This is a genomic window from Nocardia sp. NPDC003979, assembly GCF_053605015.1.
This window is the reverse complement of sequence record NZ_JBSGIJ010000002.1, coordinates 230,687-343,998: the sequence shown is the minus strand read 5'-3', so window position 1 is coordinate 343,998 and position 113,312 is coordinate 230,687. Positions and strand designations below refer to the sequence as shown.

The 113,312-nt window shown below is 68.7% G+C and carries 111 protein-coding genes and 1 tRNA gene (2 of these 112 running past the window's edge); 45 read left to right on the top strand and 67 right to left on the bottom strand.

The annotated features are described in order from the left end of the window. The 3 genes from acnA to ACWEVR_RS05205 form a co-directional block, all read left to right on the top strand. Positions 1-1,419 carry the 3' portion of an aconitate hydratase AcnA gene (acnA, locus tag ACWEVR_RS05215; RefSeq protein ID WP_452465909.1) on the top strand. The gene continues 1,377 nt to the left of window position 1, outside the view, so 1,419 of the gene's 2,796 nt are visible here — the last part of the coding sequence; its start codon lies off the left edge, out of view; its stop codon occupies positions 1,417-1,419. Between the two features lie 132 nt (positions 1,420-1,551). After that, positions 1,552-2,121, top strand: coding sequence for a helix-turn-helix domain-containing protein (locus ACWEVR_RS05210; RefSeq protein ID WP_452465908.1), 570 nt, complete (start codon positions 1,552-1,554; stop codon positions 2,119-2,121). Between the two features lie 17 nt (positions 2,122-2,138). Continuing rightward, positions 2,139-2,215 (top strand) — tRNA-OTHER (locus ACWEVR_RS05205). A 9-nt stretch (positions 2,216-2,224) separates the two neighbouring features. Here the strand turns inward: ACWEVR_RS05205 and ACWEVR_RS05200 are convergent. Further along, positions 2,225-2,770, bottom strand: a complete 546-nt coding sequence (locus ACWEVR_RS05200) for a MarR family winged helix-turn-helix transcriptional regulator (RefSeq protein ID WP_452465907.1) — start codon at positions 2,768-2,770, stop codon at positions 2,225-2,227. Between the two features lie 65 nt (positions 2,771-2,835). On the opposite strand from ACWEVR_RS05200, the gene ACWEVR_RS05195 reads away from it, so the two are divergent. From ACWEVR_RS05195 to ACWEVR_RS05180, 4 genes are all read left to right on the top strand, one after another. Next, positions 2,836-3,327 (top strand): cupin domain-containing protein, encoded by a 492-nt coding sequence (locus tag ACWEVR_RS05195; protein WP_452465906.1) that lies wholly within the window; start codon positions 2,836-2,838, stop codon positions 3,325-3,327. A gap of 82 nt (positions 3,328-3,409) precedes the next feature. Continuing rightward, the gene (locus ACWEVR_RS05190) at positions 3,410-3,829 is read left to right on the top strand and encodes an acyl-CoA thioesterase (RefSeq protein WP_067635978.1); all 420 of its coding nucleotides are present in this window, start codon (positions 3,410-3,412) and stop codon (positions 3,827-3,829) included. A 410-nt stretch (positions 3,830-4,239) separates the two neighbouring features. Further along, positions 4,240-4,656, top strand: a complete 417-nt coding sequence (locus ACWEVR_RS05185) for a hypothetical protein (protein ID WP_452465905.1) — start codon at positions 4,240-4,242, stop codon at positions 4,654-4,656. A gap of 16 nt (positions 4,657-4,672) precedes the next feature. Next, complete coding sequence (locus ACWEVR_RS05180) at positions 4,673-5,632, top strand: hypothetical protein (RefSeq protein ID WP_452465904.1); 960 nt, start codon at positions 4,673-4,675, stop codon at positions 5,630-5,632. 115 nt (positions 5,633-5,747) lie between these two features. On the opposite strand, the gene ACWEVR_RS05175 is transcribed toward ACWEVR_RS05180, so the two are convergent. After that, entirely contained in the window at positions 5,748-6,017 is a 270-nt protein-coding gene (locus tag ACWEVR_RS05175; protein WP_452465903.1) for a helix-turn-helix domain-containing protein, read from the bottom strand. A 141-nt stretch (positions 6,018-6,158) separates the two neighbouring features. After that, a complete protein-coding gene (locus tag ACWEVR_RS05170) occupies positions 6,159-7,790 on the bottom strand; it encodes an ABC-F family ATP-binding cassette domain-containing protein (protein ID WP_067493732.1) in 1,632 nt (543 codons plus the stop codon). A gap of 149 nt (positions 7,791-7,939) precedes the next feature. Here ACWEVR_RS05170 and ACWEVR_RS05165 point away from each other — a divergent pair, with 149 nt between their 5' ends. Next, positions 7,940-8,704 (top strand): SDR family oxidoreductase, encoded by a 765-nt coding sequence (locus ACWEVR_RS05165; protein ID WP_067493730.1) that lies wholly within the window; start codon positions 7,940-7,942, stop codon positions 8,702-8,704. 37 nt (positions 8,705-8,741) lie between these two features. Here the strand turns inward: ACWEVR_RS05165 and ACWEVR_RS05160 are convergent, their stop codons facing one another. Continuing rightward, positions 8,742-11,093: an MMPL family transporter gene (locus ACWEVR_RS05160; protein WP_452465902.1), complete on the bottom strand. Its 2,352-nt coding sequence runs from the start codon at positions 11,091-11,093 to the stop codon at positions 8,742-8,744. 203 nt (positions 11,094-11,296) lie between these two features. Beyond that, entirely contained in the window at positions 11,297-12,367 is a 1,071-nt protein-coding gene (locus ACWEVR_RS05155) for a lycopene cyclase family protein (RefSeq protein ID WP_452465901.1), read from the bottom strand. A 155-nt stretch (positions 12,368-12,522) separates the two neighbouring features. Here ACWEVR_RS05155 and ku point away from each other — a divergent pair, with 155 nt between their 5' ends. Next, on the top strand, positions 12,523-13,431 hold the full coding sequence (ku, locus tag ACWEVR_RS05150) for a non-homologous end joining protein Ku (RefSeq protein ID WP_452465900.1): 909 nt from the start codon (positions 12,523-12,525) through the stop codon (positions 13,429-13,431). Positions 13,432-13,445: 14 nt separating this feature from the next. Next, positions 13,446-13,979: a GNAT family N-acetyltransferase gene (locus tag ACWEVR_RS05145; RefSeq protein ID WP_452465899.1), complete on the top strand. Its 534-nt coding sequence runs from the start codon at positions 13,446-13,448 to the stop codon at positions 13,977-13,979. Between the two features lie 46 nt (positions 13,980-14,025). Here the strand turns inward: ACWEVR_RS05145 and ACWEVR_RS05140 are convergent, their stop codons facing one another. Together ACWEVR_RS05140 and ACWEVR_RS05135 are read right to left on the bottom strand one after the other, a co-directional pair. Then, entirely contained in the window at positions 14,026-14,526 is a 501-nt protein-coding gene (locus ACWEVR_RS05140; protein WP_452465898.1) for a DUF4189 domain-containing protein, read from the bottom strand. A 96-nt stretch (positions 14,527-14,622) separates the two neighbouring features. After that, positions 14,623-14,841, bottom strand: a complete 219-nt coding sequence (locus ACWEVR_RS05135; RefSeq protein ID WP_452465897.1) for an NADAR domain-containing protein — start codon at positions 14,839-14,841, stop codon at positions 14,623-14,625. 355 nt (positions 14,842-15,196) lie between these two features. On the opposite strand from ACWEVR_RS05135, the gene ACWEVR_RS05130 reads away from it, so the two are divergent. Genes ACWEVR_RS05130 through ACWEVR_RS05120 form a run of 3 tightly spaced genes read left to right on the top strand, consistent with a single transcriptional unit; the run spans position 15,197 to position 17,701 of the window. Then, positions 15,197-16,033, top strand: a complete 837-nt coding sequence (locus ACWEVR_RS05130; RefSeq protein ID WP_452466154.1) for a MetQ/NlpA family ABC transporter substrate-binding protein — start codon at positions 15,197-15,199, stop codon at positions 16,031-16,033. Then, positions 16,030-17,037: a methionine ABC transporter ATP-binding protein gene (locus ACWEVR_RS05125; protein ID WP_452465896.1), complete on the top strand. Its 1,008-nt coding sequence runs from the start codon at positions 16,030-16,032 to the stop codon at positions 17,035-17,037. The genes ACWEVR_RS05130 and ACWEVR_RS05125 overlap by 4 nt, the downstream gene beginning before the upstream one ends. Before the next feature lies 1 nt (position 17,038). Then, positions 17,039-17,701, top strand: a complete 663-nt coding sequence (locus ACWEVR_RS05120) for a methionine ABC transporter permease (protein ID WP_452465895.1) — start codon at positions 17,039-17,041, stop codon at positions 17,699-17,701. 18 nt (positions 17,702-17,719) lie between these two features. Here ACWEVR_RS05120 and ACWEVR_RS05115 read toward each other — a convergent pair whose 3' ends face one another. Then, entirely contained in the window at positions 17,720-18,994 is a 1,275-nt protein-coding gene (locus ACWEVR_RS05115) for a PucR family transcriptional regulator (RefSeq protein ID WP_452465894.1), read from the bottom strand. A gap of 147 nt (positions 18,995-19,141) precedes the next feature. Here ACWEVR_RS05115 and ACWEVR_RS05110 point away from each other — a divergent pair, with 147 nt between their 5' ends. Continuing rightward, a complete protein-coding gene (locus ACWEVR_RS05110; protein WP_452465893.1) occupies positions 19,142-19,774 on the top strand; it encodes a TetR/AcrR family transcriptional regulator in 633 nt (210 codons plus the stop codon). 52 nt (positions 19,775-19,826) lie between these two features. Here the strand turns inward: ACWEVR_RS05110 and ACWEVR_RS05105 are convergent, their stop codons facing one another. The 11 genes from ACWEVR_RS05105 to ACWEVR_RS05055 form a co-directional block, all read right to left on the bottom strand. After that, complete coding sequence (locus tag ACWEVR_RS05105; RefSeq protein ID WP_067635991.1) at positions 19,827-20,255, bottom strand: DUF4189 domain-containing protein; 429 nt, start codon at positions 20,253-20,255, stop codon at positions 19,827-19,829. A gap of 149 nt (positions 20,256-20,404) precedes the next feature. After that, on the bottom strand, positions 20,405-20,833 hold the full coding sequence (locus ACWEVR_RS05100; RefSeq protein ID WP_452465892.1) for a DUF4189 domain-containing protein: 429 nt from the start codon (positions 20,831-20,833) through the stop codon (positions 20,405-20,407). A 180-nt stretch (positions 20,834-21,013) separates the two neighbouring features. After that, positions 21,014-21,448, bottom strand: coding sequence for a DUF4189 domain-containing protein (locus ACWEVR_RS05095; protein WP_181698061.1), 435 nt, complete (start codon positions 21,446-21,448; stop codon positions 21,014-21,016). 170 nt (positions 21,449-21,618) lie between these two features. After that, positions 21,619-22,011 (bottom strand): metal-sulfur cluster assembly factor, encoded by a 393-nt coding sequence (locus ACWEVR_RS05090; protein WP_067493905.1) that lies wholly within the window; start codon positions 22,009-22,011, stop codon positions 21,619-21,621. Then, positions 22,011-22,487: a Fe-S cluster assembly sulfur transfer protein SufU gene (gene sufU, locus ACWEVR_RS05085; RefSeq protein ID WP_067636000.1), complete on the bottom strand. Its 477-nt coding sequence runs from the start codon at positions 22,485-22,487 to the stop codon at positions 22,011-22,013. Before sufU ends, ACWEVR_RS05090 begins: the two co-directional genes overlap by 1 nt. A 3-nt stretch (positions 22,488-22,490) precedes the next feature. Next, the gene (locus ACWEVR_RS05080) at positions 22,491-23,753 is read right to left on the bottom strand and encodes a cysteine desulfurase (RefSeq protein WP_452465891.1); all 1,263 of its coding nucleotides are present in this window, start codon (positions 23,751-23,753) and stop codon (positions 22,491-22,493) included. A gap of 5 nt (positions 23,754-23,758) precedes the next feature. Beyond that, on the bottom strand, positions 23,759-24,526 hold the full coding sequence (gene sufC / locus ACWEVR_RS05075) for a Fe-S cluster assembly ATPase SufC (RefSeq protein ID WP_067636002.1): 768 nt from the start codon (positions 24,524-24,526) through the stop codon (positions 23,759-23,761). A 33-nt stretch (positions 24,527-24,559) separates the two neighbouring features. Next, complete coding sequence (gene sufD, locus ACWEVR_RS05070; protein WP_452465890.1) at positions 24,560-25,738, bottom strand: Fe-S cluster assembly protein SufD; 1,179 nt, start codon at positions 25,736-25,738, stop codon at positions 24,560-24,562. Continuing rightward, on the bottom strand, positions 25,738-27,174 hold the full coding sequence (sufB, locus tag ACWEVR_RS05065) for a Fe-S cluster assembly protein SufB (protein WP_452465889.1): 1,437 nt from the start codon (positions 27,172-27,174) through the stop codon (positions 25,738-25,740). Before sufB ends, sufD begins: the two co-directional genes overlap by 1 nt. Continuing rightward, positions 27,171-27,947: a helix-turn-helix transcriptional regulator gene (locus tag ACWEVR_RS05060; protein ID WP_452466153.1), complete on the bottom strand. Its 777-nt coding sequence runs from the start codon at positions 27,945-27,947 to the stop codon at positions 27,171-27,173. The genes sufB and ACWEVR_RS05060 overlap by 4 nt, the downstream gene beginning before the upstream one ends. 311 nt (positions 27,948-28,258) lie before the next feature. Further along, a complete protein-coding gene (locus ACWEVR_RS05055; protein ID WP_452465888.1) occupies positions 28,259-29,734 on the bottom strand; it encodes an FAD-dependent oxidoreductase in 1,476 nt (491 codons plus the stop codon). A gap of 189 nt (positions 29,735-29,923) precedes the next feature. Here ACWEVR_RS05055 and ACWEVR_RS05050 point away from each other — a divergent pair, with 189 nt between their 5' ends. The 5 genes from ACWEVR_RS05050 (at position 29,924) to ACWEVR_RS05030 (ending at position 35,356) form a co-directional block, all read left to right on the top strand. Continuing rightward, on the top strand, positions 29,924-30,820 hold the full coding sequence (locus tag ACWEVR_RS05050; protein WP_452465887.1) for a rhomboid family intramembrane serine protease: 897 nt from the start codon (positions 29,924-29,926) through the stop codon (positions 30,818-30,820). 73 nt (positions 30,821-30,893) lie between these two features. Further along, positions 30,894-32,609, top strand: coding sequence for a polyprenol phosphomannose-dependent alpha 1,6 mannosyltransferase MptB (gene mptB, locus ACWEVR_RS05045; protein ID WP_452465886.1), 1,716 nt, complete (start codon positions 30,894-30,896; stop codon positions 32,607-32,609). After that, positions 32,603-33,538, top strand: a complete 936-nt coding sequence (locus ACWEVR_RS05040; RefSeq protein ID WP_452466152.1) for an ABC transporter ATP-binding protein — start codon at positions 32,603-32,605, stop codon at positions 33,536-33,538. The genes mptB and ACWEVR_RS05040 overlap by 7 nt, the downstream gene beginning before the upstream one ends. Further along, positions 33,535-34,314, top strand: coding sequence for an ABC transporter permease (locus tag ACWEVR_RS05035; protein WP_452465885.1), 780 nt, complete (start codon positions 33,535-33,537; stop codon positions 34,312-34,314). Before ACWEVR_RS05040 ends, ACWEVR_RS05035 begins: the two co-directional genes overlap by 4 nt. Before the next feature lie 67 nt (positions 34,315-34,381). Beyond that, on the top strand, positions 34,382-35,356 hold the full coding sequence (locus ACWEVR_RS05030; protein ID WP_452465884.1) for a COX15/CtaA family protein: 975 nt from the start codon (positions 34,382-34,384) through the stop codon (positions 35,354-35,356). A 196-nt stretch (positions 35,357-35,552) separates the two neighbouring features. Here the strand turns inward: ACWEVR_RS05030 and ACWEVR_RS05025 are convergent, their stop codons facing one another. Beyond that, a complete protein-coding gene (locus ACWEVR_RS05025) occupies positions 35,553-35,918 on the bottom strand; it encodes a hypothetical protein (RefSeq protein ID WP_452465883.1) in 366 nt (121 codons plus the stop codon). Positions 35,919-35,994: 76 nt separating this feature from the next. Between ACWEVR_RS05025 and ACWEVR_RS05020 the strand changes: the two genes are divergently transcribed. Next, positions 35,995-36,960: a quinone oxidoreductase family protein gene (locus ACWEVR_RS05020; protein WP_452465882.1), complete on the top strand. Its 966-nt coding sequence runs from the start codon at positions 35,995-35,997 to the stop codon at positions 36,958-36,960. 59 nt (positions 36,961-37,019) lie between these two features. Here ACWEVR_RS05020 and ACWEVR_RS05015 read toward each other — a convergent pair whose 3' ends face one another. Then, a complete protein-coding gene (locus ACWEVR_RS05015; protein ID WP_452465881.1) occupies positions 37,020-38,009 on the bottom strand; it encodes a heme o synthase in 990 nt (329 codons plus the stop codon). Between the two features lie 497 nt (positions 38,010-38,506). Between ACWEVR_RS05015 and tkt the strand changes: the two genes are divergently transcribed. From tkt to pgl, 5 genes are read left to right on the top strand one after another with little or no spacing between them, the layout of a single operon-like run. Next, positions 38,507-40,648 carry a transketolase gene (tkt, locus tag ACWEVR_RS05010; RefSeq protein ID WP_356984263.1) on the top strand — a complete coding sequence of 714 codons (2,142 nt, stop codon included), beginning with the start codon at positions 38,507-38,509 and terminating at the stop codon, positions 40,646-40,648. 4 nt (positions 40,649-40,652) lie between these two features. Beyond that, the gene (gene tal, locus ACWEVR_RS05005) at positions 40,653-41,789 is read left to right on the top strand and encodes a transaldolase (RefSeq protein ID WP_452465880.1); all 1,137 of its coding nucleotides are present in this window, start codon (positions 40,653-40,655) and stop codon (positions 41,787-41,789) included. 4 nt (positions 41,790-41,793) lie between these two features. Beyond that, positions 41,794-43,362, top strand: coding sequence for a glucose-6-phosphate dehydrogenase (gene zwf / locus ACWEVR_RS05000; protein WP_452465879.1), 1,569 nt, complete (start codon positions 41,794-41,796; stop codon positions 43,360-43,362). Next, positions 43,359-44,267 (top strand): glucose-6-phosphate dehydrogenase assembly protein OpcA, encoded by a 909-nt coding sequence (gene opcA, locus ACWEVR_RS04995; RefSeq protein WP_067636576.1) that lies wholly within the window; start codon positions 43,359-43,361, stop codon positions 44,265-44,267. The genes zwf and opcA overlap by 4 nt, the downstream gene beginning before the upstream one ends. Continuing rightward, complete coding sequence (pgl, locus tag ACWEVR_RS04990) at positions 44,260-45,057, top strand: 6-phosphogluconolactonase (protein WP_452465878.1); 798 nt, start codon at positions 44,260-44,262, stop codon at positions 45,055-45,057. The genes opcA and pgl overlap by 8 nt, the downstream gene beginning before the upstream one ends. A gap of 42 nt (positions 45,058-45,099) precedes the next feature. Here the strand turns inward: pgl and ACWEVR_RS04985 are convergent, their stop codons facing one another. Then, complete coding sequence (locus tag ACWEVR_RS04985) at positions 45,100-45,555, bottom strand: MarR family winged helix-turn-helix transcriptional regulator (protein ID WP_452465877.1); 456 nt, start codon at positions 45,553-45,555, stop codon at positions 45,100-45,102. Then, entirely contained in the window at positions 45,552-45,932 is a 381-nt protein-coding gene (locus ACWEVR_RS04980) for a hypothetical protein (RefSeq protein ID WP_452465876.1), read from the bottom strand. Before ACWEVR_RS04980 ends, ACWEVR_RS04985 begins: the two co-directional genes overlap by 4 nt. 170 nt (positions 45,933-46,102) lie before the next feature. On the opposite strand from ACWEVR_RS04980, the gene ACWEVR_RS04975 reads away from it, so the two are divergent. From ACWEVR_RS04975 to ACWEVR_RS04965, 3 genes are all read left to right on the top strand, one after another. Then, entirely contained in the window at positions 46,103-48,280 is a 2,178-nt protein-coding gene (locus tag ACWEVR_RS04975; RefSeq protein ID WP_452466151.1) for a thiamine pyrophosphate-dependent enzyme, read from the top strand. A gap of 119 nt (positions 48,281-48,399) precedes the next feature. After that, the gene (locus tag ACWEVR_RS04970; RefSeq protein WP_452465875.1) at positions 48,400-48,876 is read left to right on the top strand and encodes a hypothetical protein; all 477 of its coding nucleotides are present in this window, start codon (positions 48,400-48,402) and stop codon (positions 48,874-48,876) included. A gap of 144 nt (positions 48,877-49,020) precedes the next feature. After that, positions 49,021-53,082: an amino acid adenylation domain-containing protein gene (locus tag ACWEVR_RS04965; RefSeq protein ID WP_452465874.1), complete on the top strand. Its 4,062-nt coding sequence runs from the start codon at positions 49,021-49,023 to the stop codon at positions 53,080-53,082. Here the strand turns inward: ACWEVR_RS04965 and ACWEVR_RS04960 are convergent, their stop codons facing one another. The 3 genes from ACWEVR_RS04960 to ACWEVR_RS04950 are packed head-to-tail and all read right to left on the bottom strand — an operon-like array spanning position 53,083 to position 55,556. Next, positions 53,083-53,643 carry a hypothetical protein gene (locus ACWEVR_RS04960; RefSeq protein WP_452465873.1) on the bottom strand — a complete coding sequence of 187 codons (561 nt, stop codon included), beginning with the start codon at positions 53,641-53,643 and terminating at the stop codon, positions 53,083-53,085. It lies immediately after the preceding gene. A gap of 37 nt (positions 53,644-53,680) precedes the next feature. Next, positions 53,681-53,914: a preprotein translocase subunit SecG gene (secG, locus tag ACWEVR_RS04955; protein ID WP_067493884.1), complete on the bottom strand. Its 234-nt coding sequence runs from the start codon at positions 53,912-53,914 to the stop codon at positions 53,681-53,683. 34 nt (positions 53,915-53,948) lie between these two features. Continuing rightward, complete coding sequence (locus tag ACWEVR_RS04950; RefSeq protein WP_452465872.1) at positions 53,949-55,556, bottom strand: MFS transporter; 1,608 nt, start codon at positions 55,554-55,556, stop codon at positions 53,949-53,951. Between the two features lie 124 nt (positions 55,557-55,680). Here ACWEVR_RS04950 and ACWEVR_RS04945 point away from each other — a divergent pair, with 124 nt between their 5' ends. Continuing rightward, positions 55,681-56,466, top strand: coding sequence for an META domain-containing protein (locus tag ACWEVR_RS04945; RefSeq protein WP_452465871.1), 786 nt, complete (start codon positions 55,681-55,683; stop codon positions 56,464-56,466). Positions 56,467-56,523: 57 nt separating this feature from the next. Here the strand turns inward: ACWEVR_RS04945 and tpiA are convergent, their stop codons facing one another. From tpiA to uvrC, 7 genes are all read right to left on the bottom strand, one after another. Beyond that, positions 56,524-57,312, bottom strand: coding sequence for a triose-phosphate isomerase (gene tpiA, locus ACWEVR_RS04940; protein WP_067493662.1), 789 nt, complete (start codon positions 57,310-57,312; stop codon positions 56,524-56,526). Positions 57,313-57,315: 3 nt separating this feature from the next. Continuing rightward, entirely contained in the window at positions 57,316-58,530 is a 1,215-nt protein-coding gene (locus ACWEVR_RS04935) for a phosphoglycerate kinase (protein ID WP_357146067.1), read from the bottom strand. Between the two features lie 5 nt (positions 58,531-58,535). Next, positions 58,536-59,552, bottom strand: a complete 1,017-nt coding sequence (gap, locus tag ACWEVR_RS04930) for a type I glyceraldehyde-3-phosphate dehydrogenase (protein ID WP_452465870.1) — start codon at positions 59,550-59,552, stop codon at positions 58,536-58,538. Between the two features lie 200 nt (positions 59,553-59,752). After that, complete coding sequence (gene whiA, locus ACWEVR_RS04925; protein WP_067493655.1) at positions 59,753-60,736, bottom strand: DNA-binding protein WhiA; 984 nt, start codon at positions 60,734-60,736, stop codon at positions 59,753-59,755. Beyond that, entirely contained in the window at positions 60,727-61,791 is a 1,065-nt protein-coding gene (locus ACWEVR_RS04920; RefSeq protein ID WP_067493653.1) for a gluconeogenesis factor YvcK family protein, read from the bottom strand. Before ACWEVR_RS04920 ends, whiA begins: the two co-directional genes overlap by 10 nt. After that, positions 61,788-62,744, bottom strand: coding sequence for an RNase adapter RapZ (rapZ, locus tag ACWEVR_RS04915; RefSeq protein WP_084456406.1), 957 nt, complete (start codon positions 62,742-62,744; stop codon positions 61,788-61,790). Before rapZ ends, ACWEVR_RS04920 begins: the two co-directional genes overlap by 4 nt. Positions 62,745-62,850: 106 nt before the next feature. After that, positions 62,851-64,854 (bottom strand): excinuclease ABC subunit UvrC, encoded by a 2,004-nt coding sequence (gene uvrC, locus ACWEVR_RS04910; RefSeq protein WP_067636040.1) that lies wholly within the window; start codon positions 64,852-64,854, stop codon positions 62,851-62,853. Between the two features lie 134 nt (positions 64,855-64,988). On the opposite strand from uvrC, the gene ACWEVR_RS04905 reads away from it, so the two are divergent. Next, positions 64,989-65,399, top strand: a complete 411-nt coding sequence (locus ACWEVR_RS04905) for a hypothetical protein (protein ID WP_452465869.1) — start codon at positions 64,989-64,991, stop codon at positions 65,397-65,399. A 39-nt stretch (positions 65,400-65,438) separates the two neighbouring features. Here ACWEVR_RS04905 and ACWEVR_RS04900 read toward each other — a convergent pair whose 3' ends face one another. After that, on the bottom strand, positions 65,439-66,128 hold the full coding sequence (locus ACWEVR_RS04900) for an HAD family hydrolase (RefSeq protein WP_452465868.1): 690 nt from the start codon (positions 66,126-66,128) through the stop codon (positions 65,439-65,441). 75 nt (positions 66,129-66,203) lie between these two features. Between ACWEVR_RS04900 and ACWEVR_RS04895 the strand changes: the two genes are divergently transcribed. After that, positions 66,204-68,153 carry a gamma-glutamyltransferase family protein gene (locus ACWEVR_RS04895; protein WP_452465867.1) on the top strand — a complete coding sequence of 650 codons (1,950 nt, stop codon included), beginning with the start codon at positions 66,204-66,206 and terminating at the stop codon, positions 68,151-68,153. 106 nt (positions 68,154-68,259) lie between these two features. Here the strand turns inward: ACWEVR_RS04895 and ACWEVR_RS04890 are convergent, their stop codons facing one another. From ACWEVR_RS04890 to ACWEVR_RS04875, 4 genes are all read right to left on the bottom strand, one after another. After that, positions 68,260-68,718, bottom strand: coding sequence for a PH domain-containing protein (locus tag ACWEVR_RS04890; RefSeq protein WP_452465866.1), 459 nt, complete (start codon positions 68,716-68,718; stop codon positions 68,260-68,262). Further along, positions 68,715-69,191, bottom strand: coding sequence for a 6,7-dimethyl-8-ribityllumazine synthase (gene ribH, locus ACWEVR_RS04885; protein ID WP_067493643.1), 477 nt, complete (start codon positions 69,189-69,191; stop codon positions 68,715-68,717). Before ribH ends, ACWEVR_RS04890 begins: the two co-directional genes overlap by 4 nt. A gap of 25 nt (positions 69,192-69,216) precedes the next feature. Further along, complete coding sequence (locus ACWEVR_RS04880; RefSeq protein WP_452465865.1) at positions 69,217-70,461, bottom strand: bifunctional 3,4-dihydroxy-2-butanone-4-phosphate synthase/GTP cyclohydrolase II; 1,245 nt, start codon at positions 70,459-70,461, stop codon at positions 69,217-69,219. A 97-nt stretch (positions 70,462-70,558) separates the two neighbouring features. Then, positions 70,559-71,182, bottom strand: a complete 624-nt coding sequence (locus tag ACWEVR_RS04875) for a riboflavin synthase (protein WP_452465864.1) — start codon at positions 71,180-71,182, stop codon at positions 70,559-70,561. 403 nt (positions 71,183-71,585) lie between these two features. Between ACWEVR_RS04875 and ACWEVR_RS04870 the strand changes: the two genes are divergently transcribed. Next, entirely contained in the window at positions 71,586-72,059 is a 474-nt protein-coding gene (locus ACWEVR_RS04870) for a hypothetical protein (RefSeq protein WP_225280667.1), read from the top strand. A gap of 10 nt (positions 72,060-72,069) precedes the next feature. Here ACWEVR_RS04870 and rpe read toward each other — a convergent pair whose 3' ends face one another. Next, positions 72,070-72,726: a ribulose-phosphate 3-epimerase gene (gene rpe / locus ACWEVR_RS04865; RefSeq protein WP_225280833.1), complete on the bottom strand. Its 657-nt coding sequence runs from the start codon at positions 72,724-72,726 to the stop codon at positions 72,070-72,072. 96 nt (positions 72,727-72,822) lie between these two features. Between rpe and ACWEVR_RS04860 the strand changes: the two genes are divergently transcribed. Both ACWEVR_RS04860 and ACWEVR_RS04855 read left to right on the top strand, forming a co-directional pair. Then, a complete protein-coding gene (locus ACWEVR_RS04860) occupies positions 72,823-73,245 on the top strand; it encodes an anti-sigma factor (RefSeq protein ID WP_452465863.1) in 423 nt (140 codons plus the stop codon). Between the two features lie 83 nt (positions 73,246-73,328). Continuing rightward, positions 73,329-74,135: an RNA polymerase sigma factor SigF gene (locus tag ACWEVR_RS04855; RefSeq protein WP_371851998.1), complete on the top strand. Its 807-nt coding sequence runs from the start codon at positions 73,329-73,331 to the stop codon at positions 74,133-74,135. A 27-nt stretch (positions 74,136-74,162) separates the two neighbouring features. Here the strand turns inward: ACWEVR_RS04855 and ACWEVR_RS04850 are convergent, their stop codons facing one another. The 8 genes from ACWEVR_RS04850 to ACWEVR_RS04815 form a co-directional block, all read right to left on the bottom strand. After that, complete coding sequence (locus tag ACWEVR_RS04850; protein WP_067636589.1) at positions 74,163-74,501, bottom strand: MmcQ/YjbR family DNA-binding protein; 339 nt, start codon at positions 74,499-74,501, stop codon at positions 74,163-74,165. 233 nt (positions 74,502-74,734) lie between these two features. Further along, positions 74,735-76,093 (bottom strand): RsmB/NOP family class I SAM-dependent RNA methyltransferase, encoded by a 1,359-nt coding sequence (locus ACWEVR_RS04845; protein WP_452466150.1) that lies wholly within the window; start codon positions 76,091-76,093, stop codon positions 74,735-74,737. Between the two features lie 778 nt (positions 76,094-76,871). Further along, the gene (fmt, locus tag ACWEVR_RS04840; RefSeq protein WP_452465862.1) at positions 76,872-77,795 is read right to left on the bottom strand and encodes a methionyl-tRNA formyltransferase; all 924 of its coding nucleotides are present in this window, start codon (positions 77,793-77,795) and stop codon (positions 76,872-76,874) included. Beyond that, a complete protein-coding gene (gene def / locus ACWEVR_RS04835) occupies positions 77,795-78,334 on the bottom strand; it encodes a peptide deformylase (protein ID WP_452465861.1) in 540 nt (179 codons plus the stop codon). Before def ends, fmt begins: the two co-directional genes overlap by 1 nt. 75 nt (positions 78,335-78,409) lie before the next feature. Continuing rightward, positions 78,410-79,426 carry an esterase/lipase family protein gene (locus ACWEVR_RS04830; protein ID WP_452465860.1) on the bottom strand — a complete coding sequence of 339 codons (1,017 nt, stop codon included), beginning with the start codon at positions 79,424-79,426 and terminating at the stop codon, positions 78,410-78,412. 62 nt (positions 79,427-79,488) lie between these two features. Next, on the bottom strand, positions 79,489-80,166 hold the full coding sequence (locus ACWEVR_RS04825; RefSeq protein WP_067493635.1) for a PadR family transcriptional regulator: 678 nt from the start codon (positions 80,164-80,166) through the stop codon (positions 79,489-79,491). 157 nt (positions 80,167-80,323) lie between these two features. Continuing rightward, positions 80,324-81,121: a thioesterase family protein gene (locus ACWEVR_RS04820; protein ID WP_357146038.1), complete on the bottom strand. Its 798-nt coding sequence runs from the start codon at positions 81,119-81,121 to the stop codon at positions 80,324-80,326. Positions 81,122-81,255: 134 nt separating this feature from the next. Next, a complete protein-coding gene (locus ACWEVR_RS04815) occupies positions 81,256-81,846 on the bottom strand; it encodes a TetR/AcrR family transcriptional regulator (protein ID WP_452465859.1) in 591 nt (196 codons plus the stop codon). Between the two features lie 74 nt (positions 81,847-81,920). On the opposite strand from ACWEVR_RS04815, the gene ACWEVR_RS04810 reads away from it, so the two are divergent. Then, complete coding sequence (locus ACWEVR_RS04810) at positions 81,921-82,766, top strand: SDR family oxidoreductase (protein WP_452465858.1); 846 nt, start codon at positions 81,921-81,923, stop codon at positions 82,764-82,766. 233 nt (positions 82,767-82,999) lie between these two features. Here the strand turns inward: ACWEVR_RS04810 and ACWEVR_RS04805 are convergent, their stop codons facing one another. The 7 genes from ACWEVR_RS04805 to ACWEVR_RS04775 all read right to left on the bottom strand — a co-directional run bounded on the left by ACWEVR_RS04805 (position 83,000) and on the right by ACWEVR_RS04775 (position 90,435). Further along, on the bottom strand, positions 83,000-85,636 hold the full coding sequence (locus ACWEVR_RS04805; RefSeq protein ID WP_452465857.1) for a primosomal protein N': 2,637 nt from the start codon (positions 85,634-85,636) through the stop codon (positions 83,000-83,002). 15 nt (positions 85,637-85,651) lie between these two features. After that, a complete protein-coding gene (gene metK, locus ACWEVR_RS04800; protein ID WP_452465856.1) occupies positions 85,652-86,863 on the bottom strand; it encodes a methionine adenosyltransferase in 1,212 nt (403 codons plus the stop codon). A 167-nt stretch (positions 86,864-87,030) separates the two neighbouring features. Beyond that, positions 87,031-88,248, bottom strand: a complete 1,218-nt coding sequence (gene coaBC / locus ACWEVR_RS04795; protein ID WP_452465855.1) for a bifunctional phosphopantothenoylcysteine decarboxylase/phosphopantothenate--cysteine ligase CoaBC — start codon at positions 88,246-88,248, stop codon at positions 87,031-87,033. Positions 88,249-88,276: 28 nt separating this feature from the next. Next, positions 88,277-88,555: a DNA-directed RNA polymerase subunit omega gene (gene rpoZ / locus ACWEVR_RS04790; protein ID WP_067493623.1), complete on the bottom strand. Its 279-nt coding sequence runs from the start codon at positions 88,553-88,555 to the stop codon at positions 88,277-88,279. 27 nt (positions 88,556-88,582) lie between these two features. Continuing rightward, positions 88,583-89,170, bottom strand: coding sequence for a guanylate kinase (gene gmk, locus ACWEVR_RS04785; protein ID WP_452465854.1), 588 nt, complete (start codon positions 89,168-89,170; stop codon positions 88,583-88,585). 5 nt (positions 89,171-89,175) lie between these two features. Further along, positions 89,176-89,496: an integration host factor, actinobacterial type gene (gene mihF, locus ACWEVR_RS04780; RefSeq protein ID WP_030203531.1), complete on the bottom strand. Its 321-nt coding sequence runs from the start codon at positions 89,494-89,496 to the stop codon at positions 89,176-89,178. A 348-nt stretch (positions 89,497-89,844) separates the two neighbouring features. Continuing rightward, positions 89,845-90,435 (bottom strand): TetR/AcrR family transcriptional regulator, encoded by a 591-nt coding sequence (locus ACWEVR_RS04775; protein WP_452465853.1) that lies wholly within the window; start codon positions 90,433-90,435, stop codon positions 89,845-89,847. 30 nt (positions 90,436-90,465) lie between these two features. On the opposite strand from ACWEVR_RS04775, the gene ACWEVR_RS04770 reads away from it, so the two are divergent. After that, positions 90,466-90,810 carry a DUF6463 family protein gene (locus ACWEVR_RS04770; RefSeq protein ID WP_452465852.1) on the top strand — a complete coding sequence of 115 codons (345 nt, stop codon included), beginning with the start codon at positions 90,466-90,468 and terminating at the stop codon, positions 90,808-90,810. A 131-nt stretch (positions 90,811-90,941) separates the two neighbouring features. Here ACWEVR_RS04770 and pyrF read toward each other — a convergent pair whose 3' ends face one another. The 8 genes from pyrF to ACWEVR_RS04730 form a co-directional block, all read right to left on the bottom strand. Next, positions 90,942-91,763 (bottom strand): orotidine-5'-phosphate decarboxylase, encoded by an 822-nt coding sequence (gene pyrF, locus ACWEVR_RS04765; RefSeq protein WP_067636061.1) that lies wholly within the window; start codon positions 91,761-91,763, stop codon positions 90,942-90,944. A gap of 1 nt (position 91,764) precedes the next feature. Further along, entirely contained in the window at positions 91,765-95,127 is a 3,363-nt protein-coding gene (gene carB, locus ACWEVR_RS04760) for a carbamoyl-phosphate synthase large subunit (RefSeq protein WP_452465851.1), read from the bottom strand. Beyond that, positions 95,127-96,242 (bottom strand): glutamine-hydrolyzing carbamoyl-phosphate synthase small subunit, encoded by a 1,116-nt coding sequence (gene carA, locus ACWEVR_RS04755; protein ID WP_067493613.1) that lies wholly within the window; start codon positions 96,240-96,242, stop codon positions 95,127-95,129. Before carA ends, carB begins: the two co-directional genes overlap by 1 nt. After that, a complete protein-coding gene (locus tag ACWEVR_RS04750; RefSeq protein ID WP_067636064.1) occupies positions 96,229-96,747 on the bottom strand; it encodes a PH-like domain-containing protein in 519 nt (172 codons plus the stop codon). The genes carA and ACWEVR_RS04750 overlap by 14 nt, the downstream gene beginning before the upstream one ends. Before the next feature lie 12 nt (positions 96,748-96,759). Next, complete coding sequence (locus ACWEVR_RS04745; RefSeq protein ID WP_452465850.1) at positions 96,760-98,058, bottom strand: dihydroorotase; 1,299 nt, start codon at positions 98,056-98,058, stop codon at positions 96,760-96,762. 71 nt (positions 98,059-98,129) lie between these two features. Next, positions 98,130-99,083, bottom strand: a complete 954-nt coding sequence (locus ACWEVR_RS04740; protein ID WP_452465849.1) for an aspartate carbamoyltransferase catalytic subunit — start codon at positions 99,081-99,083, stop codon at positions 98,130-98,132. After that, a complete protein-coding gene (pyrR, locus tag ACWEVR_RS04735) occupies positions 99,080-99,709 on the bottom strand; it encodes a bifunctional pyr operon transcriptional regulator/uracil phosphoribosyltransferase PyrR (RefSeq protein WP_452465848.1) in 630 nt (209 codons plus the stop codon). Before pyrR ends, ACWEVR_RS04740 begins: the two co-directional genes overlap by 4 nt. Positions 99,710-99,954: 245 nt before the next feature. After that, complete coding sequence (locus ACWEVR_RS04730; protein ID WP_452465847.1) at positions 99,955-100,806, bottom strand: SAM-dependent methyltransferase; 852 nt, start codon at positions 100,804-100,806, stop codon at positions 99,955-99,957. Between the two features lie 97 nt (positions 100,807-100,903). On the opposite strand from ACWEVR_RS04730, the gene ACWEVR_RS04725 reads away from it, so the two are divergent. The 3 genes from ACWEVR_RS04725 to ACWEVR_RS04715 all read left to right on the top strand — a co-directional run bounded on the left by ACWEVR_RS04725 (position 100,904) and on the right by ACWEVR_RS04715 (position 102,588). Continuing rightward, the gene (locus ACWEVR_RS04725) at positions 100,904-101,461 is read left to right on the top strand and encodes a TetR/AcrR family transcriptional regulator (protein WP_452465846.1); all 558 of its coding nucleotides are present in this window, start codon (positions 100,904-100,906) and stop codon (positions 101,459-101,461) included. A gap of 53 nt (positions 101,462-101,514) precedes the next feature. After that, positions 101,515-102,069 (top strand): GNAT family N-acetyltransferase, encoded by a 555-nt coding sequence (locus ACWEVR_RS04720; RefSeq protein WP_452465845.1) that lies wholly within the window; start codon positions 101,515-101,517, stop codon positions 102,067-102,069. A 141-nt stretch (positions 102,070-102,210) separates the two neighbouring features. Further along, positions 102,211-102,588 (top strand): hypothetical protein, encoded by a 378-nt coding sequence (locus ACWEVR_RS04715; protein WP_452465844.1) that lies wholly within the window; start codon positions 102,211-102,213, stop codon positions 102,586-102,588. Between the two features lie 25 nt (positions 102,589-102,613). On the opposite strand, the gene ACWEVR_RS04710 is transcribed toward ACWEVR_RS04715, so the two are convergent. Together ACWEVR_RS04710 and ACWEVR_RS04705 are read right to left on the bottom strand one after the other, a co-directional pair. Continuing rightward, on the bottom strand, positions 102,614-103,414 hold the full coding sequence (locus tag ACWEVR_RS04710) for a MerR family transcriptional regulator (RefSeq protein WP_452465843.1): 801 nt from the start codon (positions 103,412-103,414) through the stop codon (positions 102,614-102,616). 7 nt (positions 103,415-103,421) lie between these two features. After that, on the bottom strand, positions 103,422-103,916 hold the full coding sequence (locus ACWEVR_RS04705; RefSeq protein WP_452465842.1) for a VOC family protein: 495 nt from the start codon (positions 103,914-103,916) through the stop codon (positions 103,422-103,424). 160 nt (positions 103,917-104,076) lie between these two features. Here ACWEVR_RS04705 and ACWEVR_RS04700 point away from each other — a divergent pair, with 160 nt between their 5' ends. Beyond that, positions 104,077-104,880, top strand: coding sequence for an LLM class flavin-dependent oxidoreductase (locus ACWEVR_RS04700; protein ID WP_452465841.1), 804 nt, complete (start codon positions 104,077-104,079; stop codon positions 104,878-104,880). 95 nt (positions 104,881-104,975) lie between these two features. Beyond that, positions 104,976-105,599: an alpha-ketoglutarate-dependent dioxygenase AlkB gene (locus ACWEVR_RS04695; RefSeq protein WP_067636602.1), complete on the top strand. Its 624-nt coding sequence runs from the start codon at positions 104,976-104,978 to the stop codon at positions 105,597-105,599. Between the two features lie 18 nt (positions 105,600-105,617). Here ACWEVR_RS04695 and ACWEVR_RS04690 read toward each other — a convergent pair whose 3' ends face one another. Further along, complete coding sequence (locus ACWEVR_RS04690) at positions 105,618-106,196, bottom strand: TetR/AcrR family transcriptional regulator (RefSeq protein ID WP_452465840.1); 579 nt, start codon at positions 106,194-106,196, stop codon at positions 105,618-105,620. Between the two features lie 107 nt (positions 106,197-106,303). On the opposite strand from ACWEVR_RS04690, the gene ACWEVR_RS04685 reads away from it, so the two are divergent. From ACWEVR_RS04685 to ACWEVR_RS04670, 4 genes are all read left to right on the top strand, one after another. Further along, positions 106,304-107,269 carry a quinone oxidoreductase family protein gene (locus ACWEVR_RS04685; protein ID WP_452465839.1) on the top strand — a complete coding sequence of 322 codons (966 nt, stop codon included), beginning with the start codon at positions 106,304-106,306 and terminating at the stop codon, positions 107,267-107,269. A 131-nt stretch (positions 107,270-107,400) separates the two neighbouring features. Beyond that, positions 107,401-109,374 (top strand): UvrD-helicase domain-containing protein, encoded by a 1,974-nt coding sequence (locus ACWEVR_RS04680; protein WP_452465838.1) that lies wholly within the window; start codon positions 107,401-107,403, stop codon positions 109,372-109,374. A 61-nt stretch (positions 109,375-109,435) separates the two neighbouring features. Beyond that, entirely contained in the window at positions 109,436-110,620 is a 1,185-nt protein-coding gene (locus ACWEVR_RS04675; RefSeq protein WP_452465837.1) for a serpin family protein, read from the top strand. A 108-nt stretch (positions 110,621-110,728) separates the two neighbouring features. Next, on the top strand, positions 110,729-112,783 hold the full coding sequence (locus ACWEVR_RS04670) for an NERD domain-containing protein (protein ID WP_452465836.1): 2,055 nt from the start codon (positions 110,729-110,731) through the stop codon (positions 112,781-112,783). A 191-nt stretch (positions 112,784-112,974) separates the two neighbouring features. On the opposite strand, the gene ACWEVR_RS04665 is transcribed toward ACWEVR_RS04670, so the two are convergent. Continuing rightward, a complete protein-coding gene (locus ACWEVR_RS04665) occupies positions 112,975-113,238 on the bottom strand; it encodes a YciI family protein (protein ID WP_452465835.1) in 264 nt (87 codons plus the stop codon). Positions 113,239-113,240: 2 nt separating this feature from the next. Continuing rightward, positions 113,241-113,312, bottom strand: the final stretch of a protein-coding gene (nusB, locus tag ACWEVR_RS04660; protein ID WP_067636094.1) for a transcription antitermination factor NusB. It continues 438 nt past the right edge of the window; 72 of the gene's 510 nt are visible here — the last part of the coding sequence; the start codon falls outside the window, past its right edge — the gene reads right to left on this strand; it ends in the stop codon at positions 113,241-113,243.

Here is a 113,312-nt window from a genome sequence, read left to right as displayed (position 1 = left end):
GTCGTCGTCGCGGGCATCACCTCCTGCACCAACACCTCCAACCCGTCGGTCATGCTCGGTGCCGCGCTGCTCGCCCGCAACGCGGTCGAGAAGGGCCTGTCGACCAAGCCGTGGGTGAAGACCAACATGGCGCCGGGTTCGCAGGTCGTCTCCGACTACTACGAGAAGGCCGGCCTGTGGCCCTACCTCGAGAAGCTCGGCTTCTACGTGGGTGGTTACGGCTGCACCACCTGCATCGGCAACACCGGCCCGCTGCCCGAGGAGATCTCGGCCGCGATCAACGACAACGACCTCTCGGTCACCGCCGTGCTCTCGGGTAACCGCAACTTCGAGGGTCGCATCTCCCCCGACGTGAAGATGAACTACCTGGCCTCCCCGCCGCTGGTCATCGCCTACGCGCTCGCGGGCACCATGGACTTCGACTTCGAGAACGACGCCCTCGGCAAGGATTCCGACGGCAACGACGTCTTCCTGCGCGACATCTGGCCCTCGGCCCAGGAGATCGACGACACCATCAAGTCGGCGATCAACCAGGACATGTTCCGCAACTCCTACGCCACCGTCTTCGACGGCGACGAGCGCTGGCAGAACCTGGCCACCCCGGAGGGCGACACCTTCGCGTGGGACGAGAACTCGACCTACGTCCGCAAGGCGCCGTACTTCGACGGCATGAAGATGGATCCCGACCCGGTCACCGACATCAAGGGCGCCCGCGTCCTGGCGCTGCTCGGCGACTCGGTCACCACCGACCACATCTCCCCGGCCGGTCCGATCAAGCCGGGCACCCCGGCCGCGCAGTACCTGGACTCGCACGGCGTGGAGCGCAAGGACTACAACTCCCTGGGCTCGCGGCGCGGTAACCACGAGGTCATGATCCGTGGCACCTTCGCCAACATCCGGCTGCGCAACCAGTTGCTCGACGACGTCTCGGGTGGTTACACCCGCGACTTCACCCAGGAAGGTGGCCCGCAGGCGTTCATCTACGACGCCTCGCAGAACTACCAGGCCGCGGGCATCCCGCTGGTCGTGCTCGGTGGCAAGGAATACGGTTCGGGCTCCTCGCGTGACTGGGCCGCCAAGGGCACCAGCCTGCTGGGCGTGAAGGCCGTCATCACCGAGTCGTTCGAGCGCATCCACCGCTCCAACCTCATCGGTATGGGCGTTGTGCCGCTGCAGTTCCCGCAGGGCGAGTCGGCTCAGTCGCTGGGCCTGACCGGCACCGAGACCTTCGACATCGAGGGCATCACCGCCCTCAACGAGGGTGTCACGCCGAAGACCGTCAAGGTCACCGCCACCGCCGAAGACGGCAAGGTCACCACCTTCGACGCGGTCGTCCGCATCGACACCCCCGGTGAGGCCGACTACTACCGCAACGGCGGCATCCTGCAGTACGTGCTGCGCAACATGATCCGCGGCTAGTTGCCCGATCGGTGGCGCGGTGTCGAACGACGCCGCGCCGCAAGGGCATCCGCTCGGATGCTCTTCGTGCTGTGAGTCCCCCGCCTCGGTGTTCCGGGGCGGGGGTCCGCATATGGCGTCACTGGAGGAATCATGCCCAAGGTCAGCGACGACCACCTCGCCGCCCGCCGCAGCCAGATCCTCGACGGTGCCCGGCGCTGCTTCGCCGAATTCGGCTACGAAGGCGCCACCGTGCGCCGTCTGGAAGAGGCCATCGGCATGTCCCGCGGCGCCATCTTCCACCATTTCCGGGACAAGGACGCCCTGTTCTTCGCCCTGGCCAAGGACGACGCCGAACGGATGGCCGAGGTCGCGGCTACCCAGGGCATCGTGCAGGTGATGCGCGATATGCTCGCCCGCCCCGAAGAATTCAACTGGCTGGGTACCCGCCTCGAGATCGCCCGCCGCGTGCGCACCGATCCCGACTTCCGCGCGGGCTGGACCCAGCGCTCGGCCGAACTCACCGCCGCCACCCTCGCCCGCCTGGAGCGACGCAAGGCCGCGGGCGCGCTGCGCGACGACGTCCCCACCGATGTCCTGCTCGGTTATCTCGACCTGGTCCTCGACGGCCTGATCGCGCGCATCGCCTCCGGCCACACCGACGAAAACCTTTCCGCTGTACTGGATCTCGTCGAAGCGTCGGTGCGGCGCAAGGAGTCCTGAGCTAGGCTCGACCCGGCCATGGAGTAGCTCAGTAGGTAGAGCGCCGACTTCCGCAGGACGGATGCCGCGGGTTCGATTCCCGCCTCCATGGCCACCCGAGCGCTCAGCGGGAAGACCGCGTACCTCCATCCCCCGGAGCGGGATCGGGTCCGCTCTCCCACGCTCCCAACAGCTTTCGCGCGATTCTGTCGAGCGCTGCCTGATCGTCGCGGTCCAGCGCCGACAGCATGGTCGTCTCGTTCTCGGTGTGCGCGACGACGACCCGGTCGACCAGTTCTCGGCCCTCCTCGGTGAGCGCCACCCGCACGGCCCGCCGATCCACCCGATCCGCGATGCGCCGCACCAGACCCGCCGCCTCCAGCCGGTCGATCCGCCCGGTCATGCCCGCACGCGACAGCATCAGGGTGTCCGCGAGCACCGAGGGGTTGAGCTCGAACGGCGCACCCGAACGACGAAGTGCGGCAAGCACATCGAACTCGCCACGCTGCAACCCGTGCGCGGTGAACACGGATTCGATACGGGCCGTGGCGACGTTCAGCAGTCGACCGAGCCTGCCGAACACCGCCATCGCCGTCAGGTCGAGGTCGGGGCGTTCGCGGCGCCACTGTGCGGCGATCGCGTCTACAGCGTCGGCGGTCGATTCGTCCATGGACAGGATTCTATTCGACGGGATATAGTTCGGTAGCGAATTATCAACCGACGAACGGAACCGTCATGGACACACGCGACATCGCCCTCTGCCTGCCCGAGGACGCCGAGACGCTGGGCACCGACCGCGTCCGGGTGCGGCTGCTCACCGATTCCGAGGCAAGCGACGGCACGGTGAGCACCGTGGAAGTAACCCTCGACCAGGGCGCCGACGGGGCCGCGCCGCACTATCACACCCGCTCCGACGAGCTGTTCTACGTCGCCGACGGCGAACTGCAGGTGATGGCGGGCGACCGCATCCTCACCGTCGGCGCGGGCGGGTCGCTCGTCGTCCCCCGCCGGATGCCGCACGCCTTCGGCGCCACACCCGAGAGCGGGGCCCGCATCCTCATCGCGCTGATGCCGGGCGTGCAGCGATTCGAGTACTTCCGCCTGCTCGACCGGCTCGCGAAGGGCACGGCGGATCACACCGAATTCCTCGCCGCCCAAGCGGAATTCGACAACTACTTCATCGACGCGCCCGCGTGGACAGCCGAACGAAACGCCCAGCGCCGCTGACCTATACGCGGGTGACGCGAATGTGGCCGAGGTTGCACCGGAATCGGGAACATTCCGCGCGAAGGCGCCGGTTGTACGCTGTATGACGTTCTCGGTACCGGTCCTCGTCCGCGGCTACGAGCTCGACACCCAAGGCCACCTGAACCACGCCGTCTACCACCAGTACGGCGAGCACGCGCGCTGGGAACTGCTGCGCGCGGCAGGCATCCCGCAGGACAAGTTCATCGCCAGCGGCATCGGCGCGGTGGTGCTCGAGTCGACGATCAAGTACAAGCGCGAACTGCGCGGCGGCGACGAGGTCACCGTGACCTGCGCCTTCGACTGGCGCGACGGCGAGAAGGTGTTCCGCTTCCACCACCAGATCATCAAACTCGACGGCACGGTCGCCGCCGAGATCACCGTCACCGCGGGCGCGATGGACCTGACCACCCGCCGACTCGTCGCCGACCCCGCAGGCCACTTCCGCTCCCTCGCCGAGAACCCCGAAATCCTCGGGCTCTGACACGGCGGCTGGCGCCGCGGGTTCTCGGCCCGGGGGCCTCGATCTTCCCTCCCTCCGGGCACTCCTTCGTCGCACCCTCCGGTCAGTCCAGATCGAGGCGGCCGAGAACCGGACTGCGTGATCGACTGCGGACGGCGGCGGTAGGCATCGGTCGGCAACTTCGCCGGGGTGCCTGTCGCGCCGTTGCTGTTTTCGTTTGCTGATCGATTGCCCGTGTCGGATACCTGCACGCACTGCGGTTGCCCGAAATTCTCGTCCTGCTAGGCGATCACGCGCCGCTCGGCGGTTTGCCCGGCGCTCCGTAAATCTCGCGAACACCCTCGGTGAAAGGTTCGCTCACGTTATGATCCGAAGCGCCTAGAGGGGTTCTGGCAAATCGCGAGCAGACGAGAAGATCGGAGTGAGTGCCCATGACCGACGCCATCCACCTCCCCGCTAATGCGTCGTCCCGAAGCCGGGGCCCCGCCTTGCGCGGACAGCTGGTGGCCGAGTCCGAGCGCGATGTCTCGGTCCGCGTCGACGGCGGGACCTGGACCTTCGATCGCCGCGATATCCTGCGGCTCACCGAGGAGCGTGCGGCGGAGGGTCGGCAGGTGCAGGTCGACATCCGCCCCGGCGCCACCGCCGATTTCACCCGCCGGATGCGCGTGGAACTCGTCGAACGACCCATCACGCTGGCCCCCGCACCGTCGGAGGCCCTCGGCGACGAGCAGCTCGCCGAAGCCACCCGCAGCTGGGCGGCGAAACTGCGGATCGCCGAGCGTGGCGGCACCTCAGGGGCGACGTTCACTTTCCACGACGGCATCAACTGCGACAGTCTCGACTGAAGCGGCCGACACAGTCATGGAACGCGCGACCGACGCGGTGCTCATCGTCTCCGAAACCGACGACCTGCACGCCGACGCACTGGCCGTCACGTTGCGCGAGCACCACCGCATCGATCCCATCCGGCTCGACCTGCGCGACTTCCCTTCCGAGACAGGCAGTTTCCGTCTCGACAAGGCCGGAACGAATCGGGCGTTGTCGCATGTGCACGGCCTGGACGACGTGCGCGCGGTGTGGTGGCGCAGGCCGCACCCGTGCCGCGTCCCGCACGGTGTGCGCGCCGCCGACGACGAATTCCGCCAGGCCGAATGCGACGGTTTCCTCCAGGGGATGCTGTGGTCGATCCCGGCCTACTGGGTGAACGACCCGGCCGCCGAACGCACCGCGAGCCGCAAGATCGTGCAGCTCGAAACGGCACACCGGGCCGGTTTCGCCGTCCCGGAGACACTCATCACCAACGACCCGGACGAGGCGCGCAGTTTCGTCGAATCCCGTTCGGTACCCGTGGTTTACAAACGCACCGGCACGGGCCGTGGCGAGTTCTCCGAGACGCGCATCATCACCCGGCCCGAGCTGGGCCGGCTCACCTCGATCCGTTCGACGCCGACGACCTTCCAGGATTACGTGGACGCCACCTGCGATCTGCGGGTGGTGTGGGTCGACGGCGTCGAATGGGCGGTGCGCATCGATTCACAGGCGGGTGTCGGCCGGGTCGACTCGCGGCTCGACACCTCGGTGGCGTTCGCCCCCGACCGGCTGCCCGCCTCGGTAAGCAAGTCGCTGGCCACCCTGATGGGCGCGCTCGGCTTGAGTTTCGGCGTGGTCGACCTGCGCTTGGGCGTCGACGGCGAGTACTACTTCCTCGAGGTGAATCCGCAGGGCCAGTTCGCCTACCTGGAGATCAAGACGGGGCTACCCCTGTTCACCAGCCTGGCGAACCTGCTGGTGCAGGGTGACGGGGCGGTACCCGGTTGGTGATCAGTCCAGGGTTCTCGGCCGCCTCGATCTGGACTGAGCGGAGGGTGCGACGAAGGAGTGCCCGGAGGGAGGGAAGATCGAGGCCTCCCGGGCCGAGAACCCGCGGCGCCAGCCGCTATGTCTCAGGGTTCTTGCGGCGGTTGGCGCCGCCGCGCCCGCGCAGCTCGACATGCGATTCGACCAGCACATTGTGAATGAAGCCGTACGAGCGGCCGGTCGCCCTGGCCAGGGAGCGGATGCTGGCACCCGCCTCGTACTGCTTCTTCAGCTGGGACTGCAACCTGTCACGGGACTTACCCGTGACCCGGGTGCCCTTCCCCAGCGCGGTCTTGCCTGTCGATGTTGCCTTGGCCGATCGAGCGGCCTGTCTCGCACTGTCGCTCATGGCTTCCTCCGAGTCGCCGAGCAGCTCATTCCAGGCTAGACACTCCGCACCCGGTGATCAACGGAAAACAGTGACGAACCTCACGAAAACCCCGCGAGTTCCCTCGCGACACACCGATCTCCTGGCCGAAGGCCGGTCCGCTCAGGCGAGATCGATGAGTTCGGCGTACTCGGCCGACCAGTGGTCCTCGGTGCCGTCGGGCAGCAGGATCACCCGTTCCGGGTTCAGCGCCTCGGCCGCGCCCGGGTCGTGGGTCACCAGCACCACCGCGCCCGCGTAGGTGCGCAGCGCGTCGAGGACCTGTTCGCGCGAGACCGGGTCGAGGTTGTTGGTCGGCTCGTCGAGCAGCAGCACGTTGGCCGCCGAGGAGACGAGACCGGCCAGCGCGAGACGGGTCTTCTCACCACCGGACAGGGTGCCCGCCGGCTGCTCGAGCTGCGGGCCGCTGAACATGAAGGCGCCGAGCAGACTTCGCAGTTCCTGTTCGCCCGCGTCCGGGGAGGCGTGGCGGATGTTCTCCCACACCGTCGCCTGGTCGTCGAGGGTGTCGTGTTCCTGGGCGAAGTAACCGACCTTGAGACCACGGCCCTGTTCGACACCACCGGCGGTGGGTGTCTCCACCCCGGCGAGCAGTTTCAGCATGGTGGTCTTACCGGCACCGTTGAGGCCGAGCACCACGACGCGAGATCCCTTGTCCACGGCGAAGTTCACGCCGGTGAAGATCTCGAGCGAACCGTAGAGCTTGGTCAGATCCTTGACCATGAGCGGAGTCTTGCTGCACGGCGCGGGTTCGGGGAACCGGATGCGGGCCACCTTGTCGGCCACGCGCACGTCGTCGAGTTCGGAGATCAACCGTTCGGCGCGACGCACCATCTGGTGTGCCGCAGCGGCTTTGGTGGCCTTGGCGCCGAGCTTGGCGGCCTGCTGACGCAGCGCGCTCGCCTTCTTCTCCGCGTTGGCGCGCTCGCGGACGCGGCGCTGCTCGTCGGTGGCGCGGGCGTCGAGGTACTTCTTCCAGCCCATGTTGTACACGTCGGGCTCACCACGCACGGCGTCGAGGAACCACACCTTGTTCACCACGGCATCGAGCAGGTCCACATCGTGGCTGATGACGATCAGGCCGCCGTCGTGGTTCTGCAGGAACCCGCGCAGCCAGGTGATGGAGTCGGCGTCGAGGTGGTTGGTCGGCTCGTCGAGCAGCAGGATGCGGTCGGAGCGCCCGCCGCTGCCGTCGGAGGCGGAGAACAGGATGCGGGCCAGCTCGATGCGGCGGCGCTGACCACCGGACAGGGTGCGCAGCTGCTGGTCGAGGATCCGGTCGGGCAGGCCGAGGCTGTTGCAGATACGCGCGGCCTCGCTCTCGGCGACATAACCGCCGAGAGAGGAGAACTGGTCTTCCAGGCGCCCGTACTTGCGGATGGCCTTCTCGCGTTCGGCGTCGTCGGCGACCTCGGCCATGCGCAGCTGCTGCTTTTCCATGTCGCGGATCAGCGCGTCGAGACCGCGGGCCGACAGCACGCGGTCGCGGGCGATCACGTCGAGATCGCCCTCCTTGGGATCCTGCGGCAGGTAACCGATCTCGCTGGAGCGCGTGATCTTCCCGGCGTAGGGCTCGCCCTCACCCGCGAGGATGCGCAGGGTGGTGGTCTTGCCCGCGCCGTTGCGCCCGACCAGTCCGATCCGGTCGCCGGACTGCACCCGCAACGCCGGCCCGGGGGCCGAGAGCAGGGTGCGGACTCCGGCCCGGACCTCCAGGTCGGTCGCCGTGATCACAGAGCTTCTCCTCGATGTCGAAAGCAGATGGTCGCCGAACCGTCTCCATGGTGCACCGACGGTTCCGGCAAGAACCACTTATTTTACCGCCCCGCCGCCGGTGCCTCGAACCTGGCGCCGACGGATGTGAGCGTGGTTACTCTCGTCGCATGACTACCGATCTAGTTGGCCGTACCGCTCTCGTCACCGGCGCCAGCCGGGGCATCGGCTTGGCGACGGCCGCCGAACTGCTGCGCGCGGGCGCGAATGTGCTGATCACCGCCCGCAAACCCGAACCGCTGGAAGCCGCCGCGCAGGAGTTGCGCGCTCTCGGGCACAAGGGCCAGGTGAGCACCGTCGCGGGCAACTCCGGTGACGCCGACGCGCGGGCCGAGGCCGTGTCCCGGGCGGTCACCGAGTTCGGTTCGCTCGACATCCTGATCAACAACACCGGCATCAACCCGGTGTTCGGTGCGCTGATGGACGCCGATCTCGGTGCGGTGAGCAAGATCTTCGACGTGAACGTCGTGGCCGCGCTCGGCTATGTCCAGCAGGCCTACAAGGCGTGGATGGCTGAGCACGGCGGTGCGGTGGTGAACGTGGCGAGTGTGGCCGGTATCCGCTCCTCGGGGGTGATCTCGGCCTACGGCGCCTCCAAGGCGGCGCTGATCCGGCTCACCGAGGAGCTGGCGTGGCAGCTCGGCCCGAACATCCGGGTGAACGCGGTCGCTCCCGGTGTGGTGAAGACCAAGTTCGCCGACGCCCTGTTCTCCGCCGATGAGGAACGGGCGGCGAGCGTGTATCCGATGAAGCGCCTTGGCTCCCCCGAGGACGTGGCGCGCCTGATCACCTTCCTGGTGTCGGACGAGGCGTCCTGGATCACCGGCGACTGCGTCCGCGTCGACGGCGGGTTGCTGGCCACCGGCGGCATCTGAAACCGGCGGGGTGGGGGCAGGCTCGCCCCCACCCCGCTCAGTCTTCGCGGGCGCCCGCCAGCGCCTCGTCACCCTTGGCGGCGGCACGCTCGGCCTCGGCGCGCACGAGCGGGTCGTCACCCTTGGCGGCGGCACGCTCGGCCTCGGCACGGGCGAGCGGGTCGATCACCTCGACGGTCGGCTTTCCGGTGACGCCCAGCGGATCACGCACCGGCAGATTCGCGCGTGCGCCACCCTCGTCGAGACCCCACCGGTCGTGCAGCCTGCGCAAGAAATCCGGTGCGTACCAGTTGGCCTCGCCGAGCACCTTCATCGCGGCGGGCAGCAGGAACCCGCGGACCAGGGTGGCGTCCACGATCACCGCCAGCGGCAAACCGATGCCGAACGCCTTCATGAACGTGATGTCGGAGGCCAGGAAACCGAGGAACACCAGCGAGATCAGGATGGCGGCCGCGGTGACGATGCGCCCGATCCGTTCCAGGCCGAGGGCGACGGCCGCCTCGTTCTTGCCGGTGCGGTCGTACTCCTCCCGGATGCGCGAGAGCAGGAACACCTGGTAGTCCATCGCCAGGCCGAACGCGGCGGCGAACAGCATCACCGGAACGGTGGCCGAGAGGTCACCGGTGACGGTGAAGCCGAGCACTCCCGACAGGTGCCCGTCCTGGAATATCCAGACCAGCGCACCGAAGGTGGCGGTGAGGCTGAGCGCGCTGAGGATCACCGCGAGCACCGGGAGCACCACGCTGCCGGTGAGCAGGAACAGCACGATCAGCATCAGGATCACCACGAAGCCGAGCGCCCACGGCAGGGCGTCTTCGATGGCGTTCACCGAGTCCACATTGGCCGCCGCGACCCCGCCGATCAGGATCTCGCTCGGAACCTGCTGGGCGCGAAGCTGTTCCACCAGGGCACCGAGTTCGTGGCTGTCACCGGTGGACGGGACGATCGAGAGGTAGGCGGCGCGCTCGGCCCGGAAGCGGGCATTGAGCGCGGTCGGTTCGGCCAGCCGCCCGCCCTGGGCGTAGCTGCCGGTCGCGGTGTCGACGCGGCGCACGTTGTCCAGGTCCGACATCGTGCGCGCGATGGCGTCCAATCCCTCGGCGCTGTAGGCACTGTCGGGCAGCACCGCGACCAGGGTGTCCTGGTCGCTGTCGCCGAAGTCGCGCTGCACGGTCTCGGCGACCTGCCGCGAATTCATCGACGCAGGCAGCACCCGTTCGTCCGGGAAGCCGAGTTTCACCCCGAGGAACGGGGTGCCCAGCAGCAACAGCACCGCGGCGACGGCGAGCCCGATCGGGATCGGTTTGCCCATGACGGCGGTGGCCAGTTTGTGCCAGGCGCCCTCACCCGGTGCGGGCCGTGGCGCGCGCAGGAACCACCAGCCGAGCTGACCACGGTCGATGTTGGTGCCGAGCAGCAGCAGGATCGCGGGCAGCACGGTCAACGAGACCAGGGCGGCCAGGCCCGCGACGATCACGCCCGCGTACCCCATCGACCGGATGGCAAGCAGCGGGAAGAACACCAGACCGGCCAGCGCCACCGCGACGGTGAGCGCCGAGAACGCGACGGTGCGGCCCGCCGTGCGCAGGGTGGCACGCACGGCGGCGGCCGGGGCGCGGCCCTCGGTGAGCTCGTCGCGGTAGCGGTTGACGATCAGCAGGCTGTAGTCGATGGCCAGGCCGAGCCCGAGCAGGGTCGCCACGTTGGTAGCGGTGACCGCGAGCGGGGTGAACACCGCGAGCAACCACAGCGTGCCCATCGTCATCAGCACGGTGACCACGGCGACCAGCAGCGGCAGGCTCGCCGCGACCAGCCCACCGAACACGAACAGCAGCGCCAGCAGCGTGAGCGGGAACGCGATGGCCTCGCCCTTGACGATGTCGGTCTTGCTCTGTTCGACGGTCTCGTGCATGAGCATCGCGAAACCGCCCACGCGGACCCGCAGTTCGCCCTGGGTGCCCGCGAGATCGGCGGCGACGGCGGCGACCCGTTCGTCGATCTCGCGTTCACTGCCGAGGACCGTGGCCACGATCAGGCCCTGTTTGTTGTCGATGCTGCGCAGCGCGGGCTGGTGGGTCGTCCAGTAGGACAACACATCGGTGATGCCTGCGCGTTCCTGCAGGTTGGCGACGAGCGCTGTCGCGGCGGCGGTGGACTCGGGGTCGTCGACCGAGTCCTCGGTCTCCACCAGCAGCACCAGATTCGGTGGGCCCTGGCCGAATTCGTCGCGCAGCACATCGAGCGCCCGGCTGGACTCGCTGCCGCTGTCGGTGTAACCGCCGCCCTCCACCCGGTCGAACAGCGTCGCGCCGAGTGCTCCGAGCACCAGCGCGAGCACCGCGAAAACACCGAGCACCCAGCGGCCACGCCGCTTGGTGAATTCGAACACCGGTATACCCCTGTCTCGTCGAGCAACACTGCGGCACGCATCTCGACGTGCGGTATTCGGTGTCACCCGGTCGGCCCGCCTCGTCGGCCCGATCCTGCTGGCGGGTCGGCGCGTTCGCCCGGCGATGTTAGCAACCCCGCGACGTTCGCGCCGTCGCTCGGACTACCCGAACTACCGGGTAGCGATCCTGGGTCGCGTTGCGGTCAGCCGAGACCGAGCGACGAGGTGGCCAGGATGCGGCGCAGGCGAGATGGCAGAGCGGCGAACAGCGCGCTCATCGCGGCGACGGTGCCGGATAGATCGTCGTGGCCGGACAGATACGAACGTTGTCGGGCCGGGGTCAGATCGAAGAATGCCTCGAAGAAGATCGGCAGGTCCTGGGGTGGCAGGGCGAGCAGTGCTCGCAGACCTGCTCGGCGCAGGGCGGCGACGGTCCGGGCTCGGACGGTCCATGGTGAGCCGCCGTCGACGACGAGGTCTGCGGTTGCCAGCGAGGCGGCGACGCTGTACCCCGTCGCCGGGTGGATGAGCCCACCGGCCGCCCCGAAGCGACCAGCTCCGGGCTTGCCCCCTGCCACCGGAAACCGCACTCGCTCAAGGCGTTCCGTGCCGGTGAGTGGGATGCCGCGGACTCGCAGCCGATGTTCGAGGCGGGCGCGCAGGACCTCGGGTGTCAAGGCGGGGCGACCGACCAGGCAGGTTTCCTCGAACAGCATCGCGTCGGCGCCGAGCGGCACGGCGTAGAGGAACGAGCGCGGGTCGTGGGGTCCCGCGCCGTTGTCGAGTCGCCAGTCCATGAACAGGGTCGGGGCGGAACCCAGTGTGGCCCGGTCCACGACGACCCCGTAGGCGGTCTGCTCGGGCCGTCGTGGCTGCCGTGCGAGCCCACGTGCGTCGACGACCCGCCCCTCGAATGTCTCGCCGCGGGCCGTGCGCACCACACCCGTCTTCACCGAGACGACCTCGTCGGCGATCACGCGCGCACCGTCGAGCGTCAGCGACCGCTGCAGGGCCTCGGTATCGAGCACCTGATAGGCGCGGTCGAGCCGGTGCTCCCCCACCGCCCACGCGGTCGGTGCGTCGACCGTCGCCGCAATGACGGTGGTGTCGAGCCATGTCGGCAATTCGTCGGCCCAGGCGGCGTAGGTCGGCGTCCAGGTTCTGCCAGGGCGCGGGTCGATCGCGACAACGGACAGGCCGCGGGCGCGGGCCCGGTGCGCCACCGCGCGCCCGGCGGGACCGAGTCCGGCGACGATCAGATCAGCACGCACCATTCGGTAATTCGATCAGATCGACTGGCGAGGCTGTTCGTCTCGTCCCCGATCACCGGAATCGCGGGCGTGGAATCAAGCGCCGTCGCATCACGGGCACGCACCGTTTCGGCATCGCTTCCTCGCGCCGATCACGCCGGTCGGTAATGATGGGGTGCATGAGGTCCATCTGGAAGGGCTCGATCGCCTTCGGGCTGGTCAATGTCCCGGTCAAGGTGTACACCGCGACCGAGGACCATGACATCCGGTTTCACCAGGTCCACGCCAAGGACGGGGGCCGGATCAAATACGACCGGGTCTGCCAGGTGTGCGGGAACTCGGTGCAGTTCTCCGATATCGACAAGGCCTATGTCTCGCCCGACGGTGAGCAGGTGGTACTCACCGACGAGGACTTCTCCAAACTGCCCGCCGCGGAGAAGCACGAGATTCCGGTGCTGGAATTCGTGCCGTCGGACCAGATCGACCCGGTGCTGTTCGACAAGAGTTATTACCTGGAACCCGATTCGGCGACGCCGAAGGCATATCAGCTGCTCGCGGCCACGCTCGAGCGCATCGACAAGACCGCCCTCGTGCATTTCACGCTGCGCCAGAAAACCCGCCTGGCCGCATTACGGGTCCGCGACGGCGTGCTGGTGTTGCAGACATTGTTGTGGCCCGACGAAGTACGTGCCGTCGACTTCCCCTCCCTCGAAGACGCGCCAACGCCACGCCCGCAGGAATTGAAGATGGCCGAAACGCTGGTCGAGTCGATGTCGGGTGATTTCGATCCGGGCGAATACACCGACGAATACCAGATCGAATTGCAGAAACTGCTGGACGAGGCGATCGCCAGCGGCACCGGCAAGGTCGAATCCACCGCCGCCGAACCGGCCGAGCAGCCCGATGCCGAGGTGGTCGATCTGGTGGCCGCCTTGCAGCGCAGCCTCGAGGCGAGCGGGCGGCGGGAAGGCGAGTCGGCCGCCCCGAAGAAGAAGCCGGCGAAGAAGGCCGCGGCCAAGAAAGCGGCACCGCGCAAGACTGCGAGCAAATCCACGGCGAGCAAGTCCACGGCCCGCAAGGGGGCCTAGGGCACACTGGCCCCATGGATCGAGCGATCGTCGTCGTACCGATGGGTCTTGGGCACCTGCGTCAGGTCCTCGACCTCGGGCATCAGGTTTTCGACACGACGACCAAGCCGTATACGTCCTGGTCGCTGACGGCCGTCGCCGAGCATCTGGACAGCCCCGACAACGCCTGCTGGGTGGCCCTGGACTCCGATCGGGTGGTCGGGTTCGTGCTCGGTTCGATGGAGTTCGAGCACCGTGACGACTGGGCCTACCTCGAGTGGATCGCGGTGGCGCCGGATATGCAGGGGCACGGCATCGCCCGGCGGTTGGTCGACGTCTGCTCGGAGGCGTTGTTCGCGCGCGGTGCCCAGCACATCGTCACCGACGTGGAGGAGCGCAACGGCGCCTCGGCGGCGCTGATGCGGCGCAGCGGTTTCGTGCCCGCCGCGACGGTCACCCTGCTGGTGCGCACCAATCCCGAGACGCCGGGCGACGACCCGCTGCCGCCGATCGCCAAACACGACCTCGTCCGGCGCGGCCGTCTGTCGCTCGACCACCCGCGACGATGAGAAGGGGCGCGAACCCTTCGGTTCGCGCCCCTTGTCGAGGAATGCGTCAGACGTTCGCCGTGCAGGCGGACAGGATGACCCGCGCGGGACGCGGCGACGCCGAGCCCAGGTCGGGGAACGGCGGGGCGCTCAGACCGAGCACATCCACCGCCGAACGCTCGGCGGCGGCCAGCGAGTGGTCCCACGACCAGCCGAACCGGTAGTCGGCGCCCTGGGCCACCGCACCGCAGGCGTTGCGGAACGAGACGACCACCTGGCAGTCCCACACACCGCATTCGGCGAGCGCGGCGTGCTGGGCGTCGGCCCAGCTGCCGTAGTTCACCGCGGACGCCACCACGGCCTCCTCCGACGACAGCGCGAGCGCGCCGTAGAGGTCACCGGCGGCGGCCTGGAAACCGCCATCACGTGACACGGCGGTGTAACCGGGCGCTTCGGCGATCGCCACACCGCTGGCACCGGCGGCGGCCGGACCCGCGGCGACCACCGTGAACGCGGCCACCGCGGATACGGCGGCCACACCGAGGGCGTACTTGCCCACAACAGACATCAGAATTCTCCCCGTCGAAAGTTCGGTCCCAGACCGGGACCACCCCCAATCATGAACGCCCACAGCCGCACCGAGAAATACCTTTCCCGAATAGCTCTACCCAGCGAGTTCCTCGCGCGCCCGCATCAACGCGAACCCCAGCAGATTCAGCCCCCGCCATCGCACCGGATCACCCGCCCGCTCGTCGGTCGCCGACAGCCCGATCCCCCACACCCGGTCCATCGGACTCGCCTCCACGAGCACCCGCCCCGCCGTGCCCGCCAGATACGACCGCAACCCCGCATCCGATCCGAACTTGGCCACACTGCCCGCCACGACAATCAGAACAGCAGGTATTTCGGCATGTCTCCCCGCTCGACTGCCGCACACAATTCTTCGACCGATCGCACGGTCCACCCCGTCTCTAGTTTTGGTCAGATGAACTATATAGGCGCCCGAGCTACGTGCCAAGGGCTTTTCGTGGTGGCACCGAGCGCGCCGAGCAGGAGGCCCATGCCTCGCAAGGCCCGCAAGTTAGACGGACGTCCAACTATTGGTGAGGGTTTGGCTCGAGGCAATTCGAACCGTTGTCGGGGAGGGTCGGGCGCGGCTTGGATGACCGAGTTCATCAATGGCGAGCAATTCGGGAGTACAAGTGAAATTCCGTCGGGTACTGGCGATCCCGGTCCTCATGGCAACCGCTGCCCTGACCCTCACGGCATGCGGCTCGGGCGACGCGGAATCGGGCACTGTCGTCCGGATCGGCACCACCGACAAGGACAAGGCCTGGGATGTGTTCGAGCAGAAGGCCGCGGAGCAGGGCATCACGCTCGAGATCACCAACTTCTCCGATTACCAGCAGCCCAACGCGGCGCTGTCGCAGAAGCAGATCGACGTCAATCTCTTCCAGCACCTGCAGTTCCTCGGCCAGTACAACGTGGCGAGCTCGGACACGCTGACCCCGATCGGTTCGACCTACATCGTGCCGCTGGGCCTGTACTCCAAGAAGCACAAGGCGGTGGCCGACATCCCGCAGGGCGGTGAGATCGCGATCCCCAACGATCCGACCAACCAGGCCCGTGCCCTGTTCGTACTGCAGGCCGCCGGGTTGCTGAAACTCACGGGCACCTCGGCTCAGCCCACACCGGCCGATATCGACAAGGGCGCGTCCAAGGTGAAGGTGACCCCGGTCGACGCCGCGCAGACCGCCCTGTCGCTGGCCTCGGTGGACGGTTCGGTGATCAACAACACCTTCCTCGAGCGCTCCGGCATCGACCCGCATTCGGCGCTGTACAAGGACGATCCGAAGAATCCGGCCGCCGAGCCCTACATCAATGTGATCGTCACCCGCGCGGAGGACAAGACCGACCCGACCTATCTGAAGCTGGTCGAGATCTGGAAGGACCCGGCCGTGGCCGCCGCCCATGCCGAGGTCACCAAGAACACCGCGGTCGCCGTGACGCGACCGGGCGCCGAGCTCGAACAGATCCTCGACCGGGTGCAGCAGGGCATCCGGGCGAACAGGTGAGTTCCGCCGCCGCTGTCGAATTCCGTTCGGTCACCAAGGTATTCGGCAGCGGCGCGGACGAGCACGTCGCTCTCGACGGTATCGATCTGCGCATCGAGCACGGTGAGATCTTCGGGGTGATCGGCTATTCCGGTGCGGGCAAGTCCACCCTGGTGCGGTTGATCAATGCCCTGGAGAAGCCGACATCGGGCACCGTCACGATCTCCGGCACCCCGATCACCGGGGTGCCGGAGTCGGCCGTGCGTACGCTGCGCCGCGATATCGGCATGGTGTTCCAGCAGTTCAACCTCTTCCGATCGCGCACGGCCGCGGGCAATGTGGAGTACCCGCTGAAGGTGGCGGGCTGGAAGCGCGCCGAACGCAAGGCGCGGGTAGCAGAACTGCTGGAATTCGTCGGTCTCACCGACAAGGCCCGTGCCTATCCCGATCAGCTCTCGGGTGGGCAGAAGCAGCGCGTGGGAATCGCCAGGGCGCTGGCCACGTCCCCGTCGCTGCTGCTCGCCGACGAGGCGACCTCCGCGCTCGACCCGGAAACCACCGGTGAGGTGCTGCGACTGCTGAAGAAGGTCAACGCCGAACTCGGGGTGACCATCGTGGTGATCACCCACGAGATGGATGTGATCCGCGCGGTCGCCGACCGGGTCGCGGTGCTCGCCGAGGGCCGGATCGTCGAATTGGCGTCCACCTTCGATGTTTTCGCGGCGCCGAGGGCCGAGTCGACGCGGTCGTTCGTCGGCACCGTGCTGCACAACCGGCCTGATGCCCGCGAACTGGACCGGCTGCGGGAGTTGCACGGCGGCAGGCTGGTCACCGTCGACGTCGACGACCACAGTGGCATCGGTGCGGCGCTGGCCGCCGCGACCGCCGCCGATGTGCGCTTCGAGATCGTCTACGGCGGCGTGAGCACGCTGCAGGACAAGACCTTCGGCAGCCTCACCCTGGCCTTGCACGGACCCGACGACGCGGTGGATCGCGTCGTCGCCGATCTGGAACGGAAGCGCTGAGATGGACACCGACTGGGAGAAACTGCGCCCCATCCTGTTCGAATCCATCGGGACGACCGTCTACCTGGTCGGCGTGACGTTCGTCGTGGCGGGCCTGATCGGCCTGGCGCTCGGCACCGCGCTCTACACCACCCGCAAGGGCGGCCTGCTCGCCAACACCCCGATCCACCTGGTGCTCAATGTGATCGTGAACGTGGTGCGCCCGATTCCGTTCATCATCCTGCTGGCCGCACTCGGCCCGGTCACCCTCGAGGTGGTCGGCACCACCATCGGCTCCGAGGCCGCGCTGTTCGTGATGATCGTGGCCGCCTCGTTCGGCATCGCCCGCATCGTGGAACAGAACCTGGTCACCGTCGACCCCGGGGTCATCGAAGCGGCCCGCGCGGCGGGTGCGGGCCCGCTGCGCATCATCCTCACGCTGCTGATCCCGGAGGCGCTCGGCCCACTGATCCTCGGCTACACCTTCGTGGTGATCGCGATCGTCGACATCTCCGCCATGGCGGGCACCGTCGGCGGCGGCGGACTGGGCGACTTCGCCATCGTGTACGGCTACCAGCAGTTCCGATGGGAGGTCACCTTCGTCGCCGTCCTGATCATCATCGCCGGCGTCCAGGCCGTCCAGTTCCTCGGCAACTGGCTGGCCCGGAAGGTGTTGCGCCGCTGAATCACCCGGTGCCCGGAGCTAGGCCGAGCGCACGCCCCCGAGTCCCGGTGTGGGACAGACCTCGGCGTCGTGCCGGGCCCGGCGCGGGCCGCTGGTCCCCACCGGGCCGCCGAGACCGGTCGAGGCCACCTGCTCGGTGGGCACTCTCGGACCGGTGTGGAAGCTGCGGGCGATCATCGCCGACCTCAATTGCCACAGCCCCGAGGCCTGCGCCGGGTCGAGCCCGGTGAGCTGGGCGACGCGCCGCAGCCGGTAGTCGACGGTGTTGGTGTGGATGTGCAGCAGGCGGGCTGTGCGCTGCCGGTTCATGTTGTTGGCGATGTGCACGCGCAGCGTTTCGTACAGCTCGGGGTGCTTGTCCAGCGGGGCGAGCAGTTCACCGAGCCGGGCGCGGCCGGGACCTGGCCGGGTGAGCTGGTATTCCAGCGCCAGATCGCCGAAGCGGTACAGGCCGGGTTCGCAATCGAGCCGCTCCACCATGTCGAGCAGTTCGTGAGCGCGCTGCGCCGCGTCGGGGATCTCGGCCGCGGGCGAAGTCACCAGCGCTGCGGTCACATCCACGCGGGCGGCCCGCGACAGGGCCTCGACGAGGCCGTCGAGCTGATCGTCGGCGAGCAGGTCGGCCGGAATGAGCAGCGTGCCACCGTCGACCGACAGCAGCGACAGCGCCTGCTCCCCGCACCGGTGCGCCAGCGCGGCCTGCACTCGGCGCAGCTTGCGCCGCGCGACCACCGAGGAGTTCAGCCGGGCATCGTGCTCGTCGGGATGCTCCCCGATCGAAAGGGCGAGTACCGCATACGATTCGGCCACCGAGATCCCGCACTCGCGGGCCATCGTGATGGTCGGCTGACCGGCGAGCAGGGCGGAGGTGAGCGTGTGCACGGCGGTGTGGTGCTCACCGGCGATCTCGCGGTGCTCGCGGATGTAGGCGCGAGTCACGGTGGTGCACAGGACATCCGAGATGGCGATCAGCCTGCGGAACTCGTCGGGCAGGCTCATCCCGGCGCAGGCCGCGTCGAAACCGATCCGGAAACCCTCGTGCAGCGCGTGCAGGATCGTGTCGATGGGCACGCCCTCGCGCGCCCACCCCGACGCCGCGACCGCGAGCCGGTGCAGCTTGGCCTCCTCGTCGCGCCCGTCGAGCAACCCGGCGCAGATCTCGAGGCACATCCTCGTCACCGAGGTCACCTCGCCGGAGATCGCGTCACCGGGCAACGTCCGGCAGGTCGCCACGTTGTTCACGAAATGGGTGACCAGCGTGGATGTCAGCCCCCTGTCCACTGGGATCGTCATCGTCGACTCCTCCTCGTTCACACCGTTCGGTGCTGCTTCCCCGGTACCTGTCCCAACGTGATGGCCGACACCGAGGTCTTGTTCGTGACATGACTGTAGGGTGAGTAACCGCTCACCTTCTACTCCTCTTTCCCGCGAGGTGCACCGATGCCCCCACAAGCCGATAAGCAGCGCAAACGTCCGAAACAGGATCGGGCACGGGAGACGCGGGCGCGCATTCTGGAGGTATCCGCTCACCTTTTCGGCACCCGCGGCATCGGCAACACCTCGACCAACCGGATCGCCAGCGAGGCGGGCATCAGCATCGGCACGCTCTACCGGTATTTCAACGACCGCGACGAGATCGTGAAAGAGCTGACCGACAGCCTGTTTCTGCAGGTGGAGGACCGATACAGCAAGTTCCTCACCGTCGCCGCGGACAAGACACCGCGCGATTCGGTGGCCGAGGTGATCCGCACCGCCGTGCAGATTCTCGTCGCCAACGGGCCCCTGGTCCGGGCACTCGTCGCCGATCTGCACTTCTACGGCAGCGGTATCCCCGAATTCGAGCCGCGGCTGCGCATGATCATCAAGCTGTATCTGATCCACCTGCTCGGCCCGACCAAGACCATCGATATCGACACGATGGCGTTCGTGGTGCTCAACGCCGGTTTCGCCACGGCGCTGCGGTCGGTGGAAATGGAAGACGAGGGCCTGGACCGCGATGTGGTGATCGACCAGACCGCCGACATGATCGGCGCCTGGATCGCCTCGGCACTCGAGGCAGAAGCGGCCCGATAACGCGACGGGCCCGGATCCCGCGAGAGGATCCGGGCCCGGTGTTGCGTGTCGATCAGCGCGCGTTGGCGGTGCAGATCGCGTCGACGACGTGGGCGCCGCTCAGGTTGGCCGAACCGGTGTTGGCCAGCATGGCGGTCGGGGTCAGCTCGGTCAGGCTCTCGTAGGCCGTGCGCTCGGCATCGGCCCGGGTGGGGCCGGACGCCCACGCGAGGCCGTCGTTGCTCTGGACCAGAACGCCGCAGCCGTTGGCCCAGGTCATGACCTCGTTGCAGTCGGCCAGGTGGCAGTCGGCGATCGCCGCGGCGATGGCGGCCTCGGCGCTGCCCTCGTTCACACTGATGCCGTAGATGGCCTCGTTGTCGCTCAACGCGACCGACGCCCACTGGTCACCCGCGGCGCTCGCCGAGCCGGCGCCCAGCACCGAACCGGCCGCAAGGCCGAGTGCCACAACGGCGAAGCCGGCCTTACTCATGAAACTCATTCAAATGTTCTCCTCTGGAAACGGTTCCGGAAGTCCGGAACCTTCCAGATCATCATCGAAAGTTCGGTAATAGCCAACTCCAGGGGTAAAAGTGTCGACGCAAAAGAGCCCGGATCCACTCGGAGATCCGGGCTCGATCGCTACGGCGTTCAGCTCGCGTTGGTGGTGCACACCGTTTCGAGCACGGTGCCGCCCGCCATCTGCGACGAGCCGAGGTTGACGAGCAGGTTCTGCGGGGTGCCCTCGGTGAGCGCGAGGTAGGCCTCCCGCTCGGCTTCGGCACGGTTCGAGCCCTTGCCCCAGGCGATGTACTGCTCGTTCTCCACCAGGGCCAGGCAGCCGTTCACCCAGGACACCTCGATGGCGCAGCCGTCCGCGCCGCACTGATCCAGTGCGGCGGCCTCGGCCTCGGCGCGGGTGGGATAGTCGACCGAACGGCCGTAGTTCGACCAGTCGGCGTCCACGGCCATGGCGCCCCACTGGTCACCCGCCGCGCTCGCCGAACCGGCACCCAGCACCGAACCGGCCGCAAGGCCGAGTGCCACAACGGCGAAGCCGGCCTTACTCATGAAACTCATTCGAATGTTCTCCTCTGGAAGCAGTTCCGGAAGTCCGGAACTTTCCAGATCATCATGCAATTCGCGCGAAAGGCCAACCGAAACGCGAAATCTCACATCACCGGCTTCGGTGTATCACCGACGGAGAAAACGACGGGCCCGGATCCTGAGAGAGGGTCCGGGCCCGCGTCTTTGCGTCGATCAGCGCGCGTTGGCGGTGCAGACCACGCGGGCGACCTTGGCACCACTCAGGTCCGAGGACCCGAAGTTCGCGAGCTGGGCGGTCGGGGTGAGCTCGGAGAGCCGCTCGAACGCCGCGCGCGTCGCCTCGGCCGCGGTGCGCCCCGAGGCCGCCGCCACGCCGTCGTCGCTGACGACCAGTGTGCCGCAGCCGTTCGCCCACGAGATCATGACCTTGCAGTCGGCGGCGCCGTTGGTGCCGCAGCTCGCGATCGCCTGCTCGCGCGCCTCTTGCTCGCTCGGCCAGCTGCTGCTCGATCCGTAGGTCCAATCGGTCGTACTGAAAGCGATCGCGCCGAACATGCTCTGCGCGTTCGCGGCGCCGGCACCGAACACCGAGCCGGCCGCAAGACCGAGCGCCGCGACGGCGAAGCCGGCCTTACCCATGAAACTCATCCGAAAGTTCTCCTCTGACACACAGTTCCGCGATCGCGGAACCGACAAGTGGACCACTTCGGACCAGCGGCCGCCAATCGGAGTGATGCACTTCACGTTTCAACACGGACGCGAAAACGCCGCAGGCCCGGCACCCACGCGGGGTCCGGGCCTGCGGCGAAAAGTGTTGTCTAGACCGTGAATCCGAGGGCGCGCAGCTGTTCGCGGCCGTCGTCGGTGATCTTGTCCGGACCCCACGGGGGCATCCAGACCCAGTTGATCTTCAGGTCCTCGACCAGGCCGCTGCGCACCAGGGCGTTGCGGGACTGGTCCTCGATGACGTCGGTCAGCGGGCAGGCCGCCGAGGTGAGCGTCATGTCGAGGGTGCAGATGTTGGCGTCGTCGACGGACATGCCGTAGACGAGGCCGAGGTCGACGACGTTGATCCCGAGTTCGGGGTCGACCACATCGCGCATGGCCTCTTCCAGATCTGCGATGTGCTGGATCTGCTCGGGCGTCAACTCCGCTTCGGGAGTGGGCGCGGCAGTTTCGGTCGTGGCTTCGTCAGCCTTGGTCTCACTCATCACGCATCCCCATTTCCCATGGCAGGCTTGGCATCTTCGGCCGAGGCGATCTGCACGACGGCGTCCTTGAACGCCATCCACCCCAGCAGTGCGCACTTCACGCGCGCGGGGTACTTGGCGACACCGGCGAGGGCGATGCCGTCGCCGATCATGTCCTCGTCGCCCTCGACGGTGCCTCGGCTCGAGATCATCTCGCTGTAGGAGTCGACCACCTTCAAAGCCTGCTGCACCGGCAGGCCGATCACCTGATCGGTGAGGATCGAGGTGGCGGCCTGGCTGATCGAGCAGCCCTGACCGTCGTAGGAGACATCGGCGACCTCGCCCGCGTCGTCGATGTGCACGCGCAGGGTCACCTCGTCACCGCAGGTGGGGTTCACGTGGTGCACCTGGGCACCGAACGGTTCCCGCAGCCCGCGGTGGTGCGGGTGCTTGTAGTGGTCCAGGATCACTTCCTGGTACATCTGCTCCATGCGCATGTTCTATGCAACTCCGAAGAAGGTCTGAGCCTTCCGCACGGCCGTGACCAGTGCGTCGACCTCGTCGAGCGTGTTGTAGGCGGCGAAGGACGCCCGCGCGGTCGCCGCGACTCCGAAGCGGCGGTGCAGCGGCCACGCGCAGTGGTGCCCGACCCGGATGGCGACACCCTGGTCGTCGAGGATCTGACCCACGTCGTGGGCGTGTACCCCGTCGACGACGAACGACACCGCGCCACCGCGATCCACGTTCTCGGTGGGCCCGATGATGCGCACACCCTCGATGGCGCCCAGACCCTCGAGCGCGGCACCGGTGAGCGCGTGTTCGTGCGCGGCGATCGCGTCCATGCCGAGATCCTCGAGATACCGCACCGCGGCGGCCAGACCGACGACCTGCGAGGTCATCGGGGTGCCCGCCTCGAAGCGCTGCGGCGGCGGCGCGTAGGTGGTCTTCTCCATGGTGACGGTCTCGATCATCGACCCGCCCGTGATGTACGGCGGGGTCTCCTCGAGCAGCGCCCGACGGCCGTACAGGCCACCCACACCCATCGGGCCGAACATCTTGTGACCCGAGAACGCGGCGAAATCGACGCCGAGCTCACGGAAGTCCACCCCGAGATGCGGTACCGACTGGCAGGCGTCGAGCACGACCAGCGCGCCGACTTCCTTTGCCCGCCGGACCAATTCGGCCACCGGAGCCACCGCACCGGTGACGTTGGACTGGTGGGTGAACGCGAGAACCTTTGTCGCGGGCGACAGTTCGAGCGAATCCAGGTCGATGCGTCCGTCGTCGGTCACCCCGTACCACTTGAGCGTGGCACCGGTGCGGCGCGCGAGTTCCTGCCACGGCACGAGATTCGCGTGGTGTTCGAGCTCGGTGATCACGATCTCGTCGCCGGGTCCGACCTGGTACGGGAACCGGTCGTCACCGAAGGCGTTGGCCACCAGGTTCAGCGACTCGGTCGCGTTCTTGGTGAACACGATCTCGCCCGCGTCGGCACCGACGAAGCGCGCGATGACCTCCCGCGCGTCCTCATAGGAGTCGGTGGCCTCCTCGGCGAGCTGGTGCGCGCCGCGGTGCACCGCCGAGTTGCGGGTGAGCAGGAAGTCGCGCTCGGCGTCGAGCACCTGCAGCGGGCGCTGCGAGGTGGCACCGGAATCCAGGTACACCAACGGTTTCCCGTCCCGCACCGTGCGGTGCAGGATGGGGAAGTCGGCCCGGATGCGGGCCACGTCGAGGGCCGACCCCGGGACGGACACAGCGGTCATGGTTGTCAGGCTCCAGTGGTCGCGGAGGTGAAGCGCACGTACCCGTTCGCGTCGAGTTCCTCGGCCAGCTCGGAGCCACCCTCGGCGACGATGCGGCCGTTGACGAACACGTGCACGAAGTCGGGCTTGATGTAGCGCAGGATGCGGGTGTAGTGCGTGATCAGCAGGACGCCACCGTCCTCGCGCTCCTTGTAGCGGTTCACGCCGTCGGAGACGATGCGCAGCGCGTCGACGTCGAGGCCGGAGTCGGTCTCGTCGAGGATCGCGATCTTCGGCTTGAGCAGGCCGAGCTGCAGGACCTCGTGGCGCTTCTTCTCGCCACCGGAGAAGCCCTCGTTCACCGAGCGGTCGGCGAAGGCCGAGTCGATGTCGAGCTCCTTCATCGACTCCTTGACTTCCTTGACCCAGGTGCGCAGCTTCGGCGCCTCACCGCGCACGGCGGTGGCGGCGGTGCGCAGGAAGTTCGACATCGAGACACCGGGGACCTCGACCGGGTACTGCATGGCCAGGAACAGGCCGGCGCGGGCGCGCTCGTCGACCGACATGTCCAGCACGTTCTCGCCGTCGAGGGTGATGGTGCCCTGGGTGACGGTGTACTTGGGGTGACCCGCGATCACGTAGGACAGCGTGGACTTGCCCGAGCCGTTGGGGCCCATGATGGCGTGCGTCTCGCCCGACTTCACGGTCAGGTTCACGCCGTTGAGGATCTGCTTGGACTCACCTTCCGGCGTGGTGATCTCCGCGTGCAGGTCCTTGATTTCCAAGGTGGTCATCGAATTCGAATCCTTCGTTGCAGTAAGTGGGTGTCAGATACCGACAGTGGCGAGTTCGGCCTCGATGGCCGCCTCGAGCCGCTCCCGGACCTCGGGGACCGTGACCTTCTGGATGATCTCGAAGAAGAAGCCACGCACGACCAGGCGGCGGGCCACATCCTCGGGGATGCCACGAGCGCGCAGGTAGAACAGCTGCTCGTCGTCGAAGCGGCCGGTGGCACTGGCGTGTCCGGCACCGGCGATCTCGCCGGTCTCGATCTCCAGGTTCGGCACCGAATCGGCGCGGGCGCCGTCGGTGAGCACCAGGTTGCGGTTCGCCTCGTAGGTGTCGGTGCCCTCGGCCGCGGCACGGATCAGCACATCGCCGATCCAGACCGTGCGGGCGTCGCCCTTCGGCGAGGACGGGTCACCCTGCAGCGCACCCTTGTACAGCACATTGGACTTGCAGTTGGGCTCAGCGTGATCGACCAGCAGCCGCTGCTCGAAGTGCTGGCCCGCGTCGGCGAAGTACAGACCGAACAGCTCGGCCTCGCCGCCGGGACCGGCGTAGCGGACGGTGCCCGACAGCCGGACCAGGTCGCCGCCGAGGGTCGCCGACACGTGGCGCAGGTTCGCGTCACGACCCAGCTTCAGGTGGTGCGCGGTGACGTGCACGGCGTCGTCGGCCCATTCCTGGACCGCGACGACGGTGAGCTTGGCGCTGTCACCGAGCACGAATTCGACGTTTTCGGCATAGGTTCCGCTGCCGCGCTGATCGAGCACGATCGTGGCGACGGCGAAGTTGTCCAGCCGGATCTGCAGGTGACCGTAGGCGGTCTTGCCCTCGCCGGGACCGGTGACGGTCACGGTGACGGGGTCGGAAACCTCGGTCTCCTTGCCAACGGTGATGACAGTCGCGGTCTCGAAGCCCGAATAGGCCTGGGCGGCAACGCGATCGGCCGGGGTACCGGCCTGACCGAGCCGGTCGTCGGTACGGTCGACCGTTTCCACGGTGACACCGGCGACTTCGCTCACCTCGACGGTCGCCTGACCGTCGGCCACGGCCGTACCGTCGTGCAGGCCGCGCAGACGGCGCAGCGGGGTGAACCGCCACGCCTCGTCACGACCCGACGGGATCTCGAATGCGTCCACGTCGAACGAGGTGAACACCTCGCCCTTGTTGACCGCGGCGCCCGCGCCCGGGTTCTGGGTCGGCGTCTCGAGCGTCGACATCAGCCCACGGCCCCTTCCATCTGCAGCTCGATGAGCCGGTTCAGTTCCAGTGCGTATTCCATCGGCAGTTCCTTGGCGATGGGCTCCACGAAGCCGCGCACCACCATGGCCATCGCCTCGTCCTCGGTGAGACCGCGGCTCATCAGGTAGAACAGCTGATCCTCGGACACCTTGGAGACCGTGGCCTCGTGGCCCATGGTCACGTCGTCCTCGCGGATGTCGACGTAGGGGTAGGTGTCGGAGCGGCTGATCGTGTCGACGAGCAGCGCGTCACACTTCACCGTCGACTTGGAGCCGTTGGCACCCTTGTTGACCTGGACCAGACCGCGGTACGACGCGCGACCGCCGCCACGCGCCACCGACTTCGACACGATGGTCGAGGAGGTGTGCGGGGCCAGGTGCAGCATCTTGGCGCCGGTGTCCTGGTGCTGGCCGGGGCCGGCGAACGCGACGGAGAGGACCTCGCCGTGCGCGTGCTCGCCGGTCATCCAGACTGCCGGGTACTTCATGGTGACCTTGGAGCCGATGTTGCCGTCGACCCACTCCATGGTGGCGCCCGCCTCGGCCTTGGCCCGCTTGGTGACCAGGTTGTAGACGTTGTTGGACCAGTTCTGGATGGTCGTGTAGCGGCAGCGGCCGCCCTTCTTCACGATGATCTCGACGACCGCGGAGTGCAGCGAGTCGGACTTGTAGATCGGCGCGGTGCAGCCCTCGACGTAGTGGACGTAGGCGTCCTCGTCGACGATGATCAGCGTCCGCTCGAACTGGCCCATGTTCTCGGTGTTGATCCGGAAGTAGGCCTGCAGCGGGATGTCGACGTGCACGCCCGGCGGCACGTAGATGAACGAGCCACCCGACCACACGGCGGTGTTGAGCGCGGAGAACTTGTTGTCGCCAGCGGGGATCACCGAGCCGAAGTACTCCTGGAAGATCTCCGGGTGCTCCTTGAGCGCGGTGTCGGTGTCGAGGAAGATGACGCCCTGGGACTCCAGGTCCTCGCGGATGGAGTGGTAGACGACCTCGGACTCGTACTGCGCGGCGACACCGGACACGAGGCGCTGCTTCTCCGCCTCGGGGATGCCGAGCTTGTCGTAGGTGTTCTTGATGTCCTCGGGCAGGTCTTCCCAGCTCTCGGCCTGCTTCTCCGACGAGCGCACGAAGTACTTGATGTTGTCGAAGTCGATGCCGTCGAGGTTGGAACCCCAGTTCGGCATGGGCTTGCGGTCGAAGATGCGCAGCGCCTTGAGGCGGATGTCGAGCATCCATTCGGGCTCGTTCTTCTTGGCCGAGATGTCGCGAACGACAGCCTCCGACAGGCCGCGTTGCGCACTGGCACCGGCCACATCCGAATCGGCCCAGCCGTAACCGTAGTTACCCAGCGAGGCGATGGTCTCGTCCTGGGTCAGCGGTTGCACCTGGTCGGTGGTCGTCGTCATTCGGCACTCCTTCCGGAGTCGTTCGTTCGTCCCGCCGCGGGCTGTGCGGCGGATGGGATTTTCGGCACCGCGACCAGCGGCACATGGGTGGTGCAGGCGCAATCGCCGTTGGCGATCGTCGCAAGTCGCTGCACGTGGGTGCCGAGCAGGTCGCGGAAAGCGTCCAGTTCGGCGGCGCACAGCTGCGGGAACTCCTCGGCCACGTGGGCCACCGGGCAATGATGCTGGCAGATCTGCACACCGGCACCCACCTGGCGGGTGGTCGCGGCGAAACCGGCGTCGGCGAACGCCTCGGCGATCTCCTCGACCTTGGCCTCGATCACGGGGGCACTGTGCTCGGCGACCGGCTCGATGCCGTCGACGATCGTGCGAACCCGTTTGCGGGCGAACTCGCTGATCGCCTCGTCGCCACCGATCTCACCGAGCTGACGAATCGCGGCGCCTGCCAGGTCGTCGTAGGCGTGGCCGAGGTTGCCGCGTCCGGCCGCGGTGAGCTGATATTGCTTGGCGGGCCTGCCGCGCCCCTTCTGTTGCCACGGCGCCGACCGGCTCGCACGCGCCTGACCTGCGTCGATCAGCGCGTCGAGGTGCCTGCGCACCCCCGCGGGCGCGAGCCCGAGCTCGGCACTGATGGCGGTGGCGGTGATCGGACCCTGCTCGAGCAGCAACTGGACGATGGCCGCCCGGGTCTGCCCCTCGTGCGCGGGCACAGCAGACGACCGGGCGCCGGTCGTCTTACGACCGGTCCCTTCCACGCCTGTCCGCAAACCCACGGTTTTCACAACACCAGTGTGGCGGAATTACTTCCCTAAATCTAATAAGGGTCACCTTGCCAAGGGCACCCTGACCTGCGACGAAGACGTCACACCACCGCACGACCTTCGTAAAACCCCAGGTGCGGCCCCTACCCACCGACCCGTTCACCGACCGCGAGGTGACTCATCGCACACCCGGGCAGATCTCTCACGCCCCGCGAGCAACCCCGAGACCAGCGCATACCCGTCTGGACACTCGATCACCACGCTCTGATTGCGGGAAGCTCCGCGAGACGCCGCCACCGGAGCGTGGTGATCGGTTGTCCAGCTCAGCGGGGAGAGAGCGGGTGGGTGGCCGGCCCTTCGATAACAGCGCCGTCGGGCTCGAAGCGGGAGCCGTGCAGGGGGCAGTCCCAGGTGCGTTCGGCGTCGTTCCAATGGAGGATGCCGCCCAGATGGGGGCAGATCGCGGAGATCTCGGTGGTGACGCCGTCGACGGTGGACACGGCGGTGGGATGCAGCCCGTGGCGTTCGACGCGGCCGCAGCCCTCCGGGGGAATGCTGTGCTCGTCGGCGCCGAGCAAATGCAGCCAGCCGGTGGACAGGTAGCGGGCGACGGTCGCGTTGGCGCGGGCGCCCGCCGGGAGAGAGGCGACTTCGCCGAGCCGCCAGGCGGACAGGGTGTCGGCCCATTTCGGAACGTCGCCGGTGATGCGGCCCGCGAGGGCGAGCGCGGCGGCGGCACCATTGGTGAAACCCCACTTGGCGAACCCGGTGGCGACGAGGACTTCCTCGCGACCGGGAACGAGCGGGCCGACGTAGGGAAGTTCGCCCACGGGGTGGTAATCCTGCGCCGACCAGCGGTGCAGCAGTTCCGCACCCGGGAACCACCGGCCGGTCCAGTCGAGTAGGTCTTGCACGTGGGCCTCCGCGGAATCCTCGCGGCCGACCTCGTGGCCGCTGCCGCCGACCAGGAGCACGTCGTCGGCCGGGTAGCGGCGCAGCGACCGGATCGGTTGTCCCGCACTGATGTACATCTCCTCCGGCACCGGTCCTGGCACCTTGAACGCGGCCAGATAGGAGCGCTGCGCGGTGACGCGGGCGAAGTAGCCGCCCCGGTCGAAGATCGGTGTTCCGGTCGCGACGACGACGTTGTTCGCGTCCACCTCGCCGTGTTCGGTACCGATCACCACCCGGCCGTCGTGGTGGCGAAGCCGTTGTGCGCGCGTCGATTCGAAGATCGACCCGCCCTGGGTCTCGACTTCGGCGGCGAGGGCGGCCAGGAAGGCCATCGGGTTGAGCTGGGCCTGTTCGCGCAGCCGCACGGCACCGTGGAGCGGGAACGGTACGTCGACGTCGTCGACGAGGTCGGTGGGCAGTCCGGCCGACCGCGTCGCCTCGAATTCCGCCCGGACGGCGGACATCTCGGATTCGTTCTGGGCATAGGTGTAGGCGGCCACGCGCTCGACGGCGAGGTCGCGTCCGGCGCAGAAATCCAGCAGCCAGTCGAAGCCGTCGAGATTGGCGGCGACGTAGCGCGAGAGGGTCGCGATGCCGTGCCTGCGGGCGATGGTCTGCGCCCGGGTGCCCTGCAGGAGCGAGACTTTCGCCGTCGACGCGGCCGTGGTGCCCGCGCCGACCCGCTTCGCCTCGATCACCGCCACCTCGCGGCCACGCTGGGCCAGCAGCAGCGCGGTCGTCAACCCGACGATGCCCGCGCCGATGACGACGGTGTCGAAGTGCGAACCGGGGGTCAGCCGTAACCGGGCGGGGACTTCGGCGTTGTTCAACCACAGAGACGTCATGGGGAGCGCATAGCCCGGCCTGGCCGGTCGAAACCGGACACGCCCACCGCGACTGCCGCACGCTCGGCCGACCCGTGCGTCTCGCCGAGGTACAGATCGTCTCCCGTCGCCGGGGAACGTGGGCGAGCCGCCGACCGACGACGTTCTCACAGCCCGACTCGTGTCGGTGACTCATGGCACGATGACCATGTGTCACACCCGCCCGCACAGACGTGCGTCCGCCACCCCGACCGGCCGACCGGCCTCGCGTGTACTCGCTGCGGCCGCCCCGCCTGCCCCGAATGCCTACGCTCGGCCGCCGTCGGCCAGCACTGTGTGGACTGCGTCCGGCAGGGTCAGCGCGACGTGCGGCAGGTGCGCACCGTCGCGGGCGCCCGAGCAGGCGCGTCGCCGGTACCGATGGTGACCTACGGGCTGATCGCGATCAATGTCCTGGTCTACCTGGTGACCGCCGCGCAGGCGGGCAACCCGATGCAGAACCATCGGGGTTCGTCGGTGTTCGGCGAGTTCGTGCTGGTCCCGCTGCTGGTCGCCGACGGTGAGTGGTGGCGGGTGCTCGGTTCGGGGTTCCTGCACTACGGCGCGATCCATCTGCTGGTCAACATGTTCGCGCTCTACGTCGTCGGCCGCGATCTCGAGCAGGTGCTCGGCCGGGTCACCTACGGCTGCCTGTATCTGGTCTCGCTGCTCGGCGGTTCGGCGGCGGTGATGGCGCTGTCGGATCCGTACACCATGACCGCGGGCGCGTCGGGCGCGGTGTACGGCCTGTTCGGCGCCGTGACGGTGACGCTGATCCGGTTGCGACAGAGCCCGACCCCGATGCTGGTGGTGATCGGCGTCAACGTGCTCATCAGCTTCTCGCTGCCGGGAATCTCGCTGTGGGGTCACCTCGGCGGGTTGGCGGCGGGCACACTCAGCGCGCTGGGCATCCTGTTCGTCCCCGGCTGGCTGTCGGCGCGGGACCTGCGGTCGGCGCAGCGCATCGGCTGGGTGGCGATGGGCCTGGTCGCGGTGATCTGTCTGGCCGTCGTCGTCGCGGCCGCGCTCTGGGTACGCACCGACCCGGTGTTCGTCGGTCCCGCCTAGTTCGCGCTGGTCAGAACGACGACGCAGACCGGTGCCACAACGATCACGGCCGGGCGCACTAGGCTTCGACCCCGTGGCGGTACTGGAGGGCGCGGCGCGCAAGACACTGGCGTTCGGGCGGCGAGCCCTCGGGTTCGACGTGCCCGCGCCCGATCACACCGTCGCGGCCCTGCACCGCGACGAAACCGAGGTCCCCGGCCTCGACAAACGCGAACGCGCTCAACTGGACCGCATCCGGTTGATGGGCGCCACCGGCGCCGTGCTGATGGCCATCGCCGCGCTCGGCATCGGCGCGCAGCCCGTGCACCAGAATCCGGTCTCCGGTGTACGGGTGCTCGGCATCTTCGCCCGCGCGCATACCGGGTCGCTGGCGATGTGCATGTTCGGCACCGTGCTGGTGATCGGAGCGTGGTTGCTGTTGGGCCGCTTCGCTATCGGCGGCCTGGCCGGATCGCCGCTGCACCGGCTCACCCGGTCCCAGCTCGACCGGACACTGCTGCTGTGGATCATCCCGCTGTCGGTGGCGCCGCCGATGTTCAGCAACGACGTCTACTCCTACCTGGCCCAGAGCGAGATCGCCGCGCGCGGCATCGACCCGTACGCCGAAGGGCCCGTCGCCGGGCTCGGGATCGACAACGTCCTCACCAACAATGTGCCGACCATCTGGCGTGACACACCGGCGCCCTACGGCCCGCTCTTCCTGTGGATCGGGCGCGGTATCGCCGAGCTGACCGGCGACAACATCATCGCGGGTGTGTGGGTGCACCGGTTGCTCGCGCTCGCGGGCGTCGCCTTGATCGTGTGGGCGCTGCCCCGGCTCTCGGTGCGCTGCGGGGTGGCGCCGGTGAGCGCGCTGTGGCTCGGCGCGGCCAACCCCCTCGTGCTGTTCCACCTGGTCGGCGGCGTGCACAACGACGCGCTGATGATCGGTCTGATGCTGGCGGGCATGGAGCTGACGCTGCGCGCCATCTACGGCGACGGCGGCAAGCGCGACACCCTGAACGGGCACATGCCCCCGCTCGACGCCCGCGGTTACGCCCTGCTGGTCGGCGGCGCGGTGGTGATCACGCTGTCGTCGTCGATCAAGTTCACCTCCATCATCGCGCTCGGCTTCGTCGGCATGGCGCTGGCCCGGCGCTGGGGCGGCACCCTGCTCGCCGTCGTCAAGGCCGCCGCCCTGCTCGGGGTGATCGCCGGGGCGACAACACTTTTCGTGAGCTGGGCCAGTGGGCTCGGCTTCGGGTGGGTGTTCACCCTCAGTGTGGCCAACGCGGTGCGCAGCTGGATGTCGCTGCCGACGGTGATCGGCGTCATCACCGGTTTCGGCGGGGTGCTGCTCGGGCTCGGCGACCACACCACGGCACTGCTGTCGATCACCCGGCCCATCGCGGGGCTCGTCGCGGGCTATGTGACGGTGCGGATGCTGGTGGCGACCGGCACCGGCCGCCTGCACCCGGTGGGCGCGCTCGGTGTGTCGCTCGGTGCGATCGTGCTGCTGTTCCCGGTGGTCCAGCCCTGGTACCTGCTGTGGGCGATCGTCCCGCTCGCCGCCTGGGCCACACAACCGGTGTTCCGCGTGCCCGCCGTGGCGTTCTCGGCGGTGGTGTCGATGCTCGTCATGCCGCGTGGTGCCGAATTCCAGGTCTTCCAGATCATCGGCGCCGCCCTGGCGGCCGCGGTGTGCTTCGCGCTGTTCTACGTCCTCACCCGGCACACCCTGCCGTGGCGGGCCCAGGCGGGGGTGTCGGCTCCGTCACAGGAGGCCACGGCTTACCGTGTCACATCGTGACGAGAAGCCCGGGACCCGCCGTTAGCGTCGACGGCGTGGTCAAGCGCTACGGCGACACCACCGCGGTCGACGGCCTGCGTTTCGACGTGGAGCAGGCCCAGGTTTTCGCGCTGCTCGGCCCCAACGGCGCCGGTAAGACCACTACCGTCGAGATGTGCGAGGGCTTCGTGCGCCCCGACGCGGGAACGGTCCGCGTGCTCGGTCTCGACCCGATCGGAGACTCCGAACAGCTGCGGCCGCGTATCGGGGTGATGTTGCAAGGTGGCGGCGCCTACCCCGGCGCCCGCGCGGGCGAGATGCTCGACCTGGTCGCCGCCTATTCCGCCGACCCCATCGACCCCGACTGGCTGCTGCGCACCCTCGGCCTGCAGGACAACCGGCGCACCCCCTACCGACGCCTCTCGGGCGGTCAGCAGCAGCGCCTCGCCCTCGCCTGCGCCCTGGTGGGCAGGCCGGAGATCGTGTTCCTCGACGAACCGACGGCCGGGCTGGACGCCCAGGCCCGGCTGATCGTGTGGGAACTGATCGATGCCCTGCGCCGCGACGGGGTGAGCGTCGTGCTCACCACGCACATGATGGACGAGGCCGAACAGCTCGCCGACCAGCTCGTCATCATCGACCACGGTGAGATCGTCGCCCAGGGCACCCCCGCCGAGGTCACCGCGCACGGCGCCGCCGGTCAGCTGCGGTTCTGCGCGCCACCGAAACTCGATATCGAACTGCTGAAATCGGCGCTGCCCGAAGGGTTCTCGCCGCACGAGACCACGCCGGGCACCTATCTGGTCGAAGGCGAGATCACCCCGCAGGTACTGGCGACGGTGACCGCCTGGTGCGCACGGATGGACGTGCTCGCCACCGATATCCGCATCGATCAGCGACGCCTCGAAGACGTCTTCCTCGAACTCACCGGACGGGACCTGCGCGGATGACCGAGACCGTGAGCCGGTTCCAGCCCGGCACCTTCACCCCCGACCCGCGCCCCGCCTCGCGCGCCGCGATGCTCGTCGCGCAGACCACGCTCGAGCTGAAACTGTTGCTGCGCAACGGCGAACAACTGCTGCTCACCATGTTCATCCCGATCACCCTGCTGATCGGACTCACCCTGCTGCCGTTCGGGGATCTTGGTACCGACCGGGTGAATCGGGTCGTGCCGATGGTGATGATGACGGCGGTGATGTCGACCGCGTTCACCGGTCAGGCCATCGCGGTGGGCTTCGACCGCCGCTACGGCGCCCTCAAACGGCTCGGCGCCACCCCGCTCCCGCGCTGGGGTGTGATCGCGGGCAAGTGTGCCGCCGTCCTGATCGTGGTGGTGCTGCAGGCGGTGCTGCTCGGGGCGATCGGGATGGCCCTCGGGTGGCGTCCCGGCGCCGGCGGGCTGGCCCTCGGCGCGCTGGTGATCGCGCTCGGCACGGCGACCTTCGCGGCGATGGGTCTGCTGCTCGGGGGCACGCTCAAGGCCGAGATCGTGCTGGCACTGGCCAATATCCTGTGGTTCGTCATGCTCGGCATCGCCAGTCTCGTCCTGGTCGACACCGTGCCCGCCGCGCTGACGGTGATCGCGCGCCTGGTTCCCTCCGGCGCGCTGGCCTACGCCCTGGAAGCGGCCCTGGCCGGGTCGATCGACTGGTTCGGCGTCGCGGTACTCGCGGTGTGGGGCGTGGTGTGCGGGTCACTGGCCACCCGGCTGTTCCGCTTCAACTGACGTGACCAACGACGCACTGTAGTAGCCCGGGTATCGAGCGGGAATCGCCTGCCAGTACCATCGTGACGTGCTGTATCGCGCCTTCCTCGGCCTCGTCGACCGGCTGCCACTCCCCTCGCTGCGGACCCAGCGGCTCATCGCCCTCGCGGTGATTCTGAGCCAGGCCGGGATCTCGGTGACCGGCGCGATCGTGCGCGTCACCGCGTCCGGTCTCGGCTGCCCCACCTGGCCGCAGTGCTTCCCCGGCAGCTTCACCCCCGTCGGGGTGTCGGAGGTGCCGGTGCTGCACCAGACCGTCGAATTCGGCAACCGGCTGCTCACCTTCGTGGTGACACTGTGCGCGGCGCTGATCGTGCTGGCCGTCGTGCGGGCCCGCCGTCGCAAGGAAGTCCTCGTCTATGCCTGGCTGATGCCCGGCGGCACCGTCGTGCAGGCGATCATCGGCGGCATCACCGTGCGCACCGGCCTGCTGTGGTGGACGGTGGCCGTGCACCTGCTCGCCTCGATGGTGATGGTGTGGCTGGCGGTGGTGCTGTACGCGAAGATCGGTCAGCCCGACGACGGTATCGACACCGTGCAGGTGCCCGCTCCCCTGCGCCGGCTCACCGCGCTGAGCGGCGTGGCATTGGCGGGCGTGCTGATCGCGGGCACGCTGGTCACCGCCGCCGGACCGCACGCCGGTGACAAGAGCATCGACCGCCCGGTGGCACGCCTCGAGGTCGAGATCGTCACCCTGGTACACCTGCACTCGCAGCTGCTCATCGGGTACCTGGCTTTGCTCATCGGTCTGGCCTTCGGCCTCTACGCCGTCGGCATCACCCCGGCGATCCGCAAGCGACTGTTCGTCCTGCTCGGGATCGTCCTGTCCCAGGCGCTGGTGGGTGTGGTCCAGTACTTCACCGACGTGCCCGCCGCTCTTGTCGCGATCCACGTCGGTGGCGCTGCGGCCTGCACCGCCGCCACGGCCGCCTTGTGGGCTTCGCTGCGCACCCGCGAAACCGTCGATGCCCCCGCCGCCGTATCCGCGACGACCACACACTGACGCCGCCCACGATCGCGCGGCACGACCGAACCGGCCTGCGCGGCAGCAGCCCCTGATCGGCACGGCGACCACCGCGCTCCACATCGACGAACTAGACCATCTCAGCCGAGGGTCCCGAAAAGCACGCGGTCGCCGCAATCTCACATCGTGAGTGCTGCGGCGACCGCGTGACGTGCTCGATCGCGACCGTCCGGGATCAGGCTCCCGGAAAGACGTTCGCGTTGCGGGCCTTGGGGAACTTGGTGGAGCGAGCGACCCAGCCCGCCATCTTGGCCCAGTGACCCTTGGCCGGGGTGACCTTGGAAACCAGCTCGCGGTCCCATTCCTCGGTCTCGGTGAGCCCCTTGACGCGCTCGACGACGGCCTTGGCGGTCGCCAGATCGGCCACCACACGGTCACCGAGGACGCCGTCCTCGCCGACGAGGGTGATGCGCACCCCCTGCTCGCCCAGGTACTGCAGCACGGCCGTGCCCGAACCGCCGTGCTCGGCGACGAACTTCGCGATGGACTTCTCGACCTCGGCGGGCACCTTCACGGCCTCGGGCGCGGCGGTTGTACTCATGGGCGAGAGTTTACCGGTCGGTAGTTTCGCGTCCACCCCCGAGTGACACCGAACACGGGGTGTACAAAGGGGACTCATGCGCGCGATTCAGGTTTCCGAGCACGGTGGTCCCGAGGTTCTGCGGTCGGTGGAGGTGGACGACCCGCGAATCGGCCCGAAACAACTGCTGGTCGACATCGAGGGTGTGGGTGTCAACTACATCGACATCTACTTCCGCACCGGGCTGTATCCGCAGGCCACCCCCTATATCCCGGGCTCGGAGGGCACCGGTGTGGTCGCCGAGGTCGGCGCCGAGGTCACCGAGTTCGCCGTCGGCGACCGGGTGGCGTGGGCGGCCGCGCCGGGCAGTTACGCCGAGAAGGTGGCCGTCGACGAGGCGGTGGCCGTGAAGGTGCCCGAGGGCGTGGAACCGGCCGTCGCGGCGGCGGCGCTGCTGCAGGGCATGACCGCGCACTACCTGGTCGAATCGGTCTTCACCCCCGAACCCGGTGACCCGGTCCTCGTCCACGCGGGCGCGGGCGGGGTCGGTCTGCTGCTCACTCAGCTGGCCGCCGCCAAGGGCGCGCGCGTCATCACCACGGTCTCGACCGATGCCAAGGAGAAGCTCTCCCGCGAAGCGGGTGCCGCCGAGGTCCTGCGCTACGACGACGATCTCGCCGCCCGGGTCCGCGAACTCACCGACGGCCAGGGCGTGGCGGCCGTCTACGACGGCGTCGGCGCGAGCACCTTCGAAGCGAGCCTCGCCTCATTGCGAGTGCGCGGCACCCTCGCCCTGTTCGGCGCGGCCAGCGGTCCGGTACCGCCGTTCGATCCGCAGCGCCTCAATCCGGCCGGTTCACTGTGGCTCACGCGCCCGTCGCTGGGTGCCTACACCCGCGATCGTGCCGAATTCCTCTGGCGCGCAACTGATATCTTCGACGCCATCGCGGCGGGCACACTGAAACTGCGCATCGGCGCCACCTACCCGCTCGCCGACGCCGCCGACGCCCACCGCGACCTCGCGGCCCGCAAGACCACCGGTTCGATCGTCCTGCTGCCGTAGACGCGAAACCGGCGGCCGGGCAATCACTGCCCGGCCGCCGGTTCGAGTTCGCGCGAGAGCTACAGACCGACGACGCTGCCCAGCGTGGTCCAGCCGAGCACCGAGTCAACGGCCAGACCGCAGAACACCACGGCCAGATAGTTGTTGGACTGCAGGAACAGTCGCAGCGGCTTCACCGATTCACCCCGGCGCACACCCGCGTACAGCTGGTGCGCCATGAGCAGGAACCAGGCACCCGCGACCAGCGCGACGGCCGCGTAGATGACACCGGTCGCCGGGACGAGGGCGAGCGTGGCCAGCACGGTCAGCCAGGTGTAGATGACGATCTGCTTGGTGACGACCTGCTCGGTGGCGACCACCGGCAGCATCGGCACGCCCGCCGCCCGGTAGTCCTCCTTGTAACGCATGGCCAGCGCCCAGGTGTGCGGCGGCGTCCAGAAGAAGATGACCGCGAACAGCACGATCGCCGGCCAGCCGATGTTCCCGGTGACCGCCGACCAGCCGACCAGGGCGGGCATACAGCCGGCCGCGCCGCCCCACACCACGTTCTGCGAGGTCCGGCGCTTGAGGCCCTTGGTGTAGACGAAGACGTAGAACAGGATGGTCGCGACCACGAGCACGCCGCTGAGCAGGTTGGCCTGCCACCACAGCCAGGCGAAGGAGATCGCGCCGAGCGCCAGGCCGAAGACCAGCGCGTGCGAGGTTGGCACCGCGTCGCGGGCCAGCGGGCGGCGCGCGGTCCGCTTCATCACCTTGTCGATGTCGGCGTCGGCGACACAGTTGAGGGTGTTGGCGCTGGCCGCGCCCATCCAACCGCCGAACAGGGTGACCAGGATCAGCCGGATGTCGACATTGCCACGGTCGGCCAAGAGCATGGTCGGGATGGTCGCGACGAGCAGGAGCTCGATGACTCGCGGTTTGGTGAGCGCGATGTAGGCCAGCGGCTTACGCACGACCCGGGCGAACACGCTGTCGCCCGCCAGACGATCGGCGAGAGCCGTCGAGGAATCGTGCGCACCGCTACTACCCGGCTGGTTACCGATCCGCACTGTTTCTCCTCGCACGCTGTGCTTCGCATCCGGCATTGGAACGAGCAGCGCGCGGCTGCGGCGCGGCCACTACTACAGACGATGGTAGACGGTGTCATTGGCGGCTGGCGCCGCGGGTCGCGGCGCTTAACTCCGCCTCTTCCCTCCCTGCGGGCACTCCTTCGTCGCACCCTCCGGTCAGTCCAGAGGCGGAGGCGCGCCGCGACCGGGACCGGTTGGGTCGGGGGTTGCGCAGGGTGTCTGCGGGTGAACCGAGCCCGACACGCAGGTGAACGACGTGCCGCGCGCCGCGCCGATTCCCGGGGACGACCCCCGGCGTGATCGTGGGACGGGCCACTAGACTCACACTCAGGGTTCGCGCCGTTCAGGTGGAACAGCACCTCTAGGGTATTCCTGTACATCGGTACGCACCCCCGGCCGCGTGCGGTCCAGTACGACACCATCGCCGCTGCCATCTACTCGCCGTCGACGAAACCTAGGTCAGGAGAACCACGGTCGTGTCAGTCACAGACGACATTCGCGCCCTCACTCAGCGGAACTATCCCAGCGACTGGACGGACCTGGACACCAAGGCCGTCGATACCGCCCGTGTTCTCGCCGCCGATGCGGTGCAGAAGGCGGGCAACGGTCACCCGGGCACCGCGATGAGCCTCGCCCCCGTCGCCTACAGCCTCTTCCAGCGCGTCATGCGCCACAACCCCGCCGATCCGAGCTGGTCCGGTCGCGACCGCTTCGTGCTCTCGTGTGGGCATTCCAGCCTCACCCTCTACATCCAGCTGTACCTGGCCGGTTTCGGCCTCGAGCTGTCCGACCTCGAGCAGCTGCGCCAGTGGGATTCGCTGACCCCGGGTCACCCCGAGTTCCGCCACACCGACGGTGTCGAGATCACCACCGGCCCGCTCGGCCAGGGTCTGGCCTCGGCGGTCGGCATGGCGATGGCGGCCCGGCGTGAGCGCGGCCTGTTCGACCCCGACGCCCCGGAAGGCGCCAGCCCGTTCGATCACCACATCTTCGTCATCGCCTCCGACGGTGACATGCAGGAAGGTGTCACGGCCGAGGCGTCCTCGATCGCGGGTACCCAGCAGCTGGGCAACCTCGTGCTGATCTACGACGACAACGAGATCTCCATCGAGGACAACACCGACATCGCCTTCACCGAGGACGTGGCCGCGCGCTACGAGGCCTACGGCTGGCACGTGCAGACCGTCATGGGCGGCGAGGACGTGGTGGCGATCGAGGCGGCCATCGAGGCGGCCAAGGCGGTGACCGACAAGCCGTCGATCATCATCCTGCGCACCATCATCGGCTTCCCGGCCCCCTCCAAGATGAACACCGGTGGCGTGCACGGCGCGGCGCTCGGCCCCGACGAGGTCGCCGCGGTGAAGAAGGCGCTCGGCTTCGACCCGGACAAGTCTTTCGACGTCGACCCGGCCGTCATCGAGCACACCCGCAAGGCGCTCGAGCGCGGCGCGGCGGCCCAGCAGGCCTGGCAGGCCGACTACGACGCCTGGGCCGCGGCGAACCCGTCGAACAAGGAACTGTTCGACCGCCTGCTCACCCGCTCGCTGCCCAAGGGCTGGACCGAGCACCTGCCCACCTTCGAGCCCGACCCGAAGGGTATGGCCACCCGCAAGGCCTCCGGCAAGGTGCTGGCCTCGCTCGCCGACGTGCTGCCCGAGCTGTGGGGCGGTTCGGCCGACCTGGCCGAGTCCAACAACACCACCATGCCCGGTCAGCCCAGCTTCGGTCCCGAAGCCATCTCCACCGGCATGTGGAAGGCGCAGCCCTACGGCCGCACCCTGCACTTCGGTATCCGTGAGCACGCCATGGGCTCGATCCTCAACGGCATCGCCCTGCACGGCCCGACCCGTCCTTACGGCGGCACCTTCCTGGTGTTCTCCGACTACATGCGCCCGGCGGTCCGCCTGGCCGCGCTGATGCGGGTGCCCGCGATCTACGTGTGGACCCACGACTCCATCGGCCTCGGCGAGGACGGCCCGACGCACCAGCCGATCGAGCACCTGGCCGCGCTGCGCGCCATCCCCGGCCTCAACGTGGTCCGCCCCGGCGACGCCAACGAGACCGCCTACGCCTGGCGAACCATCCTCGAGCGCGACTCCGACGAGCACGCCTCGCACTTCCACACCTACGACGCTCCCCACCAGGACGGCCCGTCCGCGCTGGCGCTCACCCGCCAGGACGTGCCGACCCTCGAGGGCACCAGCTACGAGGGCGTGCGCAAGGGCGGCTACGTGCTGGCCGAGGCGTCCACGGGCACCCCGGAGCTGATCCTCGTCGGCACCGGTTCGGAGCTGCAACTGGCCGTCGAGGCACGCACTACCCTGGAGGCACAGGGCATTCCGACCCGCGTGGTCTCGATGCCGTGTGTGGAATGGTTCGACGCACAGGACCAGGCCTACCGCGACGAGGTGTTCCCGCCCGCGGTCCGCGCCAGGGTCGTCGTCGAAGCCGGCATCGCGATGCCGTGGTACCGGCTCGTCGGTGACGCGGGCGAGATCGTGTCGATCGAGCACTTCGGCGCGTCCGCGAACTTCAAGAAGCTCTACAGCGAATTCGGTATCACCGCCGATGCCGTCGTCGCCGCCGCGCAGCGCACGCTCGACAAGGTGAAGGGGTAAAACCATGGCACAGAACGAGAATCTCGCCGCACTCGCGGCAGCGGGGGTCTCGGTGTGGCTCGACGATCTGTCCCGTGACCGCATCAAGTCCGGCAACCTCGCCGACCTGATCGCGACAAGGGGCGTCGTCGGTGTCACCACGAACCCGTCCATCTTCCAGGCCGCGCTCAGTGTCGGTCACGCCTACGACGCGCAGGTGAAAGACCTTGCGGCCCAAGGCGCCGACGCCGATGCGGCGATCCGCACCATCACCACCGACGACGTGCGCGCCGCCTGCGACGTGCTCGCCCCGGTGTTCGAGTCGACGGGCGGTGTCGACGGCCGGGTCTCGATCGAGGTCGACCCGCGCTTCGCCTTCGACGCCGACAAGACGGTCGCCCAGGCGATCGAGCTGTGGAAGATCGTCGACCGCAAGAATCTGTTCATCAAGATCCCGGCCACCGAGGCGGGCCTGCCCGCCATCACCTCGGTGATCGCCGAGGGCATCAGCGTGAACGTGACGCTGATCTTCTCCGTGCCGCGCTACCGCGCGGTGATGGGCGCCTACCTCGACGGGCTGCGGCAGGCCAAGGTCGCGGGCCACGATCTGGCCAAGATCCACTCGGTCGCGTCGTTCTTCGTCTCCCGCGTGGACACCGAGATCGACAAGCGGCTCGAGGCGATCGGCACCCCCGAAGCGCTCGCGCTGCGCGGCAAGGCGGGCGTGGCCAACGCCCGGCTGGCCTACGCCGAGTACCAGGACGTGTTCGACGGTGGGGCGCACACCTCCACCTACAACCACCTGGCCTCCCAGGGCGCCAACCGGCAGCGGCCGCTGTGGGCCTCCACCGGTGTGAAGAACCCGGACTACCCCGACACCCTGTACGTCACCGAGCTGGTCGGCCCGAACACGGTCAACACGCTGCCGGAGAAGACGCTGCAGGCTTTCGCCGACCACGGCGAGGTGCGCGGCGACACGCTCAGCGGCAAGGCCGTCGAAGCCGCGCAGGTGTTCGGCGATCTCGAGGCCGCCGGCATCGACCTGGCCGACGTGTTCGAGGTGCTCGAGCGCGAGGGTGTCGACAAGTTCGAGGCCTCCTGGGGTGAGCTGATCGACGCCACCACCGAGGAACTGCGCACCGCGGCGGCAGGGGGCAACTGATCTGATGGCCGGCACAGCAACGACGGACAAGGCGGGGCTGTGGCACAACCCGCTGCGCGACGAACGCGACAAACGGGTGCCTTTCATCGCGGGGCCCTGCTGCATGGTGATCTTCGGTGTCACCGGAGATCTGTCCCGTAAGAAGCTGATGCCGGCCATCTACGACCTGGCGAACCAGGGGCTGTTGCCCCCTGGTTTCGCCCTGGTCGGTTTCGCCCGGCGCAATTACGCCGACGAGGATTTCGCCGCGGTGGTGCTGAGCGCGGTGAAGCAGCACGCGCGCACCCCGTTCCGCCAGGAGGTCTGGGACCACCTGGCCGAAGGGTTGCGTTTCGTGCAGGGCAGTTTCGACGACGACACCGCCTTCGCCACCCTCGCCACCACCCTGAAAGACCTCGACGCCACCCGTGGCACCGGCGGCAATTACGCCTTCTACCTGTCGATTCCACCGAATATGTTCCCGGTGGTCCTCGACCAGCTCTCCGAACACGAACTGGCCGAGGCCGCCCCGCGCCCCGAGGGCTACACCCCGTGGCGGCGGGTGGTGATCGAGAAGCCCTTCGGGCACGACCTGGCCAGCGCCCAGGAGCTGAACGCCCTGGTCAACCGGGTGTTCCCGGAGGAGCATGTGTTCCGCATCGACCACTATCTCGGTAAGGAGACGGTGCAGAACATCCTGGCGTTGCGCTTCGCCAACGAGCTCTACGAGCCGATCTGGAACGCCAATTTCGTCGACAGCGTGCAGATCACCATGGCCGAGGACATCGGATTGGGTGGGCGCGCGGGCTATTACGACGGCATCGGCGCCGCGCGTGACGTCATCCAGAACCACCTGCTGCAACTGCTGGCGCTGACCGCCATGGAGGAACCGACCTCCTTCGAACCGATGCAGCTCACCACCGAGAAGATCAAGGCGCTCTCGGCGACCAAACTCGTCGAACCACTCGACGAGACCACCGCCCGCGGCCAGTACACCGAGGGCTGGCAGGGCAGCGAACACGTGGTCGGCCTGCACCAGGAGGAGGGGTTCGACCCGCAGTCGCGCACCGAGACCTACGCCGCGATCACCCTGCACGTGGAGAACCGGCGCTGGGCCGGGGTGCCGTTCTACCTGCGCACCGGAAAACGCCTTGGCCGCAGGGTGACCGAGATCGCGGTGGTGTTCAAACGCGCGCCGCACCTGCCCTTCGACCAGACCATGACCGAGGAGCTCGGCCAGAACGCCCTGGTCATCCGGGTGCAGCCGGACGAGGGCATCACCCTGCGTTTCGGTTCCAAGGTGCCCGGCTCGGGAATGGAGGTGCGCGATGTGAACATGGACTTCAGCTACGGCGAGGCGTTCACCGAGTCCTCCCCCGAGGCCTACGAACGCCTGATCCTGGACGTGCTGCTCGGCGTGCCGTCCCTGTTCCCCGTCAACGCGGAGGTCGAATTGTCATGGCGCATCCTCGATCCGGTGATCGCGCACTGGGCCGCCGAGGGCAAACCCGAACCCTACGAGGCAGGCACCTGGGGTCCCGCCTCGGCCGACGAGATGCTCGCGCGCAGCGGGCGCGAATGGCGGCGCCCGTGATCGTCGACATGCCCGACACCAACACCGTCGAGGTCGCCAAGCGGATGGTGCAGCTGCGCGAGTCCAACGGTGTCATCACCCAGGGCCGGGTGCTCACCCTCGTCGTGTGCACCCTGGATTCGTCCGAGGCCGAGGACGCCATCGACGCCGCCAACGACGCCAGCCGCGAACACCCCTGTCGCGTGATCGTGCTCGCCCGTGGCGACCGCGACGCCGAGACCCGGCTCGACGCCCAGATCCGCGTGGGCGGTGACGCCGGGGCGGCCGAGGTGATCGTGCTGCGGTTGCAGGGTCCGCTGGTGAACCACGAGAGCAGTGTGGTGACGCCGTTCCTGCTGCCCGACACCCCGGTGGTGGCGTGGTGGCCGCGTGGGGCACCGGACTTTCCGTCCCAGGATTCGGTGGGCAAGCTGGCCAAGCGGCGCATCACCGACGCCACGTTCGCGCCCGACCCACAGGCCGCGCTGGGCAAACGTTGCGCCTCCTACGCCCCCGGCGACACCGACCTGTCGTGGAGCCGCATCACCTACTGGCGGGCGCTGCTCGCCGCCGCACTGGACGAACCGCCGTTCGAACCGGTGCTGTCGGTGAGCGTGTCCGGGCTGGCCAGTGAGCCCGCGCTGGATACGCTGGCGGGGTGGTTGGCCGCGCGGCTGGACTGCCCGGTCGTCCGCAGGACCGGTGAGCTGCGGGTGGAGATCCGCCGGGCCACCGATTCGATCGCCATCGCTCGACCGCAATTGGGCAGGACGGCAACGCTGACCCGCACCGGTGCCCCCGACCAGCGAATCGCGCTGGCGCGCCGGGAAACTCGCGATTGTCTCGCCGAGGAACTGCGCCGGCTCGACGCCGACGAGATCTACGCCGAGGCGCTCGCCGGAATCGAAAAGGTGACCTATGAGTGACCGTATCGAACTGCACGACGAGCTCGGCGAGGAATTCCCCGCCAACACCGTCGAGGTGCACGACGACAAGGAACTGCTCGCCGACGCCGCCGCCGAACGTTTCGTCGCCGTGATCGTCGCCGCACAGGCCGAACGCGGCAACGCCTCGGTGTCGCTCACCGGTGGCAGCGACGGCATCCGCCTGCTCGAGAAGGTGCGCCAGGCGCCCGGCGACATCGACTGGTCGAACCTGTACGTCTACTGGGGCGACGAGCGTTTCGTCCCGTCGGGCGACCCGGATCGCAACGAACTGCAGGCGCGCGAGGCGCTGCTCGACTTCGTCCCGCTCGATCCGGCGAAGGTGTTCCCGATCGCCGCCTCCGACGGCCCGTACGTTTCGCCCGAGGAAGCCGCGGCCGCCTACGCCCAGCTGCTGCACACCGAACTCGACGAGCGCGGCGACATCGACCTGACGGTGCTCGGCATGGGCCCCGAAGGACACATCGACTCGATCTTCCCGCACTCCCCCGCCGTCCGCGAGCAGACGGATTACGTTGTGGCGGTCCATGATTGCCCCAAGCCCCCACCCACCCGCGTCTCCCTCACACTGCCCGCCGTGCACCGCTCCCGCCACGTGATGCTGGTGGTCAGCGGTGAAGGCAAGGCTGCCGCGGTAGCCGCCGCGGTCAACGGCGCCTCCCCCGACGACGTCCCCTCGGCGGGCGCGGTCGGCATCGAATCCACCACCTGGGTCATCGACGAAGCCGCCGCGACGGACCTGCTGGTCGATATCGACGACGAAGAAGAGTGACGTGCGGCTGACGGTGCCACCGGTTCGACATGATCGGCGCCGTCAGCCTTGTTCGACGGCTCGGACCTCCACCGCGTACGAGCTGTCCATCAGGTCGGTCATCGCGTGCTGGAAGTCGCGGCGCTTCTGCTCACTCCAGCCTGTCGTCAGCTGAGCGAAGACGGCCTCCTGCCAGCGATGTGCCTGATCCAGCAGGGACCGGCCCGCAGGGGTGAGCGATGCTTCGCGTCGTCGACCATCGCCGGCGGACGTAGTCATGTCCAGATAGCCGGCTGATGCGGCGCTCTTGATCAACCGGGAAGCGCCGCTCTGATCGATCCCGATCTCGTCCCCGATCGCCGTGACCGTCGCCCGGGTTCCCCGGTGCCCGAGCGCATGGACCGCCTCGCACACCACCACGATGCGCCCCTGATCACCCTCGATGTCCGCCGAAACCGGCCGACGTGCCCAGTGCCGGACGAAGTGGAACAGAACCTGCCCCGGTCCCTGTTCGCTCATTCGGATGCCGCCATCTCACGGCAGATGTGCGCCAGTTCGAGGGCGGCGTGGAGGTCCGGCATCCGCAACGCGGCGGTGACCTTCCCGCCTGCGGTGCGGAAGACCGTGGCCACTCGCATGGGCTCCGTGCTCTCCGGCCACGTCGCGTCCTGCTCGACCACCGCCAGATGCTTGCCGACCGCGTGCCAGGACCGAGGGACCAGGGTGATTCCCGAACGCTTGACCCACTCCGCGAACTGCGCGGGCGTGATCGAGCCCGCGCCCTTCGGACCCAGGACCACGATCGGATCTCCGACGGCCCTCGCGGACCGCTCGAGGTCGCCGGAGTCGACGCTCGCGTGCCACTCCTCTATCGCTGCTCGCTGGCTCGAATCCATATCCAGAATTATATGCGAATCGCATACATTAGCGCGCCGTAGGCACTTCATTCGTCCCGGTCGCGATTCAGCGGTAGCCGAGTCGACCGTGGGCCGGTGTTCACGGCGTTAGCATCGGGGCTCTCGGCATGGCGATCGGCGTCGGCTCGGCTGCGGGCGAGGAGTGGGCAATGGGCGAGGTGGGCAGAGGGTCGGTAGATCTGGATGCGGCGTTCCGGACAGCCGTGGTGGGGCTCGCGACGGGAGGGGCCGATGCCAGGGCGGGGATCGATGCGGCGTTCGGGTTGGAGTTGTTCGAATCGCAGGTGGCGAGTAGGCATCTCGACCTGGCGGCCCGGCGGCTGGGGACCGCACGGCAGGGGTTCTACAGCATCGGATCGTCGGGGCACGAGGGGAATGCGGCGGTGGCCGCGGCCCTACGGGTGGATGATCCGGCCCTGCTGCACTATCGGTCCGGGGCGTTCTTCGTACAGCGGTGCAAGCGGGTGCCCGGCCTGGATCCGATCCGGGATGTGCTGCTCGGGGTGGTCGCGGCGGCGAGCGACCCGATCTCCGGTGGGCGGCACAAGGTGTTCGGTAGTGCCGCCGCGTCGATCATTCCCCAGACCTCGACCATCGCCTCGCATCTACCCCGCGCCGTCGGCCTCGCGTTCGCGATCGAAAGGGCTGCCCGCCAAGGTATTTCGTGCCCGTGGCCACGAGACGCGGTGGTGGTGTGCAGTTTCGGTGACGCCTCGGCCAATCACTCCACCGCGACCGGTGCGATCAATGCCGCCGTCCACGCCTCCCACCAGGGCGTGCCGATGCCCATCGTGTTCGTCTGCGAGGACAACGGGATCGGGATCAGCGTCCCGACACCGGCCGACTGGATCGAGCGCGCCTACGGTCCACGCCCCGGCCTGACCTATCTCGCCGCCGACGGATGCGACCTGCCCGATGTCCTCGGTGCCGCCGAGGACGCGGTGTATCTGGCCCGCACGTGGCGGGTCCCGATCTTCCTGCACATGCGCACGGTCCGCCTCGGCGGCCACGCGGGTTCGGATGTGGAAGCGGGCTACCGTGGCCCGGCCGACATCGCCGCCGACCTGGCCCGCGATCCCCTCCTCGGCACCGCCCGCCACCTGCTCGCCACCGGCGTCACCGACACGTCCGACCTGCTCGCCCGCTACGACCGCATCGCCGACCGGGTGCGCGAGGTCAGCGACGGGGTGGTGCGCGAGGCGCGGCTGGATTCCGCGTCGGCCGTCATCGCTCCCCTCGCCCCCTCCCACCCGTCGGCCGTCCGCGCAGACGTTCTCCGCTCCGCGCCCACCACCGACTCCCCGAGCAAGGACCTGTCTGTCAGCCCCAGGACGACCCTCGCCCAAGCGATCAACCACACCCTCGGCGAACTCCTCGCCCGCGACCCCGACGTGCTGGTCTTCGGTGAGGACGTGGGCCGCAAGGGCGGGGTGTACGGGGTGACGAAGGGTCTGCGGAAGCGATTCGGGGCGCGGCGGGTGTTCGACACCTTGCTCGACGAGCAGGCCGTGCTCGGCACCGCGCTCGGCACCGCATCGGCCGGGTTCGTGCCGATTCCGGAGATCCAGTACCTGGCCTACGTGCACAATGCGGCCGACCAGATCCGGGGCGAAGCGGCGACGCTGCAGTTCTTCTCCGCCGGGCAGTACCGCAATCCGATGGTGGTCCGCATCGCGGGCCTCGCCTACCAGAAGGGTTTCGGCGGGCACTTCCACAACGACAATTCCCTTGCGGCACTGCGCGACATCCCCGGTGTGGTGGTGGCCGTCCCGGCCCGCGCCGACGATGCCGCCGCCCTGTTGCGCACGTGTGTTTCGGCGGCGCGGGTGGACGGCCGGGTCTGCGTGTTCGTCGAACCGATCGCCCTGTATCACACCCGCGACCTGCATCCCGGCGACGACGGATGGCTCGCGTCGCCCACCACCGAACACGTCCCGATCGGCAGCGCCCGCGTCTACGGCGACGGCACCGATCTCACCATCGTCACGTTCGGCAACGGTGTTCCGATGAGTCTGCGCGTCGCCGATCGCCTCGCGGACAGAGGCGTGCATGCCCGCGTCCTCGATCTACGGTGGCTGAGCCCCTTGCCGATCGCGGACCTGCTCGAGCAGGCTGTCGCGACGGGCCGGGTGCTGGTGGCCGACGAGACCCGCCACAGCGGCGGTGTGTCCGAATCGGTCTTCGCCGCGCTCCTCGACGCCGGATATCGTGGCGCCCTCGCCCGCGTCACCAGCATCGACAGTTTCGTTCCGCTCGGCCCCGCCGCGGACACCGTGCTGCTGAGCGAAACGGACATCGAGAAGGCGGCACTGGCCCTTCTGCCCTGAATTCGGTCCGCTTTGCGAGGAATTCGCCGAATCCGGTCGAGAAGTACGCGATCGGCGCGGTTTGGTGACTGCGCGCCGGGTACACGCCGCACACACTCGTCTACTCGGAGGATTTCGTCATGAGGACAGGGCTTACACGTTTCGGCATCGTGACGGTGGCGGCAGCGGCGGTCGCCGCGGGTGCGGGGCAGGCCGCGGCGGCACCGGCGACGGTGTCGATCGACGGCAGTATGCAGGTACTCGGGTTGAACATCCTGCACGTCGACGCGCAAGGGCAGGGTGACGGGCCCGCCACGGGTACCTACGTCGCCACCGGGCAGTTCGGGAACATGCCGTTGCCGGTGAAGGTCACCGGGCCGGTCACCTGCCTGCGGGTTCAGGGCAACAAGGTGTCGCTGGTGTATCCGATCACCACCGCCGAACCGGTGATGGTGTTCGCCCCGGATTCGATGGCCATCCAGATCACGGTGGCCAAGGGCGAGAACGGTGCGTCCAACATGATCGGCTACGGCGTGCCGATGCCGACCAGTTCCTTCACCGACTGTCTGCCCGGGCCGACGCCGCTGATGTTCGACGGAACGATCGACATCAGCTGACCCGCCCCCTCTCGCCGGGACGTGCTTCCGCCGCCTCGGCTCTCCGCCGGGGACACACCCGCCGCCGAAAACGGGCCGCGGGCACGCGATGTGCCGTAGGTTTGCCGGGAACATTTCAGCGGTGCGGTGTCAACCCATGGAGGCGTGTTCACGGTGCGGTCGGATGTCGGGGTCACCTGCCCACTGTCCCAAGCGCAATGGAGCTGGTGGCTCGCTCAGCAATTGCACCCCGACGTCCCCGCCACCGTGGCGATGTACCTGGATCTGGCGGGCGATGCCGACCTCGACCTGCTCGCCCGCTGCACCCGGCAGGCCGCCGCCGAATTCGAATCCCCCCGGGTGCGGCTCACTCTCGTGGACGGCATCCCGCACCAATTCGTCGACTCCGCGACCCCCCTGGCCTTCGACATCGTCGATCTGACCACCACCCCCGACGCCGTCGCGGTGGCCCTCGACCACATGGAACGCGACCACAGCGCCCCTCTCGACCCGCTCGCCCCCGACCTGACCGTCGCCTCGATCTTCACCATCACGCCCACCCGCCACCTGCTGTACCTGCGCAGCCACCACATCGTCCTCGACGGTATGGGTGCCGCCGCCCTCCTCACGCGAACGGGCGACCTCTACCGCACCGCCCTCCGTGAGACGAGCGCGGTCGTCGAATCGCCGAGCAGAGCGGCCAGGTCCGACCGGAAACCGTTGTCAGTCGCGCAACTGCTGGACGAGGACCGCGCCTACCGGGCATCCGCCCGCGCCGAAGCAGACCGCGCCTACTGGCGGCAGCAGTTGGCGCGGGTCGGTGAGCCGGTGAGTTTGGCCCGGCGGGCGGCGGCCCCCGCCCCCCGCCCGCATCAGGTGAGCACCACCCTCGATGCCGGAACCGTGCGGCAGCTCGCGGACGCCAAAGCCCGGCACGGCGCCACCTTTCCGGAGCTGGTCATCGCCGCTTTCGGGTGTTATCTGGCGCGGATGACCGGGAGCACGGAGGTGACCCTGACCATTCCGGTCACCGCGCGACCGACCGCCGTGCTGCGTCGTTCGGCGGGGTCGATGTCGAATGTGGTTCCGCTGCGGCTGTCCGGATTGGACGACATCACCGTCGGCGCTGTGATCGCACAGGTGCGGGCGGCGGTGATCGGTGCGTTGCGTCATCAACGGCACCGGCACGAGGACATCCGCGGCGACCACCCGACCCTGCGGGAGGGATTCGGTCCGGTGGTCAACACCCTCGCCTTCACCGAGCCCTTACACCTGGGTCCGCTGTCGGGTCAGGTGCGTTTGCTCGCCCTGGGTCCGGTCACGGATCTGCATGTCAACGGTTACCAGATCGGCCCGGACGAGGTCTCCATCGACTTCCAGGCCAACCCCGCCCGCTACTCCCACGACGCCGTCCTCACCCACCACGGCACGTTCCTCACCTACTTCACCCACTTCCTCACCGCCCACCCCCACGACCCCATCACCATGCACGCCGCGGCCGCCGGTTCCATGCGGTCACCGAACCAGTTGTCCCCCAGCTCGATACGCTCGAACGCACCTACGCGAACTCTGTCCGAGCTCCTGTGCTCAGCCCTCCCGACACCCGGCTGCCTGCCACCACAGGTCACCCCGCCACCGCAGGCCGTCGCTTCGCCACCGACTCGGCCGACCCGGCAGGCGCGGGACACGGCGGGCGACAACGCAACCTGCGAGGCGACGTATTCCTCAGTGGCACTGCAAGACCGGGACCGTACCCTCACCTACGCGGAGCTGGACGAGATCTCGTCGCGGTGGGCTCGGGCACTCCTCGCGCGCGGCGCCGGGCCCGGGACATTCGTCGTCGTCGCGATTCCGCGTTCGCTGGAATCGGTGGTGGCGTTGTGGGCGGTGGCGAAGACGGGGGCCTGCTTCGTCCCCGTCGACCCGGACGAACCCCCGAACCGGTTGTCCACCATCATCGCGCGCTGTGGGGCGCCGCTCGGAGTGACGGTTTCCTGGGTGAGCGTCGGCTGCGATGCGATCACCTGGCTCGCCATCGACGATCCGGCCGAGGCGAACCGCTACCCGGGTACCCCGGTCGACGACCACGATCGCCCGCGCCCGCTGCTGCCGGGTGATCCGGCGTACGTGATCCACACCTCGGGCACCACCGGCACGCCCAAAGGTGTCGTCGTCGCCCACCACGCACTGGGTGACCTTACCGACTACCTATTGAAACAATATGGACTGCACCGCGATTCGGTTCTTCTGCATTCCCACAGCGCGACCTACGACGCACACCTTCTCGAACTGCTCGCCGGTTTCGCGGCGGGCGCCCGGGTGGTGGTCGCCCCGCCGACGGTCGTGGCCGGTCCGGAGATGGCCGAGCTGATCCGCAGTACCGGCTGCACCGTTTTCCAGACCGCGCCCGCCGTGCTCGCCACGCTGTCACCCCAGCAGCTTCCCACCGTCGAGGTCGTCGCGATCGGCGGCGAGGCGTGCCCGGCCGCACTGATGGCCGAGTGGGCACCCCAGGTGCGGTTGTTCAACGGGTACGGGCCGACCGAGACCACGATCATGGTGACCGAGACGGATGCCATGCGCCCCGACGGGGCGGTGACGGTCGGCCATCCCCTGCCGGGAGTGTCCGCGTGGGTCCTGGATACGCGCCTGCGGCAGGCGCCGGTCACCGCGCGGGGTGAGCTCTACGTGGGCGGCGCGTGCGTAGCCGACGGCTATCTGAACGACCCGGCCGCCACCGCCGCACGTTTCGTCGCCGACCCGTTCGGTGACGGTTCCCGCCTGTACCGCACCGGCGATCTGGTCGGCGCCCGCCCCGACGGGGAGTTCGAATTCTTCGGCAGGCTCGACGCCCAGCTCGAGGTCCACGGCAGGCGTATCGAACCCGCGGAGATCGAGGCGGCGCTGCTCATCGAACCCGAGATCGCCTACGCCGTGGTCACCGCCGCCGATACGGGCACACCGGGCGCGCGTCTGATCGGCTACGTGGTTCCCGTATCGGGAAACCGCGTCGACACCGCCGCCGTCCTGGCCCGGTTGCGTGCCGCGCTACCACAAGCCCTAGTGCCGGCCACCCTGATCGAACTCGACCGACTTCCCTTGGGCGGCAACGGGAAAGTCGTCCGCTCCGCGCTCCCCGCACCGACGATCACCGCGAACCCCATCCGCCCACCGGCCACCGAGCTCCAACGCCTCATCGCCGACCGCATCACCGCAACGCTCGGCACCCCCGTCGGCCTCGACGACGACTTCTTCGAACTCGGCGGCAATTCCCTTCTCGGCGTACTGGTTTCATCCGACATCGCCGCCACGACCGGCGTCCCCGTCACCGTGCGCTGGCTCTACACCACACCGACGGTGGCGGCGCTGGCCGAACGCATCGCCGGCTTCGACGGCCACAGCGGCGACGACGACGCACTCGGCACAGTTCTCGTCCTGCGCCGCAAGGGTTCACGCCCACCCCTGTTCTGCGTGCACTCGGCGGTACCGCTGGCCTGGTGCTACGCGGGCCTGACCGGTTACCTCCCCGACCGTCCCGTCTACGGCCTGCAAGCCACCGAACTCACGGGCACACCGACAATCGACGACCTGGTCGAGCACTACCTCGCGGCCGTCCTCGAACTACAACCCCGTGGCCCGTACCACCTGCTCGGCTGGTCGCTCGGCGGCCAGATCGCCCACGCCCTCGCCGTCCGCCTGCGCGACACCGGCGCCCGGGTCGGCGTGCTGACCATGCTCGACAGCGTCGTCTACACCCCGGAGGAACCACCGACACCGCGCATGCGCGACCTGCTGACCCACCTGCTCGGTGACGAACCCGAAGACGCCGACGCCGCCCCGGATGTCACCGCCGCCGAGGCGGCCGCGACCCTGGCGAGCACGAAAACCTCGTTCGGTACCGGACTTTCGGCCAGCCAGCTCGAACGTCTGCACCGGGGTTACATCGCGGGCGTGCGGTTGTCGCACACCTACCGCCCCGCCCGCTTCGACGGTGATCTGCTGTATTTCTCGGCGACACGCGGCATCACAGCGATGTTCGACGGCGACATGTGGCAACCGTTCGTCACCGGCGAGGTGATCGAGCATCCGGTCGAGGCCACCCACGCCCAGCTCACCAACACCTCGGTCTTCGCCCACATCGGTCCATTGCTCGCCCACCACCTCGACCGGGTGGAAGAACCTTCCGAGCCGGCGCTCGCGACTACCGCCGCCGAGGAACCGTGGTGATCACCACCCCGAAAACCGGTACCACACACCGTCATACGGCCGGTAGGTCTCGTCGTACTCCCCCGTCGGCTCGGGTGCACCGCCGGGCAGGTAGGCGTAGCCGACACTGCCGATGAAGCCGCCGGGTGTCCGGAACAGGCATCCGCCGTCTTCCTGGTGAACCTCGGTGACGGTGAACAATCCGATGCGCTGGTCGGCGGTGGACGGCTCACATGTCTGCGCGGCTCGTTCGAAATCGGGTTTGGACAGCGACCAACCGAATCGCTGCGCGGTGCCTGTCCCGCCCAGCACAGCGGTGAGCACCACGATCAACGGGGCGACCACGGTGAGCCAGGCCCCACGGAACGCCACCAGCCCGACGATCCCGAAGGCGAACCACAGCACACCGACCGCACCGAGTATCACGAAGGCGATCAGCAGGCGTTCGATCGGCCCATCGACCGTGTTCTGCCAGAGCAGGGCACCACAGCTCAGTGCGGTCGCGACCGCGATGCAGCACATGACAACGGTCCACCAGGTCGGCACCGGCCGACGTGACCGCACGACTCCCCCAGAGTTCATGTCCGTCACCGTACGTGACGGGTCACCGCGGGGAGAATCAGGAGAACTTGATCTCCAGGCCGATGCCGAGGATGGCGATCAGCCAGACGATGCCGACGAAGATGGTGACGCGGTCGAGGTTCTTCTCGACGACGGTGGAACCCGACAGGCTCGACTGCACGCCGCCACCGAAGAGGCTGGACAGGCCGCCGCCCTTGGCGCGGTGCAGCAGCACCAGCAGCACCAACAGCACGCTGGTGATCACAAGGAGGATATCGAGGAACAGCGACATGGCGACCATCCTAGGTGCTGGGCGGGCGCCCGGTCTAACCAGGCTCGACCGCGACCAGATGCGAGACGGTCTCGGGCCCCGCCGCGTAGTGCGCCACGGTCTGTTCGATCTCCCGATCACGCGCGGTGAGCCGCACCTGATGCTGATGCATGTGCTCGGCCCACGAGCGGACGACGAACGCCTCGACGAACCGGTCGACGGTCCCGACATCGCGATACAGCCGCCACTCCATCGCCCCCGTGCGCTGCCGTGACCGTCCGACCAGCGCCATCGCGTCGGTGAAGGCCGCCACGTCCTCCGGCGGCACGTCGTAACCGCGCAGCACGAGTACGGGCCCGTCGGCCGGGTCGGGCTCGACGACGAGCTGCGGTTCGGGCCAGTACGCGGCCGGTGAGAGGTCGATCTCCTCGACGTTGTGCCGGATCGGCCACCACACCGTGCTCACCGCGCACGCCCCGAGCAGCGCCGCCGCGATGAGCAACGCGGTGACGGCGCCGTAGGCCCCGGCGACCAGACCCCACAGCAGCGAGCCGATGGCCTGCCCGCCCATGAACACCAGCATGTACACCGACAACCCGCGCGCCCGCACCCAGGCGGGCAGCAGCAGCTGCATGGTCGAGTTCAGGGTCGACATGGCGAGCAACCAGGCCAGCCCGGCGCCGACGAGCAACACGAGCACCAGCACGACACTGTGCACCAGCGCGGTCGCCACCGCGCCGATCCCGAACAGCACCGCGGCCAGCGCCAATCGCTGGGTCGGCGTGAACAGCACCCGCAACCGCGACAACCCGAGCGCACCGCACACCGCACCGAGCCCGAGGGCACCGAGCAGCAAGCCGTACCCGTCGGAGGCCAGCCCGAGCCGGTCGTGCGCGATCACCGGAAGCAACGACCACACCGCGCTGGCGGGCGCGATGAACAGAATGGAGCGGAACAACACCCGCCGGATGGCGGGCGCGGCCCGGATGAACCGGGTGCCCGCCTGCAAAGCGGCCAGCGGGCGTTCGCTCGGCAGCGAACGAACCCGGACCGGCCATTTCGACACCAGCAACACCGCAACGATGCCGACGAACGAGAGCGTGTTGAATCCGAACACCACCGTCGGCCCGGCCACCGAAACCAGCACACCCGCCACGGCCGGCCCGACCGCGCGACCGATGTTCACGCTCATACTGCCCAGCGCCGCCACCGAGGTGATCTGGTCGCGCGGCACGAGTTCGGGCTGGATCGCCTGCCACGCGGGCGCGGTGAGCGCCTGACCGCAGCCGAGCAGGAACAACAGGGTGAGCAGCACCGCGGGCGTGGTGTGGCCGGTCGCGGTGAAGACGGTCAGTGTCAGCGAGGCCACGGCCATGCCTGCCTGCGCACCGATCAGCAACCGGCGCCGATCGAGCAGATCGGCCAGCACCCCGGACGGAATGGACAGCAACATCACCGGCAGCGTGATCGCGGTCTGGACGAACGACACGAGCACCGCGGCATTGGGTTGATCGACGAGAATCCACTGTGCGCCGACGGTCTGCATCCAGGTGCCCAGATTCGACACGAGCTGCGCGATCCACAACGCCCGGAACACCGGCGACCGCAGCGGAGCCCAGGTCGACACCCGCTCACCCGCCACACCCGTCACATTCCCGAGCATATCCCCGGTCCCCCAGCCGGACGCACGCTCACCACGCTGTGGTGGCGGCATCGGCCGAGAGCCCACCGCCACCAGCGCGTGGTGATCTTGATCTGCAGTCGCCGGGCGGACGTACGATGGGCCGATGCCGGGATTCCCGCTCCGCCTCGCCGCTCTGTGTGTGCTCGCCGTCGCGGCAGGCGCCTGTTCGTCCGGCGACTCGGGTGACGCGCCACCGAAGCCGACGCCGATGGGGCACACCTATCTGTCGACGCGGGTGGAGGGCGGGGCGATCCCCGGCGGCGGTCCGATGACGCTCACCTTCGACAACGGGCGGATCACCGCGAACTCCGGGTGCAATACCAGCAGCGGCACCGTCGATTTGAGCGACAACGTGCTGCGCACCTCCCGGCTCGCCGGCACCCTGATGGGTTGTCCCGGCGATCGCGGCCAGGCCGACGCCTGGCAGAACTCGTTCCTCGAGGCGAGCCCCACCTGGCGGCTCGACGGCGACAACCTGACCCTCACCGGCACCGACGTCACCGTCCACCTCACCGACAAGAAGATCGTCACCCCGGACAAACCGCTGACCGGCACCACCTGGATCGCGACCACCTTGCTCACCCCGGACGCCAAGATCCGCTCGGCCGCGCTCGACGAGGCCCGACCCACCCTCATGATCACCGCCGACGGCCAGGTCAGCGGCACCGCCGGATGCAATCGGCTGACCGGCACCGCGCAGCTCAGCCCCGGTGACGAGGTGAGCTTCGAGGTGGCCACTACGAAGATGATGTGCCCGCCGGAGGTGATGGAGGTCGAACAGCACGTCCTCGGCGTCCTCGACGGTCACACCGAGGCCACCATCGACGCCGACACTCTCACCCTGCGCAACGCCAACGGCACGGGCCTGGAACTGCGCGCCCAGCAGTAGACGAAAGGGCCGGAACCCGTTTGCACGGATTCCGGCCCTTCGGCACAGCAGAACAGGTCAGGGCAGCGGACCACCGGCGGCGATCGCCGACAGGGTGGCGAACTCGTCACCCTTGAGCGAGGCACCGCCGACGAGCGCGCCGTCGATATCCGGCTGACCGATCAGTTCGCCGATGTTCTTGGCGTTCACCGACCCGCCGTAGAGCACACGGACACCTGCGGCGACCTCCGGGGAGGCCAGCTTCTCCAGCTCGCCGCGGATCGCACCGCACACTTCCTGCGCGTCGGCCGCCGAGGCCACCTTGCCGGTGCCGATGGCCCACACCGGTTCGTAGGCGATGACGACCTTCGAGATCTCCTCGGCCGTCAGGCCTTTCAGCGAACCACGCAGCTGCTCGAGGTTGAACTCGACGTGCGTGCCCGCCTCACGAACACCGAGCCCCTCGCCGATGCAAACGATCGGGGTGAGGTCGTTCTTCAGCGCCTGCTTGGCCTTGGCCAGCACCGTGGCGTCGTCCTCGGTGTGGTACTGGCGCCGCTCCGAATGCCCGACCACCACGAAGGTGCAGCCCAGCTTGGCCAGCATGGACCCGCTGATCTCACCGGTGTAGGCACCCGAATCGTGCACCGACACGTCCTGCGCACCATAGGTGAGCAGCAGCTTGTCGCCGTCGACGATCGACTGCACGCTGCGGATGTCGGTGAACGGCGGGATGACCGCCACGTCGACCTTCGCGAAGTACTTCTCCGGCAGCGCGAACGCCACCTTCTGCACCAGCGCGATGGCCTCGAGGTGGTTGAGGTTCATCTTCCAGTTGCCCGCGATGAGCGGCTTACGTGCTGCCATCGCTCAGCCCTCCAGCACCGAAATACCGGGCAGCTCTTTGCCTTCCAGGTATTCCAGGGACGCGCCACCACCGGTGGAGATGTGCGAGAAGCCGTCGTCGGGCAGGCCGAGGGTGCGCACGGCCGCGGCCGAGTCACCGCCGCCGACGACCGTGAACGCACCCTTGCCGGTGGCGGTCACGATGGCCTCGGCGACACCACGGGTGCCCGCCGCGAACTTCTCGAACTCGAACACGCCCATCGGGCCGTTCCAGAACACGGTCTCGGCCTCGGTGAGCAGCGCGGCGAACCGCGACACCGACTCCGGGCCGATGTCCAGGCCCATCCAGCCGTCGGGGATCTCGGTGGACGCGACGGTCTTGCTGTCGGCGTCGGCGGCGAACTTGTCGGCCGCGACGATGTCGACCGGCAGGTGCAGCACGTCGCCGAAGCGCTCGAGCAGGCTCTTGCAGGTGTCGATCATCTCTTCCTGCAGCAGCGAGCTGCCCACCGAAATGCCCTGTGCGGCAAGGAAGGTGAAGCACATGCCGCCGCCGATCACCAGGGTGTCGACCTTGGGGGCCAGCGCCTCGATCACCGCGAGCTTGTCGGAGACCTTGGAACCGCCGAGCACCACCGCGTACGGGCGGGCCGGGTCCTGGGTGAGCTTCTGCAGCACCTCGACCTCGGCCGCGACCAGCGTGCCCGCGTAGTGCGGCAGCACCTGGGCCACGTCGTAGACCGAGGCCTGCTTGCGGTGCACCACACCGAAACCGTCGGAAACGAACGCGCCGTCGTCACCGACCAGTTCCACATAGGCGGCGGCCAGCTTCGCCCGCTCGGCGTCGTCCTTGCTGGTCTCGCGCGCGTCGAAACGCACGTTCTCGAGCAGCAGCACGTCACCGTCGGTGAGGCCCTCCGAGCGCGAGAGCGCGTCGTAGCCGACCACGTCACCGGCCAGCTGGACATTGCGGCCCAGCAGCTCGGCCAGCTTCGCGGCCACCGGGGCCAGCGAGAACTTCGGGTCCGGCTCACCCTTCGGGCGGCCCAGGTGCGCCATCACGACGACCTTGGCGCCCGCTTCGACCAGCGCCTGGATCGTCGGCACCGAGGCGATGATGCGGCCCGGGTCGGTGATCCGGCCGTTGTCGTCGAGGGGGACGTTCAGGTCGGAGCGCACGAGCACGCCCCGACCCTCGACACCCTCGGCCAGGAGATCCTGGAGTGTCTTGACCGTCATCGCGTTCAGAGCGACTTGCCGACGAGATCGACCAGGTTCGCGAGGCGGTTGGAGTAGCCCCACTCGTTGTCGTACCAGGACACGACCTTGACCTCGTTGCCGATGACCTTGGTCAGCGGGGCGTCGTAGATCGAGGAGTGCGGGTCGGTGACGATGTCGCTCGACACGATCGGGTCCTCGTTGTACTTGAGGATGCCCTTCATCGGGCCCTCGGCGGCGGCCTTCATCGCGGCGTTGATCTCGTCGATGGTGGCGGCCTTGGTAAGGGTCGCGGTCAGGTCGGTGACCGAGCCCGTCGGGACCGGCACGCGCAGCGCGTAACCGTCGAGCTTGCCCTGCAGCTCGGGCAGCACCAGGCCGATGGCCTTGGCCGCACCGGTGCCGGTCGGCACGATGTTCAGGGCCGCCGCGCGGGCGCGACGCAGGTCCTTGTGCGGCGCGTCCTGCAGGTTCTGGTCCTGGGTGTACGCGTGGATGGTGGTCATCAGGCCCTGCTCGATACCGAACGAGTCCTGCAGCACCTTCGCGATGGGGCCGAGGCAGTTCGTGGTGCACGAGGCGTTGGAGATGATGTTCTGGCTGCCGTCGTACTTGTCGTCGTTGACGCCCATCACGATGGTGATGTCGTCGCCGGTGGCAGGCGCGGAGATGATGACCTTCTTGGCGCCCGCGGACAGGTGGCCCTTGGCCTTCTCGGCGGCGGTGAAGATGCCGGTCGACTCGACGACCACATCGACGCCCAGGTCGGCCCACGGCAGGGCCGAGGGGCCCTCCTTGATGGCCAGCGCCTTGATGCGCTGCTCGCCGACGACGATGGTGTCACCGTCGACGGACACGTCCTGCGGCAGGCGACCCAGGATCGAGTCGTACTTCAGGAGCGTCGCAAGAGTGTTGATGTCGGTGAGGTCGTTGACCGCGACGATCTCGATATCGGTCTTGCCGACAGCCTTCAGCGCCTCCACCGCACGGAAGAAGTTACGTCCGATACGACCGAAGCCGTTGATACCTACCCGGACAGTCACGTTATCGCTCCTCAGCTTTCAAGCGGATTCATTCCGACGATGACCACAGTAGTAGCCGACCCAACCCCACCGACAGCCACCTGCGGTTTGTGAGTCGCGCGCCCCTGAGCACCTGGAATGCACAGAGTAAAGGGCATAGCGATCGCACATGACCGCTATGCCCTGAACGTCGGATACGTCACAGCCGGTAGCGCGAATCCTCAGGCGTCGTCGAGAAGTTCGGCCGTCACCGCCGACTCTGTGTCGGGGATGCCGAGGTCCTTGGCACGCCGGTCGGCCATCGACAGCAGGCGTCGGATGCGGCCCGCGACAGCGTCTTTCGTCATCGGCGGCTCGGCGAGCTGACCCAGTTCCTCGAGCGAGGCCTGCCGGTGCTGCACGCGCAGCTTGCCCGCGGCGGCCAAGTGGTCGGGCACGTCGTCGGCGAGGATCTCGAGCGCGCGCTCCACCCGGGCCGCCGCCGCGACGGCCGCGCGGGCCGAACGGCGCAGATTGGCGTCGTCGAAGTTGGCCAGCCGGTTGGCCGTCGCGCGCACCTCGCGGCGCATGCGGCGCTCCTCCCAGGTGAGCCTGGTGTCCTGGGCGCCCATGCGGGTGAGCAGCGCGCCGATCGCCTCGCCGTCACGCACCACCACCCGGTCGGTGCCGCGCACCTCACGGGCCTTGGCGGTGATCCCGAGCCGACGGGCCGCGCCGACCAGCGCCAGCGCCGCCTCCGGGCCGGGGCAGCTCACCTCGAGCGCGGAGGAGCGCCCCGGCTCGGTGAGCGAGCCGTGGGCGAGAAAAGCACCGCGCCACGCGGCTTCGGCGTCACCGATGCTGCCGCCGACCACCTGGGCGGGCAATCCGCGCACCGGCCTGCCGCGCACGTCGAGCAGCCCGGTCTGGCGGGCCAGCGCCTCGCCCTCCTTGGACACCCGGACCACGTAGCGGGAGGTCTTGCGTAAGCCACCCGCGCCGAGCACGTGCACATCGGAGCCGTAGCCGTACAACTCGAAGATCTCCCGGCGCAGCCTGCGGGCGATGGACCCCATGTCCACCTCGGCTTCCACGATCACCCGGCCCCCGACGATGTGCAGACCGCCCGCGAACCGCAGCAATGCCGACAATTCCGCCTTGCGTGAGCTGACCTGCGACACCACGAGCCTGCTCAGCTCGTCCTTCACCTCGGCTGTCATCGCCACGAGACGCGCTCCTTTCCCACCGACCCCGAACGCTCATCTGCAACACTGTGCACATCCGTGGCACTGTGCTGTCTCTCGACTCGAAGCCCAGCCAGTTGCGACCGCGGCGACCGAATCAGCTGATCCAGTGCGGCGGCTAGTTTTCCGGGATGATGCCGATCCGTTCCCGGCTCGGCCACATCGCAGAACGTTACCCGTGCGCGCAACTGTTCGGCGGCTCTTGACACATGTTCCCGCTGCCGCCCCTCGGGCACCGACGCCGAGTCGACGAGCACATCGTCGACCGCGAAACCCGGTGCGTGCTGGGACAATACATGGAGATGACGCTCGGCGGAAAAGCCGGCCGTCTCCCCCGGCTCCGCGGCCAGATTCAGCACGAGTACCTTACGCGCCCTGGTGCGGACCAGCGCGTCGCGCAGACCGGGGACGAGCACGTGCGGGATCACACTGGTGAACCACGAACCCGGCCCGAGCACAACGACATCCGCGTGTTCGATCGCGGAGACGGCCGCCGGGCCGGCGGGTGGATCCGAGGGAATCAGCCGCACCCGGCGGACCTTACCCGGTGTGGTCGCCACCGCGACCTGACCGCGTACACATCGGCCGACTCGCGGATCCGCTTCCAGCCCCGATACTTCCGCCTCGATGTCGAGCGGGATCGGCGACATCGGCAGCACCCGGCCCGTGATGCGCAGCAGCCTGCCCACCTCGTCGAGCGCCGCGACCGGGTCGCCGAGGATGTCGGTGAGCCCGGCGAGCAGCAGGTTGCCGAGCGAGTGCCCGGCGAGCGCGCCGGATCCGCCGAAGCGGTGCTGCACGGTGGTCGTCCAGATGCCGTCGGCGTCCTCGGCCAGCGCGGCGAGCGCCATCCGCAGGTCACCGGGCGGGAGCATGCCGAGTTCGGCACGCAGGCGTCCGGACGACCCGCCGTCGTCGGCGACCGTGACCACGGCGGTGATCCGTCTGGTCAGCCTGCGCACCGCGGTGAGTGTCGCGTACAGGCCGTGACCACCGCCCAGCGCGACGACGGCTGGGTCGGCTTCCCATCCACTCATTCGCGCCCCAGGTCCCGATGCACCACGCGCACGACGTCGACCGCCGCGGGGCCGGTGTCGGCACCGATGCGTTCCCCGAGCGCCTCGGCGATCGCGACGCTGCGGTGTTTCCCGCCGGTGCACCCCACTGCCACCGTCATGTATCGCTTCCCCTCTTGCCGGTATCCGGTCGTGGTCAGGTCGACCAGGTGGTGGCAGGTGCGCAGGTAGTCCTGCGCGCCCGGCTGCGACAACACATAGTCGCTGACCACCGACTCCTGGCCCGTGTGTTCCCGCAATTCGGGAATCCAATGCGGATTCGGCAGGAAACGCACATCCAACACCGTGTCGGCGTCGAGTGGAACACCGTACTTGAAACCGAAGGACTGCACGGTGAGCTGCAGCGCGGCGGGCACGCCCGCGCCGTACACCTCTTCCAGCTTGCGGTGCAGCTGGTGGATCGACAGCTCGGTGGTGTCGATGACGACATCGGCGGCGGCCTTCACCGCCGACAGCCGCACCCGTTCGGCGGTGATGCCCGCCGACAGGGTGCCGTCGGGACTGTCGCTCTGCAGCGGATGCCTGCGCCTGGCGAAGCCGAAACGCCGGATCAGCACGTCGTCGGAGGCCTCGAGGAACAGCACCCGCGTACGGATGCCCGCCGCGCGCAACTGCTCGGTCACGCCGGAGAGGTCACCGGTGAAGAACCGGCTCCGCACGTCCATGACCAGCGCGAGCCGCCGGATCGGCGGATCGGCGGCGGCACCGAGTTCGACCATGCGGCCGATCAGTTCCGGAGGCAGATTGTCGGTAACGTACCAGCCCAGATCCTCTAGAACGCGCGCGGCAGTGCCGCGGCCCGCGCCGGACAGGCCGGTAACGATGACCACTTCTACTGGCTGCTGTGTGTCGGTGACTGTCCCGGCGTTGTCCGGTGCCGCCCCCGCCTTGTTGTTCGATTCGACGCTTGTCATGTCCTACCGGATCCGTTTCTGGGTGCCTTTCGATCATCCCGCACCGGTTCGGGTATCGGGCGCAGACACAACGTACGGCACTCGCAATGTTGCGTCTCGCTGATCGCTACGTGCTGTTGAGTGCCTCGAGTACCGCTTTGGCCGTGGAAACGCCGATACCGGGCACCGCGGTGATCTCGTCGACCGTCGCGTCCTTGATCCGCGCGACCGAACCGAAATGGGTGACCAACGCGGCGCGTCGCGTCTCGCCGAGCCCGCGCACCGAGTCGAGCGCCGATGCCGTCATCCGGCGGGAGCGCTTGCTGCGGTGGAAGTTGATGGCGAAGCGGTGCGCCTCGTCGCGCACACGCTGCAGCAGGAAGAGCGCCTCGCTCGTCCTCGGCATGATGACCGGATCCGGTTCGCCGGGAACCCACACCTCTTCCAGGCGTTTGGCCAGGCCGATCACCGCCACATCGGTGATGCCGAGTTCGTCGAGCACCTCCGCGGCGGCGGCGACCTGTGGTGCGCCGCCGTCGACCACGTAGAGGTTGGGTGGGTAGGCGAAGCGGCGCGGTTTGCCGGTCGTCGGGTCGATGCCGGGGCGTGAGCCGGGCTCGTCGGTGTCGTCGGCGGCGAGTTCCGCAGGCAGGTCGACGGGCTGCTGGCGTTCGCGCGCCAGCCGGGCGAAGCGGCGACGGGTGACCTCGGCGATGCTGGCGACGTCGTCGGAGCGGCCGCCGCCCGCGGCCTCCTTGATCGCGAAGTGGCGGTACTCGGATTTACGGGCCAGGCCGTCTTCGAACACCACAAGCGAGGCGACCACGTCGGTGCCCTGCACATGGCTGATATCGACGCATTCGATGCGCAGCGGGGCACTGTCGAGTTCGAGTGCGTCCTGAATATCTTGCAGCGCTTGCGATCTCGACGTGAGGTCGCCCGCTCGCTTGAGCTTGTGCTGGGCCAGCGCCTCACCCGCGTTGCGCTGCACGGTTTCGGCGAGGGCCTTCTTGTCACCGCGCTGCGGGATGCGCAGCGACACCGCCGAACCACGCAGTTTGCTCAACCACGCCTGGATCTCGGGGGCGTCGGCGGGCAGTACGGGCACGAGCACCTCGCGCGGGACCACGTTCGCCGCCTCGGGTTCCACACTCTGGTCGGCCATGGCGGCCTGCTCGCCGTAGAACTGGGTGAGGAACTGTTCGACGAGGGCGGCCAGTTCGGTGCCGGATTCGGCGATGTCGAGCGCGTCGCCGGATTTGTCGACCACCCAGCCGCGCTGGCCGCGCACGCGCCCGTCGCGCACGTGGAAGATCTGCACGGCGGCCTCGAGTTCGTCGGTGGCGAAGGCGATCACATCGGCGTCGGTGCCGGTGCCGAGTACCACCGCCTGCTTCTCGAGTGCCCGGCGCAGGGCCTGCACGTCGTCGCGCAGGCGGGCGGCGGTCTCGAAGTCGAGGTCGTCGGCGGCCTCGTGCATGCGGCGTTCGATGGCGCGGACCATCTTGTCGGTCTTGCCGGACAGGAAGTCGCAGAAGTCGTCGACGATGTGGCGGTGCTCGTCGGCGCTGACCCGGCCGACGCACGGCGCCGAGCACTTGTCGATGTAGCCGAGCAGGCAGGGGCGCCCGATCTGGTTGTGCCGCTTGAAGACTCCGTTGGAACAGGTGCGCGCGGGGAACACCCGCAGCAGCAGGTCGAGGGTTTCGCGGATGGCCCAGGCGTGGGCGTAGGGGCCGAAGTAGCGCACGCCCTTCTTGCGGGCACCCCGGTAGACGAAAAGCCGCGGATATTCCTCGTTGAGGGTCACCGCGAGCACCGGGTAGGACTTGTCGTCGCGGTAGCGCACATTGAAGCGCGGATCGAATTCCTTGATCCAGTTGTATTCGAGCTGTAGCGCCTCGACCTCGGTGGACACCACGGTCCACTCCACGCTCGCGGCCGTTGTCACCATCTGCCTGGTGCGCGGATGCAGTGACGCCACATCGGCGAAGTAGGAGTTCAACCGGCTGCGCAGGCTCTTGGCCTTACCGACATAGATCACCCGCCCGTAGGCGTCCCGGAATTTGTACACACCGGGTTCGACGGGAATCGTGCCCGGCGCCGGCCGGTATGTCGCGGGATCTGCCACGTATCCAGGGTAGCGAGGCGTACCGACAATCCCGCCGCCCGTGCTGGGTGGGACGGCACGGGCCAACCGTCGGGTCCGGCGCCGGAGGTCGGTGTGTAGCGTTGATGTTCGGCTTGCCGCCGGAAAGGACCCCGATGACCGACGCCCCCGCCCTGCACCCCTACGACGACCTGGACGACGAGGCGACCCCGTCGTGGCTGATGCCCGCCACGGTGCGCGGCGCGCGCTTGATCGCCCTGGTCTCCGCGGCGGTCGGCGTGGTGCTGATCGTGATCGGCGCCGCACTGGGCAAGCAGAGCCCACTCGGCGTGGTGGTCGGCTACCTCCCGACCTTCGCCCTGGTTCCGTTGGTCGTGCTCTTCGGCCGGGCGGGTGACCGGGTGCGCGTCGCCGCGGTGACCCTGGCGGCCGTCGGCGCACTCACCTCCTGCACCGGCATCCTCACCGGCCTTCCGCCGGGCGCGGTGGGCATCGTCGCCTCGGGCGCCGTCGCCGCCCTGCTGATGCGCCCGTCGGCCAAGGCCTGGTTCACCCGCCAACGCTGAGGGCAGGCCGCTGATCGGCAGCCCGACCGTACCGACCCTCTACTGGGTGGCGATCCCGTGGAGTGCCAGGGCGTCGATGAGCGCGCGTGGACGATCTGCGATCGGGAGCGGGTCGACGAGGGCGAACCGGGCGCCGAGGGCGGTGGCCCCGCCGTCGGCCTCGGCGCTGTCGCCGACCATCAGGACACGGTTCGGGTCGACACCGAGGCGGTCGATCGCGTCCTGGAAGATCCGTGCATCGGGTTTGATGGCGCCGACCTCGTAGGACAGGGTCATCGCGCCGACCAGTGTGTCCCACCCCCGGGTGGCGAACGCGGGCCGGATGTCGAAGGCGATATTGCTCACCACACCCACGGGGATGGCTTGGGCGGCAAGGGCTTTCAGCACGGTTCCGGTGTCGGGGTACGGCGTCCAGGCCAGCGGGTCGATGAGCCGCCCGTACAGGTCGGCGGCCTGCGCTTCGGGAACGCCCGAACCGCGCAGCACCTCGAGATAGGCCTGGCGGTGCAGGGCGGGATCGAGGTCGCGGTTGTCCCAGGCGTGCTGGCCGGGCGGGTCGAAGGTCATGAACTGTTCGACCGGTGCCGTCATGCGCCGCAGGACCTCGGCCTTGGCCGCCACGTCGAACGGGGTGCCGTCGTCGCCGACGAGGACGTCGGCCCAGCTCGGGTCGTCCTCCAACCGGAACACCGTGCCGGAGAAATCGAACAGCACCGCATCGATCACCATGTCAGTCAGGGTAACGCTGCCGCGCCCGGCCGGAAATCCCTGTGCGCGACGACGGTTCGGGGTTACGCTGCCACGATGACGCCAAGGCGACGGACGTGGATCGGGGCCACGACGGCCGCAGTGCTCACGGTGGGGCTGCTGGCCGGTTGTTCGACAGACGACACCGAGGCGGCGGAGTGCACGAGCCCGCCCAACGGCACCCCGATCACGGCGGCGCCCGCGACCCCCACCGGCCCGACCACCCAGAATCTGAGCACCAACCCCGAGATCGCCTCGGGTTACCGCAGCGACATGTCACCGGTCCGCACCAGCACCTACGCGGTGTCGACGGCGAACCCCATCGCCACCGAGGCCGCCTGCCGGGTGCTGCGTGCGGGCGGCACCGCCACCGATGCCCTGGTCACCGCCCAGGCGGTGCTCGGTCTGGTGGAACCGCAGGCCTCCGGCATCGGCGGCGGTGCGTTCCTCGTGCACTACGACGCGAAATCCCGCACGGTCGAGGCCTACGACGGCCGCGAGACCGCACCCGCCGCCGCCACCGAGAACTACCTGCGCTGGGTGAGCGACACCGACCGCACCGAACCGGCGCCGAACACCCGCGCCAGTGGCCGTTCGATCGGGGTTCCCGGTGTGGTGCGGATGCTGGAGCTCGCGCACCGCGAGCACGGCATGACCGCCTGGAAGGAACTGTTCGATCCCGCGATCGACCTGGCCGACAGCGGTTTCGAGATCAGCCCGCGGCTGGCGGGCCAGATCGCCGAATCGGCCAAGGATCTAGCGACCGACGAGGGCGCGCGCGCCTACTTCCTGGAACCGGACGGCTCGCCGAAACGCACCGGCACCGTGCTCACCAACCCCGCCTATTCGAAAACCCTGTCGGCCCTGGCCACCGACGGCGCCGAGGCACTCTACAGCGGCCCCATCGCCCAGGACATCGTCGAGGCGGCGGGCAGCACGGCGGGTGGGCGCACACCGAGTCTGCTCACCACCACCGACCTGGCGAACTACGAACCGAAGAAGCGCACCGCGCTGTGCACCGGGTACCGCAAGTACGAACTGTGCGGCATGCCCGCGCCGTCCTCGGGCGGCAGCACCGTGGCGGCAACGATGGGCATCCTCGCCAATTTCGATCTGGCCGCGCTCGGCCCGCAGGACGTGAACCGCAACGGCGGCAAGCCCGATGCCCGCGCCGTGCACCTGATCTCGGAGGCCGAACGCCTCGCCTACGCCGACCGCAACAAGTACGTCGCCGACCCGGATTTCATTCCGCTGCCGGGTAATTCGGCGCTGTCGCTGGTCCACCCGCAGTACCTGAAGGAACGCTCCACGCTCATCAATCCGGACCGCAGCATGGGTACGGCCCAGCCGGGCAATCTCGGCCCGGTGCCGCTGGGCAACGGCCCGCAGCCGCCCGAGCACGGCACCAGCCACATCTCGGTGGTCGACAAGTACGGCAACGCGGCCGCGATGACGACCACGGTCGAATCGGCCTTCGGTTCGTTCCATTTCGTCGACGGGTTCCTGCTGAACAACCAGCTCACCGACTTCGCCGCCGACCCGCTCGACCCCGACGGCATCCCCGTCGCCAACCGCCTGCAGCCGGGTAAGCGGCCGCGCAGCTCGATGAGCCCGACCCTGGTGTTCGATCGCGACGACCAGGGCGACCGTGGCGAGCTCGCCCTGGTCACCGGCTCCCCCGGCGGCTCGGTCATCATCCAGTTCGTGGTGAAAACCCTTGTCGGAGCGCTCGATTGGGGCCTGGATCCGCAGCAGGCGGTGTCCGGGGTGTCCTTCGGGGCGGGCAATTCGCCGAGCACGGGTATCGGCGGCGAGCATCCGGCGATCGACGCCACCGCCAACGGTGACAACGACCCCCTCGTGCGCAAGCTGCGCGAGATGGGTCACCAGGTGACGGTGGCTCCGCAGTCCAGCGGCCTCAGCGCGTTGCAGCGCGACGGCAAGGACGGCTGGATCGGTGGGGCCGACCCCCGCCGCGAAGGTGCGGTACTCGGCGACACCCGCTGACCGCCGCGACCCCGCTGTGGTGGCGGCATCGGGCGAGAGCCGAACGCCGCCACAGCGTGGCGATCAGGTGTCCAGCTCAGCCCCCGCGAGCTCCGGTGGTGCGAACTCAGGCGGTGTAGCGGGCGCCGAGTTCGCGCAGGCGCTCGATGGCGTCGGCGGCGTAGGTCTTGTCGTTGGACCGGATGGCCAGCATCGGCACGTAGTCGTCGTCGACGAGTTCGAGCCGCGCCCACGCCTTGCGGTCGGGAAAGGCGGCGCCGCGGATGACGTCCCACGGGTATTCGCGGTAGCCGAGGATATTGCGCACGGCCACCCCGCGCGCACCGGCACGCACCCGTGGCCGGGTGAGCAGCAGTACCGCTCCCGCGCCGAGGACGCCGATCAGGATCATCGCGACCTGGTCGGCGACCCGGAAGTTCACCCCGGTCGACCCGGTGCGCAGCAGCACCCCGCCCGCGGTGAAGAACGCGAGCACGAGTACCGCGGCCACGACGGCGGTCCGGGTCGCGCGCCGAGGGCGCACCTCGAGCTCCCACTCCGCGTGCTGTTCCACCGGCACGGTCACGCCGATCGCAGCGCGCGCAGGGTGAGCGCGGCGTCCAGCGCGGCGGCGCAGGCCTGCTCACCCTTGTCCTCGGCCGAACCGGGCAGGCCGGCACGGTCGCGCGCCTGCTCCTCGGTGTTGGTGGTGAGTACGCCGTTGGTGACCGGGGTCGACTCGTCCAGCGACACCCGGGTGAGCCCGGCGGTCACCGCATCGCACACGTACTCGAAATGCGGTGTGCCACCACGGATCACGACACCGAGCGCGACGACAGCGTCGTGACTGCGCGCCAATTCCTGTGCGACGACGGGCAATTCCATCGCCCCGGCGCAGCGCACGACGGTGACGTGCTCGACCCCGGCCTCCTTCGCGACGCGCTGCGCGTTCGCGACCAGGGTGTCGCAGATCTCGGTGTGCCAGCGCGACGCCACAATGGCGAGCTTGAGGTCGGTGGCCTTGGCCAGCGCGAATTCCGGTACGCCGGTGCCGCTCATCGTCTGATGCTGCCTTTCGGGAGAGTTACTGCGCGGTTTCGCCGAGATCCAGGTCGTCGAGACCGACCAAATCGTGGCCCATGCGATCGCGCTTGGTCCGCAGATAGTGCAGGTTCTCGGCGTTGGCGCGCAACGGCATCGGCACCCGCTCGGTGATCCGCAGCCCGTACCCGTCGAGACCCACCCGCTTGGCCGGGTTGTTCGTCAGCAGCCGCATCGACCGGATGCCCAGATCCACCAGGATCTGTGCGCCCGTGCCGTAGTCGCGGGCGTCGGCGGGCAGGCCGAGATCGAGGTTGGCGTCGACGGTGTCGCGCCCGGTGTCCTGCAACTGGTAGGCCTGCAGCTTGTGCATCAGGCCGATGCCACGGCCCTCGTGCCCACGCATGTACAGCACCACGCCGCGACCCTCTGTGTCGACCATTTCCAGTGCCGCGTCGAGCTGCGGGCCGCAATCGCAGCGCAGCGAACCGAACACGTCACCGGTCAGGCACTCCGAGTGCACCCGGACCAGCACATCCTCGCCGTCACCGATGTCGCCGCGCACCAGCGCCACGTGCTCGGCCTCGTCGAAGATGCTCTGGTAGCCGACTGCCTTGAAATTGCCGTGCGCGGTCGGGATGCGCGCCTCGGCGACCCGAACGACGTGCTTCTCGTGCTTGCGCCGCCAGGCGATCATGTCGGCGATCGAGATCATCGCCAGGTCGTGCTCGTCGGCGAACACCCGCAGCTCGTCGGTGCGGGCCATGTGCCCGTCGTCCTTCTGGCTGACGATCTCGCAGATCACGCCCGCCGGCCGCAACCCGGCCATCCGAGCCAGATCCACCGCGGCCTCGGTGTGGCCGGGCCTGCGCAGCACACCGCCGTCCTTGGCGCGCAACGGCACCACATGACCCGGACGGGTGAAGTCGTCGGCCTTGGCCTCGGCGCTGGCCAGCAGCCGCATGGTGACGGCCCGGTCGGCGCCGGAGATACCGGTGGTGATGCCCTCGCGCGCGTCGACCGACACGGTGTAGGCGGTGCCGTGCTTGTCCTGATTCATCGCGTACGCGGGCGGCAGACCGAGGCGGTCGCAGTCGTCGGCGGTCAACGGCACACAGATGTAGCCGGAGGTGTAGCGGATCATGAACGCGACCAGCTCCGGGGTGGCCTTCTCGGCCGCGAAGATGAGATCGCCCTCGTTCTCACGGTCCTCGTCGTCGATGACGACAACAGCCTTGCCGGCCGCGATATCGGCGATCGCGCGCTCGATGCTGTCCAACCTGGTCACGTCTGCTTGCTCCGTAATATTGGCGGCTGGCGCCGCAGGGTCACTACTACAGTACGGCGTGCGTGGGGGTCTCTCCGAGGCGCCCGACGCGGGTGTGTCAGCCTCGCTGTGCCAGGCGCTCCACGTACTTCGCGACGACGTCGACCTCGAGGTTCACGGTGGTGCCGACCGGTGCGGTGCCGAGCACGGTCAGTGCGAGGGTGGTGGGGATCAGCGAGACCTCGAACCAGTCGCGGTTGCCGTCGGCGGCGGGTTCGTCGTCGATGCCGAGTTTCGACACGGTGAGCGAGACGCCGTCGACGGTGATCGAGCCCTTCTGGACGACATAGCGGGCGATGGCGTCGGGCAGGGAGATCCGGACCACCTCCCAGTTCTCGGACGGGGTGCGGGCCAGCACGGTGCCGGTTCCGTCGACGTGGCCCTGGACGAGATGTCCACCGAGGCGGCTGTTGATCGCGGCGGCGCGTTCGAGGTTCACCCGGGAGCCGGGCACGAGGGCACCGATGCTCGACCGGTCGAGGGTCTCGGCCATCACGTCGACGGTGAAGCTGTCGCCGTCGATCACGTCGACGACGGTGAGACACACGCCGTTCACCGCGATCGAATCGCCGTGTCCGGCATCGGAAGTCACCAGCTTGCCGCGGATCGTCAACCGGGCGGCGTCGGCCAGCTGCTCGGTGGCCACGACCTCGCCGAGTTCCTCGACGATCCCTGTGAACATGTCTGACTCCCTTGTCGCGTCATCCGTACCCGTTGGGCCCAACAGCGGGTAGACGACCGCTATTCCCGCTCGACGCACAGCCTAGTGGCGGCACAGGTGAGGGCGGAATCCGACCGCGCGCTGAGCGGGAGGCCGCAAAACCCGCACGGCGCCGGAAAATCGTGGGAAAAGAATCCGGACATAAAGAATTCCCGCCGAAGTAAAATGCGGCGGCAATCCTTCGTTCGATTTCTCCGTGTGCCGGTGCAATAAATTTTCCGGCCACGACCACGCCGCTTTGTACCCCGATCCCCGAAAGAAGAAACACGGAGATCCACGGACTTGCCACGCCCTCGCCACTGACGCAATATTGTTACGTCAACGATTCCCGACGTTCAACGATGCGATACCGGGAGACAACACTGTGAGCTACCCACTGCTCGATTCCACGCTGGAAAGTCGCTGCGTCCATTACCGGCGGGAGCTACACCTGCCCGCGACGGTCGACCCCGACTCCCGGCGCATCCTCCTGCAGATCGGCACCCACTACGGTGCGGTGACCATGCCGGGTGACCTGGGCGAGCGGGTACAGGCGCAGTTGCGTGCCGACGGTATCGCCGGACCGGTCGTCGACCATCCGCGCGCCCATTGCTGGACCTTCCTCACCGGCCCCTGCCACCTCGACACCCTCACGCCGACAGCCGAAGCCGAACTGTTCCGCCTCTACGCGAGCGTCGCGTGCGCGGGCAGCCACATCGTGCTGCCCTCCCCCGACGACGAACGCACCGGCTACCGCACCTGGGTGCGGGCGCCGGAGGCGGCCGACAACCGGCCACCGCTCGAGGCCGTGATCGAGACAGCGCGGGCGCTGGGCAGCCACGCCCTGCACCCGCACTGACCGAACCGGGTCACGGCAACCAGGCGGCGGTTGCCAGACTGCGCAGATTCTGGACGGCCGCACCCGGGTCGGCGGTGTTGTAGACCGCCGACCCGGCCACGAAACAATCGATGCCCGCCGCGGCGGCCTGCTCGATGGTGTCGGTATTGATGCCACCGTCGATTTCCACGATCAGCTGCAATTCCCCGGCGTCCACGAGATTGCGCACGATGCGCGCCTTCTCCAGGACCTCCGGAATGAACGACTGACCGCCGAAACCGGGTTCCACGCTCATCACGAGCAGGGTGTCGAATTCGCGCAGAATTTCCAGGTACGGCTCGATCGGCGTGTTCGGCTTCACCGACAGCCCGGCCTTGGCACCCGCCGCGCGGATATCGCGCGCGACGGCGATCGGATCGTCGGTGGCTTCGGCGTGGAAGGTGACGTTGTAGGCGCCCGCCTCGGCGTAGCCCGGCGCCCAGCGGCCCGGATCCTCGATCATCAGGTGACAGTCGAACGGGATGTCGGTGGCTTTGAGCAGGCTCTGCACCACCGGCAGGCCGAGTGTGAGGTTCGGCACGAAGTGAGCGTCCATCACGTCCACATGCAGCCAGTCGGAACCTTCGACAGCGGCGGCCTCGGCGGCCAGGTTCGCGAAGTCCGCGGACAGGATGGACGGGGCGATCATCGGCTCGGCCGGGCGGTGGAACGTCGGTGTGGACACAGCGCGCAAGTGTAGCGACCGCGTGGTGATCGGCGCCCGGTTGTGGGTAGCCTACAGAGCGTGACCAACATTTCGGCGGAACAAGAGCTGTTCAGCGATCCGGTGCAGATTCGCGTGGCAGCGTCGGTGACCCAGCTGCCGATCCTGCGTGGATTGGCCGAAACACTGGTCCTGCTCAGCGATTTCACCCTCGACGAGGTGGCCGACGTGCGCCTCGCGGTCGACGAGGTGTGCTCCACGCTCATCGCGATCGCCGCGCCCGGCTCGCAGCTCACCTGCGAGTTCGTCGTCGGTGACACCGAACTCGTCGTGCGGGTGGAGGGTGTCGCGGCCACGGAGGGCCTGCCCGACCAGCGCAGCTTCGGCTGGCATGTCCTGCGCACGCTGAGCGACGAGGTGAACGCCGACCAGCAAGGATTCGACGCCGCCCTGTCCGGGTATCCGACGAGTGTCCGTATCCGTCGGGTCCGGGGGAAGGCGTAGTGCACGGCGACACCAACGAAGAGCACAAGCCCGATCCGGAAATTCTCGAACAGCCCGCCGAAGCCGTGCTCGACGAGCCGGTCATCGAGGAGCAGGTCGTCGAGGAGCAGTTGACCGAGCCCGCGCCCGCCGCGCCCTCCGGGTACGACGATGTGAGCGCGCTGTTCGAACGGCTCGCGGCGACCGAACCCGGCAGTGCCGCGCACGCCGTGGCCCGGGACGCGCTGATCAACCGCTGCATCCCGCTGGCCGACCACATCGCCCGCAAGTTCAGCGGTCGCGGTGAGCCGTTCGACGATCTGTCGCAGGTGGCGCGGGTCGGCCTGGTGCACGCGGTGGACCGGTTCGATCTGAGCCGTGGCTCGAACTTCCTGTCGTTCGCGGTGCCGACGATCATGGGTGAGGTGCGGCGGTACTTCCGCGACAACACCTGGGCCATGCGGGTGCCGCGGCGGGTGAAGGAAACCCACCTGCGTATCGGTGCGGCCGTGGACCAGCTCTCCCAGCGGTTGGGTCGCTCGCCGACGGCCAAGGAGATCGCGGCCGAACTCGATGTCGACCCCGACGAGGTGACCCAGGCGGTCATCGCGGGCAACGCCTACCAGCCCACCTCGATCGATGCCGCCTCGGTCGGTCGCGACAGCGACGCCTCGCTGCTCGACACCCTCGGCGAAGAGGAGTCGCAGTTCGACCGGGTCGAGGAATACATCGCGGTTCGCCCGCTGCTGGCGGGTCTGCCCGAGCGGGAGCGGCGGATCCTCACGATGCGCTTCTTCGAGTCGATGACCCAGACCCAGATCGCGAATCAGCTCGGCATCTCGCAGATGCACGTCTCGCGCATCCTCGCGAAAACCCTTGCGCGCCTGCGTGACCTGTCCGAACGGGACTGAATCCGCCACGGGGACAACGGTGTCCCCCTACGCGCGTTCGCGCCGCAGTTTCGCAGGTGCGCGCAACCACCACGCGCTGTCGATCAGCTCGGCGAGCTGTTGCCGGTCGACCACTTCCAGATCGATGAGCACATACGGGTGCCCGTCGTAGTGCGGCGTCGTATAGAACGCCGGGTCTCCCGAGGCGAGTAGCGCCTCCTTCTCCGACGGCTCACACAAGAGCACCAGCCCGCCCTCGGCCTCCGACCGCAGCCGCGCGAAACTCTTCCCGCCGACCGACAGCCCCGGACTGCGCCACCACGTCCCCTCCGCCACGCCCGGCAGCGCGGTCGCGATCTCCACCACCTGTTCCCACGTCATCGCCATACGCGAATTCTCCCTCGGCGAGACACACCACGCCTTGGACGAATGTCACCGCCGCGGCCGATTTGTGGAACCACCGAGGCATCCGATCGACGCTGTGGCCGTGCGAGCCGGATCGCACCGCCGCATCACGTGGCCGGTGCCCGCTGCTACTTCGTGCGCAGACCTGCCCGATGCTGTGGAGGTGCGAGCAAGGACGGATCGCACCGACACAGCATGCGGTGGGGTTCGGGTGTCTACTTCTTGCGCAAGGCCGACAGGAACATCGCGTCGGTGCCGTGGCGGTGGGGCCAGAGTTGGGCCGAGGGGCCTTCGCCGAGGTCGGTGACGCCGGGAAGGAGTTCGCGGGTGTCGAGTTGTTCGGCACCGGTGCGACGGACGAAATCGGCGACCACCGCGACGGTTTCGGACAGATGCGGGGAGCAGGTGGAGTACACGACCACACCGCCGGGGCGCAGGAGATCCCATGCGGCGGTGAGGAGTTCGCGCTGCAGGGTCACCAGTTCCGGTACGTCGGCGGGGGTGCGGCGCCAGCGTGCCTCGGGGCGGCGACGCAGTGCGCCGAGGCCCGTGCAGGGCGCGTCGACCAGGATGCGGTCGTAGCCGGGTTCCAGACCGGTGTCGCGGCCGTCCTTCACGTGCACTGTGACGGGCAGGTCGCGGGTGGACTTGCGGACCAGTTCGGCGCGGTGCTCCGACGGCTCCACCGCATCGACGGTGAACAGGTCGATCGCGGCGAGCGCGCCGAGCAGCGCCGCCTTACCGCCGGGACCAGCGCACAGGTCGAGCCAGCGACCCTGGTCGGGGCCCGCGAGCGGTGCCCGGCTCAGGGCCAGCGCGACGAGCTGAGAACCTTCGTCCTGCACCGCGGCGATTCCCTCGCGCACCGGTTCGAGCTGACCGGGATCACCGCCGTCGAGGTACACCGCGTACGGCGACCAGCGACCTTCCTCGCCGCCGGTGACCAGCGCCAATTCCTCGGACGTGATCTCACCGGGACGCGCGACCAGGTGTACCACCGGACGTTCGTCGTCGGCGGCCAGCAGGTCGGACAGTTCACCCGCCTGCGCACCGAGCGCGTCGGCGAAGGACTGGGCGATCCAGGTGGGGTGCGCGTATTCGAAGGCGAGCTTGCCGACCGGATCGACCGGAGCCAGCTCCGCGACCCACTGCTCGGCGGTCTTCTCCCCCGTCCGGCGCAGTACCGCGTTCACGAAACCGGCACGGCCCTGGCCGAATTCGGCACGGGCCAGGTCGACGGAGGTGTCGACGGCGGCATGCGCGCTGGTCCGCGTGCGCAGCAGCTGGTAGACGCCGAGGCGGAGGATGTCGAGGATCGGCCCGTCGATCTCACCGACCGGACGACCCGCGCACGCCGCGATCACGGCATCGAGCTGCCCCTGCGACCGGCACGCACCATAGGTGAGTTCGGTCGCGAACGCGGCATCACGTCCGCTGATCTTGCGCTCCCGCAACAACTTCGGCAGTACGAGGTTGGCGTAGGCGTCGCGTTCGCGCACCGCCCGCAACACGTCGAGGGCCACCTCCCGCGCCACGTCCACCGGCTCACCGCGCCGCTTGCGCGGACTCGGCACACTCGGATCCGGCCGATCGGCCCGCTGCCGTTCACTCCGCTGCCCGGCCGGCTTGCCCCCACCCTGAGCCTGCCGTGCGCCACCGGTCCGGTCGCTTCGCTTCCCACCCTGTGGTGCGCGCGAATCGCTGAAACGGCCGCTGTCGCCGCCCCGCTCGGCTGCCTGCCCACCCCGAGCTCCACGCGAACCCCCTTCGCGCCCACTACCGGAACGGCTCGCATCGCCGAAACGCTCGGCTCCGGCGACCGAACCACGCCGTTCCGCACCGCCGTCTCCCCGCCGCCCGGATCGGTCGGCGGCGTCGGAGCGACCGAAGTCCTTGTCGCGGCCATGCGGGCGATGATCTGCAGCATGTGAACCCGCATCATGCGGCCCACGGTCGCCCCGCGGGGCGCGGGACGCGTCATAGCCACGGTCGTCGCGGGCAGCGCCGGAGTCCCGGCCGCGCCCGGTAGCCGGGCGGCGGGTGTCGTCGCCGCGCTCGGGGCCGCGGCGGTTGTAGTCCCACCCTCGGGCGTCGCTGTCGCCACGACGCGGACGACGGTCGTCCTCGGCACGGGGGGCCTTGTTGTCACGGCCCTTGGCGGCGCGGGCGGCCCAGCCGCCGTCGACGTTCTTGCCGGTGATCTTGCGATCGTCGCGGGGTGCGGCAGCGCTGCGCTGGTCGGCTTCGCGCCGACGCCTGCGGTCGGAGGCACTCATGCCTGCACCTCGCTGACGCTCGGCTCCGGCATGATTGCCTGGGCAGCTGTGCTCATCGTTCGCTCGCTGCGCTCGCTCATCCGATCACCGTGCCCGGTGCGAGACGGGCGCCGCGCGCCCAGTCGAGGGCGTTCATCATCTTCTTGCCGGGTGGTTGGACCTGGCCGAGGCGGACCGCGGTGGTCGACGTGCCGACGAAGACGCCGGATTTGCGCACCTCGATCTCGCTTTCGGGCAAGGTTTCCTCCACCAGCTCCACCGGGCCGAGTTTGAGGCGCAGCCCGTTCACCTCGGTCCACGCGCCGGGCGCCGGGGTGACGGCGCGGATGTGGCGGTGGATCGCCAGGGCGGGCTCGTCGAACCGGATGCGGCTCGCTTCGACGGTCACCTTCGGGGCGTAGGACACGCCGTCGTTGGATTGCGGAATCGCTTGCAGCGTCCCGTCTTCGACACCGTCCATGGTCTTCTCTAGCAGCACCGCGCCTGCCTCGGCGAGGCGCGCGAGCAGTTCACCCGAGGTGTCGGTGTGGCCGATCTTCTCGGTCATCACGCCGTAGACGGGCCCGGTGTCGAGGCCTGCCTCGATCTGGAAGGTGCTGGCTCCGGTGATCTCGTCCCCGGCGAGGATAGCGGCCTGCACGGGCGCCGCGCCGCGCCACGCGGGCAGCAGCGAGAAGTGCAGATTGATCCAGCCGTGCGCGGGAATGTCGAGGATCTGCTGGGGCAGCAGGGCACCGTAGGCCACCACCGGACAGCAGTCCGGGGCGAGCGCGGTGAGCGCCTCGACGAACTCCGGTTCCGACGGCTTGCCCGGGGTGAACACCGGGATGCCGTGTTCGTCGGCCAGCCGACCGACCGGCGAGCGCATGATCTTGCGCCCGCGACCGGCGACCGCGTCGGGCCGGGTGACCACCGCGACCACCTCGTGGCGCTCGCTGTCGAGCAGCCGCCGCAGCGAGGGAACAGCCGGTTCAGGGGTGCCCGCGAAGACGAGACGCATCAGCGGCCACCGCCGACACCGCTGGACTCGCGCACGGTGACACCGGCACGGAACCAGTCGGATTCGCGGATGGACCGCATCGCTTCCTTGCGGTCGGCCGGCTCGAGCCGGTTCACGAACAGCACACCGTCGAGGTGGTCGTGCTCGTGCTGCACGCACCGCGCGAGCAGCCCGTCGGCGTCGAATTCGACCGGCGCACCGGTCTTGTCGACGCCGGTGACGCGCACCCGCAGTGCCCGGCGCACGTCGTAGCGCACGCCGGGAATCGACAGGCAGCCCTCCGGCCCGACCTGCTCGTCCTCGCCGATCGGGGTCCACTCCGGGTTCACCACGTGCCCGGCGGCGTCGCCGGTGTCGTAGACGAACACCCGCAGCCCCACGCCGATCTGCGGCGCCGCCATCCCGACGCCGCCGTCGTCGTGCATGGTCTCGGTGAGATCGGTGACGAGCTGCGCGAGCTCGGCGCCGAACTCGGTGACCTCGTCGGCACGCGAGCGCAGGATGGGATCGCCGAACAGGCGAACGGGCTGAATGGTCACGGCGGCTCCCGGCTGGACGATGTGCGGTCGTCCCATTCTAGAGACCCGCCGGGGTGGTTCCGACCGGCGCGGCCGTCAGGAGTTGCCTGCGATGATGACCTGCGGAATGCCCGTCCCCAGTGGCACCGGCGTGCAGACCGGCGCGGGCCGGTTCGAGTCGAGCACCCGCAGCAGCAGTTGCTGCACGAACGGGTCGTAGACGAGGTTGAAATGCCCGGTCAGGTCGTCGGGGCACAGGTCCTGGAGGACGAGGTTCTCCGCGCCCGGCCCGCGCAGGGCGATGTTCTCGAACGGCTGGATCATCTCGTCGACTCGGCTGCCGACAGTGACGTAACGGACACCGGGCACGGTGTCGCCGCCTGCGTTCAGTTCGACCATGATCGGCTCGCCCTGCGCCTGCTGGACGGCGGCGGTGGAGGTCACCTTCGCGTACACGTCCATCATGCCCGGCACCGCCTGACCGACCGGAACGAGGCCGTACATGACGCCGCCGTAGCTCGGGGAGGCGAGCCCCACCCAGGTGTTCACCACCTCGGCGCCGCCGAGCTTGTTGACGTAGTACCGGCTGACATTGGCCCCCTGCGAGAAACCGACGAGGTCGACCTCGGCCGCCGCGGTCGCGGCGCGCACCTGCTCGACGAAGGCGGCGAGCTGGGCGAAGCTCACGCGCATGTCCTCGGTGCCGTAGGTGTCGGCGCCGGGCGCACCACCGTAGTTCAGCGCGAACACGCAGAAGCCTGCCGCCACGAGTTGCGGGCCGATACCCGACCAGTCGGAGTAGGCACTCGAATCGGTACCGTGGACCAGCACGACCGGGCGCGGGTGCTCGGCACTCGGCTTACAGCCGAAGTTGTTGACGCCCAGGGGAACCGCGTCGGGATGGTCGCTGATGTAGCGGGCGGCGGCCAGGTGGTCGGACTGTGCCGGACCCGGCTGGCTCGGAACGATTGCCGGGCGGTAACCCGGCGGTTCCGCGGTGGCGATCGGGGCGAGTGCCACCCCGATCACCGCCGCGCAGGCGAGCGCCGTCCGCGACGCCGCCCTTCCCCATTGTGACGATCCCCAACCCCACAGACCTCGCGGTTGTTCCATACCCCAATGATTTACTCCATTGCCTGGGCAAACGCACCTCGAAAGGGGGGTTCACGCCGCCCTCATTTATCGGGGGTTGCGTCACCGGTCGCGGCGATGTCGTCCTCGGCGAGGATCCGGTACAGCGCCCGGCGGGTCTCGGTGAGCACCTCGGCCGCTCGCGCGGCTTGTTCCGGGGTACCGACCTGGGCGACCTGACCGACCGCACCCATCACCTGGCCGACGAGGCCACGCAGATCGAGCGCCTGGGCACCGACGTCCTGCCGGACCTCGGCCCAGGGGTCGCCGAGCTCGTCGCGTTCGGTCTCGACATAGGCCTTGCCCGCCTCGGTGAGTTGCGCGGTTTTGCGCCCGGCCACCTTCTCGATGAGGACCAGTCCCTCGTCCTCGAGCTGGGCCAATGCCGGGTAGATGGAACCCGGGCTCGGACGCCAGATGTCGTCGCTGCGCTCGCGGATCTGCTGGATCAGTTCGTAGCCGTGCATGGGTCGTTCGGCGAGCAGCAACAGGACCGCGGCGCGGACGTCACCGCGCCTGCCCCGGCCGCCGCGACCGCGTCCCCGGCCGAAACCCGGGCCGAAACCGGGACCGAATCCCGGGCCGAAGCCGGGTCCGAATTCCGGGCCGTGACCGTGGCGGCCACCGCGCCGGAAGTGCCTGCGGTCGGGCCCGAATTCCGGGTGCCCCTGCCCGCGTCCTCGTTCGAAGTGTCCGAATTCTCTTTGTCGATCGTCGTGCATAACAGCCTCCTAAGGCGTGTTCTTTTCGAGTTGACGTTATCGACGATATATCGGCAATGCATCTAGCGCAAGGGTGTTCTTGCTGTGCGCCGCCTCACGGCAGCACCGGATCACCCCTCCCCGCGAGTGCGGTGGGGTTGCGGAAGAGGCGAGCGAACTACTCGGCGGCCACCGCGACCGGCTTACTCTCCGTGGTCGAGGGCGAGCGCCGGCGGTCGTTGCTGATGGCGGTGATCGTGGCGGTACCGAGTTTGCCCCGGCGGTCGTAGAGGACGGCACTGCTCACCGCGACGCCTGCCCGAGAGGTGTGATCGAGGGCTTGCAGACCGAGCTCCACCCCCTCGGGGAGGCGCGAGAGACTGAGGGTCATATCGGCGTTGATGTAGCCGACACCGTGCGAACCCCAGTGGCAGACGAGATTGGTGAGGTCACCGCTGGCGGCGGCACGCTGGAAGGGCGAGAAGGGCTGGCCCGCGACGAGGGTCGGCAGGTTGTTCCAGGTGACCTTGCGTTCCGCGTCGCGGGTGGTGCGGAAATCGGTGAGCCAGTCGCCCGCACCGGATTTGAACAGCGGTGCGGCGCCGCCCGGCTCGTCGATGCGCTGCTCGGGGACGGGTAGTTCCAGATCGGGCTGCCAGACGGTCCCGGGCGGGTCGTCGGTGGCCGCGAGGAAGGTGACGGTAGCGCGGGAGCGCGTCTGCCCCTGCTGCACGAGCCGGACATCGGCGACCTTGATGCGGTTGCCGTCGCGCACCACTTCGCTGTGCAGCGAGATCGGGTCGGTCGTCACCTGCTGGAACAGGTCGACGGTGAACCTGGCAGGCACGAAACCTTCGCCAGGACTGTGCTTCTCGGCCTCCACCGCGAGCAGGCCGCACACCGCGACACCGTGCAGCTGATTGGGCGACCAGCGGCTGATCGCCACTTCCGTCGGCACGAACTCACCGTCGGACATCCTGAAGAACTCCACCACGGTCCTCTCCGCAAGCCCGCCGCACGTCATCGGGCAGGGTCATCCGGTCATACCACAGCGCCGTCGGCGCCCCCGACCTCGGTGGCCACGAACCGGACAGAAACGACCGGTTCTGATCAGTCCCGACCGGCGACCTCATCGATCCACCGCTTGAGCCGGTCACCCTCGGTAGCCATCAGGTCAGGATCACGAAATGTGTTGGTGATCAGCGAAATTCCTTGATAGGCCGCAACGAAGGCTACCGCGAGTTCCGCCGCGTCGGGCCTGCCGAATTCGGTGAATTGATCGCGCGCCCAATCGATCAGGAGGCTCATCAGCCGCGCCGGTTCACCCCCGAAACCGTCGGGCCGCTTGTCGAGTTCGGCGGCGAGCGAGCCGGTCGGGCAACCGAAACGGGCGGCGAGGTCACGTTGGTCCACCCACGAGTCGACCATCGCCTTCAACCGCTCGGCCGGTCCGGGCAACGGCGCGAGCCTCGCGACCACCTCGGCCAGCGTGCTCGCATGGGTCTCGATGACGGCGTGGACGAACTGATCCTTGGTCTTGAAGTAGTAGTAGACGTTGCCGACCGGGACGTCGGCCGCGGTGGCGATATCGGCGATCGTCGTCTTCTCGATGCCCTGCTCGTAGAACACCCGCGCGGCCGCCTCGACGAGACGTTCCCGCTTCCCCGCTCTCGGCGCCACCCGCGTTTGTGAGTCAGTCATGCAACTAACTATAGACAGGGCGGCGATCCAGCTGCTACGTTCTTTTAAGTCAGTCAACTAACTAAGGAATAAGCATGATCGTTGTCACCGGTGCGACCGGCAATATCGGACGTCAGCTGGTCGAGGTACTGCACCAGTCGGGAGAGTCGGTTCGTGCGGTCTCGCGCGGAACCACGCCCGTCGACCTGCCCGCGGGCGTCGAGCACGTCGTCGCCGATCTGGGCGACCTCGACAGCCTCTCCCCTGCCCTCACCGGCGCGGACGCGCTGTTCCTGCTCATCACGGGTGCACAGCTGATGAGCGGACCCGAGCCGGAACAGGTACTGAAAACGGCGTCGGCGGCCGGTGTGCGCCGGGTGGTTTTCGTGTCCTCCCAGGGCGCGGTCACCCGGCCGGAGTCCGCCGGGTACGCGCGAACGATCGCCTTCGAGCGGGCTCTCGCGGCCTCCGACCTCGAATGGACCGCGCTGCGACCGGGCGCGTTCAACTCCAACACCTTCGCCTGGCTCGAATCCGTCCGCACCGCCCGCACGGTCGCGGCTCCCTTCGGCGACGTCGGTCTGCCCTCGGTCGACCCCGCCGATATCGCCGCCGTCGCGGCAGCGGCTCTGCGCGAGGACGGCCACGCCGGACACGCCTACACCCTCACCGGCCCCGCCGTGGTGAGTCCACGGGAACAGGCGGCCGCCCTCGCCGCGGCGATCGAGGAGCCGATCACCTTCGTCGCACTGACACCCGAACAGGCGAAACAGAACATGCTGCACTTCATGCCCGAACCGGTCGCCGACCACACCCTAACCATCCTCGGCACACCCACCTCCGAGGAGCAGCAGGTCAGCACCGATATCGAACGAGTCCTCGGCCGCCCGGCCACGTCTTACGCCCAGTGGGCGCAGCGGCACGCCGCGATGTTCCGCTGAACCCCGCGCGCGGAGAAGGACCTGATCAGCTGATCCCCTCCGCGTCGAGATGGAAAGGCGCCTGGGATCGGCCCTGGCCGCAGTGGACGTCGACCCGGCCGACGCGATCGACGCCGAAATCGGCCGGGGCGAAACCAGTTGACATCCTGTCGGGGCCGCCGAGGGCAGTGTCGATTTCGATGCGGCAGCCGCGGACCACATCGACTCGGCCGACGGGGAGAGGGCCTGGCGGATCAGCCGATGTCGACCGGATCGATCTGGACACGGAGTGGGGCATCGGAGCGGTGGGAGCTGCGGACGCCCTGGGCGGCGGTGAGCGCGCGCGACAGGGGGGTTCCGGCGGAGCGAGGGGCGCGCAGGAGCATGCGTTCCACTTCGGCGGGTTCGTCGGCGCCGGAGAACGGTTTGCGGGCCGTGGGTGGGAGGGGGACGGGGCCGAGGATCTCCACCTGGTCCGGTAGTTGGGCGGCCTCGAGCAGTTCGGCGATCGACTCGGTGGTTCCGTCGACGGCGGCCATGCGGACGGCCGGGGGGAAGCCCACCTCGGCGCGGGCCTCGAGTTCGGCGGCGGCGTGGTTGACCGGGTCCCAGCGGACCAGGGCCTGCACGGTGGGCAGGGACGGTTCGGCCATCACGATCACCTGGCCACGGGGGCGGACCATGGCGGCCGCACCCATCCAGCGGCGCAGGGTGTCCTCGGCGGCACGCAGGTCGGCGCGACCCAGCAGGGCCCAGCCGTCGAGGAGCAGCGCGACGCCGTAGCCGCCGCGCACCACGGGCTCGGCGCCGACGGTCGCGACCACCACCTGGGCGCCCGGCTCCACGGTGTCTAGCATGTCGCCGCCCCCGGATGTCCGGATCGGCACACCGGGGAAGGCCCGGCCCAGCTCCTCCGCGGTGCGGGCCGCGCCGATCACCATCGCCCGCAGCGCGCGCGCCCCGCACGCCTGGCAGCGGAACGCGGCCTCCGTGATGCCGCACCATTTGCAATGCGGGCTGGCGGCTTCACCATTGCTCGAATGCGGTAATGCCAAGGGGCCGTTGCAATGTCGGCACCGGGCGGGGGTTCGGCATTTGGCACACGCCAACGACGGCACATATCCGCGTCGGGGTACCTGAACCAGTACCGCCGCGTTCTCCTTGATCGCGGCACGGGCGGCGGTGAAGGCCACGCCGGGGATACGCACGGCTCTGGCCAGCGCGTCACGTTCCAGGGCGAAGTCGCTGTCGCCGGGGGCGCTGATGCGTGGCATCACCCCGCGTAGGGTCGCACGCTCGGCGAGAAGGTCGTGGGCCCAACCGGTTTCGACAACCGCCTGAATTTCGGCGGTGCGCGCGAAACCGGCGGCCACGAAGGCGGCGCCGGTCTCGTGGGCGCGCAGCATCGCGACCTCCCGCGCGTGCGGATACGGTGCGCGTGGTTCGGCGTAGGTGTCGTCCCCGTCGTCCCAGATGGCGATCAACCCGAGGTCACGCACCGGCGCGAACACCGCGGCTCGCGTGCCGACCACGATCCGCGCCTGCCCCCGCAACACCGACAACCACCGCCGGTACCGCGCGGCGGGCCCCAATCCCGCCGACAACCCGACCGCCGAATCACCTACCAGCCGAACACATTCCGCGAGCAGCCGATCCAGATCACGCTGATCCGGCACCATCAACACCACCCCGCGCCCCGCCGCGACGACAGTCGCGGCCAACTCGGCCAACCGAGCCGCCCAGTCCTCCCCCGGCATCGCCTGCCACGCCGCCCGCGGTCCCCTCCCCTGCCGCAACGCCCGCACGAACGCCCCACCGTGCAGATACCGCTCCCAGGCCGACACATCGACATCCACTGCCGATTCCGTTGTGGCTGAATCGGTCTCGGTCACAACTGCGGCAGGCCCAGACACACCGCCCCCGAAACCTTCCTCACCGGCGGCGCGACCAGACGCGGAAGAACCAGTCCCACCACCGGGAGAACCAGCCGCGCCGACGGTGCGACCCGCCGCAGCGGCACCATCTGTATGGGCGGCATCGTCGGATGCAGCACCAGAATCGGTCGCACTGCCCATCGCACCAACCGCATCGCCGGTACGGGAAGCCGCAGCAGCGTCAGTCTTGCCGCCAGCGGAATCAGCCACGCAGACGGCGCGGTCGGCCACAGCAGCGGAATCGGGCGCGCCGCCGACTGCTCCAACCGCGTCACCGGTGTGTCCGGCGGCGGCTGTGGACGTGCCGTCGGCAGCACCGGCCGGATCATGTGTGCCGTCGGCATCGGCGGGAAATTCCATTGCGGCAGAGGCGGATTCAGTCACGCCTGCGCGAGAGCCGACCACGTTGTGTGAAGCGCCGGTGGCCGAGGTCCCGGTCGTGACGTCGCCGGTGCCGGTCCCGGAGGCAGCAACAGCGGAACCGGTTTCGGTGCTCGGGGGCGCGGCGGCAGGTGGTGATGAACCCTCGCCGGGGCCGGGTGAGTCACCGGAGGTGCCGGAAGACCTTTTCGAGGCCGATGACCCGCTCGCTTCGGTGCGGGCGTGGCGGGGTGGGATGGCCAGGCGCAGGACGTCGGCGCGGGTGCCTGCGTAGCGGGCGGCCACGGTGGTGGCCAGGCGCAGGATTTCGGGGGTGAGGACGCGTTCCGGGGAGACAACGCGCTCGAGCTTCACCATTTTGCCGGTGTGCTCGGTGGACGAAAGGCGTTGCAGGAGATAGCCGTCGACGAGGCGGCCGGCGAAGCGGACGCGCACGCGGACGCCGGGCTGGGCGATCTCGTCCAATTCGGGCGGGACGAGGTAGTCGAAGTCGCGGTCCAGGTGCGCGGGCGACAGCAGCGGGAGCACCCGGGCGATCGGGTGTCCCGCTGCTGTCGATGGTTCGTCCGCGGTCACGCGGGCCGTGGGGTACTACAGGCCGACGGCCGCGCGCAGCTTGTCGGCGCGGTCCGTGTGCTCCCAGGGCAGGTCGACATCGGTGCGGCCGAAGTGACCGTAGGCCGCGGTCGGCGCGTAGATCGGGCGCAGCAGGTCGAGATCGCGGATGATCGCGCCCGGACGCAGGTCGAACACCTCGGAGATGGCGGTGGAGATGCGGGTCGGGTCGACCTTCTCGGTGCCGAAGGTCTCGACGAACAGACCGACCGGCGCCGCCTTGCCGATGGCGTAGGCGACCTGCACCTCGACGCGGTCGGCCAGACCGGCGGCCACCACGTTCTTGGCGACCCAGCGCATGGCGTAGGCGGCCGAACGGTCGACCTTCGACGGGTCCTTGCCGGAGAACGCGCCACCACCGTGGCGGGCCATGCCGCCATAGGTGTCGACGATGATCTTGCGACCGGTCAGACCGGCGTCACCCATCGGGCCACCGAGCACGAACTTGCCGGTCGGGTTGACCAGCAGGCGGATGTCGGAGGTGTCGAGCGACGGGATCTCCAGATCGGCGATGACCGACTCGACGACCTTCTCGCGGATATCGGGGGCCAGCAGGTTGTCCAGGTCGATATCGGCGGCGTGCTGGGTGGAGATGACGACCGTGTCGAGGCGGACCGGGCGGTCACCGTCGTATTCGATGGTGACCTGGGTCTTGCCGTCGGGACGCAGGTAGGGCAGCACGCCGGACTTGCGGACCTCGGTGAGTTTGCGCGAGAGCCGGTGCGCGAGCGCGATCGGCAGCGGCATCAGCTCGGGGGTGTCGATGGTGGCGTAGCCGAACATCAGGCCCTGGTCACCCGCGCCCTGGCGTTCGATCTCGTCGTCGGACCCGCCGACGCGCGCCTCGTGCGAGGTGTCGACACCCTGGGCGATATCGGGCGACTGGGCGCCGATCGCGATGTTGACACCGCAGGAGTTGCCGTCGAAACCCTTTGCCGAGGAGTCGTATCCGATCTCGAGGACCTTCTCGCGCACGATTCGCGGGATATCGGCGTAGGCCGACGTGGTCACCTCGCCCGCGACATGGACCTGGCCGGTGGTGACCAGGGTTTCCACCGCGACGCGGCTGCCCGGATCCTCGGCGAGCAATGCGTCGAGGATGGAATCGCTGATCGCGTCACAGATCTTGTCCGGATGGCCCTCGGTCACAGACTCACTGGTGAATAGCCGACTACCTGTCGTACGCACAGTTATTCCCTCTCCCTCAACGGGTTACTTCTCTTCAGACTATTCCAAACCACCGACAAGGTGGCGGGTTAGGACAAGCCACACCACGAACCCACCCGTGCGCGGTACACTGCGCGAGATCGTTGCGGCGCAACGGTTTTCGCGCACGAAACGGCGGTTTTACCCGGTCAGCGCAGCAGCGGGACGAGCGCGTCGAGCACCCTGCTCGCCAGCAGCGCCTTGGAACCGTGATCGAGTGCCACCTCGGTGCCGTCGGCGCCGAGCAGCCATCCGTCGTTGGTGTCGACCTCGAACGCCTTGCCCTCGCCCACCGCGTTGACCACGAGCAGGTCGCAGCCCTTGCGGGCCAGTTTCGCGCGGGCGTGGGTGAGCACGTCACCGTTGTCGTCCCCGGTCTCGGCGGCGAAACCGACGATCGCGGTGCCGTCGAGCCTGCCCTCGGTGCGGGCGTCGACCAGACCGGCGAGGATGTCGGCGTTCTTGGTCAACGGGATCACGTCGGGTTCGTCGGCGCCCTTCTTGATCTTCGCTGCCGCCACGTGGGTCGGACGGAAATCGGCGACCGCGGCGGCCATGACGACCGCGTCGGCGCCGACGGCGTGCTTGTCGACGGCCGTCTTGAGCTGTTCGGCGGTGGTGATGTGGACCAACTCGACCGCGGCGGGCGGGGCGAGCTCGATGGTGTTGCCCGCGATCAGCGTCACCTGGGCACCACGCTGGGCGGCGACCCTGGCCAGGGCGTAGCCCTGCTTACCGGAGCTGCGGTTGCCGAGGAAGCGCACCGGGTCGAGAGGTTCCCTCGTCCCACCTGCGGTGATCACCACGCGGCGGCCGGTCAGGTCGCGGGGCAGTGCGTCGGCGCGCTCGAGCAGCAGCGAGGCCAGACCGAAGATCTCCTCCGGTTCCGGCAGCCGTCCCGGCCCCGTGTCGGCACCGGTGAGCCGGCCCGACGCGGGTTCCATGACGGTGGCGCCGTGCGCGCGCAGCGTCGCGACATTGGCCACCGTCGCCGGATGCTCCCACATCTCGGTGTGCATCGCGGGCGCGAACAACACCGGACATCGGGCCGTCAGCAAGGTGGCGGTGAGCAGATCGTCGGCGCGCCCCTGGGCGGCGCGGGCCATCAGATCCGCGGTGGCGGGGGCGATGACGACGAGATCGGCCTCCTGGCCGATCCGCACATGCGGCACCTCGGGCACGTCGGTGAACACGTCCGTGTGCACCGGCTGACCGGACAGCGCCTCGAAGGTGGCCTTGCCGACGAACTGCAGCGCGGCCTCGGTGGGGATGACCCGCACCTGGTGCCCGGTCTCGGTGAAACGGCGAACGAGGGCACACGCCTTGTAAGCGGCGATGCCCCCGCCGACCCCGACGACGATCCGCATGGTCTTTACGCCTCCCGGCTGGGGATTGTCACTCGCCCTCGGTGTGTTCGAGCAGGTCGGAGTGGATTTCGCGCATGGCGACCGACAGCGGCTTCTCCTGCAGACCCGGCTCGACGAGCGGGCCGACGTACTCGAGGATGCCGTCACCGAGCTGGTTGTAGTAGTCGTTGATCTGGCGGGCGCGCTTGGCCGCGTAGATCACGAGGGCGTACTTGGACGAGGTGCGCTCGAGCAGCTCATCGATCGGCGGGTTGGTCAGGCCGATGGGAGTGTCGTACGCGGGTGCAGCGGTGATGTCCGTGCTCACTAGGGGAGGCTCCTGCGGTTTAGTGGGTCAAGAACTCGAATTTGTGCTAACGAACAAGGATACCAACTGCTCGCAGGCGGCCGTCACCTCGGCGTTCACAATGACCGTGTCGAACTCGTCACGTGCGGCCAATTCGACCCGGGCGGTCTCGAGTCGGCGCTCGATCACCTCGGGGGTCTCGGTGCCGCGCGAACGCAGCCGCGAGACCAGTTCTTCCCAGCTCGGCGGGGCGAGAAACACCAGCAGCGCTTCCGGCATCGCCTGCCGGACCGACCGCGCACCGGCCAGGTCGACTTCGAGCAGTACCGATCGTCCGGCGTCCAGTGCCTCACGCACCGGCGCCGCGGGGGTGCCCGATCGCTGCAACCCCCCATGGATGTCCGCCCATTCGAGCAATTCGTCCGCCTCGATCATGGCGTCGAAATCGGCTCGGGAAACGAAGCGGTAGTCGCGTCCGTCGACCTCGCCGGGGCGCGGGGCCCTGGTGGTGGCCGAGACGCTGAAAACCAGCTCGGGCAGACGTTCCCGCACGCACCGCACGACCGTCGACTTGCCGACGGCCGAGGGGCCGACCAGTACAACCAGTCGGCCCTTCCGCGTGTGTTGTTCGACCACCTGGATCAGGAGTCGAAGTCGAAGCGAGCCAGCAGCGCCTTGCGCTGACGGTCGCCCAGGCCACGGAGACGCCGGGTGGGGGCGATCTCCAGCTCGGTCATGATCTCGGCGGCCTTGACCTTGCCCACCTTCGGCAGAGCCTCGAGCAGCGCCGACACCTTCATCTTGCCGAGGATCTCGTCGGATTCGGCGTCGGTGAGGACCTGCTTCAGGTTGGTGCCGCCTCGCTTCAGGCGCTCCTTGAGCTCTGCCCGAGCGCGGCGAGCGGCAGCCGCCTTCTCCAGAGCAGCGGCGCGCTGCTCGTCAGTCAGCTGGGGAAGGGCCACGGGTTCCTCCGTCTCATCGTTCATTGCTAGATCTACCGCCGGTTACCCGGACGGTCTGTGCGACCGTACCCACGGTGCCCGCCGATTGCGAACCCGACCCCCAGGTCAGGGGCGGATTACGGATGCCGTATGGCGCGCGCGGGCATGATGCGGCGAGGTCGGATTCCCGCCATCCGATCGTACCGCCGAATTTCGGAAACACGTCTGGACCTGCGGTTATACCGTTTTGGGCGATGTTAGCCACTGGGTAGCGTGAGCACGGTCGGCCGGTCCGGCAAACCCGGCGCGGCGCGACCAGCGACTTTCCCGAATTTGTGCGCGTGTCGCACGTTTTCGTACCGCGTGTCGTCACTTGCGGGCGCGAAACCGGTCGAGCACGGCTCCCGCGGCGGTCGCGGTCACATCGTCGATCCAGCCCGGAATCGGGGCGGCTCGGGCGATGTAATCGCGAACCAATCCGTACGGAATCGCCTTCACCGCCGCCTCGGCGATCGCCCGGGACTCGTCGTCGACCACCCCGAATTCGGCCGATACGGCGGCCAGCAGCGCGGCCTGCATCTCGTCGTTGACGCCCGCGATCGCGGTCCGCAGCTCCTCGGGCCCCACATCGAGCAATTCTTCCCGATGGAACATCTTCATCGCCCTGGCCTCGGTGGGGTGCTCACGGCAGTAGCGAGGCAGGAAGACGGCCGCCGACAGCAGCGGCTGGGGCCCGCGCAGCGCGGCGACGAAACCCTCGTGGAAGCGCCGGATCGAACGCAGCCACAACCGGGCGAGGAGTTCGTCACGTGAGGCGAAACGCACGTAGATGGAGCCGGAGTGCACGCTCGCGGCCTTGCCGATGGCGGCGATCGACGGCCGGGCGACCGCCGGGTCGGCGAGCAGGTCACGGGCGGCGTCGAGCACCTGATCGTCGGTGAAGAGACGGGGTCTTGCCACCGCGTCAGCCTAGTGGCACAGTTTATGAATATGAATTCAAAAACTCGTTTTCCGCTCGCCGGAGCGTCGTTGATCTTCATCGCGAGCGTGCACACGGTCATGGGCATCGCACTGCTGGCGGCGGGCGATCAGGACACGGAGCTGTCGTTCTGGTTCACCCTGTTCGGCGTGGTCGGCGTCGGCCTCGGCTTGGCCATGATCGACCTGGAACGGGCGCGTGGGTTCGTGCCCGCGCCGGTGCTCGGCACGCTGGCGCTGGTGACGGCGTGCGGGCTGATCTACCAACCGCTGTCGGGGTTCGTCACCTTGCTCGTCCCGGTCGGGGTCGGCGCGTTCGGTTGGTGGCGGGCCAGGAACGCCCTCGTCGCCGCCTGAACGCGTCGATCCACCCGGACCATCCGGAACTCGAAAGCAATTGCGCCAGAGGCCATTTCGGCCCCCTTACGGGGGTACGACAACGGAGCCGGAGCGGCTCGCACGCCACTCCGGCTCCGTCACAGCAGATATCAGGCCTGCAGGAAGGCGAACTCCTCCTGCAGCTGAGCGGTCTTGTCGCACAGCGCCGTCACCGACGGGCCCGCGTTGAGCACCTCGCGCGACACATTCGGGACCACCGCCGACAGGTTCGCCTCGGGGACGAGCGCGCGGATCGAGTCCGCTCCCCCACCCTGGGCGCCCACTCCCGGCATGAGGATGGGCCCGTTGAGCTTCGACAGGTCGGGCGCCTCGGTGAGCGTGGCGCCGACGACCACCCCGACGGAGCCGAATCCGTCGCCCGTGTTGCGGGCGGCGGCCTCGTCGACCATCGTCTGCGCGATCGTCCGCCCGTCGGCCGCGGTGATCCGCTGCAGCTGCGCCCCTTCGGGATTGGAGGTCGCCGCCAGGACGAACACGCCACGACTGTTGGCCTCGGCCAGGCTCAGTGCCGGGTCGAGTGACCCGAAACCGAGGTACGGCGAAACCGTCACGGCGTCGGAACCGAGCGGCCCGTCACCGAGCCAGGCGTGTGCGTAGGCGTCCATGGTGGAGCCGATGTCGCCGCGCTTGGCGTCGGCGAGCACCAGGGTGCCCGAGGCGCGCAGCACCGAGATGGTGCGTTCCAGGACCGCGATGCCGCCGGAGCCGTAGGTCTCGAAGAACGCGACCTGCGGCTTCACCAGGGCGACGCGACCGTCGAAGGCCTCGACACAGATCTCGGCGAACGCCTCCAGCCCGTCGACGTCTTCGGTGAGCCCCCACGCCCGCAGCAGGGCGGGGTGGGGGTCGATGCCGACGCACACCGGACCGAACTGCCGCATGGCGTGCTGCAACCGGTGACCGAATGTCATGTCAGCCACGCAGTTTCGAGTGCAGTTCCTGCAGCGAACGCACCCCGAGACCACCGTTGATGCCCGCCTCGATGCCCTGCACCGCGGCCGCCGCGCCCTGCACGGTGGTGATGCACGGGATGTTCGCGCCCACCGCGGCGGTGCGGATCTCGTAGCCGTCCACGCGGGGGCCCGAGTTGCCGTAGGGGGTGTTGAACACGATGTCGATCTCGCCGTCGCGGATCTGCTCCACGATGGAGGCCTCCGGCATGCCGGTGGCCGGATCGGTGGTCGCCGGGTCGGAGTGCTTGCGCACCTGTTCGCACGGAATGCCGTTGCGGCGCAGGGTTTCCGCGGTGCCCGCCGTGGCGAGGATACGGAAGCCGAAGTCGTGCAGGCGCTTGATCGGGAACACCATGGCGCGCTTGTCGCGGTTGGCGACCGACACGAACACCGTGCCCTCGGTGGGCAGCGAGCCGTAGGCGGCGGCCTGGCTCTTGGCGAAGGCGGTGCCGAAGTCGGCGTCGATGCCCATCACCTCGCCGGTGGACTTCATCTCCGGGGAGAGCAGCGAGTCCACGCCGGAGCCGTCGGCGCGACGGAACCGGTGGAAGGGCAGCACGGCTTCCTTCACCGCGACCGGCGCGTCGAGCGGCACGTGGCCGCCGTCGCCCTCGGGCGGCAGCATGCCTTCCTTGCGCAGCTCGGCGATGGTGGCGCCGAGCATCACCCGGGCGCACGCCTTGGCCAGCGGCACCGCGGTGGCCTTGGAGACGAACGGGACCGTCCGGCTGGCGCGCGGGTTGGCCTCGAGGACGTAGAGCACGTCGTCCTTGAGGGCGTACTGCACGTTGAGCAGGCCCTTCACGCCGATGCCCTTGGCCAGTGCGACGGTGGAGCGGCGCACGGCCTCGATGTCGCTGCGGCCCAAAGTGATCGGGGGCAGCGCGCAGGCGGAGTCACCGGAGTGGATGCCCGCTTCCTCGATGTGTTCCATCACGCCGCCGAGGTAGACCTCCTCGCCGTCGCACAGGGCGTCGACGTCGATCTCGATGGCGTCTTCCAGGAACCGGTCGACGAGCACCGGGTGGTCCGGGTTGAGTTCGGTGGCGCGGGAGATGTAGCCCTCGAGCGACTTCTCGTCGTAGACGATCTCCATGCCGCGCCCGCCGAGCACGTAGGACGGGCGCACCAGCACCGGGTAGCCGATCTCGGCGGCGATCTTCTTGGCCTGCTCGACCGTGGTGGCGGTGCCGTACTTGGGGGCGGGCAGGCCGGCGGCGACGAGCACGTCACCGAACTCGCCGCGGTCCTCGGCCAGGTCGATGGCGGCCGCGGAGGTGCCGACCACCGGCACACCGGCGTCGGTGAGCCGCTGCGCCAGACCGAGGGGGGTCTGGCCGCCGAGCTGGACGATGACACCGGCGACGGTGCCCGATTCCGACTCCGCGTGGTACACCTCGAGCACGTCTTCGAAGGTCAGCGGCTCGAAGTAGAGGCGGTCGGCGGTGTCGTAGTCGGTGGAGACGGTCTCGGGGTTGCAGTTGACCATCACGGTCTCGTACCCGGCGGCCGAGAGTGTCTGCGCCGCATGGACACACGAGTAGTCGAACTCGATGCCCTGACCGATGCGGTTCGGGCCGGAGCCGAGGATGATGACCTTCTCGCGCTCACGCTGCGGCGCGACCTCGGACTCCGCGCCGGGATCCAGCTCGTAGGAGCTGTAGTGGTACGGGGTCTTGGCCTCGAATTCGGCGGCGCAGGTGTCGACGGTCTTGTACACCGGACGCACACCCAGGCGGTGACGCAGCGAGCGCACGCCCGCTTCCCCGGCGAGCTCGGGCCGCAGGGCGGCGAGCTGGCGGTCCGACAGACCGTAGTGCTTGGCCTGACGCAGCAGGTCTTCGTCGAGAACGGGCGCGTCGAGCACCTCCTGGCGCAGCGCGACCAGCCCGGCGACCTCGGCGACGAACCACGGGTCCACACCGGAGGCGGCGGCGACTTCCTCGATCGAGGCGCCGTAGCGCAAGGCCCGTTCCACCTGGTAGATGCGGCCTTCGGTAGGCACGCGCAGGTCGGCGAGGATGGCGTCGATGGCCTCGCGCACCGAGGCCGGATCGCTGGGATCCTTGGGCGCCCACTGCCCGTCCTCGGCGGTCCAGAAGCTGGCCGCCTTGGTCTCGAGCGAGCGCAGCACCTTGCCCAGCGCCTCGGAGAAGTTGCGGCCCATCGACATCGCCTCGCCCACCGACTTCATGGTGGTGGTGAGCGTGGCGTCGGCGCCGGGGAACTTCTCGAACGCGAACCGCGGCGCCTTCACGACGACGTAGTCCAGGGTCGGCTCGAAGCAGGCCGGTGTCTCGCCGGTGATGTCGTTGACGATCTCGTCGAGGGTGTAACCGATGGCCAGCTTGGCGGCGATCTTGGCGATCGGGAAGCCGGTGGCCTTCGACGCCAGCGCCGAGGAGCGCGAGACGCGCGGGTTCATCTCGATGACGATCAGGCGACCGTCCTTCGGGTCCACCGCGAACTGGATGTTGCAGCCGCCGGTGTCGACGCCGACCTCACGCAGGATGGCGATGCCCAGATCGCGCATCTTCTGGTACTCGCGGTCGGTCAGCGTCATCGCGGGGGCGACGGTCATCGAGTCGCCCGTGTGCACGCCCATCGGGTCGACGTTCTCGATCGAGCAGACGATGACCACGTTGTCGCGGCCGTCGCGCATGAGCTCGAGCTCGAATTCCTTCCAGCCGAGGATGGACTCCTCGATCAGGACGTTCGCGGTGGGCGAGGCCGACAGGCCGCCGCCGGCGATGCGGTCGAGGTCTTCCTCGTTGTAGGCCATGCCCGAGCCGAGGCCACCCATGGTGAAGGAGGGGCGAACGACCACCGGGTAGCCGAGTTCGGCGACGGTGGCGCGCACCTCGTCCATCGTGTAACAGACGGCGCTGCGGGCACTCTCACCGCCGACTTTGGCGACGATGTCCTTGAACTTCTGCCGGTCCTCGCCACGCTGGATGGCGTCGAAGTCCGCACCGATCAGCTCGACGTTGTACTTGGCAAGCACCCCGTTCTCGTGCAGCGCGACCGCGGTGTTGAGCGCGGTCTGCCCGCCGAGGGTGGCCAGGATCGCGTCGGGGCGTTCCTTCTCGATGACCTTCTCGACGAACTCCGGGGTGATCGGCTCCACGTAGGTGGAGTCGGCGAACTCGGGGTCGGTCATGATGGTCGCCGGGTTGGAGTTCACCAGCGACACGCGCAGTCCCTCGGACCGCAGCACCCGGCACGCCTGCGTACCGGAGTAGTCGAATTCGCACGCCTGGCCGATCACGATCGGGCCAGAGCCGATCACCAGGATGTGCTTCAGATCCTCGCGGCGAGGCATCAGGCTCCTTCCATGAGACCGGCGAAACGGTCGAACAGATATGCGGCGTCGTGCGGGCCTGCGGCGGCCTCGGGGTGGTACTGCACCGAGAAGGCGCGACCGTCGATCAGTCGCACACCCTCGACGGTGCCGTCGTTGGCGCAGACGTGGGAGACCTCGGCCTTACCGAAGGGCGTGTCGAACTGCTCGCCCTTCTCGCCCTCCAGGGCGAAGCCGTGGTTCTGCGCGGTGATGGAGATGCGGCCGGTGCCCGCTTCGACGACCGGGATGTTGATGCCCCGGTGGCCGAACTTCATCTTGTAGGTCTCGCGGCCCAGTGCCCGGCCCAGGATCTGGTTGCCGAAGCAGATGCCGAACAGCGGGATCCCGCGCTCGAGCACACCCTGGGTGAGCGCGATCGCGCCGGTCTGGGTGGCCGGGTCGCCGGGGCCGTTGGAGAGGAACACACCGTTGGGGTTCAGCGCCAGGATGTCGTCGAGGGAGGTGTTCGACGGCACCACGTGGGTGCGCACACCGCGTTCGGCGAACATGCGCGGGGTATTGGTCTTGATGCCGAGGTCGACCGCGACGACGGTGAAGCGGTGGTCGCCCACCGGCTCGATGGTGTACATGCCGTCGGTGCTGACCTCTTCGGCCAGGTCCGCGCCGAGCATGGACGGCTGACCGTTCACGCGGGCGAGCAGTTCCTCGTCACCGGCGAGGGCGGCACCGGAGAAGATGCCCGCCTTCATCGACCCGCGGGTGCGCAGGTGGCGCACGACCGCGCGGGTGTCGATGCCTGCGATGCCGACCACGTTCTGCTTGTCGAGCTGATCCTGCAGTGTGCCGGTGGCGCGCCAGTTCGACGAGATCGTCGAGGGGTCGCGCACGGCGTAGCCGGCGACCCAGATCTTGCCGGACTCGTCGTCCTCGTCATTCCAGCCGGTGTTGCCGATCTGCGGGGCGGTGGCCACCACGATCTGGCGGTCGTAGCTGGGATCGGTGAGGGTCTCCTGGTACCCGGTCATCGCGGTGCAGAACACCGCTTCACCCAGGGTCTGCCCCTCGGCGCCGAAGGCCGTACCGCGGAACACGCGGCCGTCCTCCAGCACAAGGGCTGCTTTAACTTTCGTCATTCGTCTCGTCTCCCGTCGTCACCCTGGTCGCATCCGCGGTCCATGCCGGGTACACCGTCTTGTCGTCGCCCCGGAATCCGGTATCGATCTCGGTTCCGGTCGGCAGTGTCCAGCGAATTACCAGCACACCATTGTCCGTCATCACTTTGCCCGCGTGTCCGCGCTCGGTGCGCACGGCCGTCACGGATTCCTGGGGAATCCAGATCGGCGTCGCCCCGTCGCGTTCGAGCAGGATCCCGCGTTCGAACCGCGTCAGTTCGGCGGTCGCGCGGAACCCCAGGTCACCGACCGCGATCCGGTTCTGCCAGCTGGGTGCGAAGGTGCTGCCCAGGTACAGACCGGTGGTCGGCTCCAGCAGTTGCGCACCCAGTTCGGCGGGCACGGTCGGCAGGTCACCGATCCGCGACTGCTGGCTCGCGGCTTTCTTCTGCCAGGCCCGGTACATCAGCCACAGGCACAGTACGAATACCGCCAGCAGCCCGACTACCCACAGCGTTCTCTCCACGTCCTGGCCTCCCTAGATCCCGACCGCCTTGCCCTCGCGGGCAGTTACCCGGCCGCGCAGCACGGTGGCTGTGACCTCGGCCGGGAACGTCATGTCCTCGAACGGCGTGTTGTTCGAGATGCTCGCCAGTTCGGCGCCGCGCACCGTCCACTCGGCGTCGGGGTCGACGAGTGTGAGGTTGGCGGGTTCGCCGACGGCGATCGGGCGGCCGTGGTCGTCGAGTCCGACGATCGCGGCGGGCTTCTCGCTCATCACCTTCGCGACACCGCGCCAGTCGAGCAGACCCGGCCGCACCATCGTCTGCACGATGATCGACAGGGCCGTCTCGAGGCCGAGCATGCCGGGGCGTGCCACCGCGAACTCGCAGCACTTGTCCTGTTCGGCGTGCGGGGCGTGGTCGGTGGCGACGCAGTCGATGATCCCGTCGGCCAGGGCCTGACGCAGCGCGGCGGCGTCGGAGGCCTCGCGCAGCGGCGGGTTCACCTTGTTGACCGCGTCGTATGTCTCGAGGCGCGAGTCGTCGAGCAGCAGGTGGTGCGGGGTGACCTCGGCGGTGATCGAAATCCCCTGGGACTTGGCCCATTTCACCAGCTCGACGGTGCCCGCGGTGGAGGCGTGGCAGATGTGCACGCGGGCACCGGCGTCGCGGGCGAGCAGGGCGTCACGCGCGACGATCGACTCCTCGGCGGCCCGCGGCCAGCCGGCCAGACCGAGCCGGGCGGCGTTCGGGCCCTCGTGCGCGACGGCGCCCTTGGTCAGGCGCGGCTCCTCGGCGTGCTGGGCGATCAGGACTCCGAGCGAATTCGCGTACTCGAGCGCGCGCCGCATGATGAGCGGGTCGTAGACGCAGTGCCCGTCGTCGGAGAACATCCGGACCTGGCCGACACCGGCGGCCATGGTGCCCATCTCCGCGAGCTGCTTGCCTTCCAGGCCGACCGTCACCGCGCCGACGGGGAAGACGTCGACCAGGCCGACCTCCTGGCCGCGCCGCCACACATGATCGGTGATGACGTGCGAGTCGGCGACCGGGCTGGTGTTGGCCATGGCGAACACGGCGGTGTACCCGCCGAGAGCGGCCGCGGCGGAACCGGTTTCGATGGTCTCGGTGTCTTCGCGGCCGGGTTCGCGCAGGTGGGTGTGCAGGTCGACGAAGCCGGGCAGCAGGATCTGGCCGTTGCCCTCGATGATCTCGGCGTCGTCGGCGGCCGTGAGACCGGAACCGATCTCGGCGATGACGGTGCCGCGCACGAGCACGTCGACCGGCTCGCCCTCACCGTAGGGCTTGACGTTCTTGATGAGCAGCTCTGTCATGCGGCCTCCTCCTTGGCGTGCTCGGGCGCCCTCCGTGGTTACGCGGGCTGCCTCCTCCGGGCGCTGACCGCTCACGCCGCTTCCTCCTGGCCGACGAGCAGCCGGAACAGCACGGCCATCCGCATGTGCACACCGTTGGAGACCTGCTGCAGCACAGCGGCTTTCGGTGAGTCCGCGACGGCCGAGGCGATTTCCATGCCGCGCAGCATCGGACCGGGGTGCAGCACCACCGCGTCGTCGTCGAGCAGCGCGAGCCTGCGCTCGGACAATCCGTAGTTGATCGAGTATTCGCGGGCCGACGGGAAGAACCCGCCGTTCATCCGCTCCGCCTGCACGCGCAGCATCATCACCGCGTCGGCGCCGGGCAGTTCGGCGTCGAGGGAGGTCGCGACCCGGCAGGGCCAGGCGTCGACCCCGACCGGCAGCAGCGTGCGCGGCGCGACCAGCACCACTTCGGCGCCGAGAGTGTCGAGCAGCACGACGTTGGACCGGGCGACCCGGCTGTGCAGGATGTCGCCGACCAGCACCACCCGCTTGCCCTCGATGTCGCCGAGGCGCTGACGCAGGGTCAGCGCGTCGAGCAGCGCCTGGGTGGGGTGCTGGTGGGTGCCGTCGCCCGCGTTGATGATCGACGGGGCCTGCCGGTTCTCCTCGCGGGCCCACTGTTCCATCCAGCGCGCGATCTGGTGCGCCGCGCCCGAGGCGGGGTGGCGCACGATCAGCGCGTCGGCGCCCGCCGCGTGCAGGGTGAGCGCGGTGTCGCGCAGCGATTCGCCCTTGGAGACCGACGAGCTCGACGCGCTCACATTGATCACGTCGGCGCTCATCCACTTACCGGCGACCTCGAAGGAGACGCGGGTGCGGGTGGAGTTCTCGTAGAACACCGTCATCACGGTGCGTCCGCGCAGGGTCGGCAGCTTCTTCACTTCGCGGCCGAGCAGGGCCTGTTCGAATCGTTCGGCTTCGTCGAGCAGTTCGGTGGCGGCGGCGCGATCCAGGTCGGCGACGGTCAGCAGGTGCTTCATTTCGCCTCCTGATGCAGGTAGACGCCGTCGTGGCCGTCGTGTTCGGTGAGCAGGACCGAGATGTCCTCGGCACGCGAGGTCGGCACGTTCTTGCCCACGTAGTCGGCGCGGATCGGCAGTTCGCGGTGGCCTCGGTCGATGAGGACCGCCAGCTGCACGGCGCGGGGGCGGCCGAGGTCGCGCAGTCCGTCGAGGGCGCTGCGGACGGTGCGCCCGGAGAACAGCACGTCGTCGACGAGGACGACGAGGGCGTTCTCGATGCCGCCGTCGGGCACCGAGGTGCGTTCCAGCGGACGGTGCGGACGGCTGCGCAGGTCGTCGCGGTAGAGGGTGATGTCGAGCGAGCCGAGCGCGGGCCGGACGCCGGAGAACTCCTCGATCTTGTCCGCCAGCCGGTTGGCCAGGGTGGTGCCGCGCGTGGGGATTCCCATGAGAACCACCCGCGGTGCGTCGGCGTCGCCGGAATCCAGGGCGGTCTTCTCGATGATCTGGTGCGCGATGCGCGCTACGGTGCGTTGCACATCCGACGGCGACAACAGCTCCCGCCCAGCCGCCACCCATTCCGGGGTGTGCCGCTGCGATATTTCGCCCGCGCCGGTTTTGGCCGCCCGTTCGGGCACAGCCATGCCGACCTCCTTCCCCGCCTCACCGGACGGTCCGTTAAAGGATGTCTCACTCGCCCGTCAGCTTATCAGCGCCCGCCGCACCCTTTGACCAGGTAGGGCCGCCTGTGAGCACGGCCACGACCGGCCACCGCGCCGCACTGCTGCGCCGACGATCACAGCGGCGCCGAAAGCCCTGCGAGCGAGCGTGTTTTCGCGGTGCGTGACCGGGGCGCACGTCGGTCCGTTATCCGTGTCACGCGGGAGCGCTACTCCCGCACGGCGTGGACGACGCCGACGTGTGGGTCGTGCACCGCGACCTCTCGTCCGAGCGGAGCGATCATGTCGTCCCAGGCACGGAACTCGGTTCGCCATCCGTGGTCGACGAGCCATTGCCTGCCGGGCCGCTCGCCGTCGGACAGTGGAGCCGCGGCGTCCTCGTCACCGGAAACGAGTCTGCGCAGTTCGACGTAGTGCGGTGCGTTGTCGTCGACGGTGAATCGGCTGAGACCGAATCTGCTGCCCGGTGCCGAGAGGTCCGTGAGCGTTGCGACGGCTCGCCGATGATCGGCCGCGGGAAGATAGGGAAGCGCGCCCTCATCGATCCACACTGTCGGCTGGTCGGGCCGAAAGCCGGTGTCCCGCAACCGTGATGCCCACTCTTCGCGTAGATCGATCGGGAGGATCCGACGGCGGGCGGTCGGTATGGCGTCCGTCGCGCGCAGTACGGCTTCCTTGAAGGAGAACAGCGCGGGAAGGTCGAGTTCGTACACGGTGACATCGGCGGGCAGCCCCAGGCGATAGGCCCGGGTGTCCAGACCGGCGCCGAGCAGGACGAGCTGGCGACATCCGGCGGCGACCGCGTCGGCGACCTGATCGTCGACGAGACGCACGCCTACCGAGCGGCCCGGGAAGAACTGCTCCGCCAGCGCCTCGACCCGCGACCAGCGCGCGGCACCCCCATCGGTGCCGGTGAAGTCGCCACGTGCGGACGCCACGAAAGCCGAGGCCAGCGGGTCGTCGTAGAGCCGGTCCGGTCGGCGCGACTCCATTTCCCGGATCAGCGCTACGCCGAGGGCACTCAAGGCCACCCCCACAACAGGTGCGTCCACTTCACTCATCGCGTTACTCCTCGAACTAACTTGCCGCCCGGCTAGCAATTGCCGATACGTGGCGACGGTAGGCTTCTCCTAGCCGGTCGTCAAGCAAAGGAATTCCGTGGACGGACGTCGTAGCGACACCAAGGACCGCATCCGCGCTGTGGCGATGGAGTTGTTCGCCGAGCGCGGCTACGAGAAGACCTCGCTGCGGGAGATCGCCGAGCGGCTCGGTGTCACGAAAGCCGCGCTGTACTACCACTTCCGGACCAAGGAAGACATCGTCGTCAGCCTCTCCGACGACCTGCGGCGCGGTATCGACGACATCGTGACCTGGGCCGAACAAGCCCCGGCCGGCCAGGAACGGGCCGAGCAGATCCTGCGCCGTTACAGCGCCCTGCTGCACAGTCTCGGGCGCGATATGGTGCGGTTCTGGCACGAGAACCAGCCCGCGTTCCGCGATCTCGGATTCGGCGCGGGCCTGCGCTACCAATTCCGTGTGCTCGCCGACCTCATGACCGACCCCGATCGGGCACCGCTGGATGTCTACTACGCCCGGCAGGCGCTCCTGGCGATCAGCTGGAGTGTGTCGATGATGGGTGATCTGGATCTGCCCGACGACCAGATGGCCGCTGCCGCCACCGATATCGCCCTCGGAATCCTCCACCGCCTCTCCTGACCGCTCGGCGAAAACGCTTTGACGTGGCGCTGCGGGTCCGGCGACCATCGACTATGGGAATCGACATCGCGGCGACGCCGCCGGCGCGTATCGACCTGGGTGACCTGGTCGTGCGCCGGTGGCGGCTGGAGGACGTGGACAGCCGGTTGGCCGCGCTCATCGATTCGCACGCGCACCTGCACCGGTGGATGGCGTGGGCGGCGGAAACACCCACGCGCGAGGATCAGCGGCTTTCCATCGAGATCTCGAGTACGCGGTGGCCGACTCCGGGCGGCGGGTATCTGTACGGAATCTTCACTGCGGCAGGCGAAGTCGCCGGTGGGATCGGGCTGCACGACCGTGTGGCGGCCGGAGCACTGGAAATCGGGTATTGGTGTCACGTCGCCCATACCGGTCGCGGCGTGATCACGCGGGCGGCGCACGCGCTCACCGCCGCCGCGCTCGCGCTCCCCCACATCGAGCGCGTCGAAATCCGTTGCGACGCGGCCAATGTCCGCAGCGCGGCAGTGCCTCGCAGGCTCGGTTATCGCCTGGTCGAGACCGGTCTGCGCGCGGCCGAGGCGCCGGGGGATTCCGGTCGCTATCAGGTCTGGGCGACCACCGCATAGGGCTCGTGACGCGCGTTCTCGACGAAACTGCGCGCCTCGGCCGAAGCCGTCCGCCGGAATACGACACGTTTACGGAAGTGGTCGTCCGCCAGTACCGGACATGCTTGCACGACTTCAGGTAGGCAAACGGAGGAGCGCAAGGTGGGAACAGGCATCGTCGCGACGTTGCTGGTCGGCGTCGGAATTCTGCACATCGTGCCGGGGGTGGTCGCGTTGTCGCCGCGACGGGCGAGCACCGCCTATGGCACCGAGGTCGCAGATAAGGATCTGGAGCTTCTCCTGCGTCATCGCGCGGTGTTGCTCGCGACGGTGGGGTTCGGATTGGTCGTCGGCGCTGCAGTTCCTGCCGCCAGGACTGTCACGCTCACGGCCGGAATCGTCAGCACCGCAACGTTTCTCGTACTGACCGCGGTGATCGGGCCGGGCAACCTCAACGCGCGAACCCTTCGGGTGGCCCGTGCCGACGTGATCGCACTCGTGGCGCTGATAGGCGCCGGTCTGGTCGTCCTCGCGAATTGAACGCACCACCCTGTGAAGACGGCAGTCAACTCCAGGTCGCGGTGGCTGGGTCGATGCCGTTGGCTCGGGCATTGTCGTCGATGACGGCGCACAGCCAGTGGGTCAGGCCGGGTGCGAGGGAATCGTAGAAGTCGGTGTAGCCGGGATCGGTGCGGTAGGTGCGGGCCAGGCAGACGTGCATGGCGTGGGTGCAGTCGAAATAGACCGCGAGGGAGGCGCGGTGGCGTTCGGCGAGGGTGTCGGCTTCCGGGCTGCCCGGTGTGACACCGCGGCGCAGCGCCGCGGCGAGGTCGGTGTGCAGGGCGGACAGGTCGTCGGAGATCTCTCGCCAGTCCTCCGGCGTACGGTCGGCGACGCGTTCGGCGTACTGCGCCCACTGCGGGGTCTCGCCCCAGCGCACGCGGGCCTGCTCGACCCACGCCGGTTCCCATCCGTCGCCGAAGATCGCGACCTGGTCCTCGGCGGGGAGCAGGATGCCCGACTCGCGTGCCTCGATCAGCCGATCCACCGCATCGGCCATCCCGCGTAGCCGATGGATGCGGGCCTCGAGTTCGGCGCGCTGCTCGCGCAGGGTGGTGAGAGCGTCGGCGTGCGGTGCGTCCAACAGGCTCGCGATGTCGTCGAGGGGTACGCCGAGTTCGCGGTAGACCAGCACACGGTGGGCGCGCGCCACCTCGGCCGCGCTGTAGAGCCGGTACCCGCCGGGGCTGCGCTCCGACGGGCAGACCAGCCCGATCGCATCCCAGTGATGCAGGGTGCGGGTGGTGACACCGAGCAGCCGCGCCGTGGCGCCGACGGTGCGTGGCGAGGTGGTCACGACCACCATTGTGCCGTCATGGCCCCTCGATCCCCATCGACCGCAGGTGCTCGGCCGCCGGGCTGTCCGGGTCGTACGGGCGGGCGGCGGTCATCACCACACGCGTGTGCTCCGGAGTCACCACCTCGAGTTCCATCGAATTCCACGGCATCACCCGTGGGCCGACCGTGCACCCCGGCACCGCCCGCTCGCACGCTTCGGCGATGCCGTCGATCTCATCGAGCACGCAGGAGAAACTCACCGTGAGCCCACCCGGTCCTTCCGCCTGCGCCCCCGGTACGAGAAGCACATCCTGAAACGCCCACCGTCGCAGATGGGTCACCTGCCCCGGCGCGGTGAAGAAGTCGAAGAACCCGAGCCCCTCCACCCAGAATTCCACCGACTTCGCGATATCGGCACACGGCACGATCACGAACATCGGCATCCCGTAGATACCCCGGAACGGTTGCGGCGCAACGGCATCGGGACCGGGAACGGGGACCGGGCTCATCTCGAAAGCTGGAAAGTTCATACGAGCGATCGTCGACCCTGACGTTACGTGAGGGTCAAGTCTGGGGCCTCGAGCGCACCGAAGTCCCCGGTCGGGCAGTCGCACGAGCGAGTCGGCGATGAATTTCGGGCGGGGTCGTCGTCGGAACATGCGTCAGATGTCGACAGAGAGGTGTTCGCCGATGGTCAGGAAGTTTCGGTTCGGGGTCGTCGCTCCGCTCAGGAGTGAGGCGCAGGTGTGGCGGGAGCGAGTTCGGCGGATCGCCGGACTCGGATATTCGACCCTGTTGGTGGCCGATTTCCCGCTCACGCAACCGGCGCCGGCGCCCATGCTCGCCACCGCTGCCGCACTGACAGACCTGCGCGTCGGGACCTGGGTGTATGCCTCTCCCCTGCGCCCGCCGTGGCTGACGGCCTGGGAAGCGCATTCGCTGTCGCTCCTGACGGACGGCCGGTTCGAGATGGGAATCGGCACCGGCCGCGGTGGCATCGAGGACGAGTTGCGGGACAAAGGCTTGCCGATCGTTCCGCCGGGTGAACGCCTGGCCCACATCCGGGAAGCCGTCGACCGGCTGCGCGAACTCGACGGCCCGGACCGGCGCACCCCGGTGGCGATGGCGGTGTCCGGCCCGAAGGCGCGGGCCCTGGCGGCCGAGATCGCCGACACGGTCACCTTCCCGCTCGACGATCGACCCCGAAACCAGGTCGAACGGCTGACGCGCGAATTCCGCACCGCCAACGGCCCCGAGCTGGCCCTGGCCGTCCCGGTGATCGGCGACACCGTCGCCCCGCACATGGCCCACCCCGCGACCGATCCCGCCGCACTCCGCGCCGCCGACGCCCTGACCGTCCTCCCCGAAGACCCCGCCGCCGCCATCGACGAAATCCAGCGCCGCCGCGAGGAAGCAGGCTTCTCCTACATCGTCGTCGGCGCCGATTTCGCCGAACGGTTCGCCCCGGTGGTCGCCGCACTCGCCGGGACATAGGACCTCGCGGGAGCACCGATCACCCGCACTGGCGTACGGAATCCCGGCCGGCCGGAATGCGAACATACGTTCGAATGCACGCTAGAATGGCGGTCATGTCGATGCCCCTGCAAGGTTCACTGTTCGACGGTGAGGCGATTGCGCTGGGTTCGCTGGACGCTCTCCGGCGGACCCAGCTCGACGCCACCGCCTGGGTCGATGTCGCGCCCGGATGGCTGAGCGGGGCGAGCGAGGTGTTCGATCGACTCGCCGAGCGGGTGCCCTGGCACGCCGAACGCAGGCCGATGTACGACCGGGTGGTCGACGTGCCGCGCCTGATCTCCTTCTTCGGCGAACACGATCCCCTGCCGGATCGGGTGCTGGTCGAGGCCCGCGACGCCCTCACCGAGCACTACCTGCCCGAACTGGGCGAACCCTTCCGGACCGCGGGGCTGTGCTTCTACCGCGACGGTCGCGACAGCGTCGCCTGGCACGGCGACACCATCGGCCGTGGCGCCACCCACGACACCATGGTGGCGATCGTCTCCGTCGGCGCCCCGCGCGCCCTGCTCCTACGGCCCCGAGGCGGCGGCGCCAGCGTCCGCTTCACCGCAGGTCACGGCGATCTGCTCGTCATGGGCGGCGCGTGTCAGCGCACCTGGGAACACGCCGTTCCCAAGACCGCACGTCCGGTCGGTCCACGCATCAGCATCCAGTTCCGCCCCCGCGGCGTCCGCTGAACCGCCGCCGACGGCTCGTCACCGGGGCGTGTTCAGCACCGAGCGGACCATGTCCTGAACGGCCGCCCGTAGCCGCGCGACCTCCCCTGCCCTGGCCATCTGCTGGGCGAGGTCGCCACCGATCGACGAAAGCAGCAGCGCACCAACGGTTTCGGCGTCGAGATCAGGCCTGACCTCCCGGAGGAGCGTGCTGATGTGCTCGGCCCAGAACGCGTGGAACTCCTCGGTGCGCGGATGCGGCGGCATCGCGCGGTACGCGGCGATCAGCTCTACATGATCGGTCACCAGGCAGGTCATCGCATCGAAGAACGCGAGCAACCGGTCGCCGGCGGGCGCGCCGGGTCCCAGCGGCGGCGGGCCGTCGAGAACCCGCGTCATGAGCTCGGTCGCCCCCTCCGCGATGAGTTCGTAGAGCAGGCCGGAGCGGCTACCGAAGCGATGGAAGATGGTGCCCTTCCCGACCCCTGCCGCCGCCGCGACCCGGTCCATGGTCACCCCGGCGGCGCCGTGTTCGTCGAGCAGCGCCATGGTCGCCTCGAGAATTGCCCGCCGGTTGCGCGCGGCATCGGCTCGTTCGACCCGACGGCCCTCGCCCATCGCACTCATTTCCTCGGCACATGCCGATCCGTTGACAAAGTTGACCGACGGTCCATATCGTCTCTCACCAAGAGAACTGGACCGTCAGTCAACTTATGGAGTTTCCGTTGCAAGCAATCGTAATGACCACCGTCGGCGCGCCCGAAGTCCTGGTCGCCGAGGAAGTCGACACCCCACGACCAGCGACGGGTGAGGTGCTCGTCCGAATCGAGGCCATCCCGGTGCTCTACCCGGAGACCCTGATGCGGTCGGGAGCCTTCCCGTTTCCCGCGCGACTTCCCGCGGTGTTCGGGTTCCAGGCAGCGGGCACCGTGGTCGAGGTCGGTGCCGACGTAGATCAAGGGATCGTCGGCTCACGGGTGGTCGTCTCCACACCCGGATACGGGTCGTATGCCGAATATGTCGCGGTGTCGGCAGATTCGGTCACCGCCGTCCCGGCCGGTCTCGAACTGGACGCCGCCGCGGCGATCCTGATGGCTGGGTCGGTGGCGACCGCGCTGTTCGACACCGCGGCGCCGAGCACAGGTGAGACCGTGCTCGTCGAGGCAGCGGCGACCGGAGTGGGTGCGAGCCTCACCCGATTGTGCGCCGCGGCGGGACTGCGGGTGATCGCCACCGCGGGCGGCCCCGCGAAGGCCGAACTGGCCCGCGCCAACGGTGCGCACGAGGTCGTCGACCACAACGCACCGGACTGGGCGCGGCAACTACCGGCACTGCTCGGCGACGACACCCTCGGCGTCGTCTTCGACTCGATCGGCGGCGACTCGCTGACACCCGTGCTCGACCTCGTCACCCCGCTGCGCGGCCGAATCCTCAGCTACGGGTGGCTCGCCGGAGCCCCGGCGCAGGTCACGGCCGCGGAGCTGATCCTGCGTGGGCTCACGCTCACCGGGTGCGCGGGCCCGGCATGGTTGGGCACGGTGGCCGCACACGGCGCGGCGGCGCTGGACGCCGCGGCGCAGGGGCGGCTGGTTCCGGTGGTGGACGCGGTACTCCCGGTGGCCGACGCCGCGAAGGCGCATCGGATGCTCGAGGATCGTGTCGCGATGGGCAGTGTGTTGTTGCGGCCGTGAATCAGCGGTCGCCGATCCGACCGGTCGGGTGTGGGTCCATGGTCACCTCTTGCTCCGAAATGCGTTCTGTTACTTGGGTATCGGACGATACTGGAGGGGCGTTGGAGTGCGCGGAACAGTGGGGTGGCGTGATGGTTTCCAGCAATGATCATGAGGTTCTGCGGGTGCGGGCCGAGGAGGCGCTCGCCGAGACCGTCGACGAAATGCCGGGGCGGTCGCGTGGCGTCTACACGTCGGTGCTGCTGGCGGGACGGCAGCGGTGGCGGCTGCTGCTGCATCGTCGGCAGCCCGCACCCGCGGGGCGCTGTGATGCGGTGATCATCGGGCCCGGTGGGGTTTTCGCGGTCAACGTGGTGGACGAGCTGCCCGGTGAGGCGCAGATCCGGCGGTTGCGCGCACAAGCCGAGCAGATGTTCACCGGTGTGAAGATCGGGCCGAACGGCAACGAATTCGTGCGCGAGACCGTCGAATTGGTGTTCGTACTGCCACCGGGCAGGCACACGGGCGCGGACGGACGGTTCGTGGTGTGCACCGATGCCACGGTTCGGTCGTTGCTGAGTCGCAAGCCCGTGATGCCCGCCCGGCTGGCCGGTGCGCTCGCCGAACACACCGCGCGACGCAACTCCGACTACCGGGCGGTGCCCCGCGTGGAACCGGAGCAGGCGCCCACCGAGTCCGACGGCCTGCTCGACGTGGAGTCGCTGCGCACCGACCATCTGACCGGTGCGCTGCGCAAACCGTTCCCGACCTGGCTGTCGTTCCTCGATCCCGATCAGCTCGCCCTGGTGACCCGCAACCACAACGGGCCTGCCCGCATCGTCGGCCCGGCCGGATCCGGCAAGACAGTGCTTGCGCTGCACCGGATGGCGCACCGGGCGCGCCGCAGCACGGGACCGCTGCTGTTCACCACACTGGTGAAGAACCTGCCGCCGTGCCAGGAATCCGCGTTCGCCCGCCTGCTGCCGACGGTGGGTCGCGCGGAATTCGTCAACCTGCACTCCTGGGCGCAGGACTTCCTCGCCGAACGCGGTATCCACCGCAAGATGGAACTGCGCCGCACCGAGACCGCGTTCAATCGCGCGTGGGCCAAGGTCGGCCGCTCGAGCCCGCTCACCAACGCCGCTCCCGATCCCCGTTACTGGCGCGAGGAGATCGATCGGGTGATCAAAGGCCGGGGCCTACCGCCCACCGAGGCGGGTTTCGACGCCTACGACGGGCTGGACCGCCGGGGCAGGCGCGTCGCGTTGCGCACCAGCCAGCGCGTACACGTGTGGAATCTGTACGTGGAGTACGAGCGGATCCGCTCCGAACGGCAGTGCTACGACGGCAACGACGTCATCACCGCCGCGCTCGACGAACTGCGCACCAATCCGTTGCCGCGGCCGTACGCGATGGTCGTTGTCGACGAAATGCAGGACATGACCCTGCAGGGAGTGCGCCTGGTGCACGCGCTCACCGGCGACGAACCGAATTCGCTGTTGTTCGTCGGCGACCGCCAGCAGCAGATCTACGCGGGCGGTTGGCGTTTCATCGACGCCGACATCAATATCGTCGGTCGCAGCGAGAAGCTCACCAAGAACTACCGCAACCGGCACGCGATTCTGAAACTGGCCGCGAGCCTGGACGGTGCCTGCCCGGTCGACGATATCGACACCCCGGACCGGCACAGCCTCGACCTCACCGATGCCGCCCTGCCCGACGGATACGCCGAACAGATCACCTGCACCAGCGCCGAACTGCCCGGCCACCTTCGGCGCCAGCTCGATCGCATTGTCGCCGAGGGGATCTCGCTGTCGGACACCGCCGTCATCACGATCACCAACGCCGAGGCCGACGCCGTCCTGCGCACGCTGCGCGAATGGGGCATCGCGGCACAGGAGCTTCTCGACTACCGCTGCGCCGATACCGACAGCGGCGTCAAGGTCGGCACCGTGTACCGGGCGAAGGGCCTGGACTTCCAGGCGGTGATCCACCCGTTCACCCAGCCCACGCCACCACCGCGCACCGATGCGGAGCAGGAACGCTACGACCTGCTGATGCGTCAGCAGTTCGTCGCGGTGACCCGGGCCAGGGACTATGTCTGGCTGGGGATCGTGCGCGACTGATCGGCTGTGCCGCCGTGGGAAGACGGCGAGATGTCGGTGGTTGGTCGTAAGATCGGCGCCCATGGGGAGTTTGCTGATGCCACACGTCCGCTCGGCCAACGAGCTCACGGCGCGGTGGTGCACCACCTTCGGGGGCACGAACACGGCGGTGTCGGCGGCCGGGCTGTGGCCGTTGCTCGCCGTACTCGCGGGTGCGGCGCAGGGACCGGCCAGGACCGAATTGGCCGCTGCCCTGGGCATTCCGGCCGACGAGGCGCATGCGGCCGGGCTGGCGATGCTGAAATCCCTCGGCGATTCCCGGGAGGTGTCGACGGCGATCGGCGCATGGGCGAAGGCGGGTCTGCCTGTGCGCCCGGAGTGGATCGCGAGTATGCCGGCCGGAACCGTGGGCGAGCTGGGTGATCCTGCGGCACTGGATGCTTGGGCGCGGGAGCAGACCGGCGGGTTGATCGGGAAATTCCCGGTGCCGATCTCGCCTTCGACCGTATTCGCACTGGCCACAGCCCTGCTGGCACGGACCAAGTGGGTCATGCCGTTCGACGAGATTCTGTGGATGCCCGAAACCGGTCCCTGGCAGGGGCATCGCGGCACCGGGCTGTACCGGAGCAGCTACCCCGACGGCAGTGTCTCCGTTCTCGGTTCGGACGTCACCAGGGTGATCGTCGCCGGTCGTGGGGAGCTGGACGTTCATCTCCTGATCGGTGCCGACCCTCGCCATGCCGTGGAGGCGGGTATAGCGGCACTCGACGGATCCCTGCCCGCGACGTCGGACCTTTCGCTGGGAACGACTGCGCCCTGTCTGACCGTCGAACGGCGTGAGACCGTCGACGGCGACTCTGTTGTCCTGACGCTCCCTCCCTTCGACATCGCCGCACACCACGATCTTCTCGACCACGCCGCGCTGTTCGGCCTCTGCGCCGCGCGTGACTCTTCGCGAGGGCATTTCCCGGGCATCAGCTCGTTCCCGCTCGCCGTCGAAGCCGCGGCGCAGAATGTGATCGCACGGTTCGACGCCGCGGGTTTCGAGGCGGCCGCGGTGACCGCGGTCGCGGTGAGCCTCGGCGGCCTTCCACAACGGAACTGGGCGACGATCACCTCGGTGAACATCGATCGGCCCTTCGGATTCCTCGCCGTCGACCGGCCGACCGGGTTGGTGCTCGTCGCGGGCCAGGTCACCACACCCCCACTCACCTGGGCACGTCCGGCGGGCGACGACCCACGGCCACCCGGAAGCGCGCCGTGGTGAGATGGGTAATCATTCTTACCGAACACGTTGCTCGGCAACGGGATTCGGAACGGCACGGGGAGGCCGTATTCTGGTAGGGGTCCGCAGTCGGGTGCTCAGGGGGTCGTGGTGATCGTCGTTGTCGCGGACGAGACCGAACTCGAAGGCGCGGAACAGATCGTCGGTGCGGCGATCCGCGACGAGGCATTCCGGGCCGGTGGCGTCGCGGTCTTCCGTTGCCATGTGCCGGAGAACCGGGGCGGGTCGGTCGAGGTCGACGCGCTGGTATGCACCCCGCAGACCGTGACCATCCTGGAAGTCAAGGGTTTCACCACCCGCCAGGAAGGCACCCTCGCCACCCCACCGAACGGACCGTGGACCATCGACGGCGCCCCGGCGGCGCTGTATCACGCCGCGCGCGTGCCGAACCCGTTCGTGCAGGTGCGCAGGCAGGTGTTCGCGGCGAAAAGCCTGCTGCAGCAGTCCGGGATCTTCGGCTGGGTGAACGCGGTCATCGCACTGGTCCCCCAGCCGGGCGCCCAGATCACCATCGAAGAGACACGCATCGCCGACGGGTACCGCGCGGTGATCGTCGACCGCGACGACTTCACCGCGTTGCACGACTATTTCGAAGCCGAGATCGGGCGAACCGTTCGGCTCAGCGTCGAGGACGTCGCGCGGGTGTTCACGGCCCTCAATCTCGGCCACCTGCTGCCCTCGACCGACGGCCTGACGGCGCAGGGGTTCCCGGACGAACTCGAAGCGGCAGCCACCAGCAGGCCCGCGGCGCCCGCGTCTCCGGCGGAGCTAGGTTCACTGTCCGGCTCGGCGGCAACGCATTCCGAGGACGAGAAGGTCGAGGCGACTCGTCATGATCCGGTGGTGGCGGGTCAGTCGCCTACGCCCGCGTTCTTGGCGGCGATCGACCGGCTGGCGAACCGGCCGCATCGGTCGGCGCCCGCATCGACCTCCACCGCGACCAGGACCACCCCTGCCGAACAGGAATCGGCACCGGTTGGTGCGGGGCCACCCGATGACGTGGTGACGAGCGCTCAGGTGCCGAATTCGCCTGAGGTATCAGCTGATCCGGCGTCCCCTGAGCGCACCACGGCACGCTCCAGTGCACCGCCCCTCCGCGGCGAAACCGTAGAACCGGCTGACGGGCGAAGGGATGACGACGACCACGATTCCGGCCACGTCATCTCGCTGAGCAAGAGCGACAGCGGTGCACCGGAGCGCCTTCCACCCGCGCCCGAGCCGATGCACGATTCGAGTACGACCGTGGAACCTGATGAGCGACACGATGATTCCCGCACGGCCGATTCCCGGACGCCACGCGGCGAAAGCTGGTCGTCCGGTGCGGCCGCCGCTTCCTGGAGCACCCCGTCGAGCACCGACACGCACTCGTCGAATCCGGGTAACTGGACCGATTGGGTCGGCCACGAGCAACCCGCGCGGCGTCCGTCGCTGCGCCGTCGCCGGCGCGACTTCCGGCGCACCGGATCGCTCCAGCGCACCGGGCCGAGCGGACCGTCACTGCGTGAGCGCTGGCAGAACCGCCCTGTCCGCGAGCGTGCGGAGCGCGGCAGGAGTCTGCCGAAGATCGGTGCGGGGCTCGGCTTGATCCTGTTCATCTTCTTGTTCGGGGCCGGGTTCTTCGCCATCACAGCGGTGCAGGCGAGCCGGTTCGAGATGTCGGACTACGACCGCATGTGTGGGCCGGACAAGAAACCGTTCCCGAACGCCGCCCCCTACCAGCGCGGCGATGTGGCGCCGATCTATCTCTCCGGCCATCTCACGAGCATGGTCCGACCGGAGGATTCGAGCGCGTGGCGCCCGACCGACCCGTCATCGGTGCAGCTCATCGCCTGCATGAAGCAGCTGGAGCTGCGCGACCTCGTCCAGACCTGCCAGTACGCGCCCTCGCCCGGCGCACCGGTGGGCCGCACGGTCAACCTGTTCCGCGCCACCTACGAGGTGACCGTCTACGAGCTGCGCACCGGACGCGAAGTCGCCAAGGCGACGATGCTCGGCGAGCGTTACTCCAACGACCCGGCCAACACCGACCCCGACCGCTGCCGCGCGGCGGGCGATGCACCCGACTATCTGGGCAGGCGTCTCGGCCAGCCGTCGGGGGCACAGATCGAAAGCTTCCTGGCACCCCTCGTCCACGCCCGCCGCTGACCTCTTGACCTCGAGCGCACTCGAGGTTGCAGGATCATCGGGTGCCCACGCACACCCGACACCGCGCTACCCCGCGCGGCCGCGCCTCCGCCGGTTTCCTCGTACACCCACCGGCGGAGGCCGTCGGACCACGGCCCGAACGACGAACAGCCGCACGCTCGTTCGAGCGCGCGGCTGTGGGCGGAACGGGATCACGCGGAGACGGTGATCGTCCATTCGTGAATGGTCAGTTCCGAAGCACCCATGGTGTGTAGTGGATCGGAGTGCACGATGGTGGTTGCGGCGTCGAGGTTTTCGGCCAGCACCACATAGGCGCCGCCGGTGCCGTCGCTGAATCCACCGCTCTCCTGCAGCCGGCCTTTCGCGAGCAGGTCACGCAGGAATTCGCGGTGCGGCTCGATGACCGAGGCGTCGAACCCGGGCGTGCGCCGGGCCATCACCAGGTACTTGACCACGCTCAGGCCTCCGGTTCCTGCCGAGGTGCCCGTGTCGCGGCCGCGGCGGCCCGCACCTGCGGCGCCACCTGCAC

Bases quoted from the DNA above. Each gene is read 5' to 3' on its own strand.
- ACWEVR_RS05210 (WP_452465908.1), top strand. From the start codon at position 1,552: ATGCCCAAGGTCAGCGACGACCACCTCGCCGCCCGCCGCAGCCAGATC.
- ACWEVR_RS05200 (WP_452465907.1), bottom strand. From the start codon at position 2,770: ATGGACGAATCGACCGCCGACGCTGTAGACGCGATCGCCGCACAGTGG.
- ACWEVR_RS05195 (WP_452465906.1), top strand. From the start codon at position 2,836: ATGGACACACGCGACATCGCCCTCTGCCTGCCCGAGGACGCCGAGACG.
- ACWEVR_RS05190 (WP_067635978.1), top strand. From the start codon at position 3,410: ATGACGTTCTCGGTACCGGTCCTCGTCCGCGGCTACGAGCTCGACACC.
- ACWEVR_RS05185 (WP_452465905.1), top strand. From the start codon at position 4,240: ATGACCGACGCCATCCACCTCCCCGCTAATGCGTCGTCCCGAAGCCGG.
- ACWEVR_RS05180 (WP_452465904.1), top strand. From the start codon at position 4,673: ATGGAACGCGCGACCGACGCGGTGCTCATCGTCTCCGAAACCGACGAC.
- ACWEVR_RS05175 (WP_452465903.1), bottom strand. From the start codon at position 6,017: ATGAGCGACAGTGCGAGACAGGCCGCTCGATCGGCCAAGGCAACATCG.
- ACWEVR_RS05165 (WP_067493730.1), top strand. From the start codon at position 7,940: ATGACTACCGATCTAGTTGGCCGTACCGCTCTCGTCACCGGCGCCAGC.
- ACWEVR_RS05155 (WP_452465901.1), bottom strand. From the start codon at position 12,367: ATGGTGCGTGCTGATCTGATCGTCGCCGGACTCGGTCCCGCCGGGCGC.
- ku (WP_452465900.1), top strand. From the start codon at position 12,523: ATGAGGTCCATCTGGAAGGGCTCGATCGCCTTCGGGCTGGTCAATGTC.
- ACWEVR_RS05145 (WP_452465899.1), top strand. From the start codon at position 13,446: ATGGATCGAGCGATCGTCGTCGTACCGATGGGTCTTGGGCACCTGCGT.
- ACWEVR_RS05140 (WP_452465898.1), bottom strand. From the start codon at position 14,526: ATGTCTGTTGTGGGCAAGTACGCCCTCGGTGTGGCCGCCGTATCCGCG.
- ACWEVR_RS05130 (WP_452466154.1), top strand. From the start codon at position 15,197: ATGGCAACCGCTGCCCTGACCCTCACGGCATGCGGCTCGGGCGACGCG.
- ACWEVR_RS05120 (WP_452465895.1), top strand. From the start codon at position 17,039: ATGGACACCGACTGGGAGAAACTGCGCCCCATCCTGTTCGAATCCATC.
- ACWEVR_RS05115 (WP_452465894.1), bottom strand. From the start codon at position 18,994: ATGACGATCCCAGTGGACAGGGGGCTGACATCCACGCTGGTCACCCAT.
- ACWEVR_RS05110 (WP_452465893.1), top strand. From the start codon at position 19,142: ATGCCCCCACAAGCCGATAAGCAGCGCAAACGTCCGAAACAGGATCGG.
- ACWEVR_RS05105 (WP_067635991.1), bottom strand. From the start codon at position 20,255: ATGAGTTTCATGAGTAAGGCCGGCTTCGCCGTTGTGGCACTCGGCCTT.
- ACWEVR_RS05100 (WP_452465892.1), bottom strand. From the start codon at position 20,833: ATGAGTTTCATGAGTAAGGCCGGCTTCGCCGTTGTGGCACTCGGCCTT.
- ACWEVR_RS05095 (WP_181698061.1), bottom strand. From the start codon at position 21,448: ATGAGTTTCATGGGTAAGGCCGGCTTCGCCGTCGCGGCGCTCGGTCTT.
- ACWEVR_RS05090 (WP_067493905.1), bottom strand. From the start codon at position 22,011: ATGAGTGAGACCAAGGCTGACGAAGCCACGACCGAAACTGCCGCGCCC.
- sufU (WP_067636000.1), bottom strand. From the start codon at position 22,487: ATGCGCATGGAGCAGATGTACCAGGAAGTGATCCTGGACCACTACAAG.
- ACWEVR_RS05080 (WP_452465891.1), bottom strand. From the start codon at position 23,753: ATGACCGCTGTGTCCGTCCCGGGGTCGGCCCTCGACGTGGCCCGCATC.
- sufC (WP_067636002.1), bottom strand. From the start codon at position 24,526: ATGACCACCTTGGAAATCAAGGACCTGCACGCGGAGATCACCACGCCG.
- sufD (WP_452465890.1), bottom strand. From the start codon at position 25,738: ATGTCGACGCTCGAGACGCCGACCCAGAACCCGGGCGCGGGCGCCGCG.
- sufB (WP_452465889.1), bottom strand. From the start codon at position 27,174: ATGACGACGACCACCGACCAGGTGCAACCGCTGACCCAGGACGAGACC.
- ACWEVR_RS05055 (WP_452465888.1), bottom strand. From the start codon at position 29,734: ATGACGTCTCTGTGGTTGAACAACGCCGAAGTCCCCGCCCGGTTACGG.
- ACWEVR_RS05035 (WP_452465885.1), top strand. From the start codon at position 33,535: ATGACCGAGACCGTGAGCCGGTTCCAGCCCGGCACCTTCACCCCCGAC.
- ACWEVR_RS05025 (WP_452465883.1), bottom strand. From the start codon at position 35,918: ATGAGTACAACCGCCGCGCCCGAGGCCGTGAAGGTGCCCGCCGAGGTC.
- ACWEVR_RS05020 (WP_452465882.1), top strand. From the start codon at position 35,995: ATGCGCGCGATTCAGGTTTCCGAGCACGGTGGTCCCGAGGTTCTGCGG.
- tal (WP_452465880.1), top strand. From the start codon at position 40,653: ATGGCACAGAACGAGAATCTCGCCGCACTCGCGGCAGCGGGGGTCTCG.
- zwf (WP_452465879.1), top strand. From the start codon at position 41,794: ATGGCCGGCACAGCAACGACGGACAAGGCGGGGCTGTGGCACAACCCG.
- pgl (WP_452465878.1), top strand. From the start codon at position 44,260: ATGAGTGACCGTATCGAACTGCACGACGAGCTCGGCGAGGAATTCCCC.
- ACWEVR_RS04985 (WP_452465877.1), bottom strand. From the start codon at position 45,555: ATGAGCGAACAGGGACCGGGGCAGGTTCTGTTCCACTTCGTCCGGCAC.
- ACWEVR_RS04980 (WP_452465876.1), bottom strand. From the start codon at position 45,932: ATGGATTCGAGCCAGCGAGCAGCGATAGAGGAGTGGCACGCGAGCGTC.
- ACWEVR_RS04975 (WP_452466151.1), top strand. From the start codon at position 46,103: ATGGGCGAGGTGGGCAGAGGGTCGGTAGATCTGGATGCGGCGTTCCGG.
- ACWEVR_RS04970 (WP_452465875.1), top strand. From the start codon at position 48,400: ATGAGGACAGGGCTTACACGTTTCGGCATCGTGACGGTGGCGGCAGCG.
- ACWEVR_RS04960 (WP_452465873.1), bottom strand. From the start codon at position 53,643: ATGAACTCTGGGGGAGTCGTGCGGTCACGTCGGCCGGTGCCGACCTGG.
- secG (WP_067493884.1), bottom strand. From the start codon at position 53,914: ATGTCGCTGTTCCTCGATATCCTCCTTGTGATCACCAGCGTGCTGTTG.
- ACWEVR_RS04950 (WP_452465872.1), bottom strand. From the start codon at position 55,556: ATGCTCGGGAATGTGACGGGTGTGGCGGGTGAGCGGGTGTCGACCTGG.
- ACWEVR_RS04945 (WP_452465871.1), top strand. From the start codon at position 55,681: ATGCCGGGATTCCCGCTCCGCCTCGCCGCTCTGTGTGTGCTCGCCGTC.
- tpiA (WP_067493662.1), bottom strand. From the start codon at position 57,312: ATGGCAGCACGTAAGCCGCTCATCGCGGGCAACTGGAAGATGAACCTC.
- ACWEVR_RS04935 (WP_357146067.1), bottom strand. From the start codon at position 58,530: ATGACGGTCAAGACACTCCAGGATCTCCTGGCCGAGGGTGTCGAGGGT.
- ACWEVR_RS04920 (WP_067493653.1), bottom strand. From the start codon at position 61,791: ATGAGTGGATGGGAAGCCGACCCAGCCGTCGTCGCGCTGGGCGGTGGT.
- rapZ (WP_084456406.1), bottom strand. From the start codon at position 62,744: ATGACAAGCGTCGAATCGAACAACAAGGCGGGGGCGGCACCGGACAAC.
- ACWEVR_RS04905 (WP_452465869.1), top strand. From the start codon at position 64,989: ATGACCGACGCCCCCGCCCTGCACCCCTACGACGACCTGGACGACGAG.
- ACWEVR_RS04900 (WP_452465868.1), bottom strand. From the start codon at position 66,128: ATGGTGATCGATGCGGTGCTGTTCGATTTCTCCGGCACGGTGTTCCGG.
- ACWEVR_RS04895 (WP_452465867.1), top strand. From the start codon at position 66,204: ATGACGCCAAGGCGACGGACGTGGATCGGGGCCACGACGGCCGCAGTG.
- ribH (WP_067493643.1), bottom strand. From the start codon at position 69,191: ATGAGCGGCACCGGCGTACCGGAATTCGCGCTGGCCAAGGCCACCGAC.
- ACWEVR_RS04875 (WP_452465864.1), bottom strand. From the start codon at position 71,182: ATGTTCACAGGGATCGTCGAGGAACTCGGCGAGGTCGTGGCCACCGAG.
- rpe (WP_225280833.1), bottom strand. From the start codon at position 72,726: ATGATCGCCCCGTCCATCCTGTCCGCGGACTTCGCGAACCTGGCCGCC.
- ACWEVR_RS04850 (WP_067636589.1), bottom strand. From the start codon at position 74,501: ATGGCGATGACGTGGGAACAGGTGGTGGAGATCGCGACCGCGCTGCCG.
- fmt (WP_452465862.1), bottom strand. From the start codon at position 77,795: ATGCGTCTCGTCTTCGCGGGCACCCCTGAACCGGCTGTTCCCTCGCTG.
- ACWEVR_RS04830 (WP_452465860.1), bottom strand. From the start codon at position 79,426: ATGGAACAACCGCGAGGTCTGTGGGGTTGGGGATCGTCACAATGGGGA.
- ACWEVR_RS04825 (WP_067493635.1), bottom strand. From the start codon at position 80,166: ATGCACGACGATCGACAAAGAGAATTCGGACACTTCGAACGAGGACGC.
- ACWEVR_RS04820 (WP_357146038.1), bottom strand. From the start codon at position 81,121: ATGTCCGACGGTGAGTTCGTGCCGACGGAAGTGGCGATCAGCCGCTGG.
- ACWEVR_RS04815 (WP_452465859.1), bottom strand. From the start codon at position 81,846: ATGACTGACTCACAAACGCGGGTGGCGCCGAGAGCGGGGAAGCGGGAA.
- ACWEVR_RS04810 (WP_452465858.1), top strand. From the start codon at position 81,921: ATGATCGTTGTCACCGGTGCGACCGGCAATATCGGACGTCAGCTGGTC.
- coaBC (WP_452465855.1), bottom strand. From the start codon at position 88,248: ATGCGGATCGTCGTCGGGGTCGGCGGGGGCATCGCCGCTTACAAGGCG.
- ACWEVR_RS04770 (WP_452465852.1), top strand. From the start codon at position 90,466: ATGAATTCAAAAACTCGTTTTCCGCTCGCCGGAGCGTCGTTGATCTTC.
- pyrF (WP_067636061.1), bottom strand. From the start codon at position 91,763: ATGACATTCGGTCACCGGTTGCAGCACGCCATGCGGCAGTTCGGTCCG.
- carB (WP_452465851.1), bottom strand. From the start codon at position 95,127: ATGCCTCGCCGCGAGGATCTGAAGCACATCCTGGTGATCGGCTCTGGC.
- carA (WP_067493613.1), bottom strand. From the start codon at position 96,242: ATGACGAAAGTTAAAGCAGCCCTTGTGCTGGAGGACGGCCGCGTGTTC.
- ACWEVR_RS04745 (WP_452465850.1), bottom strand. From the start codon at position 98,058: ATGACAGAGCTGCTCATCAAGAACGTCAAGCCCTACGGTGAGGGCGAG.
- ACWEVR_RS04740 (WP_452465849.1), bottom strand. From the start codon at position 99,083: ATGAAGCACCTGCTGACCGTCGCCGACCTGGATCGCGCCGCCGCCACC.
- pyrR (WP_452465848.1), bottom strand. From the start codon at position 99,709: ATGGCTGTGCCCGAACGGGCGGCCAAAACCGGCGCGGGCGAAATATCG.
- ACWEVR_RS04730 (WP_452465847.1), bottom strand. From the start codon at position 100,806: ATGAGTGAAGTGGACGCACCTGTTGTGGGGGTGGCCTTGAGTGCCCTC.
- ACWEVR_RS04720 (WP_452465845.1), top strand. From the start codon at position 101,515: ATGGGAATCGACATCGCGGCGACGCCGCCGGCGCGTATCGACCTGGGT.
- ACWEVR_RS04710 (WP_452465843.1), bottom strand. From the start codon at position 103,414: ATGGTGGTCGTGACCACCTCGCCACGCACCGTCGGCGCCACGGCGCGG.
- ACWEVR_RS04705 (WP_452465842.1), bottom strand. From the start codon at position 103,916: ATGAACTTTCCAGCTTTCGAGATGAGCCCGGTCCCCGTTCCCGGTCCC.
- ACWEVR_RS04700 (WP_452465841.1), top strand. From the start codon at position 104,077: ATGGTCAGGAAGTTTCGGTTCGGGGTCGTCGCTCCGCTCAGGAGTGAG.
- ACWEVR_RS04695 (WP_067636602.1), top strand. From the start codon at position 104,976: ATGTCGATGCCCCTGCAAGGTTCACTGTTCGACGGTGAGGCGATTGCG.
- ACWEVR_RS04690 (WP_452465840.1), bottom strand. From the start codon at position 106,196: ATGGGCGAGGGCCGTCGGGTCGAACGAGCCGATGCCGCGCGCAACCGG.
- ACWEVR_RS04680 (WP_452465838.1), top strand. From the start codon at position 107,401: ATGGTTTCCAGCAATGATCATGAGGTTCTGCGGGTGCGGGCCGAGGAG.
- ACWEVR_RS04675 (WP_452465837.1), top strand. From the start codon at position 109,436: ATGGGGAGTTTGCTGATGCCACACGTCCGCTCGGCCAACGAGCTCACG.